The 115,343-nt window shown below is 41.5% G+C and carries 104 protein-coding genes (1 of these 104 only partly in view); 73 read left to right on the top strand and 31 right to left on the bottom strand.

The annotated features are described in order from the left end of the window. Positions 1-123: 123 nt before the first annotated feature. Entirely contained in the window at positions 124-1,449 is a 1,326-nt protein-coding gene (locus tag NSS75_RS19365) for a spore coat protein CotH (RefSeq protein WP_339234524.1), read from the top strand. A 62-nt stretch (positions 1,450-1,511) separates the two neighbouring features. Next, positions 1,512-2,189: a hypothetical protein gene (locus tag NSS75_RS19360; protein WP_024123082.1), complete on the top strand. Its 678-nt coding sequence runs from the start codon at positions 1,512-1,514 to the stop codon at positions 2,187-2,189. A 65-nt stretch (positions 2,190-2,254) separates the two neighbouring features. Here the strand turns inward: NSS75_RS19360 and NSS75_RS19355 are convergent, their stop codons facing one another. Next, positions 2,255-3,583 carry an arsenic transporter gene (locus tag NSS75_RS19355; RefSeq protein WP_101864992.1) on the bottom strand — a complete coding sequence of 443 codons (1,329 nt, stop codon included), beginning with the start codon at positions 3,581-3,583 and terminating at the stop codon, positions 2,255-2,257. 210 nt (positions 3,584-3,793) lie between these two features. Further along, on the bottom strand, positions 3,794-4,702 hold the full coding sequence (alsR, locus tag NSS75_RS19350; RefSeq protein ID WP_059292399.1) for an acetoin biosynthesis transcriptional regulator AlsR: 909 nt from the start codon (positions 4,700-4,702) through the stop codon (positions 3,794-3,796). Between the two features lie 158 nt (positions 4,703-4,860). On the opposite strand from alsR, the gene alsS reads away from it, so the two are divergent. The 3 genes from alsS (at position 4,861) to NSS75_RS19335 (ending at position 8,029) form a co-directional block, all read left to right on the top strand. Further along, positions 4,861-6,573 (top strand): acetolactate synthase AlsS, encoded by a 1,713-nt coding sequence (alsS, locus tag NSS75_RS19345; protein WP_024123079.1) that lies wholly within the window; start codon positions 4,861-4,863, stop codon positions 6,571-6,573. Positions 6,574-6,635: 62 nt separating this feature from the next. Further along, positions 6,636-7,403 (top strand): acetolactate decarboxylase, encoded by a 768-nt coding sequence (gene budA / locus NSS75_RS19340; RefSeq protein ID WP_024123078.1) that lies wholly within the window; start codon positions 6,636-6,638, stop codon positions 7,401-7,403. Positions 7,404-7,501: 98 nt separating this feature from the next. Continuing rightward, a complete protein-coding gene (locus tag NSS75_RS19335; RefSeq protein ID WP_339234518.1) occupies positions 7,502-8,029 on the top strand; it encodes an NAD(P)H-dependent oxidoreductase in 528 nt (175 codons plus the stop codon). 41 nt (positions 8,030-8,070) lie between these two features. Here NSS75_RS19335 and NSS75_RS19330 read toward each other — a convergent pair whose 3' ends face one another. The 8 genes from NSS75_RS19330 to NSS75_RS19295 all read right to left on the bottom strand — a co-directional run bounded on the left by NSS75_RS19330 (position 8,071) and on the right by NSS75_RS19295 (position 14,831). Further along, positions 8,071-8,367 (bottom strand): DUF3892 domain-containing protein, encoded by a 297-nt coding sequence (locus NSS75_RS19330; RefSeq protein ID WP_024123076.1) that lies wholly within the window; start codon positions 8,365-8,367, stop codon positions 8,071-8,073. Positions 8,368-8,532: 165 nt separating this feature from the next. Further along, complete coding sequence (locus tag NSS75_RS19325) at positions 8,533-9,069, bottom strand: SH3 domain-containing protein (protein ID WP_339234514.1); 537 nt, start codon at positions 9,067-9,069, stop codon at positions 8,533-8,535. A 108-nt stretch (positions 9,070-9,177) separates the two neighbouring features. Then, positions 9,178-10,095, bottom strand: a complete 918-nt coding sequence (rbsB, locus tag NSS75_RS19320) for a ribose ABC transporter substrate-binding protein RbsB (protein ID WP_024123074.1) — start codon at positions 10,093-10,095, stop codon at positions 9,178-9,180. 11 nt (positions 10,096-10,106) lie between these two features. Continuing rightward, positions 10,107-11,078 carry a ribose ABC transporter permease RbsC gene (gene rbsC / locus NSS75_RS19315; RefSeq protein ID WP_024123073.1) on the bottom strand — a complete coding sequence of 324 codons (972 nt, stop codon included), beginning with the start codon at positions 11,076-11,078 and terminating at the stop codon, positions 10,107-10,109. Position 11,079: 1 nt separating this feature from the next. Further along, a complete protein-coding gene (locus tag NSS75_RS19310) occupies positions 11,080-12,561 on the bottom strand; it encodes a sugar ABC transporter ATP-binding protein (RefSeq protein WP_024123072.1) in 1,482 nt (493 codons plus the stop codon). A gap of 14 nt (positions 12,562-12,575) precedes the next feature. After that, positions 12,576-12,971, bottom strand: coding sequence for a D-ribose pyranase (gene rbsD / locus NSS75_RS19305; RefSeq protein ID WP_095712873.1), 396 nt, complete (start codon positions 12,969-12,971; stop codon positions 12,576-12,578). Next, positions 12,968-13,849: a ribokinase gene (gene rbsK / locus NSS75_RS19300; protein ID WP_339234508.1), complete on the bottom strand. Its 882-nt coding sequence runs from the start codon at positions 13,847-13,849 to the stop codon at positions 12,968-12,970. The genes rbsD and rbsK overlap by 4 nt, the downstream gene beginning before the upstream one ends. Next, on the bottom strand, positions 13,842-14,831 hold the full coding sequence (locus NSS75_RS19295) for a LacI family DNA-binding transcriptional regulator (RefSeq protein ID WP_095712875.1): 990 nt from the start codon (positions 14,829-14,831) through the stop codon (positions 13,842-13,844). Before NSS75_RS19295 ends, rbsK begins: the two co-directional genes overlap by 8 nt. 798 nt (positions 14,832-15,629) lie before the next feature. Between NSS75_RS19295 and pgsB the strand changes: the two genes are divergently transcribed. From pgsB to NSS75_RS19270, 5 genes are all read left to right on the top strand, one after another. Beyond that, on the top strand, positions 15,630-16,811 hold the full coding sequence (gene pgsB, locus NSS75_RS19290) for a poly-gamma-glutamate synthase PgsB (protein WP_019715925.1): 1,182 nt from the start codon (positions 15,630-15,632) through the stop codon (positions 16,809-16,811). Between the two features lie 14 nt (positions 16,812-16,825). Further along, positions 16,826-17,275 (top strand): poly-gamma-glutamate biosynthesis protein PgsC, encoded by a 450-nt coding sequence (gene pgsC, locus NSS75_RS19285; RefSeq protein ID WP_010332116.1) that lies wholly within the window; start codon positions 16,826-16,828, stop codon positions 17,273-17,275. Positions 17,276-17,293: 18 nt separating this feature from the next. Continuing rightward, the gene (gene pgsA, locus NSS75_RS19280) at positions 17,294-18,436 is read left to right on the top strand and encodes a capsular polyglutamate synthetase PgsA (RefSeq protein WP_095712876.1); all 1,143 of its coding nucleotides are present in this window, start codon (positions 17,294-17,296) and stop codon (positions 18,434-18,436) included. A 14-nt stretch (positions 18,437-18,450) separates the two neighbouring features. Next, the gene (edmS, locus tag NSS75_RS19275) at positions 18,451-18,618 is read left to right on the top strand and encodes an extrachromosomal elements maintenance protein EdmS (RefSeq protein ID WP_010332114.1); all 168 of its coding nucleotides are present in this window, start codon (positions 18,451-18,453) and stop codon (positions 18,616-18,618) included. Positions 18,619-18,775: 157 nt separating this feature from the next. Further along, on the top strand, positions 18,776-20,017 hold the full coding sequence (locus NSS75_RS19270) for a C40 family peptidase (RefSeq protein ID WP_095712877.1): 1,242 nt from the start codon (positions 18,776-18,778) through the stop codon (positions 20,015-20,017). A 38-nt stretch (positions 20,018-20,055) separates the two neighbouring features. Here NSS75_RS19270 and NSS75_RS19265 read toward each other — a convergent pair whose 3' ends face one another. Together NSS75_RS19265 and NSS75_RS19260 are read right to left on the bottom strand one after the other, a co-directional pair. Next, the gene (locus NSS75_RS19265; RefSeq protein ID WP_024123066.1) at positions 20,056-20,916 is read right to left on the bottom strand and encodes a Cof-type HAD-IIB family hydrolase; all 861 of its coding nucleotides are present in this window, start codon (positions 20,914-20,916) and stop codon (positions 20,056-20,058) included. Between the two features lie 155 nt (positions 20,917-21,071). Then, positions 21,072-22,040: an LCP family protein gene (locus NSS75_RS19260; protein WP_069486829.1), complete on the bottom strand. Its 969-nt coding sequence runs from the start codon at positions 22,038-22,040 to the stop codon at positions 21,072-21,074. 330 nt (positions 22,041-22,370) lie between these two features. Here NSS75_RS19260 and NSS75_RS19255 point away from each other — a divergent pair, with 330 nt between their 5' ends. Next, positions 22,371-23,744, top strand: coding sequence for a sugar porter family MFS transporter (locus NSS75_RS19255; protein ID WP_101861399.1), 1,374 nt, complete (start codon positions 22,371-22,373; stop codon positions 23,742-23,744). Between the two features lie 46 nt (positions 23,745-23,790). Here NSS75_RS19255 and NSS75_RS19250 read toward each other — a convergent pair whose 3' ends face one another. The 3 genes from NSS75_RS19250 to NSS75_RS19240 are packed head-to-tail and all read right to left on the bottom strand — an operon-like array spanning position 23,791 to position 27,475. After that, positions 23,791-24,915, bottom strand: coding sequence for a Ger(x)C family spore germination protein (locus NSS75_RS19250; protein WP_024123063.1), 1,125 nt, complete (start codon positions 24,913-24,915; stop codon positions 23,791-23,793). After that, positions 24,912-26,018, bottom strand: a complete 1,107-nt coding sequence (locus tag NSS75_RS19245) for a spore germination protein (protein ID WP_024123062.1) — start codon at positions 26,016-26,018, stop codon at positions 24,912-24,914. The genes NSS75_RS19250 and NSS75_RS19245 overlap by 4 nt, the downstream gene beginning before the upstream one ends. A gap of 5 nt (positions 26,019-26,023) precedes the next feature. Beyond that, complete coding sequence (locus NSS75_RS19240; RefSeq protein WP_101861400.1) at positions 26,024-27,475, bottom strand: spore germination protein; 1,452 nt, start codon at positions 27,473-27,475, stop codon at positions 26,024-26,026. A 266-nt stretch (positions 27,476-27,741) separates the two neighbouring features. Between NSS75_RS19240 and manA the strand changes: the two genes are divergently transcribed. Beyond that, positions 27,742-28,692 carry a mannose-6-phosphate isomerase, class I gene (gene manA, locus NSS75_RS19235; RefSeq protein WP_268542822.1) on the top strand — a complete coding sequence of 317 codons (951 nt, stop codon included), beginning with the start codon at positions 27,742-27,744 and terminating at the stop codon, positions 28,690-28,692. 130 nt (positions 28,693-28,822) lie between these two features. Next, positions 28,823-31,465, top strand: coding sequence for a glucosaminidase domain-containing protein (locus tag NSS75_RS19230; protein WP_339234496.1), 2,643 nt, complete (start codon positions 28,823-28,825; stop codon positions 31,463-31,465). 41 nt (positions 31,466-31,506) lie between these two features. Here the strand turns inward: NSS75_RS19230 and NSS75_RS19225 are convergent, their stop codons facing one another. From NSS75_RS19225 to NSS75_RS19200, 6 genes are all read right to left on the bottom strand, one after another. Then, positions 31,507-33,366, bottom strand: a complete 1,860-nt coding sequence (locus tag NSS75_RS19225) for a CDP-glycerol glycerophosphotransferase family protein (protein WP_216393929.1) — start codon at positions 33,364-33,366, stop codon at positions 31,507-31,509. An 18-nt stretch (positions 33,367-33,384) separates the two neighbouring features. Further along, positions 33,385-34,554 (bottom strand): CDP-glycerol glycerophosphotransferase family protein, encoded by a 1,170-nt coding sequence (locus tag NSS75_RS19220; protein WP_202853593.1) that lies wholly within the window; start codon positions 34,552-34,554, stop codon positions 33,385-33,387. 3 nt (positions 34,555-34,557) lie between these two features. Further along, positions 34,558-35,583 carry a ribitol-5-phosphate dehydrogenase gene (locus NSS75_RS19215; RefSeq protein WP_059353651.1) on the bottom strand — a complete coding sequence of 342 codons (1,026 nt, stop codon included), beginning with the start codon at positions 35,581-35,583 and terminating at the stop codon, positions 34,558-34,560. Next, positions 35,580-36,293: a 2-C-methyl-D-erythritol 4-phosphate cytidylyltransferase gene (locus tag NSS75_RS19210; protein ID WP_059353650.1), complete on the bottom strand. Its 714-nt coding sequence runs from the start codon at positions 36,291-36,293 to the stop codon at positions 35,580-35,582. Before NSS75_RS19210 ends, NSS75_RS19215 begins: the two co-directional genes overlap by 4 nt. 88 nt (positions 36,294-36,381) lie before the next feature. Beyond that, positions 36,382-37,524, bottom strand: coding sequence for a CDP-glycerol glycerophosphotransferase family protein (locus NSS75_RS19205; protein WP_216393927.1), 1,143 nt, complete (start codon positions 37,522-37,524; stop codon positions 36,382-36,384). Positions 37,525-37,634: 110 nt separating this feature from the next. Continuing rightward, positions 37,635-38,408, bottom strand: coding sequence for a WecB/TagA/CpsF family glycosyltransferase (locus NSS75_RS19200; RefSeq protein ID WP_127696422.1), 774 nt, complete (start codon positions 38,406-38,408; stop codon positions 37,635-37,637). A 517-nt stretch (positions 38,409-38,925) separates the two neighbouring features. Here NSS75_RS19200 and tagD point away from each other — a divergent pair. The 6 genes from tagD (at position 38,926) to tagH (ending at position 47,397) form a co-directional block, all read left to right on the top strand. After that, on the top strand, positions 38,926-39,315 hold the full coding sequence (gene tagD, locus NSS75_RS19195) for a glycerol-3-phosphate cytidylyltransferase (protein WP_059353647.1): 390 nt from the start codon (positions 38,926-38,928) through the stop codon (positions 39,313-39,315). A gap of 95 nt (positions 39,316-39,410) precedes the next feature. Beyond that, positions 39,411-40,595, top strand: coding sequence for a CDP-glycerol glycerophosphotransferase family protein (locus NSS75_RS19190; protein ID WP_339234485.1), 1,185 nt, complete (start codon positions 39,411-39,413; stop codon positions 40,593-40,595). 25 nt (positions 40,596-40,620) lie between these two features. Further along, entirely contained in the window at positions 40,621-41,961 is a 1,341-nt protein-coding gene (locus tag NSS75_RS19185; RefSeq protein ID WP_255002075.1) for a glycosyltransferase family 2 protein, read from the top strand. Positions 41,962-42,096: 135 nt separating this feature from the next. Then, positions 42,097-44,799 carry a CDP-glycerol glycerophosphotransferase family protein gene (locus NSS75_RS19180; protein ID WP_255002074.1) on the top strand — a complete coding sequence of 901 codons (2,703 nt, stop codon included), beginning with the start codon at positions 42,097-42,099 and terminating at the stop codon, positions 44,797-44,799. Between the two features lie 167 nt (positions 44,800-44,966). Continuing rightward, positions 44,967-45,794 carry a teichoic acids export ABC transporter permease subunit TagG gene (gene tagG, locus NSS75_RS19175; RefSeq protein ID WP_059353643.1) on the top strand — a complete coding sequence of 276 codons (828 nt, stop codon included), beginning with the start codon at positions 44,967-44,969 and terminating at the stop codon, positions 45,792-45,794. Positions 45,795-45,813: 19 nt separating this feature from the next. After that, positions 45,814-47,397 (top strand): teichoic acids export ABC transporter ATP-binding subunit TagH, encoded by a 1,584-nt coding sequence (gene tagH, locus NSS75_RS19170; RefSeq protein ID WP_339234478.1) that lies wholly within the window; start codon positions 45,814-45,816, stop codon positions 47,395-47,397. A 38-nt stretch (positions 47,398-47,435) separates the two neighbouring features. On the opposite strand, the gene galU is transcribed toward tagH, so the two are convergent. Then, positions 47,436-48,314: a UTP--glucose-1-phosphate uridylyltransferase GalU gene (gene galU, locus NSS75_RS19165; protein WP_044159515.1), complete on the bottom strand. Its 879-nt coding sequence runs from the start codon at positions 48,312-48,314 to the stop codon at positions 47,436-47,438. Between the two features lie 360 nt (positions 48,315-48,674). On the opposite strand from galU, the gene NSS75_RS19160 reads away from it, so the two are divergent. From NSS75_RS19160 to wecB, 4 genes are all read left to right on the top strand, one after another. Beyond that, positions 48,675-50,048 (top strand): alpha-glucosyltransferase N-terminal domain-containing protein, encoded by a 1,374-nt coding sequence (locus NSS75_RS19160; protein ID WP_326324024.1) that lies wholly within the window; start codon positions 48,675-48,677, stop codon positions 50,046-50,048. Between the two features lie 35 nt (positions 50,049-50,083). Continuing rightward, a complete protein-coding gene (locus tag NSS75_RS19155) occupies positions 50,084-51,604 on the top strand; it encodes a glycosyltransferase (RefSeq protein ID WP_326323963.1) in 1,521 nt (506 codons plus the stop codon). 72 nt (positions 51,605-51,676) lie between these two features. Then, positions 51,677-53,587 carry a glycosyltransferase gene (locus NSS75_RS19150; RefSeq protein ID WP_339234475.1) on the top strand — a complete coding sequence of 637 codons (1,911 nt, stop codon included), beginning with the start codon at positions 51,677-51,679 and terminating at the stop codon, positions 53,585-53,587. 22 nt (positions 53,588-53,609) lie between these two features. Next, positions 53,610-54,752 (top strand): UDP-N-acetylglucosamine 2-epimerase (non-hydrolyzing), encoded by a 1,143-nt coding sequence (gene wecB / locus NSS75_RS19145; RefSeq protein ID WP_326323965.1) that lies wholly within the window; start codon positions 53,610-53,612, stop codon positions 54,750-54,752. A gap of 40 nt (positions 54,753-54,792) precedes the next feature. Here the strand turns inward: wecB and NSS75_RS19140 are convergent, their stop codons facing one another. Beyond that, positions 54,793-55,713 (bottom strand): LytR family transcriptional regulator, encoded by a 921-nt coding sequence (locus tag NSS75_RS19140; protein ID WP_059353638.1) that lies wholly within the window; start codon positions 55,711-55,713, stop codon positions 54,793-54,795. Between the two features lie 213 nt (positions 55,714-55,926). On the opposite strand from NSS75_RS19140, the gene NSS75_RS19135 reads away from it, so the two are divergent. From NSS75_RS19135 to NSS75_RS19075, 13 genes are all read left to right on the top strand, one after another. Next, a complete protein-coding gene (locus tag NSS75_RS19135) occupies positions 55,927-56,250 on the top strand; it encodes a hypothetical protein (protein WP_105954028.1) in 324 nt (107 codons plus the stop codon). 27 nt (positions 56,251-56,277) lie between these two features. Further along, complete coding sequence (locus tag NSS75_RS19130) at positions 56,278-58,431, top strand: SpoIID/LytB domain-containing protein (RefSeq protein WP_106019643.1); 2,154 nt, start codon at positions 56,278-56,280, stop codon at positions 58,429-58,431. An 89-nt stretch (positions 58,432-58,520) separates the two neighbouring features. Next, the gene (locus tag NSS75_RS19125) at positions 58,521-60,008 is read left to right on the top strand and encodes an N-acetylmuramoyl-L-alanine amidase (protein ID WP_326323967.1); all 1,488 of its coding nucleotides are present in this window, start codon (positions 58,521-58,523) and stop codon (positions 60,006-60,008) included. A 213-nt stretch (positions 60,009-60,221) separates the two neighbouring features. Continuing rightward, positions 60,222-62,129 carry a glycosyltransferase family 2 protein gene (locus NSS75_RS19120; RefSeq protein ID WP_284559819.1) on the top strand — a complete coding sequence of 636 codons (1,908 nt, stop codon included), beginning with the start codon at positions 60,222-60,224 and terminating at the stop codon, positions 62,127-62,129. A 234-nt stretch (positions 62,130-62,363) separates the two neighbouring features. After that, positions 62,364-63,020, top strand: coding sequence for a sugar transferase (locus NSS75_RS19115; RefSeq protein ID WP_024123040.1), 657 nt, complete (start codon positions 62,364-62,366; stop codon positions 63,018-63,020). Positions 63,021-63,069: 49 nt separating this feature from the next. Next, positions 63,070-64,521, top strand: a complete 1,452-nt coding sequence (locus NSS75_RS19110; protein ID WP_095712899.1) for an MOP flippase family protein — start codon at positions 63,070-63,072, stop codon at positions 64,519-64,521. Then, positions 64,518-65,687 carry a glycosyltransferase family 4 protein gene (locus tag NSS75_RS19105; protein ID WP_339234464.1) on the top strand — a complete coding sequence of 390 codons (1,170 nt, stop codon included), beginning with the start codon at positions 64,518-64,520 and terminating at the stop codon, positions 65,685-65,687. The genes NSS75_RS19110 and NSS75_RS19105 overlap by 4 nt, the downstream gene beginning before the upstream one ends. Before the next feature lie 61 nt (positions 65,688-65,748). Further along, a complete protein-coding gene (gene tuaD, locus NSS75_RS19100) occupies positions 65,749-67,134 on the top strand; it encodes a UDP-glucose 6-dehydrogenase TuaD (protein ID WP_095712900.1) in 1,386 nt (461 codons plus the stop codon). Between the two features lie 84 nt (positions 67,135-67,218). Continuing rightward, the gene (locus NSS75_RS19095) at positions 67,219-68,685 is read left to right on the top strand and encodes an O-antigen ligase family protein (protein ID WP_216393915.1); all 1,467 of its coding nucleotides are present in this window, start codon (positions 67,219-67,221) and stop codon (positions 68,683-68,685) included. Positions 68,686-68,714: 29 nt separating this feature from the next. Further along, positions 68,715-69,395, top strand: coding sequence for a Wzz/FepE/Etk N-terminal domain-containing protein (locus tag NSS75_RS19090; RefSeq protein ID WP_101859863.1), 681 nt, complete (start codon positions 68,715-68,717; stop codon positions 69,393-69,395). Positions 69,396-69,418: 23 nt separating this feature from the next. Beyond that, positions 69,419-70,177, top strand: a complete 759-nt coding sequence (locus NSS75_RS19085) for a glycosyltransferase family 2 protein (protein ID WP_024123034.1) — start codon at positions 69,419-69,421, stop codon at positions 70,175-70,177. A 28-nt stretch (positions 70,178-70,205) separates the two neighbouring features. Further along, entirely contained in the window at positions 70,206-71,396 is a 1,191-nt protein-coding gene (locus NSS75_RS19080) for a glycosyltransferase family 1 protein (protein WP_101860058.1), read from the top strand. 143 nt (positions 71,397-71,539) lie between these two features. Next, entirely contained in the window at positions 71,540-72,616 is a 1,077-nt protein-coding gene (locus NSS75_RS19075) for an MraY family glycosyltransferase (RefSeq protein ID WP_010332075.1), read from the top strand. A gap of 75 nt (positions 72,617-72,691) precedes the next feature. Here the strand turns inward: NSS75_RS19075 and NSS75_RS19070 are convergent, their stop codons facing one another. Together NSS75_RS19070 and NSS75_RS19065 are read right to left on the bottom strand one after the other, a co-directional pair. Further along, the gene (locus tag NSS75_RS19070; RefSeq protein WP_024123032.1) at positions 72,692-73,870 is read right to left on the bottom strand and encodes an LCP family protein; all 1,179 of its coding nucleotides are present in this window, start codon (positions 73,868-73,870) and stop codon (positions 72,692-72,694) included. Beyond that, positions 73,870-74,523 carry a YigZ family protein gene (locus tag NSS75_RS19065; RefSeq protein ID WP_044159478.1) on the bottom strand — a complete coding sequence of 218 codons (654 nt, stop codon included), beginning with the start codon at positions 74,521-74,523 and terminating at the stop codon, positions 73,870-73,872. Before NSS75_RS19065 ends, NSS75_RS19070 begins: the two co-directional genes overlap by 1 nt. Before the next feature lie 216 nt (positions 74,524-74,739). On the opposite strand from NSS75_RS19065, the gene degS reads away from it, so the two are divergent. From degS to NSS75_RS18915, 30 genes are all read left to right on the top strand, one after another. Next, a complete protein-coding gene (degS, locus tag NSS75_RS19060) occupies positions 74,740-75,897 on the top strand; it encodes a two-component sensor histidine kinase DegS (protein ID WP_024123030.1) in 1,158 nt (385 codons plus the stop codon). A gap of 82 nt (positions 75,898-75,979) precedes the next feature. Then, positions 75,980-76,669, top strand: a complete 690-nt coding sequence (gene degU, locus NSS75_RS19055; protein WP_003219701.1) for a two-component system response regulator DegU — start codon at positions 75,980-75,982, stop codon at positions 76,667-76,669. 96 nt (positions 76,670-76,765) lie between these two features. Then, on the top strand, positions 76,766-77,611 hold the full coding sequence (locus tag NSS75_RS19050; RefSeq protein ID WP_268497415.1) for a DegV family protein: 846 nt from the start codon (positions 76,766-76,768) through the stop codon (positions 77,609-77,611). A gap of 106 nt (positions 77,612-77,717) precedes the next feature. Then, positions 77,718-79,112 carry an ATP-dependent helicase ComFA gene (comFA, locus tag NSS75_RS19045; RefSeq protein WP_268497413.1) on the top strand — a complete coding sequence of 465 codons (1,395 nt, stop codon included), beginning with the start codon at positions 77,718-77,720 and terminating at the stop codon, positions 79,110-79,112. A 56-nt stretch (positions 79,113-79,168) separates the two neighbouring features. Then, positions 79,169-79,465 (top strand): late competence development ComFB family protein, encoded by a 297-nt coding sequence (locus tag NSS75_RS19040; RefSeq protein WP_103671256.1) that lies wholly within the window; start codon positions 79,169-79,171, stop codon positions 79,463-79,465. Beyond that, positions 79,429-80,151 (top strand): amidophosphoribosyltransferase, encoded by a 723-nt coding sequence (locus NSS75_RS19035; RefSeq protein WP_024123027.1) that lies wholly within the window; start codon positions 79,429-79,431, stop codon positions 80,149-80,151. Before NSS75_RS19040 ends, NSS75_RS19035 begins: the two co-directional genes overlap by 37 nt. Before the next feature lie 73 nt (positions 80,152-80,224). After that, positions 80,225-80,644, top strand: coding sequence for a TIGR03826 family flagellar region protein (locus tag NSS75_RS19030; protein WP_024123026.1), 420 nt, complete (start codon positions 80,225-80,227; stop codon positions 80,642-80,644). A 79-nt stretch (positions 80,645-80,723) separates the two neighbouring features. After that, complete coding sequence (flgM, locus tag NSS75_RS19025) at positions 80,724-80,990, top strand: flagellar biosynthesis anti-sigma factor FlgM (RefSeq protein ID WP_003219712.1); 267 nt, start codon at positions 80,724-80,726, stop codon at positions 80,988-80,990. A gap of 15 nt (positions 80,991-81,005) precedes the next feature. Beyond that, entirely contained in the window at positions 81,006-81,488 is a 483-nt protein-coding gene (gene flgN, locus NSS75_RS19020; protein WP_103671257.1) for a flagellar protein FlgN, read from the top strand. 18 nt (positions 81,489-81,506) lie between these two features. Continuing rightward, complete coding sequence (gene flgK / locus NSS75_RS19015) at positions 81,507-83,030, top strand: flagellar hook-associated protein FlgK (RefSeq protein ID WP_339234449.1); 1,524 nt, start codon at positions 81,507-81,509, stop codon at positions 83,028-83,030. A 9-nt stretch (positions 83,031-83,039) separates the two neighbouring features. After that, on the top strand, positions 83,040-83,936 hold the full coding sequence (gene flgL / locus NSS75_RS19010) for a flagellar hook-associated protein FlgL (protein ID WP_095712912.1): 897 nt from the start codon (positions 83,040-83,042) through the stop codon (positions 83,934-83,936). A 46-nt stretch (positions 83,937-83,982) separates the two neighbouring features. Continuing rightward, on the top strand, positions 83,983-84,558 hold the full coding sequence (locus tag NSS75_RS19005; protein WP_268542869.1) for a DUF6470 family protein: 576 nt from the start codon (positions 83,983-83,985) through the stop codon (positions 84,556-84,558). 20 nt (positions 84,559-84,578) lie between these two features. Further along, entirely contained in the window at positions 84,579-85,010 is a 432-nt protein-coding gene (gene fliW, locus NSS75_RS19000) for a flagellar assembly protein FliW (protein ID WP_268497405.1), read from the top strand. Beyond that, positions 85,004-85,228 (top strand): carbon storage regulator CsrA, encoded by a 225-nt coding sequence (gene csrA, locus NSS75_RS18995; RefSeq protein ID WP_095712915.1) that lies wholly within the window; start codon positions 85,004-85,006, stop codon positions 85,226-85,228. The genes fliW and csrA overlap by 7 nt, the downstream gene beginning before the upstream one ends. Before the next feature lie 145 nt (positions 85,229-85,373). Then, positions 85,374-86,228, top strand: coding sequence for a flagellin Hag (gene hag, locus NSS75_RS18990; RefSeq protein WP_010332058.1), 855 nt, complete (start codon positions 85,374-85,376; stop codon positions 86,226-86,228). A gap of 230 nt (positions 86,229-86,458) precedes the next feature. Further along, on the top strand, positions 86,459-86,788 hold the full coding sequence (flaG, locus tag NSS75_RS18985; protein ID WP_095712917.1) for a flagellar protein FlaG: 330 nt from the start codon (positions 86,459-86,461) through the stop codon (positions 86,786-86,788). A gap of 17 nt (positions 86,789-86,805) precedes the next feature. Continuing rightward, positions 86,806-88,302 carry a flagellar hook-associated protein 2 gene (locus tag NSS75_RS18980; RefSeq protein ID WP_268497401.1) on the top strand — a complete coding sequence of 499 codons (1,497 nt, stop codon included), beginning with the start codon at positions 86,806-86,808 and terminating at the stop codon, positions 88,300-88,302. Between the two features lie 21 nt (positions 88,303-88,323). Further along, on the top strand, positions 88,324-88,725 hold the full coding sequence (gene fliS / locus NSS75_RS18975) for a flagellar export chaperone FliS (protein WP_024123015.1): 402 nt from the start codon (positions 88,324-88,326) through the stop codon (positions 88,723-88,725). Continuing rightward, positions 88,722-89,063 carry a flagellar protein FliT gene (locus tag NSS75_RS18970; protein ID WP_024123014.1) on the top strand — a complete coding sequence of 114 codons (342 nt, stop codon included), beginning with the start codon at positions 88,722-88,724 and terminating at the stop codon, positions 89,061-89,063. The genes fliS and NSS75_RS18970 overlap by 4 nt, the downstream gene beginning before the upstream one ends. A gap of 9 nt (positions 89,064-89,072) precedes the next feature. Continuing rightward, positions 89,073-89,450 (top strand): hypothetical protein, encoded by a 378-nt coding sequence (locus NSS75_RS18965; RefSeq protein ID WP_024123013.1) that lies wholly within the window; start codon positions 89,073-89,075, stop codon positions 89,448-89,450. Positions 89,451-89,641: 191 nt separating this feature from the next. Beyond that, positions 89,642-90,211 (top strand): ribosome hibernation promotion factor, encoded by a 570-nt coding sequence (hpf, locus tag NSS75_RS18960; protein WP_044159437.1) that lies wholly within the window; start codon positions 89,642-89,644, stop codon positions 90,209-90,211. 168 nt (positions 90,212-90,379) lie between these two features. Further along, on the top strand, positions 90,380-92,905 hold the full coding sequence (gene secA / locus NSS75_RS18955) for a preprotein translocase subunit SecA (protein ID WP_095712920.1): 2,526 nt from the start codon (positions 90,380-90,382) through the stop codon (positions 92,903-92,905). 68 nt (positions 92,906-92,973) lie between these two features. After that, a protein-coding gene (prfB, locus tag NSS75_RS18950) for a peptide chain release factor 2 (RefSeq protein WP_099043490.1) occupies positions 92,974-94,075 on the top strand; the annotation gives its coding sequence in 2 pieces (ribosomal slippage) (positions 92,974-93,045 and positions 93,047-94,075; 1,101 coding nt in all). 171 nt (positions 94,076-94,246) lie between these two features. Next, positions 94,247-95,092: a YitT family protein gene (locus NSS75_RS18945; RefSeq protein WP_069487008.1), complete on the top strand. Its 846-nt coding sequence runs from the start codon at positions 94,247-94,249 to the stop codon at positions 95,090-95,092. A 48-nt stretch (positions 95,093-95,140) separates the two neighbouring features. After that, complete coding sequence (gene cccB, locus NSS75_RS18940) at positions 95,141-95,479, top strand: cytochrome c551 (RefSeq protein WP_024123008.1); 339 nt, start codon at positions 95,141-95,143, stop codon at positions 95,477-95,479. Between the two features lie 232 nt (positions 95,480-95,711). Continuing rightward, a complete protein-coding gene (ftsE, locus tag NSS75_RS18935; RefSeq protein WP_010332047.1) occupies positions 95,712-96,398 on the top strand; it encodes a cell division ATP-binding protein FtsE in 687 nt (228 codons plus the stop codon). Next, a complete protein-coding gene (gene ftsX / locus NSS75_RS18930) occupies positions 96,391-97,281 on the top strand; it encodes a permease-like cell division protein FtsX (RefSeq protein WP_024123007.1) in 891 nt (296 codons plus the stop codon). The genes ftsE and ftsX overlap by 8 nt, the downstream gene beginning before the upstream one ends. Before the next feature lie 142 nt (positions 97,282-97,423). Then, positions 97,424-98,866: a S41 family peptidase gene (locus NSS75_RS18925; RefSeq protein WP_339234431.1), complete on the top strand. Its 1,443-nt coding sequence runs from the start codon at positions 97,424-97,426 to the stop codon at positions 98,864-98,866. Positions 98,867-99,250: 384 nt separating this feature from the next. Beyond that, positions 99,251-99,604 (top strand): swarming motility protein SwrAA, encoded by a 354-nt coding sequence (gene swrA, locus NSS75_RS18920; protein WP_015251121.1) that lies wholly within the window; start codon positions 99,251-99,253, stop codon positions 99,602-99,604. A 78-nt stretch (positions 99,605-99,682) separates the two neighbouring features. Continuing rightward, positions 99,683-100,879, top strand: coding sequence for a S1C family serine protease (locus NSS75_RS18915; protein WP_216393904.1), 1,197 nt, complete (start codon positions 99,683-99,685; stop codon positions 100,877-100,879). Between the two features lie 48 nt (positions 100,880-100,927). On the opposite strand, the gene NSS75_RS18910 is transcribed toward NSS75_RS18915, so the two are convergent. The 3 genes from NSS75_RS18910 to NSS75_RS18900 form a co-directional block, all read right to left on the bottom strand. Further along, positions 100,928-102,262, bottom strand: coding sequence for an MFS transporter (locus NSS75_RS18910; protein WP_106019631.1), 1,335 nt, complete (start codon positions 102,260-102,262; stop codon positions 100,928-100,930). A 29-nt stretch (positions 102,263-102,291) separates the two neighbouring features. Continuing rightward, positions 102,292-102,861, bottom strand: coding sequence for a TetR/AcrR family transcriptional regulator (locus NSS75_RS18905; RefSeq protein WP_024123004.1), 570 nt, complete (start codon positions 102,859-102,861; stop codon positions 102,292-102,294). 76 nt (positions 102,862-102,937) lie between these two features. Beyond that, positions 102,938-105,433 (bottom strand): PEP/pyruvate-binding domain-containing protein, encoded by a 2,496-nt coding sequence (locus NSS75_RS18900; protein WP_339234427.1) that lies wholly within the window; start codon positions 105,431-105,433, stop codon positions 102,938-102,940. A 665-nt stretch (positions 105,434-106,098) separates the two neighbouring features. Between NSS75_RS18900 and NSS75_RS18895 the strand changes: the two genes are divergently transcribed. The 3 genes from NSS75_RS18895 to uvrA all read left to right on the top strand — a co-directional run bounded on the left by NSS75_RS18895 (position 106,099) and on the right by uvrA (position 111,378). Continuing rightward, positions 106,099-106,329, top strand: coding sequence for a DUF2198 family protein (locus NSS75_RS18895; protein WP_010332040.1), 231 nt, complete (start codon positions 106,099-106,101; stop codon positions 106,327-106,329). A 182-nt stretch (positions 106,330-106,511) separates the two neighbouring features. Next, positions 106,512-108,497 (top strand): excinuclease ABC subunit UvrB, encoded by a 1,986-nt coding sequence (gene uvrB / locus NSS75_RS18890; RefSeq protein WP_213418029.1) that lies wholly within the window; start codon positions 106,512-106,514, stop codon positions 108,495-108,497. 7 nt (positions 108,498-108,504) lie between these two features. Next, entirely contained in the window at positions 108,505-111,378 is a 2,874-nt protein-coding gene (gene uvrA / locus NSS75_RS18885) for an excinuclease ABC subunit UvrA (protein ID WP_101859878.1), read from the top strand. Positions 111,379-111,421: 43 nt separating this feature from the next. Here the strand turns inward: uvrA and NSS75_RS18880 are convergent, their stop codons facing one another. Then, a complete protein-coding gene (locus NSS75_RS18880; protein WP_024123000.1) occupies positions 111,422-111,652 on the bottom strand; it encodes a hypothetical protein in 231 nt (76 codons plus the stop codon). Between the two features lie 218 nt (positions 111,653-111,870). On the opposite strand from NSS75_RS18880, the gene NSS75_RS18875 reads away from it, so the two are divergent. The 4 genes from NSS75_RS18875 to NSS75_RS18860 are packed head-to-tail and all read left to right on the top strand — an operon-like array spanning position 111,871 to position 113,881. Then, positions 111,871-112,197 (top strand): hypothetical protein, encoded by a 327-nt coding sequence (locus NSS75_RS18875; RefSeq protein ID WP_024122999.1) that lies wholly within the window; start codon positions 111,871-111,873, stop codon positions 112,195-112,197. Between the two features lie 23 nt (positions 112,198-112,220). Next, complete coding sequence (locus NSS75_RS18870) at positions 112,221-113,318, top strand: DUF4097 domain-containing protein (RefSeq protein ID WP_103671268.1); 1,098 nt, start codon at positions 112,221-112,223, stop codon at positions 113,316-113,318. A 4-nt stretch (positions 113,319-113,322) separates the two neighbouring features. Further along, positions 113,323-113,520 (top strand): PspC domain-containing protein, encoded by a 198-nt coding sequence (locus tag NSS75_RS18865; protein ID WP_024122997.1) that lies wholly within the window; start codon positions 113,323-113,325, stop codon positions 113,518-113,520. 1 nt (position 113,521) lies between these two features. After that, on the top strand, positions 113,522-113,881 hold the full coding sequence (locus NSS75_RS18860; RefSeq protein ID WP_010332033.1) for a phage holin family protein: 360 nt from the start codon (positions 113,522-113,524) through the stop codon (positions 113,879-113,881). Positions 113,882-113,907: 26 nt separating this feature from the next. Here the strand turns inward: NSS75_RS18860 and NSS75_RS18855 are convergent, their stop codons facing one another. Together NSS75_RS18855 and NSS75_RS18850 are read right to left on the bottom strand one after the other, a co-directional pair. After that, a complete protein-coding gene (locus NSS75_RS18855; protein ID WP_185848565.1) occupies positions 113,908-115,122 on the bottom strand; it encodes an MFS transporter in 1,215 nt (404 codons plus the stop codon). A gap of 18 nt (positions 115,123-115,140) precedes the next feature. Beyond that, positions 115,141-115,343: the final stretch of a MarR family transcriptional regulator gene (locus tag NSS75_RS18850; protein WP_339234422.1), read on the bottom strand. The gene runs 307 nt beyond the window's last position; only the last 203 of its 510 coding nucleotides appear in the window; its start codon lies off the right edge, out of view; the stop codon is at positions 115,141-115,143.

Genomic DNA, 115,343 nt, shown 5'->3' with positions numbered 1-115,343 from the left:
ATGATTATAGGTATTCGCTGAAAATCAGACAATTAGGCTATTGAATTAGTTCAAGAAATAACTGTGACACGTATATATGCAATATATTTATCATCTATGTATAAATGACTAGGAGGGTAATGAATGAGCAAGAGGAGAATGAAAAATCATTCAAATCATGATATATCTTATTATCATTTTTTGCATTCAATGCAAGATAAAATTGTCACTGTATATCGAGGAGGTCCCGAATCTAAAAAAGGAAAATTGGTAGCTGTAAAATCAGATTATATCGCTTTGCAAACTGAAAAAAAAACCATTTATTATCAATTGGATCATGTAAAAAGTATTACAGAGGATACCAATAATAGCACAACAACAATTGAGACGGCAGAAATGGCTGACGCTGATGATTTTCACAGCTTAATCGGACAATTAATGAACCAATCCGTTCAATTAAATCAAGGCGGTCCGGAATCTAAAAAAGGAAGTTTGGTATGGCTAGGAGATGATTACGCTGCGTTAGACACAAATGAGGATGGAGTAGTTTATTTTAATATTCATCACATCAAAAGCATAAGTAAACATGAGTCCGCTTTAAATAAAGAAGGACATACGCCAAGTGTCTTGGAAGCTGATAACCTAAACGAAGTTTTTAAGAGTTTAACTCATAAATGGGTTTCGATTAATCGAGGAGGACCAGAAGCAATTGAAGGTATCCTCGTAGATAATGCGGATGGTCATTATACTTTAGTGAAAAATCAAGAAGTGCTTCGCATATATCCTTTTCATATCAAGAGCATCAGCTTAGGCCCAAAAGGCTCTAACAATCAAAAGAAAGAACATGATGATAAAGAAGAAAGCAAAAATGATATAGACCAGAAACAAAAACAAGAAGAAGAGGGGGACAGTAATTCGTTAACATCTTCAAAATCACATAGCTCATCAAGTTCGTCCAAATCAAATAAACGATCATCAAGATCTTCAGATTATCAATCATCAACATATGATCGTTCATCAGACACCAGCAGTTCGTCCAAATCAAATAAACGATCATCAAGATCTTCAGATTATCAATCGTCAACATATGATCGTTCATCAGATACCAGCAGTTCGTCCAAATCATATCGGTCACCAAGATCTTCAGATTATCAATCGTCAAAATATGATCATTCATCAGACACCAAAAGTTCGTCCAAATCATATCGGTCATCAAGATCTTCAGATTATCAATCATCAAAATATGATCGTTCATCAGACACCAAAAGTTCGTCCAAATCATATCGGTCATCAAGATCTTCAGATTATCAATCGTCAACATATGATCGTTCATCAGACACCAAAAGTTCATCCAAATCATATCGGTCACCAAGATCTTCAGATTATCATAGCACCGGAAGCCAAAAGGAAGATTATAGCTATGAAACGATTGTCAAAACGATAGACTATCATTGGAAGCGCAAATTTTAATAGATAATGAAGGTGCATCAATAAAGTGATGCCCTTTTTCATTCAATTAAAGGGGGAGAATGGTGAAAGGTTTGAATCAATTTCTTGACACAGATGTTGATGTTGTCATTTCAGGAGATACAAGATTTGTCGGCACACTTATAGATATTGGACAGGATATTTTTGTTATATTTAATGGCTGCAATTATCTTTATATTCCCTTGCTGCATCTCCATCAAATGAACAAAGCAATAATAAATACGAATACTGGGAAACCAATTTTAAGAGATCCGGAAGATACAATAATGCAGGCGGAAAATAATAGTTTTTCTTACAGAAACACATTAAACAATGTGAAAGGCAAATTTATTGAAGTTTATGTAACTGGGGATCGGTCGATACATGGATATGTTACAAGTGTTTTAAATGATTATATTGTATTTTTTTCACCTGTATTTAAAACACTTTTCATATCTATGCATCACTTAAAATGGTTTACCCCTTATTCAACAGAGCAAACGCCGTACACTCTTGACAACTCTCAATTGCCTGTCGTACCTTCCAGTGTTTCACTTGTGCGTAATTTTGAGGAGCAGATCAAAAAATATGTTGGCCAATTGGTTATATTTGATATGGGGGAAGTGCCAGAAAAAGTCGGTCTATTAAAAGATGTATCTAATAATATCATTGAGCTTATTAACGCAAGTGGAAAGTCAATCATTTGGAAGTTAAATCATCTAAAGACAATGCATCTCCCCTAGCGTAGCCTCTACTGAAAATAAACTGCCCTCGAATAGCAGAAGGCAGTTTTTTATTTCATACACTGCTAAAGAAATAACCAACTGATCCAAAAATATAAACATGTTAACGTAAAAAGAACAGTCAGCGGAATGATTAAAATGGTTGTTTTTAAATATTCACCCCAAGAAATACTTTCATCATGCTGTTTTAAAATATGCATCCAAATAAGTGTTGCTAATGTTCCTATAGGTAATAATAAGGAACCAATATCACTGCCAATAATATTTGCCAAGTAGATGATTTTTGCTGTTGAAGGATTCAGGCTCATTTCTGTTAAAGTAAAAGTACTGATCATTAAAGCCGGATGGTTGTTGAATAGATTCGAAAAAACAGAGGTAGAGATACCTGATACAAAAGTAGCGTAGGAGAGGCTTCCAGAAACTATCGGTTTGAAATGATTTACAATTAATTCAGTAAATCCTATATTGTGCAGTCCATAAATGAGGACATACATAGTAAAAGCAAAAATAAAAATGTGCCAAGGTGCCTTGAAGAACAAGTCTCTGGGAGAGGTTTTGAAATAAACCCATCTCCAGGCCAAAAGGATAATTGATCCGATGACAGCGACAAGAGGAACGGAGATACCGGTATATGACGCGGCAAATAAGCTGATTCTGACGAGAAAAACAAATGCGAGTACAAATAACATTATCTTTGTTTGATTTCGTTCCGGTATCGGAGCTGATGGCGAATGAAGGGGATGGTACCTTCTGTGTCGCAGAGACTGAAAATGGTTCGGTATATCCGGCAGGCTTTTAGGAAGACGTTTATAAAAGAAAATAAACAGTAGACAAGCCATAAAAATGAGTCCCATCATACTAGGGACAAACATCATGGCAGTGTGCAAATATAAATCCATTCCAATCATTTTGAGAGAAATTAAATTTACAATATTACTTACGCCGATCGGTGCGCTGGAGGCTGTAGCTATTAAAACGCCGCTTATGAGATAAGGGGTTTTTTGATGTTTTTTCAAACCTAAATATTTTAAAACCAGCAAAAGGATGGGGGTTGTGATCAAAACGCTCCCATCATTATTTAGGAAAATGGTCATTAAAAAGCAAAGTGAATTGGTTAACCAAAAAAGCTTGATGCCTGATCCCCTGGATTGTTGGAGCAGCTTTGCAGCCACCCAATAAAAGAACCCAAAACTTTCTAATGCAATGGCCATGATCATAGTGGCAAGAATTGTGACCGATGCACCCGTGACTTTTGACCCTATTTCTCCTAAGTCGGTCAATGACACACTTCCGCATAATAACACCATTAAAGCGCCTATTGTCGCGGGGATAGCTTCATTTAATCCTTTCGGCCTCCAGAAAATAAAAATCATTGTTATGAAAAAAGCGAGCAATGTTAATATACTCGTGAACTGTGTAATATATTTCACCTCTCTATCTATCATTCTAAAATCAAACGATTGTCATACGCTTACTAGTATCCTTGCCAACTATTTGTATTGTATGTATACGTATACTGATATGAAGTTGTACTAAGCGATTATATTATATTAATTAAAATTCCATGAGAATCCCAAAAGAAAAAAGAGTTTGCAAGTATCATTTCAGGTACTTGCATCACTCTCTTTAGTTCTTAACTGCTGACAATTTGAAATATTAATAAATTGCTTCAAAAGCGGATTTTGATTGTCTTTGCGATAGGCGATAACCCATTCGGCATTCAGCTGTATTTTATCTATTGTTCGATAAGTCACATCCAAGTTAAATAATTTTTTAGCTGAGGAAGGTACAAATGTAATCCCGATGCCAGCGCTGACTAATCCAATGACCATTTGATATTCAGTCGCTTCTTGTACAATGTTTGGCTTAAAGCCAGCCTGCTCACAAAATTGGATGAAATCAACGTATAAAGTAGGCCATGCTTCCTTGGCTACAGTAATAATCGGTTCATCTCTCAAATCTTCAATTGTAATGGCTTCCTTAGATGTTAACGGATGTTGTTTAGGCAAAGCTAAAACACAAGGGCTGCTTTGGGCGATTTCAGTATGCAATGCTGTGTGCTGTAAAGGAGGATGAAGTATACCAATATCAATGTTGCCCTTTAGCAGCTCCTCTTGCTGCCTAAACGAGGATATTTCACGTAATTCTATTTTTACTGATGGGAATTTTTTACGATATTCCCGGACAATCGGCGGCAGAAATTCATATGTAGCTGATCCGACAAAACCGATAACGAGATGGCCGTGCTCGCCGCGAGCCGTCCGCTGTGCCAATTCAATCGCTTGATCAATTTGCATCAAAGCCGTGCGGCAGTGATTTAAAAATATTTCTCCGGCTGCGGTTAGTTCCACAAATCGTTTTGTCCTCTTCAGAAGCGTCACCCCGACTTCTTTTTCCAGCTGTTTGATCTGCTGGCTGAGAGGAGGCTGTGTCATGTTCAGCCGAAGCGCAGCTTTCCCGAAATGAAGCTCTTCGGCAACTGCGATAAAGTATTGAAGGTGGCGAAGCTCCATCAATCATGCATTCCTTTCTTAGGTTAATAATTCGTAATACATATTAATCATAAGTCGAATTGATATTGGAGGTCAATTTCCAAAGAGTGTATAGTGAAACGTATCACAAGATTTATTTAAATTTTTATGTTTAAAATGCATAATAAGGAGTGAGGGTGTTGACAAAAGCAACAAAAGAACAAAAATCCCTTGTGAAAAACAGAGGGGCGGAGCTTGTTGTTGATTGCTTAGTGGAGCAAGGTGTCACACATGTATTTGGCATTCCAGGTGCAAAAATTGATGCGGTATTTGACGCTTTACAAGATAAAGGGCCTGAGATCATTGTTGCACGGCATGAACAAAATGCGGCATTTATGGCGCAGGCTGTAGGCCGTTTAACTGGAAAACCGGGAGTCGTTTTAGTCACATCAGGACCGGGTGCTTCTAACCTGGCAACGGGACTGCTGACTGCAAACACTGAAGGTGACCCTGTCGTTGCGCTTGCTGGGAACGTTATCCGTGCCGATCGTTTAAAACGGACTCATCAATCATTGGATAATGCGGCGTTATTTCAGTCGATTACAAAATACAGTGTAGAGGTTCAAGACGTAAAAAACATACCGGAAGCTGTTACAAATGCATTTAGAGCAGCGTCAGCAGGTCAGGCTGGGGCCGCTTTTGTGAGCTTTCCGCAAGATGTTGTGAATGAAGTCACAAATACCAAAAACGTGCGTGCAGTGGCAGCGCCAAAACTTGGCCCTGCACCAGATGATGCAATCAGTGCGGCTATCGCAAAAATCCAAACAGCAAAACTTCCTGTTGTTTTAGTCGGAATGAAAGGCGGAAGACCTGAAGCGATTAAAGCGGTTCGCAAGCTTTTGAAAAAGGTTCAGCTTCCATTCGTAGAAACATATCAGGCTGCCGGGACTCTTACAAGAGAGTTAGAGGATCAATATTTCGGCCGTATCGGTTTATTCCGCAACCAGCCGGGCGATCTGCTGCTTGAGCAGGCTGATGTTGTTCTGACAATCGGCTATGACCCAATTGAATACGATCCGAAATTCTGGAATGTCAATGGAGACCGGACGATTATCCATCTGGATGAGATTCTGGCTGACATTGATCATGCTTACCAGCCTGAGCTTGAATTGATCGGGGATATCCCATCTACTTTGGATCATATCGAACATGATGCTGTAAAAGTGGATTTTGCGGAACGTGAGCAAAAAATCCTTTCTGATCTAAAAGAATATATGCATGAGGGAGAGCAGGTGCCTGCAGATTGGAAATCAGACAGACTGCATCCTCTTGAAATCGTTAAAGCATTACGAAATGCAGTCGATGATAACGTCACAGTGACATGCGATATCGGTTCACACGCGATTTGGATGTCCCGTTATTTCCGCAGCTATGAGCCGTTAACATTAATGATCAGTAACGGTATGCAAACACTTGGTGTTGCGCTTCCGTGGGCAATCGGTGCTTCATTGGTGAAACCGGGAGAAAAAGTCGTTTCTGTCTCTGGTGACGGCGGTTTCTTATTCTCGGCAATGGAGTTAGAGACAGCGGTGCGCTTAAAAGCTCCAATTGTACACCTTGTATGGAACGACAGCACATATGACATGGTTGCATTCCAGCAATTGAAAAAATACAATCGTACATCTGCAGTCGAGTTCGGAAACATCGATATCGTGAAATATGCGGAAAGCTTCGGGGCAACCGGTTTGCGTGTCGAATCACCAGACCAGCTGGAAGATGTTCTGCGTCAAGCCATGAATGCTGAAGGCCCTGTTATCATTGATGTCCCAGTTGACTACAGTGATAACGTTAATTTAGCGAGTGACAAGCTCCCAAAAGAATTTGGAGAACTGATGAAAACAAAAGCTCTCTAGCACTCTGCGCACCAAGACACTGTTTTCGAAGAACAGCACATTACTAAAGGAGTGAAGGGAATATGAAACAAGAAAGCAACATTCAAATGCTGAGCCGCGGCAAAAAAGAACAGCCCGTTAGCCAAATTTATCAAGTATCAACAATGACTTCTCTTTTAGACGGAGTATATGACGGCGATTTTGAACTGTCAGATATTCCGAAATACGGAGACTTCGGTATCGGGACTTTTAACAAGCTTGATGGAGAGCTGATTGGATTTGACGGCGAATTTTACCGTCTTCGTTCCGACGGCACTGCGACACCTGTGCAAAGCGGAGACCGCTCTCCGTTTTGCTCATTTACGTTCTTTACACCGGATATGACGCACAAAATTGATGCGAAAATGACACGTGAAGAATTTGAAAAAGAAATCAACAGCATTCTGCCAAGTAAAAACCTATTTTATGCCATCCGTATTGACGGATTGTTTAAAAAAGTGCAGACAAGAACGGTAGAACTGCAAGAAAAACCATATGTGCCAATGATTGAAGCGGTTAAAACACAGCCGATTTTCAACTTCGACAACATCAGAGGCACAATCGTTGGTTTCTTGACTCCTGCTTATGCGAACGGAATCGCCGTTTCTGGCTATCACCTGCACTTCATTGACGAAGGACGAAATTCAGGCGGACACGTATTTGATTATGTGCTTGAGGATTGCACGGTTACGATTTCTCAAAAAATGAACATGAATCTCAGACTTCCAAATACACCAGATTTCTTTAATGCCAATCTGGATAACCCGGATTTCGCCAAAGATATCGAAACGACTGAAGGAAGCCCAGAATAAAAAAAGCAAGCCCGCACATGTGCAGGGCTTGCTTTTTATTTGGCACTTTACCTGATTTTAGTTAAAATAACATTAAAATGATAAAGGTGTGGGTCTCATTGAAAATACTGGTTTTGGCTGTTCATCCTCAAATGGAAACCTCAGTCGTCAATAAGGCGTGGTCAGAGGAATTAAGTAAACATGACAATATCACTGTACGGGAGCTTTATAAGGAATATACGGATGAAGCCATTGATGTTGCCAAAGAGCAGCAGCTGTGCGAGCAATACGATCGCATTGTTTTCCAATTCCCGCTTTATTGGTACAGCTCTCCGCCGCTTCTTAAAAAATGGCAGGATCTTGTGCTGACATACGGCTGGGCCTTCGGGTCAGAAGGGAAAGCTCTGCATGGCAAAGAGCTGATGCTGGCTGTTTCCACAGGAAGCGAAGCGGAAAAGTATCAGGCGGGCGGAGGGAATCATTATTCAATCAGTGAGCTCCTGAAGCCGTTTCAGGCGACAAGCAATCTGATTGGCATGACATATCTCCCGCCATATGTGTTTTATGGCGTGAAATACGCAAATGCTGAGGATATTGCGATCAGTGCAAAACGGTTAGCTGAATATATCCAGCAGCCTTTTTCTTAAAAAAGAAACGCCCTGTCCGGATTGGGACAGGGCTTTCTCTATTAAAAATCGGGTAATTCAGATAGGTTATTATCCTTTATGCCGTCTGGTTCACTTCTTAAAATGTCACGTCCGTATTTATGAAATACATCAACGTGAGCGATCTTTCCCGCTTTTGCTTCTGATAGCGCAGTGGGATAGTCCAGTTCTCTTCCTGTGTTCGTTTTCACCGCGATAATATTGTCTTCCTCATTTCTTCTGACCGCGATAATTTCTTCTTTTCCGGACGTATCAACTGGCTGATCGATATTTGTTTGTTTGGATTTATACGATTCATATGCAGCTTCAAATTGATCCATTTTTCCACCTCCATCCTTTAACGTAAACAAAAATGCTGTTGATCATGTATAGGTTTCGACACGGCATATGACAATATTTCCTGAGAAATATTTTGAATGCGACAATTCAATCCATAATTAGCGAAGAAAAAAGGGATTCCGTTCTGTAAATGGAATCCCTTTCGGTTATTTTGTCATTTGCAGGTCCTTTGTTTTGATATAACCTGTCTTACCGCCGTAATCTACATAGACCCAATCAAAGTCAAAGCCGCCTTTTTTTGTTTTACTCCAGCCTAAAAAAGATACGCTTGTGTTAGCCGGGAGTGTCTTGATGCTTTTTCCTTCAGCGGATGTATATGCTTTCGTCTTTGTTTTGGTTTTTACCGTTGTCGCTGCCTTTACAATGTAATGAGTAGAGACAAAGCCTGTCTTTCCGTTTTTGTAATGAACCTTTGCCCAATCAGCGTTTGAAAACGAAATGAGCTTTAAGCTGTCGCCCAGATGAAGTATGTCGGCTTTAGCGCTTGAAGCGGAGGCCTTTGTTCTGACATTCAGAGCCTCTGCTGAAACCAAGTAGGAATCAATCGGATAGCTGTATAAATCATCAATGCTTACGTTTGTTTCTGGCTGTTGTGCATGAATTGTGTTTGCGCCGCCGGCAGAAGCCGCAGTTATTCCGGCTGCAAGTGCAAGTGTAGACAGTATTTTCGTGGGTTTGTTCATTGCGTTCCTCTCCTCACATAAGAGAAATAATCATTTCTATTATTCCTTTCACGTTTTGGCCGGTTGCTAAACATAAAAAAGGATCAGATAAAGATCTGATCCTTTGCATTATTTTTTCGTTTCCAGTTTCAGAGGCGCTGATATTGTTTTCTTTACTTTCTTTCCATGTAAAATCTGATCCGCTGCTTCCGTTGCCAGTTTACCGATCAATTCAGGCTGCTGAGCGACAGTGGCTGAGAGCTTACCGTCTTTAATCGAAGAAATCGCATCCTTATTTCCGTCAAAACCGACGACTAAAATATCTTTGCCGGAGCTGTTAATCGCTTCGAGAGCTCCAAGCGCCATTTCATCATTATGAGCGAAAACCGCTTGGATATCCGGGTGTCCTTGGAGCAGGTTTTCCATGACAGTCAGGCCTTTAGTGCGGTCAAAGTCAGCTGATTGTTTTGTGACAACGTCCAGCTTTTGATCTGCGATTTTGTGAAAGCCTGAACCGCGTTCCCGTGTAGCGGAGGCACCCGGAACGCCTTCAAGCTCCGCCACCTTAGCACCTTTTCCAAGCTTGTCTGCGATGAACTCTGCGGCCATTTCTCCGCCTTTTACATTGTCTGAAGCCACGAGGGTTTCTACTTTGCCTTGTTCAGCGGACCGGTCGATTGAGACGACAGGCACACCAATCGAATTTGCAGACTCTACTGCCGTTGAAATAGCCGAAGAATCAGTTGGATTGATTAACAGGGCATCAACACCTTGCTGAATTAAATCTTCCACATCACTTGTCTGCTTGGAGGAATCATTTTGTGCATCGACGATGATGACCTTCATTCCCCGCTTTTCCGCTTCTTTTTCAATTCCCTTTTTTAAAGAAACAAAAAAGGGATTGTTAAGCGTTGAGATCGACAAGCCGATGGTAAATTCCTTTTTCTTATCTGAGTTTGACGGCTTCGCCCATTGGGGAGGCTCAAGCGAACAGGCACTCAATATAAACAGTGACAGCGTCAAAATGACGGATACAGCCTTTTTCATGTAAAACCCTCCTATGCTGACTTTTTGCGGTCTAATAATACCGCGATTAAAATGACAATCCCTTTAACAACCAGCTGATAAAATGATGAGACGCCAAGCAGGTTGAGTCCGTTATTGAGTGTGCCGATAATCAGCACCCCGATTAACGTTCCGACAATGCGCCCGCGGCCCCCGGAAAGACTCGTTCCGCCTAAGACAACCGCCGCGATGGCATCCAATTCATATGATTCTCCAGCTGTCGGCTGTGCTGAGTGGAGACGGGAAGTCAAAATCGCGCCGGCAAGGGCGGATAATAGACCGGCTAAAGCATAAATCATGACTTTTACACGTGTGACTTTTATGCCTGAGATGAGTGCCGCTTTTTCATTGCCGCCAATTGCGTATGTCCGGCGCCCGAACGGCGTTTTGTGAAGCAGCACCCAAAGGATAACAAAGGCGAGAACCATTGTAATTGCAGGTACTGGAATTCCTAAGAAATAACCGCGGCCGAACAGCTGAAAGGCATAGTTAGTGCCAAGCCCTGTGATCGGGTTTCCGTCTGTATACACAAGAGTAAGTCCGCGGAAGACAGTCATGGTCGCAAGCGTCGCGATAAAAGGGGCCATTTTCCCTTTTGTGATTAACAGTCCGTTGATCATCCCTAGAAGAGCGCCGATCAGACAGCCTATGATGACGGCGAGAATCGGGTCGACACCAGATACAATCATACCCGCGACTAAGGCGCTGGACAGGGCGAGAATAGCCCCGACAGAAAGATCAATGCCGCCAGTTAAAATAACGAAGGTCATGCCGAATGCGATCAATCCGTTAATTGCCACCTGCCGAAGCAGGTTTAAAATATTCAAAGGCTCCAGGAAGCTCGGGTTTAAAATCGATACGATCATAACGAGAATAAATAAACCTAGAAACGGGCCGAGCTTCTGCATGACGCCATCGAAGTGAATCTGTTTTTGTTTTGTTTGCTTCAGTTGTTCCGTTTTCATGTTACCGCCCTCCCGTGGCAAGTGTCATAATTCGTTCTTGTGTCGCTTCACTCGCTTCGATGTCTCCGCTGATTCTGCCTTCATGGACGACGATGATTCTGTCACTCATCCCGAGTATTTCCGGCAGCTCTGATGACACCATAATGATGCCGACACCGCGTTCAGTGAGCTCATTCATCAGCGTATAGATTTCCCGTTTCGCGCCCACATCCACGCCTCTTGTCGGCTCATCCAATATGAGCACTTTTGGGCCGATGCCAATCCACTTGGCAATCACGACCTTTTGCTGGTTGCCGCCAGACAAATGGCGCGCGTGCGTTTCTGGTGAAGCCGTTTTGATGGTCAGGCGTTTTATGAGAAGGTCTACAAACTCTGCTTCCCGCTTGTGATCAATGATGCCCTTTGGAGAAAAACTGGCCAAATTGGGCAGCGCAATATTTTCCCGAATCGATGTGTCGAGCAGCAGTCCTTCATCTTTGCGGTTTTCCGTAATAAAACCGAGCCCTTTTTTCACAGCATCATACGGATTTTTAATAGCAGTCTTTTTTCCTGCAATCCAAATCTCACCCGAATCGAGCCGGTCAATGCCGAACAGTCCTCTCATCATTTCGGTTCGTCCGGCTCCCATTAAACCGGAAACGCCGACAATTTCACCGGAACGGACATAAAAGCTGATATCTTCAAAGCTTCCTTTTGAGGAGGCGTTTTTCACCTCAAATATTTTGTCTCCGAGTGAAGGGACGCGTTTAGGATACCGTTCCGTCAGCTCACGTCCGACCATTTTTTTCACGACCTCGTCAAAATTTGTTTCTGAAATGTTTGTTGTATCAACGGTTTTTCCGTCACGCATGATGGTGATTCTGTCGCAAATCGTAAAAATTTCTTCCATTCGATGTGAAATGTATACAATGGAAACACCGTTCTTTTTTAAAGCCGTAATGACGTCAAACAGCTTGCTGATTTCCCGTTCAGTCAAAGCCGCGGTAGGTTCATCCATAATGATTACCTCGGCATTTGTCATGAGCGCTTTTGCGATTTCAATCATCTGCTGCTGTCCGACGGAGCATTCACCTGCTTCTTGATCAAGTGAAAGAGAGACGGATAGTTTATCAAATTGTTCTTTTGCTAGCGCTTTCATTTTTCTGGTTTGTAAAATACCAAATTTCGTTGACATTTCTTTTCCGATAAATAGATTCTCAAGTACGGACATGTCCGGCCAGATATTCAGTTCCTGATGGATGAAGGCGATTCCGTGCTGCTCGGCTTCCTTTGGGTTGGAGAAATACGTCTCGTTACCATTTATGGTGATCCGTCCTTTGTCCAGTTTGTGCAGACCAGTCAGGATGTTCATCAGGGTGGACTTGCCGGCGCCGTTTTCTCCCATCAGTGCGTGAACTTCGCCGGGCTTGAGCTGAAAGGACACACCTGAAAGCACCTGGTTTTTTCCGAATGCTTTATGAATATCATTCATTTCGATTTGCATATCGGTCCTCCTTTCTAGAAAAGCACACCCGCCTGCAGGATGCAGTTGGCGTATGGTGTGAATTCTCCTGTTCGTATGACAGCTTTAGCTTCTTTAGTCAGCTCCTTAAATTCCTCGTGGGGAAGGCAGTCAACTGCCTCTTCAGAAAAAAGGGTTTCTATAAAACTCGCATTCTCTGGATTGGATACCTTTATTTCGGATGCGACAATTACTTTTTCAACCGCCATTTCATCTGCCAGCACTGCGGCTACATCCCGGAAAGCCGGGAAACCCGGCTTTAGTGAGAGATCAATTTTCAGGACTTCGTCAGGAACGGGCAGCCCTGCATCAGCGATGACAATTTTGTCAGTATGGCCAAGGTCAGCCAATAGCTTGGCAAGATGACTGTTCAGTATACCGTGTCTTTTCATGACAGCAGCTCCTCTACTTCTTTTCTGGACGGCATTCCGCCTTGAGCGCCGAAAGAACATACAGATAGGGAGGCGGCGCGGTTTGCGAACCGTAATGCAGCTTCAATATCTTTTCCCTCTGCCAGGGCGACTGCAAGAGCCGCGTTAAACGTATCACCCGCCCCGGTTGTATCGACAGGCTCAACAGGGAAGGAAGGGATGATCCGCTCTTTGCTGCCGGATGAATAGCGCACGCCTTGTTTGCCTTCAGTGATAAAGAGCTTCGCCGGATAAAGCGCCAATGCTTCAGAAACCGTCAGCTCCGGAAATAAGATCGCCGCCTCATGTTCATTCGGCGTAAGATAGGTGGCATGGTCAATGGTTTCCTGCTTCAGCGGGCGGGCCGGTGCCGGGTTAAGCATGATCGGGATGTCGTGAGAATGGCAGTATCTGCACACCTCATCAACCGTTTCTTCCGGGATTTCCTGCTGAATCAGAACCATATCGATATTTTCAAGCTTTTCAAGAGCGTCTATCGCATAAGATGGGGTGATCTCATCATTCGCGCCTTTAACGACGACAATACTGTTATCACCTTCGGCAAGCACGATGTGGGCGGTGCCGCTTTCTTTATGTGTAACCTGTTCCATATAGTCGGTGCGAACACCGTTTGCTTTTAAATTATTCATGATGGCTGTTCCATAATGATCGTCACCAACCTTGCCAATCATAAAAACATTGGCGCCGAGTCTGGCGGCGGCAACAGCCTGATTCGCACCTTTACCGCCCGGCACAGTTTGAAATGAAGTACCCAGTACGGTTTCGCCCGCGTTTGGGCGTTTGTCTGAGGTGACCACCAAATCCATAGAACAGCTTCCAATCACACAAATATTACGCATCGTTTTCTTCCTTTCTTGTCGTGTTTCTTCTTATATACATGACGGGCATTTGAATCGCCGTTTCTGCGAGAGGCTGTTTTTTTATGATGCTCAAAAGAAGTTTAGCCGCTTCTTTACCCATGTCATATGCCGGCTGCTTAATCGTTGACAGCGGCGGAAACAGCAGCTCGCTTTGGGGAATATCATCGTAGCCGATAATTTGAATATCCACGGGCACTTTTTTCCCGCGCCGCAAAGCTTCATGCAAAACAGCCGCTGCTTGAATGTCATTACTGGCAATTACCCCGTCTGTCTCAGGATATAAGACAAACAGCTCCTTTGCCAGTGCCTGTGCATCCTTAAAAGAAAAGGACGCCGTCTCGATGATCTGAAAATCAACACCCGCCTGCTGTAATACCTCTAAAGCGCCGTGAAAGCGGTCTTGGGCAGTCGGCAGGTGAGCAGGGCCCTTCAGGAGCGTAATGTGTTTGCTTTTTCCATGAACAATTGCTTCCGCTGCTAATTTTCCTCCGGTATGTCCGTCACTGGATACAGAAGGAGCGCCTTCAGGCGTTCTGTCCAGGAAAACGACTGGCTGACCAATGCCGCTGTATTCCTCAAGATGCGGGTAATTTGTTGCAGCAATAATACCTGCGACATGATTTTGTTTAAAGGTTTGAAGGTATTCAAGTTCTTTATTTAATTCCTCGTCACTGTTGCCGAAAATAAGCCGATAGCCTTCCCGGTTCAATTCATCCTCCACGCCGCGGGCAAGCTGGGGGAAGAAAGGGTTTGTAATGTCCGGAAGCAAAAGCCCGATCAGCCTGGATTCTCTTTTATAAAGAGACCTGGCGACTTCGTTCGGATAATAGTTCAGCTTCTCCATGGCGGCCATCACACGTGTTCTCGTTTCTTCATGTACATAGCCGTTGTCATTCAGGACGCGGGAGACCGTTGCAACTGAGACGCCCGCGGCTCCCGCGACATCTTTAATTGTAGCCAACACAGCTCCTCCTCATTTGTGTAACCGTTTACATAGATAGATTATCATGAACATTCCGTTATTGGCAATAAGAAAAAAATAAAACATGGCGATATAGCAAACCGAACTGTAAATGGTGTATAAATATGAGAATTTAAAGATATTCACGCTTTTTTTGACAAAGTCTTCACAAATCTGGATGAACATTTCATGAACGAATATTAAGTTTTATTAAAATTGTTTCAAAGTCATGCGATTAGACCTGTAAATAGGATGAAACAGATTAGACTATCCGCCCAGAAAATGTTTAATTATGTTAGAGAACCTGGACCTGTTTGTTTGCCGTTTTTATTGCAGGGGCCATTAGTCAATTTGGAATGGGCCTAATATTGTCTATTCCGTGCAGAAAGGATGACATTATGACCTTATCCTTAAGAAACAGGCAGAAATAATTTTATGTTCATAAGAACCGGAAACACGCATTGTATCAGCAAAAGCCTGATATACCGGGCCTGAAAAAAGATTGATTTGAAATGCATATTAAACTGAACATTCAAGGTGTGACTAAACGTCCAGAAGGAAATCATTTGGTAAATGAAAGCGCATTCGTTTTTAGTATTAAAAAAATCGATAAGATGTAAGTCCTGTCGATTTCCAAAAATAGAGAACACTTTGTAGGTACAAAATCTCTTTCAAAAGAGAAGTTTGGCTCAGTAGATTAGGGGAGATTATGTTACATAATGCCGATTGAGAATTCATAGTGATTCTATATACTGATGAATGAATTTACAACAATATAGAAGGAGATGTCGATAAGCAATGTGGTTACTCATTATAGCCTGTGCTGTCATACTGGTCATCGGAATATTAGAAAAACGGCGACATCAGAAAAACATTGATGCCCTCCCTGTTCGAGTGAATATTAACGGCATCCGAGGAAAGTCCACTGTGACAAGGCTGACAACCGGAATATTAATAGAAGCCGGTTACAAAACTGTCGGAAAAACGACAGGAACGGACGCAAGAATGATCTATTGGGATACACCGGAGGAAAAGCCGATTAAACGGAAACCTCAGGGACCGAATATCGGCGAACAAAAAGAAGTCATGAGAGAAACGGTAGAAAGAGGAGCCAACGCCCTCGTCAGTGAATGTATGGCCGTTAATCCGGACTATCAAATTATCTTTCAGGAAGAACTTCTTCAAGCTAATATCGGTGTCATCGTAAACGTGCTGGAAGATCATATGGATGTCATGGGGCCGACGCTTGATGAAATTGCAGAAGCGTTTACCGCTACTATTCCTTATAATGGCCATCTTGTCATTACAGATAGTGAATATACCGAGTTCTTTAAACAAAAAGCCAAAGAGCGAAACACAAAAGTCATCATTGCTGATAACTCGAAAATTACTGATGAATATCTTCGTAAATTTGAATATATGGTATTCCCTGATAACGCTTCTCTCGCATTGGGTGTGGCTCAAGCACTCGGCATTGATGAAGAAACAGCGTTTAAAGGAATGCTGAATGCGCCGCCAGATCCGGGAGCAATGAGAATTCTTCCGCTGATCAGTCCGAGCGAGCCTGGGCACTTTGTTAATGGGTTTGCCGCAAACGACGCTTCTTCTACTTTGAATATATGGAAACGTGTAAAAGAAATCGGTTATCCGACCGATGATCCGATCATCATTATGAACTGCCGCGCAGACCGTGTGGATCGGACACAGCAATTCGCAAATGACGTATTGCCTTATATTGAAGCAAGTGAACTGATCTTAATCGGTGAAACAACAGAACCAATCGTCAAAGCTTATGAAGAAGGTAAAATTCCTGCAGACAAACTGCATGATCTAGAGTACAAATCAACGGAAGAAATTATGGAATTGTTAAAGAAAAGAATGCACAACCGTGTCATATATGGCGTCGGCAACATTCATGGTGCCGCAGAGCCGTTAATTGAAAAAATCCACGAATATAAGGTTAAGCAGCTCGTAAGCTAGGAGGAAATGCAGACATGTTCGGATCAGATTTATACATTGCACTAATTTTAGGTGTACTACTCAGTTTAATTTTTGCGGAAAAAACAGGGATTGTGCCGGCAGGGCTTGTTGTACCGGGGTATTTAGGACTTGTGTTTAATCAGCCGGTCTTTATTTTACTCGTATTATTAGTCAGTTTGCTCACCTATGTCATTGTGAAATTCGGTTTATCCAAGTTTATGATTTTGTATGGACGCAGAAAATTCGCTGCCATGCTGATCACAGGGATCGTCCTGAAGATTGCCTTTGATTTTCTATACCCGATTGTACCATTTGAAATCGCAGAATTTCGAGGAATCGGCATTATCGTGCCAGGTTTAATTGCAAATACCATTCAGAAACAAGGATTAACAATTACGTTCGGAAGCACGCTGCTATTAAGCGGAGCGACCTTTGCTATCATGTTTGTTTACTACTTAATTTAATGTAAGGTGTGTCAAACGATGAAAAAAGAACTGAGCTTTCATGAAAAGCTGCTGAAGCTGACAAAACAGCAAAAAAAGAAAACCAATAAGCACGTATTTATCGCGATTCCGATCGTTTTTGTCCTCATGTTTGCTTTTATGTGGGCAGGCAAAGCAGAGACGCCAAAGGTTAAAACCTATTCAGATGACGTTCTTTCAGCCTCATTTGTAGGCGATATTATGATGGGGCGCTATGTTGAGAGAGTAACGGAACAAAAAGGGGTAAGCAGTATTTTTCAATACGTTGAGCCTATCTTTAAAGCATCAGACTACGTAGCCGGAAACTTTGAAAACCCGGTAACTTATAAAAAGAACTATAAAGAAGCAGAAAAAGAAATTCATCTGCAGACAAACAAGGAATCCGTAAAAGTCCTGAAGGATATGAACTTCACGGTCCTTAACAGCGCGAATAACCACGCCATGGATTACGGCGCACAGGGCATGAAAGATACACTTGAAGAATTTTCGAACCATAACCTCGATATCGTTGGGGCTGGATACAGCTTGAGCGATGCGAAAAAGAATATCTCATATCAAGAAGTAAATGGGGTAACAATCGCAACCCTTGGATTCACGGATGTATCCGGCAAAGGTTTCGCGGCTAAAAAGAATACACCGGGCGTGCTTCCCGCAGATCCGGAAGTCTTTATCCCTATGATTTCAGAAGCGAAAAAACATGCTGATGTCGTAGTTGTACAGTCACACTGGGGACAAGAGTATGATAATGATCCGAATGACCGTCAGCGCCAATTGGCAAGAGCTATGTCTGATGCAGGTGCCGATATCATCGTCGGCCATCACCCGCACGTCCTTGAACCGATCGAAGTCTATAACGGGACCGTCATTTTCTACAGTCTGGGGAACTTTGTGTTTGACCAAGGCTGGACAAGAACCAGAGACAGTGCGCTGGTGCAGTATCATTTGAAGAAAAACGGAACGGGACACTTTGAGGTAACGCCGATTGATATCCATGAAGCGACACCTGCCCCGGTTAAAAAAGGCAGTCTGAAACAGAAAACAATTATTCGCGAACTGACGAAAGACTCTAATTTCGCATGGGAAGTAGAAGACGGAAAACTGACTTTTGATGTCGATCACAGTGACAAACTAAAATCTAAATAATGGAGTGATATAAGATGAAATTTGTCAAAGCCATCTGGCCGTTTGTTGCCGTTGCAGTCGTGTTTATGTTTATGTCAGCTTTCAAATTCAACGATCAGCTGACTGATCAGGAAAAGCAAAAAATCGATACAGAAATTCATAAAATTCAACAGCAGGAAGAAACGGCAAACGCCGCTAAATAACACACAAAAAAAAGAGAATGTCTTACGAGACATTCTCTTTTTTTATTTGCCATTTTGAAAGCCAGCATATTCATTCTGTAAAAATATGAAAAAGTCTCTTAACATATCTAGAAAAATACCGATGTTAAAACTGCAAATAGAGGAGGAGATAATAAAAGTGAACACACTGGCAAACTGGAAGAAGTTTTTGCTTGTGGCCGTTATGATTTGTTTTTTGGTTCCTATTATGACAAAAGCGGATATTGCGGAGGCTGATGCAAAATCTGACCTGATCATCAGTGAAGCAAAGAAACTGCTTGGGTATAAGTATAGATACGGCGGTGAAACACTGAAAGAAGGCTTCGATTCATCTGGATTGATTCAATATGTTTTCGGTCAGGCTGATATTCATCTGCCGAGATCTGTGAACGACCAGTCAAAAGTCGGAACGGCAGTAAAGCCGGCAGATCTAAAACCAGGTGATATTTTATTTTTCAAAAAAGAGGGAAGCAGCGGGACTGCACCGACACACGCCGCTCTTTACATTGGAGACGGGCAAATGATTCACAGCACCCTATCAAAAGGGGTTATCGTCACAAACTACAAAAAAAGCAGCTATTGGAGCGGCTCTTACATTGGAGCGAAACGAGTCGCTGCCGATCCGGAGACTGCTGATGTGGCTGTTGTGCAGGAGGCCGAAAAATACCTCGGCATTCCGTACGTTTTTGGCGGAAGCACACCGTCAGAGGGCTTCGATTGCTCAGGGCTTGTGCAATATGTCTTTAAACAGGCGCTTGACATCTATCTGCCGAGATCAGCAGAGCAGCAGTGGGCAGTAGGCGAGAAGGTTGCGTTTCAGAACATTAAACCCGGTGATGTCATCTATTTCAGCAATACGTATAAAACAGGAATTTCGCATGCCGGCATTTATGCAGGAGGCGGAAGGTTCATTCAGGCGAGCCGGTCTGAAAAAGTAACCATTTCCTACTTATCAGAGGATTATTGGAAATCTAAGATGACAGGCATCCGCCGGTTTAACAACCTGACGATTCCGAAAGAAAATCCGATTGTGTCGGAGGCGACGCTCTATATCGGGGAAGTTCCTTACAAAAAGGGCGGGATTTCTCCAGAAACAGGATTTGATACTTCTGGCTTTATCCAATATGTTTACCAGAAAGCGGCAGGCATTTCACTGCCCCGATACGCGACGAGCCAGTATAAAGCGGGAACAAAGGTTGATAAGGCTGACCTGAAACCGGGAGACATTGTCTTTTTCCAATCAACAAGCTTAAACCCGGCCATCTATATCGGAAATGGCCAAGTCGTTCATGTCACATTAACAAATGGTGTAACCATTACCAATATGAATACGAGCACGTATTGGAAAGATAAATACGCGGGAAGTATTCGGGTGCAATAATAAAAAACAAAGACTCCAGGATCTCTGGAGTCTTTTCTTTATGCATATTGGCCGGATAGAAGCTGATCTATAAAGTAGGCCACACCATTTTCATCATTGCTTTTCGTCACGTAAGTGCTTTTTTCTTTCAGTTCATCAATCGCATTTTCCATGGCGATTCGGTGTCCTGCCACTTCGAACATGGATAAATCATTCGGACTGTCACCAATCGCATAGATATCTTGCGTCTCAATTCCGTATTTGCCGGCAAGCTCAGTCAGCGCGCGCCCTTTGCCGGAAGAGGCCGGGAGAATTTCGATAATGTGCTTTCCGGAAGAGGTTTGCGCCAGTTTTTTATGATGCTTCAGTTCTTCCTTCGCATGTCTCAGTTTTTCCATATCAAAGGAGAAGCAAAGGAGCTTGTAAATGTTTTCGCTGCCGTCGAAAATCGATTCGATATGCGGGATCGGTTTGATGCCGAACTGCTTGAACTGGGTCATGGCCCCTTTCCACAATTCATCCATGTTTTCATCTGGATTGGCGCTCCTTAAAATGTCAAGCTCTGCTTGAAGCTTAGATTCGCCGTCAAAAGGAGAAAGCAGATGGTCATCTGTATAGACCTCGAAGTAAATATTTTTTGAGAGCAGGTAATCAGCGATCGCTTTGCCGGCCTCTTGATCCATTAATGTCCGGCTGATCAGGCGGTAGCCTTTGTCATGAACCGTTCCGCCATTTGCCGCGATGATAGGGATATCCAAGCCTTCCAGCAGCGCTTTAACATCAAACGTTGCTCTTCCTGTGCAAATGGTAACGAGGATACCCGCATCAAGCGCCCGCTTGATAGCCGCTCTGTTTTCATTAGAAATGATGCTTTCCTTATTCAGCAATGTACCGTCTAAATCAATCGCTATTAATTTCATATGTAGGGGAAACCTCCTTAATAATGAAGCTGCTTCGTGTAGTATGTTCAGCTTTCATACGAAACATAAACCATATAGGACAAGGCTAAACCTTACGATCCTATTTTTCAACAATGAAATATGTAAAACGGGATGGCTGCACGCCATCCCGTTCATTATACACCTAAATCGTTTTGCAGCTCTTCTTTCACTTCCTGCAGTTTTTCCTGATTCAATCTGAAATAGTAGACGCCGCCAGGCTCATAGTCATAGCCTGTCAGCTGGATGGATTCAACCGACTTCAGTGAAGTGATAAACGGGAACAAGCCAATGGCATCTTTAAGAGATAGGTTCATTTTTAAGTTTTCTCCCATTGTATCCACAATATCATCATAAGCCGGAATGGAGCTAAGTGATTTTGATTTATCGATAATGGCTTTCAGCACTTCCATTTGTCTCTGTCCGCGTAAAAGATCACTGTCAGCTTTACGTGTTCTTACGTAAGCCAGCGCTTCCTCTCCATCAAGCGTGTGTGTGCCTTGTTGAAGGACAACTTTTCCTTTTGTATCCTTTTTGATTTGCTGGATGACTTTATCGCTTTTTACGTTGACTGTGACGCCATTCAGCTCATTTACCACGTCTTCAAACGCAGTGAAGTTGCTTTCGACTACATAATCAACGGGAATATCAAGCATTTCTTCAACTGTTTTCACACTTAGATCTACGCCGCCATAGGCGTGGGCATGCGTAAACTTATCATAGCCATGGCCTGGAATATTCACATAGGCGTCGCGCGGAATGCTCAGCATTTTGGCTGTTTTTTCTTTGCGGTTAAAGGTAATCAGTACATTCGCATCACTTCTGGCCTGGTCTACCGTCTCACCGTTTTTCTCCCTGGCATCAATCCCTAAGAGCAATACAGAGAAAGAATCCTTTCCAGGATCAAACTCTTTAATCCGTTTTACAGATTGTTCTCCGCGGGCAAGACTGACGTGAGCTTCTTTAGAAGCGTTGTTCAGTTTGACATAAGCGTATGTGCCGACAGAACCTGCGGCAATGATGAGAAAAGCCATTACACCGGCTAATAATTTCACCCATTTTCGTAGGCGTCTCTTTTTCTTCTTACGTTGTGATCGTTCTTCCATATCAATACCTCACGTTTCATTAATATTTGAAGCGTACCATTCATTTTGCCGTAGGGCAACTGCTGATAAGACAATATTCGATAAAAATTCCTATATTTATATGTTTTTGTTTTTAGAGATTTATGATGATGTGCTGAATCACCTTCTATTGGACGCCACTGGGGAAAAAAATGTTTCGGTGCAGTTGAAAAAAACGCCAGTAAATTAATGGATATTAGATGTCTGTACGTCTGCATAGGTTTACTTGCCGGAAAAATAGGCTAAAAGATTTCTAAAAAACTCCGTGGACAGTACCATTGGATCACTGATTGGAGAAAGGGAGTCATTTCTATGAAGAAGCAGTCAAATATATGGCTTTATTTTTTCGGCGCTCTTGGTGGCGCTTTATACGGCTATGATACCGGCGTCATTTCGGGAGCCATTTTATTTATGAAAAAGGATTTAGGCCTCAACGCCTTTACAGAGGGACTTGTTGTCAGCTCTTTATTAATCGGAGCGATACTCGGTTCCGGAGCGGCTGGCAAGCTGACGGACCGTTTTGGCAGGAGAAAAGCGATTATGGCTGCCGCGCTGCTGTTTTGTATAGGAGGATTGGGAGTTGCGCTTGCGCCAAATACAGGAGTGATGGTGCTCTTTAGAATCATTCTGGGACTGGCAGTCGGAACATCGACAACGATCGTGCCGCTGTATTTGTCTGAGCTGGCGCCAAAAGAGAAACGGGGTGCGCTTTCGTCCCTCAACCAGCTGATGATTACGGTCGGTATCCTGCTTTCCTATATCGTCAATTACATATTTGCCGATGCGGAAGCGTGGCGCTGGATGCTTGGATTGGCTGCCGTACCATCATTGCTCCTGCTCATTGGTATTTTGTTTATGCCTGAGAGCCCGCGCTGGCTGTTTACAAATGGTGAAGAGGGCAAAGCGAAGAAAGTTCTTCAAAGATTGCGGGGAACAAAGGATATTGATCAGGAAATCCATGATATTAAAGAAGCGGAAAAAGAGGACGAAGGCGGTCTGAAGGAGCTGTTCGATCCGTGGGTGCGCCCGGCGCTGATTGCCGGATTGGGACTGGCGTTTCTGCAGCAATTTATCGGTACGAACACAATCATTTATTATGCGCCGAAGACCTTTACAAACGTCGGGTTCGGAAACTCCGCCTCTATTTTAGGAACGGTCGGAATCGGAACAGTGAATGTTCTTATGACTCTTCTCGCCATTAAAATCATTGATAAAATCGGCAGAAAGCCGCTGCTGTTATTCGGGAATGCCGGCATGGTGATCAGCTTGATTGTCCTGGCTATGGTGAATCTCTTTTTCGATAACACCCCGGCCGCATCATGGACGACAGTCATTTGCTTAGGCGTGTTTATCGTTGTGTTTGCCGTCAGCTGGGGCCCGGTTGTCTGGGTGATGCTTCCTGAACTATTTCCGCTTCATGTGAGAGGCATCGGTACTGGAGTCTCTACCTTGATGCTGCACGCTGGAACTTTGATTGTTTCTCTAACCTATCCAATTTTAATGGAAGCGATCGGCATCAGCTATTTATTTCTGATTTATGCTGCGATCGGCATTATGGCGTTTCTATTTGTCCGGTTTAAAGTAACAGAGACGAAAGGAAAAAGCCTTGAAGAAATCGAGCAGGATTTGCGCGATAAAAACGGCCAGGGAGGATCGGCAGGTAAACAGCAGACAGCGGGAACGTAAATCATATTCAAAAGGGTGCTGCCAATAGGCGCACCCTTTTTGCTGCTTACCTTCCAACTGTTCCAAAATTAATGATTTTGAACGAAATATCGTATGTGAACTCTGCCTCAGTGAACGTTTCATCCCAATGCCCTTTTACTTTATCCCAGTAATCCGGGTATTGAATCCGAACGTAGTCAGATAAAAAGATAGGGTCTGCTTTATACGTATGCTGCAGCTGATCCATAATCTGCTTGATATCGTGTTTCAGCTTTTTCTCAAAAATGTTTTCCAGTTTGCGCAAATAGCTCTCGCTAAAAGAATTTTCTCTTGGACTTTGATCTTCTGTCAGAATGCCTGTTGTTTTGACAGAAATATGAAAGACAGGCTTTCCATTCTGAATGGCAGGTTTGATTTTTGATTTGGACTTCTTAATCTCAAATGTAATCGGAGATCCTTTTTCTTCCGCCGGCATGACGCCGCCTTGGATCGTCCCCATTACCCATGTCAGCGCTTGTGTTTCATCCGCTGAAAGAAATCCGACGAGTTTATTGCTGCCGCTTTTAATAATGCCAGCCCCGTCATACTTTGCTTTTCCCTTTTGGTTTTTCACGGCTTGAATGAGAAAACTGTAGCCGTTTTGGCAATAGATAGAAGCTCTTCCGATCCGAAGCGGCATCATAATTTTCCCGTTATATCCGCTGTTATTTGTCAGATCAATCAGCTTTTCGGAAGGCATCGGCAGCTGCTGCTTTGGACTACCTTCCGTAAAAATGTCTCCAGCTTCCCCTCTGGCTGCCATCAAATAGCTGCTTCGCCTCAGCTCATCATCCCGGATAAAATGGTTAAACACTTGATCCATATTTTGATTTTTCATTAGCTTTTCTCCCAAAAGAATCACTTTTAAATGGTCGCTATAGATAGGAGGGTCCTTGATGGATACATCACTGACCGCTTCGAGAATGGTTTTCCCGCGGGAGGTCACATTGACAAATTCCGGTTTTCCTGATGCTTGGCTGTCTTCACTTTGAGGAAGAAGGTTTTGATAGGTTAATTTATACTGATGGTCATCAGTTTCATCGATTGCAAGTCCCCTGGCGAAAGACAGTTTTTCAATATTTTTGACATCCCAGCATCCGCAAAGCAGCTGCAGCATCAGAACCATTGCCGCAAGCTTTATTATTGTTTTCATTGCAGTTGCCCCCTCCCCAGCTTCTTCTGTACCCAGCTCAAAAACCAGATGAGAAATGGTATGATAATGACACCTAAAAATGCATATCCGAGAAGTGAACCGTAATAAAACACGGCATTAAGATCGTCAGGAAGCATTGTGAAGAAAAATGTAACAGCCAGCAGTGAAGCAAGCAGCCACGGATTGTTTTTATTTTTTAGGTGAAAGACATCTGTTAATCCGATATGCGCGCCTTTAAAAGAGCCGAGCATACATGCAAATTGCTGAGCTGTCCAAGTCAACTGTAAAAACAGGTCAAATCGTTCAATAAAAATCCCTGGGATTTCTAATGCGTGGATGAGTGAAATGGTCGGCCACGTCACTGTTTTAGCTTCAGCCACACTCATACAGCCAATGACAATAAACAAAGTAATGCTGTAGAAAACAGTTGAGGTTGCAATGCCCAAAGCGACAGCTTTTTTAACCTTCTTCGGATCTTTCATAAAGGGAATGAGATAAAAAATGACTTCAAATCCTGAAAAATACAAAAGGGTTTTAGGAAATAAAGAGAAAAAACTTTGATAGCCGCCTTCAAATACGGGTCGGATAAAATCTAACTGAAACAAACGAAAGCTAAACATCAGAAGCATCAGAAAAATAATAATAGTAACAGGAAAGATATACGCATATACCTTCGCAATGGGGTAAACGCCTCCGGCCACATGATAGATGGCAACCGCCAGAAAAATAATGACGACAACCGCCATCGGCGTGTTTTTTAATAGAAAGAATGCGACAACCTCTCCCAAGACCCGGGCTTGAAAGCATACGATACCGATAAAATAAAGGGTAATAAATAAATTCAAAAAGAAACCGATAATTTTTCCGGCTGCAATGCTGTTGAGCTCAAAAATCGTTTTCCCGCTGTTTCGTTGAAGAAAAGGCAAAAAAAGCAGAGCATAAATAATAAAAATAACGCCCTGAAGCAGGATCATAATCCATCCGCTCGGACTTTCGGTTTCAGCGGCTGAGCGGGGTAGGGTTAAGACACCGGCACCGATCATTGTACTGCTTACCATAATAAGCGTCTGCATAAATGTAAGCTTGTCCTCTGATTGCATCATAGCCATCACCTTTGTCTGATTTTATCTTTTGTGTCTTTACGGGTAGGTCTCCTTTTTAAAAATAGGGTAGGGATGCGAATCACAGTATCCTTTAAATCTTGTCCGGGCTGTGCCATTATGGGAATAATGTAATCTTGGCCAAAGCTTTTCAGTCGCATCAAGTGGCCGATCACAAACAGAAAGACCATGATGACGCCATACATGCCAAGTATCGCGGCACTTATCATACCCGCGATGCGAATAATCCGCAGCGGAAAGTTAAAGGCGTATGAAGGAACGGTGAATGATGCCAATGCGGTAATTGATACAACTATGACCATCAGTGCGCTGACGATTTGCGCCTGTACGGCTGCCTGTCCAATGACAACACCTCCAATAAGCCCAATCGTCTGCCCGATCGGTTTTGGCAATCTTAAACCGGCTTCCCTGATCAGTTCTATCGTAAATATCATAATAAAGGCTTCGACAAAAGGCGGAAAGGGCACATTCAGCCTGCTGCCCGCAATCGAAATGGCCATTCTCGTCGGCAAAAGACCGGTGTGGAAGGAAACGAGAGAAATATATAAGCCGGGCAAATAAATGGTAATCAGGATGCTTGAATAACGAAGCAAACGAATAAGAGACATTGTAATCCAGCGCTGGCTGTAATCATCTGGTGAATGAATAAATTCATCCACCGTTGCCGGTACAATCAATGCAAATGGTGTACCATCTACTAATATGGAGACCCGTCCTTCTAACAATGAGCTTTCTACACGATCAGGACGTTCCGTGCTTAAGATTGTGGGAAAGATTGAAAAGGGTTCATCTTCAATGAGCTGTTCAAGTGTGCCTGATTCCGGCAAATCATCTGTCGTGATGGATTTCAGCCGTTTAAACACTTCTTTTATGACATAATCAGGTGCAATATCCTGAATATAAGCGACAGCTATCTTTTTTTTCGTCCTTTTGCCTATTGTCATTTCTTTTATGACGAGATTAGGGTCACTCGTCCGCTCTCGCAAAAGTGCCGTGTTTGTCCGCAGTTTTTCAATAAAGCCAATCTTCGGCCCGCGTTCCACGATTTCTGAGGAAGGCTCTTCAAGGTTGCGCGTCATTAACGTTTTCGTATCAAATGCCAGCCCCGCGCTGTAACCATCGGCCAGCAAAATGGTATGTCCGGTAAAAATGAGCTGCTGTATTTCTTTTATTGTAGAAACAACGCTGTGATGATAGCCGAAAAAGAAAGCGGATAAATCTTCAATCAAGCCTTCTTTTTGAGCTAACGATTCTTTTTGTAAAGGAGAAATGACGTATTGCGCCAGAAGCTTATTTTCTGTCAAACCGTCAATATACAGCAGGCAAGCCTTCTGTCTGCTGTCTCCGAAAGAAAACGTATAAAACATGATATCGTCGTTTTGACCCAATTTTTTTTTCAATGTTTCTACATTGCGCTGGAGATCAGAGTCGATTTGCATAGGTTCTCTCCTTTATAAAAACATATTGACGGTTTTTCTTAATTTGTATCAAAAAAGGAGAATTATTCTTCATAAGGAAAAGGCTGAAACAAACCTTCTTTTGAAAGTGATATAATAAAAAGGAAGCGTTTTCTCAAAAGGGGTCATTGATACATAATGCTTTGTACATATGTTGTCATTGAAAAGCAGACAGACATAGGGGCGTTTGTAAGGGGCACGCATCGGGAAAATAATGATCAGCCATTTAAAGGGGAGGGGTACGGATCATGACGCAATCACCGATTTTTTTCAAGCCAGTGTTTAAAGAAAGAATCTGGGGCGGCACCGCTTTACGCGATGTCTTCAGGTATGACATTCCATCAGAAACAACAGGGGAGTGCTGGGCCATTTCCGCTCATCCAAAAGGACCGAGCACTGTTGTGAATGGCCCGTATAAAGGAAAGACATTGACCGAGCTTTGGGATGAGCACCGGGAATTGTTCGGAGGCGTGGAGGGAGACCGGTTCCCGTTACTGACGAAGCTGCTGGACGTAAAAGAAGATATGTCGATTAAAGTCCATCCCGATGATTATTACGCTGGAGAGAACGAACAGGGAGAACTCGGCAAGACGGAGTGCTGGTATATTATTGACTGCAAAGAAAATGCAGAAATCATTTACGGACATACGGCGCGTTCAAAAACTGAGCTTGTCACAATGATTAACAGCGGTGACTGGGAAGGCCTGCTGCGAAGAATCAAGATTAAGCCGGGTGATTTTTATTATGTGCCGAGCGGTACGATACATGCTTTATGCAAAGGAACGCTTGTGTTAGAGACCCAGCAAAATTCAGATGCCACATATCGGGTCTACGACTATGACCGTCTCGAAACAAGCGGCAAGCCAAGAGAGCTTCATTTTGCAAAAGCCATTAACGCGGCGACCGTTCCCCATGTGGACGGATATATAGACGAATCAACCGAATCAAGAAAAGGAATAACAATTAAAACGTTTGTCCAAGGGGAATACTTTTCCGTCTATAAATGGGACATTGATGGAGAGGCTGAGCTTTCGCAGGATGAGAGCTTCTTGATATGCAGTGTAATAGAAGGAAGCGGTTCGCTTACGTATGGAAAAGAAACATGCCCGCTTAAAAAGGGCGATCACTTTATTTTGCCTTACAATATGTCCGACTTCACAATTAAAGGCACATGCACATTGATTGTGTCACACATGTAAACTTAATCTCACTTAGAGATTAAGTTTTTTATTTTTCAAAAATGGAATGGATTGACCTATAAATAGAGCATACGCGTGCCGATAAATAAACTAGTTTTATATACTCATTGAATAAGAAAGAGGAGAAGGAATGAAAAAGAGATTAATCGCACCGATGCTTCTGTCCGCCGCGTCCCTTGCCTTTTTTACCATAACCGGCTCTGCACAGGCTGCAGCGTATACGGACTACTCGATTTATAAGGTGGAGCCGGCAAAAACATTCAGTACAGAAAGCCAAGCCTCTCAGGCCGCCGCCAAATTGGAAAAAGACACAGGCTGGGATGCCTCCTATCAGGCTTCAGGAACAACAGCAACCTACCAAATTACCGCTACAGGCATACATAGCGAAGCACAAGCTAAAACCGTGCTGAGCGGACTGACAAAACAGACAGCCATTACAGGCACATCCAGTCCAGTCGGCAGCAAACAGCCGTATATGACCATCACGTCCGGCGCAATACCAAGTGAAAAACAGGCCAACACCCTGCTGGCCAAGCTTAAGCAGGAAACAGGGGTATCCGGCGCTGTGAAGATGTCCGGCACAGCCCAGTTTTACATGAACGTGGTTACCTCGGAAATAGCAGATGAGATGAAGGTAAAGGAGCTTATCCAAGGCCTGACAAAGAAAACGGGGATAAAAAGCACGTACCAGCCCGTTACTCATGAAGTGTCTGTAACAAGCATTCAATCAGGTGCTATTATCGGAGACAGCAAGGCTGCCCAAGTCAAAAACGCATTCCAAAAAGAATCAGGACTGAAGGCATCATTAAAAGAAACAGCGAAAGGCCAAGCCTATTACACGTTTACAACAGCCTCTATATCAGGTGAAGCAAACGCCAAGACTTTGTTACAGCAGCTGAAACAAAGCACCGGAATTACGGGAAGCTACAAGTCAATCAATCAAAAAACTACAGCAGACGTATACAATGTCCAATCGGCTTATTTCAAAGGGCTGAATACAGTGAAGGATGCCATCAGCCAAATCAAGAAAAACACTGGGGTGTCCGGATATTATCAAAAGGTCGGCAAAAGCACATCATATACGGTAAACATGAAGAATTTGACAAAACAGCAGCTTCAAAAGGTCGACGCATTTTTCAAAAAGAAAAAATGGCATTACACGTCATCTGCCGTGAAAAAAACGGCAACATCATCTGCCTATCAAATTACGACTGCACAGATTTTAGGTGAGCAGCAGGCCAACAAAGCTGCGGCCTTCTTCACACAGAAAAAAGTAAAGGCAACGAAAAAAGCGACTGGAAAAAAAGCCGAAAACCAATATCAGCTCATTTCTGAAGAAACAACAGACCAAGCAAAAGTTACAAAAGGTTTGAACGTTTTAAAGAAGAATAAGCTAAGTGCTGCAGCAAAAACAGTAAAAAAACAAACTGCCAACACATTTAAAATTACAACTGAATCTCTGCTGGATGCGGCAAAAGTCAATGAAGCCATCACGTTCTTTAAATCGAATCAGATTTCAGCCGCAAGCAAAAAAACGGGTCAGACAACAGGAAGTAAATATCAAATCACCACTGAGGCGATCATCAGCCAAGAGGACATCGATCGTGTACTTGCTTTTTTCAAAAAAAATAACGTCTCTGGCACAGCCGCGAAAACAGGCGCAACAGCATATACACAATACAAAATCCTGACATCTCAGCTCAGCAGCAAAACAGCATTGAACAATGGACTGAACTATTTTAAAGCTCAGCAGTTAAGCGCGAACTACACGACCAAAAGCAACACGCTTTATAAAATTAGCCTTAACGAGCAATTCACAGGCAATAGCGCAGCTTCAGCGGCATCAGCGAAGCTGAAACAATTATATGGATGGACATCATCCACTGTAAAAATAAAAAACGGTCCGCAAATCATGAAAACGAATTATAATCTCTCGTTTCGTGATATGGTTCAAAAACAAATGAAAGTCAGCCCGCAAACCGACGGTGCAGCTTACGTATCCCTCGCGTATATCAATACAGCAACCTCTACGGTTACAGCTGATGTACTCAACATCCGGTCAACGCCGGCAGTCAGTCCGACGAACGTCATCGGCCAATTAAAAAAAGACGATAAAGTGAAAATCATCGGCCAGACAAACGGCTGGGCCAAAATCAATATGGGGTGGAGAAACGCTAGCAGTGATGAAGTAGGACAATACGTTGACCCAAACAACTTTTCCATGGACAGCAAATACTACTTCCAATTTCTTAAGCTGTCACAGACAGCCGGCCTCAGCGTTGCCGAGGTCAATCAGAAAGTGCTTGCGGGCAAAGGCATTCTGACAGGAAAAGCAAAGGCATTTATCGATGCCGCAAATAAATACAGCATCAACGAGCTATACTTAATCTCACACGCTCTCCTTGAAACAGGCAACGGAACATCCGATTTGGCCAATGGTTTAACCTATAACGGAAGAACTGTTTATAACATGTACGGAATCGGCGCATACGATAGCAACCCGAACTACTACGGCGCCAAATACGCATACGATCAAGGCTGGTTCACACCAGAAGCCGCCATTATCGGGGGCGCCAAGTTCATAGGCTCATCCTACATTCATAACACAGCCTACAATCAAGACACGCTATACAAGATGAGATGGTCAGCTACAGCTGCACACCAATATGCAACAGATATCGGCTGGGCGTACAAACAAGTAAACCGCATGTACAGCCTGTATTCATTACTGGATGGATACACACTGTATTATGATGTTCCGGAGTATCAATAAATAAAAAAACACCTTTTGCCGCGGCAAAAGGTGTTTTTTTATTATCTTTTAAGAACTTTATCCTCTAACGGTTCCTCTTCCTGAGGGAAAACAATTTGATCAATGACACGTTCACTTGCTTTCCCATCCAGATCATCAAAGAAATAATGTACAAATGAATCAATTTGATCGAAGTTATATTTCTCTTCTTTAATAATAGAAATCATTTGCTCAGACGTTTTCGCAAGCGGGCCTGGGATAAAGTCAAAGTAATCGTAATAGAAATCACGTTTCCGAATATAATCATCAACATCATAGCTGAAGAAGATCATCGGTTTATTTAATAAAGCATACTCAAAGCATACTGAAGAATAATCCGTAATCAGAACATCCGTCACAAGCAATAGCTCATTGATTTCTCTGAAAGAAGAGAAATCATAAAAGAAATCGCTGTACTGATAAGGGATATTGGCGTCGTTCCGAACGAACGGATGTATTTTAAATAAGAAGATATATTCATCCTTTAATTCATGATACAGACGGTCAAAATCAAGTACCTCAAAAGGATAATGGGCTGATTGCTGTCCATTTCCGCGGAAAGTAGGCGCAAAGAGGATAACCTTCTTATCTTTAAGGAATGGATATTCCGTATAAAGACGTTCCTTCACAAATGCTTTTTTCGCTTCATCAAAGAAGAAGTCTGTTCGCGGAACACCGGTAGCAATCACATTCTCAATGTCCACGCCAAAGCCCTCTGCATAGTGCTTCCGTATATTTTCAGAGCTGACAATAACCTTCGTGTAGTTTCTGTGGTTTTTCGAATGCGGTGACGGTCCTCCCGGCAGTCCGATGCGGCTGTAGCCGAATGTCTTAAAGGCGCCGACAGCATGCCACAGCTGGACAAGATCAGCATTTTTACGGATTTTTAACGGATAAATAATCGGATAAAAATCATCTATAAAAATGATCTTGCTAGTCGCAAAATGATAAGCCATTGACATTAGTTCAGACAGGCTTTTTCTGTCACGTATGCTGCTCTTTAAGAAAAATTTAAAATCAAAGTTTTCTTCCCGCTTCAGCAGTTCCTCGTAAACAAATTCAAAGTTGCCTGTCAAATCAAGACGGCTGTCGGAAGCAAAGACGATCTTGTTCGACTTAATTGGAAGCAGGCGGAACACATCATAAGCAAAATGGAACAAGCTCGTATTCAGCTTGCGCAAAAAGCGGTTTGCTTCTTTTCCGGTATCAAGCTCCAAAAGGCTCGGATCAATTTCCTGCAGTTTGTTGCAAGACAAATTAATCGTCTTTTCGCTCTCATCATAGTTGACAATCAAATTGAACTTCATCAGCTTTTTAGCTGAATGAAATTCCATCTTTGTCGCATACACATCATTAGAGAGGAAACTGCTGACATTTCCGACCGTATGCACTTCCTGGTGTTTGATATTTTGGTCATCGACTGCCTCGATTTCGAGAAAGAGCTTATACTCGCCTTGGGGAAGAGGCTTGTCATTCATCAATTTAGAAAAGTTAATCTGCTGTGAAAATCCTGCCCATTTATAGGCTTCAGGCACATTTGCAGTATTGATGGATAACTGTTCTACAGGACAATCGCGCAACGAAACAGCTGTGAATAAAACACCGTTGTTCACCAATAATAAACGTTTGCGGACCTGATCCTCTTTTTGCAGAGGCAGACCCTTAATATACATATAACCCGCAATCTTAAGGATCGACCCATTCCAAGAAAACTCAGAAATTTTTCTGACAGGCACTTGCTGATTTTCTTCGACACGCTTCGTTTTATCAAAAAGAGAAAAGACTCTGTTATCTGTTGGATGAACAATCAGAGCTGTATTTTCTTTTTTCGCTTTCTTTCTTGATCTGAAAAGTCTGTTCTTAATCTTTCTGGCAAGCTTCACTTTGTACCTCACTTTCTCCTAATCGGCACCAGATGTTAAAAATGATGAAATAAAATCGGCTACCCGCTCTGAAGATTTGCCGTCTTGATGGGTAATAAACTTCTGCGAAAAAGCTTCAATCCGCTTCGTATCAGCTTCATGCACATTCTCGATGTCTCGTACAAGCGATGTAACGTCTTTAGAAATCGGCCCGGGCACAAATGATTCAAATGGATAGTAGAAATCTCGTTCTTCTAAATAGTCTTCTAAATCCGGGCAGTAAAAATACATCGGACGCTTCAGCAGGCTGTATTCGAAAATGACTGAAGAATAATCGGTTATCAGTCCATCAGAGATTGCCATCAAATCATACAAAGAGTACGAATCGGATAAATCCAGCACAAAATCATCCTCTTCCGTACGCGCGTGCTGGCGCATATACGGATGAAGATGGAGCATGACGACATAATCTTTATGGTTTAGCGCTGATTTTAATTGTAGCAGATCAAGCGGGGTAGCGTAACCCTCTTGATGATGTCCGCTGCCTCGAAAGGTAGGAGCATACAAAAGCTTTTTCTTATGCTTAAGTTCAGGATAAGCCCGATCAAACTGATCTTGAACAGTGCGAATATGTTCCTGATCATAAAAATAATCTGTTCTCGGTATACCAAGCGGCAAAATCTGCTCTTGCTCCATTTGAAAAGCTTCAGCAAAATGCGGAACGGCAGCGGGTGCGCTGACAATCGCATAGTCATAGTTAGAATGCACAGGAACGATCTTCAGGTAATCGGAAGAAGGTCCAAACGGCTTGTTCACAATGCTGTAGCCAAATTTTTTAAACGCACCGCAAGCATGCCAAAGCTGGATGGCTACTGTTTCCTTTCGTTTGGGAACAACGTACAAAGGAAAATAATAATCATCCAACAACAGCACACGGCATGTGGCAAGATGATATAAAGAGCTGAAAAGATGAAGCAAATACGAAGCTCGTCCGATCAACCCCTTATCCATCTTGCGAAATAGCAGGGTAATACGAAGAGACGGATCTTGCTCCAGCTTTTCATAGACTGCTTTGAAATTATCACTTAAATGATCCTCACGATAGGAAGCTATGACAACTTTGTTATGCTGTACTGGTAATAAAGCGCTCAATAGTTTATAAGCAGTGCCGAATACTCCTTTTATAATTCGTGTAAGGAATGTTTTCACTGTTTAAATGTCCCATTCAATAACAGTTTTTCCCCAAGATGAAGTCAAATCTGCTTCAAACGCGTGTGTAATTTCCTCAATACTGCGTACCGGAAAGCGTCCGCCGACTAATGTTTCTAAATAATCAACGACTTCTGGGTATTGAGCTAAAAAGTCTACAGTACGGGCAAAATCCTCGCGTCCGCTGCGGCTGCTGCCGATCAGCGTAATCCCTTTTTCAAGCACCATTCTTGTTTCAATTTCCACTGGGTATTCCGATACGCCTAAGAGCGCTACACATGCTTCAGGATGAACATGGGCGATGATCTGTTCAATCGCGCTTTCACTGCCGCGTCCGCCTACACATTCAAAGGCATGATCGATTCTCACATCTTCAGGAATGTCGTTGATTTGATAAGCTGCATCAACAAAAGAGAAATGATCAAGTTTATAAGGCGTTTTTCCGAAAATAAACACTTTGCTGTCCGGATATTTCTTCTTCAAAAGAAGCGTCATGATAAATCCGAGGTTTCCGTCTCCCCAGACACCAAATGTGTCACGCTTCTTATGCGCCATCCGTTCAAATCGGGAAAGCGCATGGACTGCAATGGTGATTAGCTCGGTAAAAGCTGCTACATGCGGATTAATGCTGTCCGGAAGTTCAACGAGCCGATCCGCGGCCATAAACATGTAATCCTGCATGAAACCGTCATAACCGCTGGAACGGAATCTGCTGGACCGCAGATAATTTTCCGCAATCACTTCATGCTCTTCAACCGGTGTATTCGGCACCATGACAACCCGTGTTCCGACTTTAAAAGTGCCGGTCGGATCAAACATCACTTTTCCGATTCCTTCATGGATCAGGGCCATCGGCAGTTTTTTATCCATGGCTTCTTTGCCGCGGGAACCAGTGTAATAACGCTGGTCGGCAGCACAGATGGATAAATGGGTAGGCCGGACGACGACCTTATCTGAATGGACAACTTTATCTTTATACGTCACTTCAAATTGTCGGGCAGAAACTAAACGATACGTTTGATTAATCATTGTGAAATTCGCTCCTGTAAAATGGCATTTGCCACTTTTAAGTCATATGGTGTCGTTACTTTAATATTAAAGACTTCACCGCGAACCAGCTTCACTTTTTCACCAGCTAGTGAACAGATTTTACAAGCGTCAGTCAGTACGGCTTTTTGATCATCTGAGAGCTGATTATAAAGTTCGACCAATTTGCTGATGCGGAAGCTTTGCGGTGTTTGTCCCTGATACATATTATCGCGTACAGGAATATCAGAGATAAACTCTTGGTCTTCTGAAGCGATAATTGTGTCAATGGCTGATATGACTGTGTCGACAGCGCCATATTGAAGAACAGCATCAATGTTTTCCTCGATAATACGATGAGTCAAAAATGGGCGCACAGAATCATGGGTAATAATCACGTCATCATCCTGAATGCCAAATTCTTTTTCGATGTAACGGATACCGCTCATAATTGATTCATTGCGGTCGCTTCCGCCTTCCACCACGACCAGGCGATCATCGTTTCCAATGAATTTCTTTAAAATATCTTTTGTATGGTTAATCCACTCTTTAGGTGAAACGATTAAAATCTTATCGAAACGGTCATTTAATAAAAATTTTTCAACCGTATGAATAATAATAGGACGTTTATTTAACGGCAAAAACTGTTTTGGCATATTGACATTTCCCATGCGGGAACCTTTTCCACCGGCTAGAATCTCAGCATAAATCATAAAATGACTCCTTCCTTACCACAATTCATAATGTTTTATAAAGGGTTTTCATATTATTTGCAATACCGATCTTTATTATATATAAAGATCAGTATGATTTCTCGTTTATATAGCGTAAAAGCTGCTTGCTGGCATTTCCTTTAGAGTACAGATTCCATTCATGGGAAAAACGCTCCACTTCAGATTGAAGCTTGTTTATATCTTGCATCTGTTCTAGGAGCATTTCTGAATCAATGCAAGGCACCCCAGGTATCATCTCTGTATAATTTCTAATCAAACCGCGTGTTTTGTCGTAAGCAACCATATCATACGCATAAAACAGAATGGGTTTGTCCAACAGAGCAAATTCAAAAGGAACTGAAGAGTAATCCGATATTAACAGATCGCTCATTTTTAAAAGGTCTGCAAGAGGGAGATCTGATACATCTTTTATCCACTCATTATTGACAGGTAAATCTGCAGATTGTTTCATAACAGGATGCAATTTTACTGCAAGCAAAAATTCTCCTTTTAAATCATATGCCAGCTGTTTTTCTGAAAATGGCAGCGAAAAGCTTTCAAACTGATGATCCCTGAAAGTCGGGGCATACAGAATGATTTTTTTCCCTGCCGGCAGATGGTGTTTGCATTTTAGTTCATGACCGTTTTTGCCGGCCTCATAGTAAGCATCAGTTAATGGCACGCCAAATCGAAGAAATTTATCCTCTGTGATATCGAAAAATTCCTTGAATATGTCGGCCATGTGTTCAGAACCGACGACAATCCGGTCAAATGAAGCATATACCTTACGAAAGCGTCTCACGTCAGACCGGGAACGGTTCTGAGTATTGATATCCTTTAACCCAAAGCGCTTAAACGCCCCGTTCGCATGCCAGACTTGTATGCACTCAATATCCGGCCGGCTGGCCAAAACAGTTGTTAGAACAAAATAGTTATCAACAACCACGGCTTTACTGCTCAGCATAGAAAAGACCGCTTTACATATATGAAGCGGGTGTTTTTCATTAATAACTGAGACGGAGAGTGCCGGAAATTCATCTGCCAGTGATTTGGCGTGCTGGGTAAGCAGCACATTAATGTTAAAGGAATATTGTTCCTCCTGATATTCCTTTAACAGAGCACGGGCATTATCAGGAAAAGAGACAAGCAGGGTCAGTTGATTCCCCGGTTTTACCCAAAAGAGTAAAGCGCCAATGACTTTTATGAACAAAGAATAAAAAAACGCAAACATAGATTGAGGGTTCACCCTGTCATCAGCTCTAATGGGCTGTCAAAGATTATCCGCTGATACAGCGAATGATTCATATATTTCATTTAAACCATAGCTCCTTTAAAGACCGTTTACAAATGGCGTGATTGATCTTTAACCTGCCCTGTATATTGCGGCTTGGCTGAAGCTCGTTCATGCTTCAGCACGGCTGTAACATATTTAGGAATGCTCAGCATTCTTCTCCAGCGCGAAGGGTTGGTGATCAGCCTGTACATCCATTCAAGGTGAAAACGGATAAAAAACGACGGCGCTCTTTTTACATTGCCGCTAAACACATCAAAACTGCCGCCGAGCCCTACAGCTACAGCTTGAGGGAATAAATGCCTGTATTTATGGATAAAGAACTCCTGAACAGGGTAACCTAACGCGACAAACACCATATCCGGCTTTGCAGCAGCAATCTTGTCTGCCACTTCACTTTGATCCTTGACATAGCCGTCAGAGTATCCGGCAATTTCAACTCCAGGATAATCACGGCGGACTCGTTCGATTGTTTGCTCAATAACATGTTTTGCTGCACCGTAAAAGAAAACACGCTTTTTCTTTTGGTGAGCCTTATCCAACAGGGACGTAAACAAATCATAGCCGGCTATTCTGGATTGAAGAGGCCTTCCGATTAACTTGGAGACCATAACAACACCAATACCATCCGGCAAAATAAAATCAGCAGATGAAAGAACTGTTTCATATCGCGGATTTTGCATCGCTTCAAACCCGATCTCTGGATTTGCCGTAACAATAAACGCTCCTTTGGCCTGATCCAAATATGAAGTTTCCAAATGGGATACAAATGAAGACAATTCACCGTCTACAAAATCTAATTGATTAATGGGTTTCGTTTGCATTATGTCAACCCTCCTTTTCATCTATATGTCTATAAAAAACATGTGTCATTCGTATAGTTTGTGTAAAGACCATAATTCATCACTTTACCTGAAAACATCTTACCCTATCATACCACAAAAATCTTTAGGAACTTTTAACATTCACATTACAATTCCTTCACGTTTTGACGATGAATTAATATGAGGAGGGTGTACAAAATAAATGACGTAACACAAAGCAAATCGTTTCACTCAAATTGATGACAAAAGAATCGATGTTTCCATAAACGAAAGCTTGGTATAATGAAATGAGATAAGGCATTAGACCTGTAAATTTTATACAACAACATAGATTTATCCCAAATATTATTAGCAATTGACATTTTTAAAGAGCCTTAACTTTTATAGGAACTTATGCTATTATTGTTCATTATTAATGGTACGTAAAATTTATGTCGAAATTATAAACAGTTTGTTAAGTTTTTTGGTTTTTATCTGGCACTCTCAGTTGAAAACGGTTGGAAGGTGATGTTATCTAATGAAGAAAGTGATAACGTACGGAACATTTGATTTATTTCACTATGGACATATGAAGCTGCTTGAACGAGCAAAAGACCTCGGAGATTACTTAATCGTAGGCTTGTCTACAGATGAGTTTAATTTGCAAAAACAAAAAAAATCGCATCATTCTTATGAACATAGAAAACTCATTTTAGAAACAATCGATTTTGTGAATGAAGTCATTCCAGAAAAAAACTGGGAACAAAAAATCTCAGATATCAAAAAGTACGGAATTGATACGTTTGTCATCGGTGATGACTGGAAAGGGAAGTTTGATTTCTTAAAGGAATATTGCGAGGTCATATACCTTCCAAGAACAGAGGGCATTTCAACTACTCAAATCAAAAAAGACATGGCTAGTCTATAGAAGTACTAATTAAAAGAGGCTTGAAGTAATGTTCAGTTGCTTCTTTTTTTCTTGTGTGCGTGAATTATAAATTTTTGCTCTTTAAGGAGTTTATGATGAAATCGTTTATTTTAAATAAATGCAGAAGTTTATTAATTAAGGTATATTCGGTGCTGTTTCAACTTTTCGCTCTTCTGCCAAGAAACAACAAATTAATTTTATTTGAAAGCTATTCTGGCAAACAGTTTAGCTGCAATCCCAGAGCAATCTACGAATATCTTCAGGAAAATAAAGATAGATATGACTATAAGTTAATATGGAGTATTGATAAGCGTTACATGTCGGCATTAGAAGGTGTGGATGCAGCATATATTAAAAGGTTTTCTTTCAAGTGGCTTTGGTACATGGCCACTGCAAAGTATTGGATAACAAATAGCCGCCTCCCATTATGGATCCCAAAACCCAAAAAAACATTGTATGTGCAAACGTGGCATGGCACTCCGTTAAAAAAGCTTGCTAATGATATGGATGAAGTGCATATGCCGGGGACTACAACTGAAAAATACAAACAAAATTTTCTGCGGGAAGCTAGCAAGTGGGATTATTTAATTTCTCCTAATGCTTATTCGACTGAAATTTTTAAAAGTGCGTTTCAATTTAACAAAGAAATCATAGAGGCTGGTTATCCGAGAAATGATATTTTGTATTCTTCAAATAAGGAATCATTAATTAAAAAGGTAAAGCAAGAGTTAGGAATTAATGAGGATAAAAAAGTTATTTTATATGCACCAACATGGAGAGATAATGAGTTTAAGAAGGTTGGCCAATATAAATTTAAACTCCAATTTGATTTAGAAGAAATGAAAAGAGAACTTGGAGAGTCTGTAGTAATTCTTCTAAGAATGCATTATCTAGTTTCAGAACAGTTTAATTTAGGCAAATATAATGATTTTGTTAAGGATGTTTCTTTATATAAAGATATAAGGGATTTGTATTTAATTAGTGATTTGTTAATAACAGATTATTCTTCTGTTTTTTTTGATTATATAAACTTAAAAAAACCCATTGTATTTTTTGTGTATGATCTCCCGATTTATCGTGACTCTATTAGAGGTTTTTATTTTGATTTTCAACAAAAAACCCCAGGAAGCTTTGTGCAAACAAGTGAAGAACTTATTAAGACAGTTAAAGATTTGCTGCATAACCCTTATATAGATAATAATTACGAGCTTTTTTACAATGAATTTTGCAATTTAGAAGATGGACAGGCTTCTAAAAGAGTTATTGAGACGATTCTTTAAAACTTCTATACAAAGAGGTACTAACATGTTTTCTATAATTATGCCAATATATAACTCCGAGAATTACTTGAAGGCTTCAATAGAGAGTGTTATCCAACAATCAATCGGTTTTAAAGAAAATATAGAACTTATATTAATAGACGATGGTAGTGTGGACCACAGCTCTCAAATTTGTGAATTATATAAAAAAACATATCCGAATAATATCAAATTTTTTAAGATTGAAAATTCAGGGCCTTCTGCCGCTAGAAATTGTGGATTGTTGAATGTAAGTGAAAAATCTAAATTCATTGGTTTTCTAGATTCAGATGATGTACTCTCTAAAAATGCTATACAAAGTGTTTATAATTTTTTTTGCAATTGCGGAAAAGATACAAATATAGCTGTTTTGCCAGTTTATTTTACAGGTGAAAAAAAAGGCGATCATAAGTTAAATAATAGATTTGAAAAAGGGACCAGGATTATAAACATTCTTAAAGAGTATAAATCTGTCCATTTTTATATTGGAGGAACTTTTTATAGAAGGCAAATTATAAATCATAAGGTTCTGTTTGATGAATCCATGGATTTCTGGGAAGACGCTATATTTATCAATCAGTTATTGCTAAATGAAAAAAGTTACGGAGTAGTTGCAGAAGGGAAATATTTCTATAGAAAGCGGAAAGAAAAGAATTCATTAGTGGATGGTTCATGGTTAAACAAAAATAGGTATTCTTATTTGCTGGATGTAAGCTATATGACTTTGTTTATGAAGTCAATCGAAAAATACAATGCTATTCTTCCTTATATACAATATTTGATTATTTACCATATAAAATTGTTTTTGTATCCTAGTTATCGAGAGATTTATAAGACGGTTTTAAATAAAAGTGAGCAAAGAGATTTTATTCATTCTTATATTAATATTCTCAAACATATCGATACGCAATATATAAACGAACAAGATATGCCTATATATTATAAAGAATTTATGTTTTTTCTAAAAGAAGAAAATACAGAAGGTCTTGAAAGAATAAAAAAAGAAAAAATATTTCAAAGTTCCTGCACTGTTACTAAAACAAAGATTAAAGGGTGGAAACTCGAATTAACTGGACACTTTATTAACCAGTATTATGAAATGCAAGAAAGTGATTTCATATATGTAAAGTACTTTAAAACTTTAAAAATATGCAAGCGCAAAGAATTGAAAAAATCTATTGAAGTATGGGGATATAAGTTAAGAGATTTTAAATATGCTGGCTTTGTTGTTGAAATACCAATTTGGGCCTTTGCTTTCGAATTTATTTTAAAAACATCAGATAGTGCTATAAAGCTTAATCATGTAAACATATTTAGAAGTTTACTCGTGAAAATTTTCAAAAGATAGTTAAAGAAGATAATTATATTCATATTACCAAAATATTGATTTTTATTCAAAGGATTAAACAATTTATTCACAATGTTTTTCTATCTATTACCCGGATTCTTTTTAATATAAACATTTTGTTAGGAGTAAATTTGTATGGAAGATAAGAATTATAAATTTGATTTTAGTGTAATAATGCCAATTTACAATGTGGAAATGTATTTAACTGACGCTATAGAAAGCGTGATTAATCAGACTTTAGGCTTCAATAACATTCAATTAATACTTGTTAATGATGACAGCCCTGACAAAAGTGAGATCATATGCAGAGAATATGAACAAAGGTATCCAAACAACGTAGTTTATGTAAAGAAACAGAACGGCGGAGTTAGCAGTGCGCGAAATTTCGGATTAAAGTATGCTGAGGGGAGATATGTTCAATTCCTTGATCCGGATGATTTAGTTTCAAAAGAAACATTTGAAAATGTTTTAAACTTTTTTAACCAACACAAAGAAGATATTGATATTGTAGCAATACCAATATTTTTCGAAGAAGGAAGAATTGGAGAACATAACCTTAATAATAAATTTACTTCGACAAGAATTTTGGATGTGGAAAAAGAGCCACAACATATATTAACCCATTGCTGTTCTACTTTTATAAAAAAAGATGCTTTAACAAATATTTGTTTTGATGAGAACTGTAGAATCGGGGAAGACGCCAAGCTGGTTAATTTAATTATATCAGGTAAAAAAAAGTACGGTTTAGTTAAGGAAGCTAAATATCACTATAGAGTAAGAGAAGACGGTTCGTCTGCAATGCAGAATGCTAAAGCAAATAAAGATTGGTTTAACCATTCACTTATTACATTTTCTAAGAGTTTAATTAATATGACAAAGAATCATGAAGAAAAAATACCTCTGTTTCTTCAATATATGATTATGCATGATCTGAAGTGGAAATTATTAATTAGGGATATTAGTGAAACACCTTTAAATCAAAATGAATATCAAGAATTTTTAAAATTAATTCGAGAAGTACTTTCATATATCGATGATAGTGTCATTATTGAAGCAAAAAGTATAAGTCATTTTTATCTTTATCATGCTTTAAAAATAAAACATGGTGAAAATTATAATAAGTATGTATATGAAATAGAAACTGACCAAGATTTTTATTTGTACAGAGAAGATGAAATTGTATCTAAATTATCAAATCAAACTCTAACTATTGAAATCTTAGAAGAAAATAAGGATTCTATTCATATAGAAGGTTTTTGGAGCTCGCTATTTAAAGCAAAAGGTTTTGATTTTTATGCTAAAATTGGTGAAAAAAGAGTAAAAGCAAAGATTATAAAAAGACAGCATAATGATTATGTTAGTTTAGGAGAAGTAATCAAAAAATATCCTGGTTTTTCTATAGATATCCCAAAAAAATATCTTACTGGCAATCACCATATAGAATTTTTTATCACTAAGGGCAATAAGAGAAAAATGACAAAGCTTCGTTTCTTTAAGTATTCAGGTTTATCAAATGAATTATTTAATTCCTATGCCGCTAAACGAGATTATATTTTTTATTACAATTATAAAAAATTACTGTTCGAACAAAACAACTTTAAAAATAGATTTATAAAAGAATTTCGTTTCTTGAAAACTCTTAATAAAATAAGCGGTAAGTCAAAGAAACGAAAATCAGCAATTAAAAAGGCTATGTTGGCACGAGTGGCACATCATGTGTTCAGTTTTTTTAACAAAAAACCAGTATGGTTATTCGTAGATAGACAAGACAAAGCTGATGATAATGCCGAACATCTTTATAAGTATGCTATCAATCAGAACGATGGTGTAAAAAAGTACTTTATTATAAAAAAGGATAGCAAAGATTATGACCGAATTAAAAAATATGGAAAGGTAATTCCCTATCGATCTCTCAGACATAAAATTTTGACTTTGGCTTCCTCCAAAGTAATATCTACACATGCAGATATATGGGTTGTAAATCCATTTTTCAATATGGAGATATATTTTAGAGATCTATTTAAATTTGAGTTTGTCTTTTTGCAGCATGGAATAACAATGGCTGATCATTCAGAGTGGTTAAATAAATATAGTAAGAATATAAAATTGTTAATAACATCAGCAAAACCTGAATATCGTTCTATTATTAAAGGGAATTACAATTATAAAAAAGAAAATATCTTTTTAGGCGGATTTCCGAGATACGATAATCTAAAGAAGAGTGAAGGGGAAAAGCAGCTTTTAATAATGCCTACATGGAGAAAGGATATTGTATTACCAAAAGATCAGGCAAAGGGAGTTAGACCTTACAATCCAAAATTTAAAGAGAGTGAATACTTTGCAAGGTATAATGCATTAATTAATGATGATAGACTAATTGAATTTGCTAAAAAAAACAACTATAAAATAACCTTTTTTCCACATCCAGACATCCAACAACAAATTGAGGATTTTAAAAAGCATGAGTACGTAGAGTTTGCTGATTATAACAGCAGCTATCAAATGTTATTTAATTCATCAAATATAATGATTACTGATTTTTCATCTGTAGCTTTCGATTTTGCATACGAGAAAAAGCCTGTAATCTATTATCAATATGAAAATTCATATCATTTTAAACTTGATTATTATGATTATAAGAAAATGGGCTTTGGAGATGTAATAAATAATCATGATAGCTTAATTGATAAAGTTATCTATTATATGAAGAATAATAGTCGTATGGAAGATAAGTATAGAAAAAGAGTAGACAACTTTTTTGCATATACTGATAAAAATAACAGACACCGCATTTATAATGCTATTCTGCAATTAGACAATAATAAAGTTGCTAAATAAGTTTTGTTTTATATAGGCATTAAACTAATGAAAGGAGAAGTTCAACGGGAACTTCTCCTTTTAAAAAGTGAAAAAAAACTCAACATCTGTTACAATAATCTGCGGTGCTTTCAAATTTCTTTAACCGAAAGATCCCAAAAATCATTTAAGTCTAAGGAAGATAAACAATGAATGCATTAGTAAGAATCGTAAAAGAGCAAGTGACATCGTTTCCTTTAATTTTGCGCTTGGCTTCGTATGAGACAAAGTCTCAGTATCAGATGAATTATCTTGGTGTATTATGGCAGTTTTTAAATCCCCTCATTCAAATGCTGGCGTACTGGTTTGTATTTGGCATGGGAATTCGTAACAGTAAGCCGATCATAACGGGTATCGGAGAAGTGCCTTTTATTGTTTGGATGCTGGCTGGTTTGATTCCATGGTTTTTTATTAGTCCGACGATTCTTGATGGATCAAACAGTGTGTTTAAGCGGATCAATATGGTCGCGAAAATGAATTTTCCGATCAGTTCGCTGCCATCTGTCGTGATTGCTTCAAATTTATTTAGTTATTTTGTGATGATGGGTGTTTATGTCATAGTTCTGTTAGCAAGTGGTATTTACCCAAGCTTGCATTGGATACAATATATTTACTATTTAATCTGCATGATTGTATTTATGTTTTCGTTTAGTTTGTTTAACTCTACAATCAGTGTGCTTGTCAGAGATTATCAATTTTTGCTGCAGGCCGTTACCAGATTATTGTTCTTCTTGCTTCCGATTTTTTGGAATATATCAGAGCAGCTTGGAAAAAATCATCCGAACCTTCTGCCTGTGCTGAAACTGAATCCGATTTATTATTTGATAGAAGGATTCCGGAACAGCTTCTTAGACGGGAAATGGTTTTTCCAAGATATGAAATACACGCTGTATTTCTGGCTGTTCACTTTTCTTTTATTAACAGTAGGTTCTATCCTGCACATGAAATTCAGAGACAAGTTTGTTGACTTTCTTTAATACGTAAGGAGATTGTACGATGAAACTAAAAGTTTCGTTTCGAAATGTTTCAAAGCAGTATCATTTGTATAAAAAACAATCGGACAAGATTAAAGAATTGTTTTTTCCGGCTAAGGATAATGGTTTTTTTGCTGTGCGGAATGTCTCCTTTGACGTGTATGAGGGAGAAACAATCGGCTTTGTAGGGATAAACGGGTCGGGGAAATCGACTATGTCTAACCTGCTGGCTAAAATTATTCCGCCGACCAGCGGTGAAATTGAAATGAACGGCCAGCCGTCGCTGATTGCGATCGCGGCCGGTTTAAATAATCAATTAACGGGCCGGGACAACGTCCGGCTCAAGTGTTTGATGATGGGTCTAACAAATAAAGAAATTGATGACATGTATGACAGTATCGTTGAATTTGCGGAGATTGGCGATTTTATTAATCAGCCGGTTAAAAACTATTCCAGCGGGATGAAATCGCGTCTCGGTTTCGCGATTTCCGTTCATATTGATCCGGATATTTTAATTATTGATGAAGCGCTCTCCGTAGGAGACCAAACGTTTTATCAGAAATGTGTAGACAGAATTAATGAGTTTAAAAAACAAGGAAAAACCATTTTCTTTGTCAGCCATTCCATCGGCCAGATTGAGAAAATGTGTGACCGCGTTGCTTGGATGCATTACGGCGAACTTCGGATGTTTGATGATACAAAAACCGTTGTGAAAGAGTACAAAGCGTTTATTGACTGGTTTAATAAGCTCTCGAAAAAAGAAAAAGAAACATATAAAAAAGAGCAGACGGAAGAGCGCAAGAAAGAAGATCCTGAAGCTTTTGCCCGTTTCCGCAAAAAGAAGAAAAAGCCAAAATCACTGGCCAACGCAGTACAAATTGCGATTTTATCTATCCTGTTAGTTTTTGTTGCGGGTACGATGTTTTTTGACGCCCCGCTTCGAACGATTGCTTCGTTTGGCGCAATTCCGCAGAATGAAGTCAAGAATCACCATAGCGATGCAAAGGGCAAGATGGAGGAAAGCCTAACTGCAATGAATAAAAAAGGCTTTATAGCTGATGAAGAAGTGACAGTCTATAAAGACCAAGATCTGAAAAAGAAGGCCGGTGCTACACTGCCTTTCGGTACTGCAGTGACGGTAAGCGCAAAAGGCAAACAAGCAGCAAAAGTTAAGTTTCACGGACATTCTTATTTTGTGAAGCAGAATGCTGTTGCGACTGATGTGAAGAAGGCGGAATTGCCGGCTTCTGCTTTTACACCCCATGTCCAGCAAAACGCAGCAGCTTCCTATGAATACTTCCTGAAGTTCCTCGGAGACAGCAGTGACAGTATTCAATTGAAACTGAACGGCTTTACAGAAGGAGAAACAGCTGACGGCAGAAAGACTTTGGATTTTGATTATGAAAAGATCAGCTATGTATTGGAAGATAATAAAGCTTCACAGCTTATCTTTCACAACATTTCTCCCGTTACTCCAGCGTCATTATCATTAAGTGATGGAGATGTATTGTATGACAGCAGCAAGGATCGTTTTCTTGTGAATACAGCTGATCAGGTCTTCGCAGTTGATAATGAAGAGCATACGCTGACTTTAATGTCGAAATAAGAAAAGGCTATTGGATGAATGTCCAATAGCCTTTTTGTTTAGATTTCTTCTTTGTTTAATAAGTTTTCCATGAATGGAACAAGCTGTCCGCGGAGTTCTTTATCTTGCATCGCAAATTCAAGAGTTGTTGTGATAAAGCCAAGCTTTTCACCAACATCATAGCGTTTGCCTTCAAAATCGTAAGCAAACACTCTTTGAATTTCATTCAGCTTTTGAATGGCGTCTGTCAGCTGAATTTCTCCGCCTGCGCCAACCTGCTGCTCCTCTAAGTACATAAAGATCTCAGGCGTAAATACGTAACGGCCTAAGATGGCAAGATTAGAAGGTGCTGTGCCTTTAGACGGCTTCTCAACAAAGTTTTTCACCTGGTAACGGCGACCTTCACTTGTCAGCGGATCGATAATACCGTAGCGGTGAGTTTCTTCTTCAGGCACTTGCTGAACACCTATAATAGAAGAAAGTGTTCTTTCATACTCATCCATTAACTGGCGCAATCCTGGTTTTTCCGCCTGAACAATATCGTCTCCAAGCAGAACCGCAAAAGGTTCATCGCCGATAAAGTTACGCGCGCACCACACAGCATGTCCAAGCCCTTTAGGCTCTTTTTGACGGATGTAGTGGATGTCAGCCAGATTGGAAGATTTTTTCACTTTTTCAAGGAGTTCAATCTTTCCTTTTTCTTCAAGGTTTCTTTCAAGCTCAGGAGAGTAATCAAAATGATCCTCGATCGCACGCTTGCTTTTACCTGTTACAATAATAATGTCCTCAATACCGGACTCAACAGCTTCTTCAATTATGTATTGAATGGTTGGCTTATCTACGATAGGAAGCATTTCTTTCGGCATTGCTTTCGTAGCCGGCAAAAATCTCGTTCCGAGACCGGCTGCAGGGATTATGGCCTTACGTACTTTTTTCACTTTCAAAGCACCTTCCTTAAGAACAGATTTAGGTTCAGCTTTATGAAATGCTGAGTATTTAAAATTTTGGAGTTTCTTTTTTCTCAGTACCCTATTTTCAATCTGTTAAACACATTTAATCATATAAGAAAAACCAATATTAAACAAGGGTCAATTCAGTGGGATTTAGATCTGGAAAATATAGAAAATACAAAAAATATCATTAGTTAATTTTCAGTAACAGATAGAGGTTATCGGCTTAAAATGTTCCAAAAAGTTCTTGAGATTTAACTGTTTCTTCATTCTAGAGCCAGCTGATTAAACATGATATAATGTACTTCTGAAAATGACTGTACGATTTTTAGCGAAAGGTAATTATAAATTATGACGATTAAGGTTTCTCATCCTAAATTAGCATATGTTTGTTCAGGGCTTCACTCTGCAAAAAAAAACAACATTAATTCAATTGATTGGAATTATCCAATGGACATTGTTACTTTAAATCATGAGCCTAATGAACCTTCCTTTTTTAAAGATGCTGCTGTTATCAATTTGTACAGCTTCTTTAAAGGGCCTGAACCTCAGAAACATAAAATAGAGCATCAGGTTGAAGAAGAAGGTTTAACGTATGTTCAAGAACAAGACAAACCAATATTTCGATATTACCGTGACGGGCGTTATATAAAATATCAAAGATTTACATCAGGGGGAACACTTGCTGTCGCGGATTATTTTAATGATAATAGGCAAAGGTTTAAACGAGAGGAATATGATGCAAACGGCTATGTACACAGCTTGATGTACATGGACTTGGAGACCAACAAACCAAAGCAGCATCTCTTTTTGAGGGCTGACGGCACCTGTTATATGACTAAGTGGTATAAGCATGATGGATCGACTGAAAAAATTATTATTTTTGACGAAAAAGACAGTATAGAGGGTGTATTATATTCAGAAAATGAACTTTCCCAGTATTTTCTGAGCCGCTTGATACATGAAACGGACTATCTGCTGTTAACTTCAGAAATGAAAATTTATTCAATGCTGAAGCTTCTTTCAGCGAAATATTCGACAGCGTACTTAGGTTTTATAGAGACGAATGATATTTTGAACAACCCTGAAGAAGAAATAAACTATCTTGATGCTTACGTAGTCCCTTCTTTGACGAGATATAATGACACGATTGAAAGAACGGGACCCCGTTCGAACATTTACTATGTTTCTGAAGAACCGTTTGCCCGCAAACGTTTTGTGGACAAACTTATTGATCAAGTGCCTTTTAACAATAAATTGAGAGATATGAATGTTGAGCTGTTAACAGCAGAATGGCGATCAAAATCTGACTTGTACTTGTCAGCAAAGGCAGCATTTAAAGGTGAAGTTCCGGCCCATTCCGTTGGTCGTAATAAAATGTACTGGAAACTAAAAAATAAGAAGAGCGGCACCGAATGTACGTTTAGCGCTCAGGTAAACAGAGAGGTAGATTTAATTTTTACTGTAAGCGGGACACTTCGTATTCACTCAGCATTAGATGACCTCTCTACGATTGAATTGTATCTCTGTTCTGAGTGGGATAATAGCTTCTTTGCTATGAATGTAAAAGTGAATGACAAAAAGGAAATTCCGTTAACGGAACAAAATATCTCAGGCTGGCGAATCACTTTGGATGAAGAAAATAATCATTTGCTAATTCACACAGCTGAAGGATTTAGGAGAAAACTAATCAATCGTCTGTTTGTTAAAAAGAATCAATAGCAGCGAAAGGTTTTACAAGAAGAAGGAGCTTGAAGATGAGAAGGATCTTTTCACTAATTTATGAAATAGACATTGAAAAAGGCGGCATTACAAGCTCTATGATGTCAAGGTCGTATACTTTTGCAGAACATGGCCATAAAATTGACTTGGTTACACTTGATTATAAAGACAACTATGACCAGATTGAGCAAGAGCTGAAAAAGGCTGGAAGGCTGCATCCTGATGTGAATCTTATCAATATCTATGATTACTATAAAAATCAGCACACCGATATCAAAATAGGTGTTGAGCAGCGAAATGGCTATGAACAAATTCTTGAACGCTTCGAAGAATCTTATGCTGTTTTTCATAACGAGGCAAAATTAGAAACTGAATACTTCAAAAATGGTTTATATATAAAAAAGAAAAAGTGGGATGAGTCGGATCATCTTTTATATGTGGACTATTTCAATGAAAATATGCAAATCATAAAGCGGGAATATTTTAATGGTGAGTATATAAATAAAACTGTCTTCTTCGATACGAGAACAGCAAAAATAAATCAAGTTTGTTACACAGCACCTGATGGCTTTTGTTATTTAACGGAATGGTATCATTTTCAAACAGGAGCCAGCCAGGGAGTTGTACTGTTTGAACGAAATGAGAAAGAAGCTGCGTTTTTTAAAAACAAGCATTCATTTCATACACATTGGCTTGAAGAACTGTGTGAAAAAGAAACAGACCCTATTATCATCTGTGATGGAGTCGGGAGTGCTTCAAAAGTAAATGAAATGCGTGATGGATTGGCAAAACGCTTTTACTGTGTTCACTCAAATCATTTAGATTATCCTTACACATTGGGCAGCAAAGTTCGGAAAAATCATCAATACGCTATGGAGCATATTAAAGATTACGACGGGCTGATCGTATTAACGAATGAACAAAAAGATGATATCATGAAGGATTTTGAATCAAACCATAATATTTTTGTGATTCCTCATGCTCCAAGAAGGCTTGAAAAATTACAAACCTATGAAAAAAAGAAAAACGAATTTGTGATGGTAGCAAGATATCATGAGGAAAAAGGGATAGATAAGGTTATAAAAGCAATGGAAATCGTGAAAAAATCCCGGCCTGATGTTGTTCTTAATATATATGGAAGCGGTCCTGGCCACGATCAGTATCAACATTTAATTGAGGAGCTTCGGCTTGATAATGTGCATCTAAAAGGCTATGTAGCCAACCCTGCTCCCTTTTACCAGCAAGCGCTAGCCACATTATTAACATCAAAATTTGAGGGGTTCAGCCTTGCCATTTGTGAATCGTTCTCTTGTGCAACCCCAGTGATTAGTTTTGATGTGAAATACAGCCCAAGAGAGCTTATAAAACAACATAAAACAGGAATGCTTGTAGAACCTGACCATATTGAAATGCTTGCTGAAAGTATTATTTATCTCTATGACAATCCTGAGCAAGCGATTCAATACGGAAAGAATGCAAAGCAATTAATGGATACAGAATACAGTGAGGAACGATTGTTTGAAAGATGGGAAGAAGTATTTGAAGTGACGAAATAATACATTTCTATACCATTTTTGTTCACTATATGAGCTTTCTATAAAAAAAGAGCGGATAAGGATAGAGGTGTAATGTTGAAAATTACTGCAGCAGTACCCACATACAACTCAGAACATTTTATATCCCGCTGCCTGGATAGTCTTGTTCAACAAACCATGCCGAATGATGAATACGAAATTATTTGTATAGATGATTGTTCTCAAGATGGCACGGTTTCGATACTAAAAAAATACGGTGAACAGTATCCTAATATAAAGGTTATTGAGAGAGAAAAAAACTCGGGTGGACCGGGAGAACCAAGAAATCAGGCAATTCGTGCGGCCAGCGGTGAATATATATTTTTTATCGATTCTGATGATTATCTCGGAATTGAAACCTTTGAAAGAATGTATCAGTTTGCAAAGGTTCATGATTCGGACATCGTGCTTGGGAAAATGGTTGGTGTAAACGGCAGACCAGTGCCGCAAGCAATTTTTAAGGAATCGAAAGCTGAAGCTGATCTGATAAAATCACCGCTTGTCTACTCAATTGGCCCGACGAAGCTTTTTAAAGTTTCACTGCTCAGAAAATATGACATAATGTTTCCCTCTAATATACAGGCAACAGAGGATCAGGTTTTTGTCATGAAAGCTTATTTAAAAGCAGACAAGATTTCTGTTCTTGGCGATTATGATTATTACTATGCTGTACAGCATGACGGCGAGCATATGACATTTGCATATGTTGCACCTCAAGACTATTACGGTGCTATGAAAGTCATCATTGATATGATTCATGAGAGCCGTCTTTCTCGTACCGATAAAATGAAATTTATGGCGAAGTTTTTAAATCGCCATTTTGACTTTTCCAGAACTACGGACTTTACCATAACAATTGAGGATGAACAGGAACAGCTAGAGTGGATGACGGAGCTGCATCATTTTGTTGAGCGAAATATTCCGCGGGAAATTGATAAGCTTGTTCATTCGCATACACGTTTAAAATTATATTTTGTACGTAATAATGACCTAAAGGGTTTAAAGCAATTCGAATCTGATAAAGAGAATATGATTCAATTTACGGCTGTTAAAAACGGGCATATCATCGCAAACTATCCTAGTATAGTGCCGTATCACTTATCTGAGGATGAACTTGTCATTGATGACAGAAACAAGATCAGTCATTACGTGAGCAAATTTCAAATCAAGAACAATTCTTTTTCAATAAAAGGATCAGTTACTCATACAGCTTTAAAACCAGAGTATCAATCTCTGCAAAAATTATCAGGTATTTGGGTTCATCGTGAAAGAAAAATTGAAAAAATCATATCTCCGGTGTATTCAAAGGATGGCGAGTTTGAATTCCTCACGAAGTTTACTGATTTAGCTGTCAATGAAGGGGATATTGGCGTATGGGATTTCTTTATCGAGTCGGATATTGATGGGTACAAAAAACGTGCCAGAATCGGCAACAGCAGAGAAAAGTACCCCTATTCTAAACATGCTAAATATATTGGAAATAACGGAAAATATGCATACAGCGCAAGGCCGTACTTTACAAAGACATTTGATAATTTGTCAGTAGAGATAAAAAAACAAGAGATGCTGAAAGTCGAATTTCGAAATCATGATTCTGACCAGTATTTAACATTCATTTTCCCTGGGAGCCAGTTGTTTTTCCCAAAGCAATCTTTATTGTTGCTTGAATGTAATAAACAAGAGTTCTTAATTCCTATAAAAAAACAAATAAGTTCGGCTGAGGGGACGGTTATACAAGTTGACCGAAACTTAGTTGAACAAAAATTTGTCCCATCTTATTTACAAAGCACAGATATCGTTTTATCAATAAATTCATACCAAACTGTACTGGTTCCTAAAAAGGATGTCAGCGTGTATTTTTGCAGTAAAAATATTGAAAAAAAACTATGGTGTTTTAAAATAAGAAAGAAAGTAGATCTATTTATACAATCAGACCAATCCAAATTCTATCTAACAGCCCGTTAAACAAAGAAACCAGGTGACAATTATGAAAAAACTAAAAGTCATGACCGTCTTCGGAACCAGGCCGGAAGCGATAAAGATGGCGCCGCTCGTGCTTGAATTAAAAAAATACCCTGAAATAGAGTCCTATGTAACGGTGACTGCCCAGCACAGACAAATGCTGGATCAGGTGCTTGAAGCGTTTCGGATTAAGCCTGATTTCGATTTGAACATTATGAAGGAGCGGCAGACGCTGGCAGAAATTACGTCAAATGCACTTGTGAAATTGGACGAGCTGTTTAAAGACTTCAAGCCTGATATTGTGCTTGTCCACGGTGATACGACGACGACATTTGCCGGAAGCCTTGCCGCGTTTTATCATCAAATTGCTGTCGGGCATGTGGAGGCCGGTCTTCGCACAGGCAATAAATATTCTCCGTTTCCGGAAGAGCTCAACCGCCAAATGACCGGTGCTATTGCTGATTTGCATTTTGCACCGACAGGACAGGCAAGAGACAACTTGTTAAAAGAAAACAAAAAGGCCGATTCTATTTTTGTAACGGGCAATACAGCGATTGACGCGCTTCGCACAACAGTTAGGGAAGGTTATTCACACCCTGTCCTTGACCAGGTTGGTGAGGATAAGATGATTTTGCTGACCGCTCATCGCCGTGAAAACTTAGGTGAGCCGATGGAAAACATGTTTAAGGCCATCCGCAGAATTGTAGAGGAATATAATGATGTACAGGTTGTTTACCCTGTGCACCTTAACCCTGTTGTCCGGGAAGCGGCTCAAAAGCATTTTGGCGACTCTGACAGAGTGCATCTGATTGAGCCTTTAGAAGTGATTGACTTCCATAACTTTGCGGCAAAATCCCATTTCATTTTGACTGATTCCGGCGGAGTGCAGGAAGAAGCGCCATCGCTCGGGAAACCGGTTCTTGTGCTTCGTGATACGACGGAGCGCCCTGAAGGAGTGGAAGCAGGGACGCTTAAACTTGCGGGGACAAATGAGGAGAACATTTATCAGCTTGCAAAAGAGCTCTTAACTGACGCCGATGAGTATCAGAAAATGTCCTATGCTTCAAATCCGTATGGTGATGGACAGGCCTCCCGCCGGATTGTAGAGGAATTGCTGTTTCACTACGGATATCGGAATGAACATCCGGACTCTTTTACGGGTAAATAAAAAAGAAGCTTTGCACATAGGTGCGAAGCTTCTTTTTGTTTTAGCTTTCTAAGCTTTCTTTCAGTTCATTTGTGATGTCAGCTAGCTCGCTCTCATCTGCTTTATAGTAATAGACGTCATTGATTCTTGTGCCTTCGCCTTTCAGTTCGTGCTGCTTGATATGTTTTCGGGCGCCTTTGTAATCGGACTGGATATCCCACATATTATCAAACGTCAAATTGGTTTTCACATTATTTTCAACGACCTTAAACATATCTCCAAACTTTGTAACGGAAGAAATATTTGCCCCTTTGTTAATGATTCCTTCGATCACTTGGCGCTGACGGTCCTGACGTCCGAAATCTCCTCTTGGATCTTCTTTTCTCATTCGTGTATACGCCAATGCTTCTTTTCCGTTCAGTGTGATTTCTCCTTTGCCGAATGAATAACCGTCATAGCTGAACGCAAATGTGCTGTTAACTGTGATGCCGCCGAGTGTATCAACCACGTCTCTAAAGCTTTCCATGTTGACTTTTACAAAATAATCGACCGGAACATCGAGGAAGTTCTCAACCGTGTCAACTGTCATTTGTGTGCCGCCATATGCGTACGAATGGTTGATTTTATCCATCGTGCCTTTTCCGATAATTTTTGTATACGTATCACGGGGAATACTGACCATATCTGTGGTGTTCGTTTTTGGGTTAACGGTCATATAAATGAGTGTATCGGCGCGTCCTTTATCGCCGGAACGTTCATCCACCCCCATAATTAAAACAGAAAACGGGTCTTTTTTATTGATATTAACCTCTGTATCCCTCTTTTTGGATTTATCAATACTTTCATGAATACTTGCCACGGTTGAAGCGGCTTTATGCCATAAGTAGTATGCATAACCGCCTGTACAGAGGACGAACACTGCCAGTATGGTTAAAATGACAAGTAAAACCTTTCTCTTTTTCTTTCTTTTTTCAACTCTCATAAATAATGTCCTCACTTTTTTGTAATCTAGTTCGATTATAAGTTTCTTAATATTTGAAAACAACTAAAATTTGTCTGGTTCTTTACAATAGACGACGGCTTGTAACAAATGTTTCGGTAATTTAAGAAAATCCGCAAAAAATTTTCGTTGTTTTGAAAGAAATCTTAAAATAAGCTTAAAATTGTCGATAAAAAGAGGAGAGGTGATATAGGAATGAAAAAAATCGCTATTTTAATGTTCTCAATGCTGCTTCTTTTATCTGCCTGTGGCACAGCTGAGAACAAAACAGGTTCAGAGACAAATTCAGAAAGCCAGGATTCGGCTGCTGAAGAGACTGTAACGAAGGAAGGCACGTTTGCCGGTTTAGCAGACAGCCATACGATTGCAGTCACTATTGATGGTAAAGAAACTTCGATTCAGGTTGGTTCAGACCTTCAGGACAAAATGAACAGCATTTCAGAAGGACAAAAAGTTGTTGTCAAATATACTAAAGGAACAAATGGCGTCCTAGAGCTTAAAGATTTAGAGACGAAGTAATTTAACTTCTTAGGGGGTTTACATGTTTTGAAAAAAATGAAGCTTTTGCTTCTATCGTCAGTCACTGCAGCGGCTTTTGCATGTCCGGCATTTATGCAGTCTGCAAAAGCCGCTGATAAAACCATTTCGGTAAAGCTGAGTAATTATGTAGGCAGTAAGTCAAGTCTGGATGTGGATATAACAGGCGGTTATGAGATCTCTGGTTCAAGAATTGCAGATACAGAGCGGTATGGGGGAGCTACTCGTTTTGATGTTGCCAATAATGTTGCTTCAGCGGGCTGGACAAACCCTACAACTGTAGTCATTGTGAACCGAGATGCCTTTGCGGATGCGCTCTCAGCAACACCGCTGGCTAAAAAATACGATGCTCCGATTCTGTTAACAGATGCGAATTCTTTAACACCTAAAACAGAAAGCGAAATTGCGAAATTAAACCCTGATAATATCCTCATTATTGGCGGGACAATAAGCGTTTCTAAAAATGTAGAAAACACATTGAAAAAATATGGTTCTATTGATCGGATTGGCGGGGCTACCCGTTATGAGGTTTCTAAAAACATCGCCGACCGCATGGGGAATTACAGTCAAGCTGTAGTGGCAACCGGCATGGTCTTTACAGACGCCCTGTCAATTGCGCCATATGCTGCAATGAACGGTTATCCGATATTACTTGCGGGAGACAATAACATCCGCAGCGATTATAAAATTCCGAGCAAGGTTACAATCGTCGGCGGTCCGTTGAGTGTCAGCACTGGCGTGGAAACCACATTAAAAAAACAAGCGACTGTGAAACGGATTGGCGGGGTTTCCCGTTATCAAGTATCTGCCAATATCGTAAAAGAATTAAATATGAAAGCAACAAAGGTTTTCTTGTCGAACGGCCAAACCTTTGCGGATGCATTGACGGGGTCTGTGCTTGCAGCAAAGCAGGGAAGTCCTTTATTGCTTGTTGAATCCGGCAGCCTGCCGTCACCAGTCGCTGATGTAGTGGCGGAAAAAGGGACACAGTCATTTGCTCTGCTTGGAGGAAGCATCTCCATCAGTGATTCGCTGAAAAATAACCTGGCTGATACCTTTGCGGGGACAGGGTATTCAGTTAAATTGTCCGGCGGGAACCTAGTACTCTATAAAAACAGCACTGCCATTAAAACTTTAGGTACTTCTTTTACCGCAAAGCCTAAAAAATACGCAACAACAAATTCTATTAGCTTGAATGGAACGCCGTATCTCGGAAACATGAAATTTACGATTGAGTCCGGTAAGTACGTTCGCCCGATCAACGTGGATATCCCTTTTGAGGATTATTTAAAGGGTGTTGTTCCGCACGAAATGCCGGCAAGCTGGCAGAAAGAGGCGCTAAAGGCTCAAGCTGTCGCAGCGAGAACCTATTCCATCAGCTCGGCCGGAAAAGAAGTGAAGGATACTACTGCTTTTCAGGTATACGGCGGCTATGACTGGAATTCGAAGACTTCTGAAGTGGTAGAATCCACAAGAGGAAAAGTCTTGAAATACAATGGGAATTTGATTTCAGCTACGTATTCATCAAGTAACGGCGGATATACAGAAGCGAGTAGCGAGGTCTGGAGCAGCCAGCTTCCTTATTTAATCGCCAAAAAAGATACGTACGACCCGCAAATCAGCTGGTCCCTGTCATTAAACAAAACCCAGCTGGATAAAAGCAGTCTGAATCTAAAAAGCCCGGGATCGTGGTGGAACTCTAAAAATGAAACAAACTCTGCCTATTTAAGCGGTTTGAAAAGCTGGTTTATTAAAAATAAATACAGCAATGCCGAGTCTATCAAAATCACGAAAATTTCCAGTGTGAAATTCAGCACGGCAAAAACAGCCGGCCAGCGTCCGGAAACAGCAGATGTAACATTTTCATATTTCGCAAAAGAGAAATCAAATGGTTACATCCTTTCGAATGGAAGTTTGAGTGAAAAAACAGCGACAATTTCTGTACCGACGACACAGCTTAGAACAATGCTTGGCGCTTCAAATATGAAGAGTACATATGCGTCTGTCTCAAGCAATACAAGTGCTTTTATCATTAGCGGTAAAGGTTACGGACACGGTATAGGCATGAGTCAGTACGGGGCCAATGCCAGAGCTGCTGCCGGGCAATCATATACAACGATTTTAAGTTTTTACTATCCGGGAACGACTCTATCAAGCTATTAAAAGATTGATAGAAGTTCAGGGAGGCGCTGCTGCCTCCTTCGTTCGTTATTTGATGTATGAATCATTATCAATCTTTGGAGGGACTATCTTTGCGGATCTTTCTTAAAAGCATACCAATCCTGATATTGGGAGTCGTGTTGTTTGTACCAAGTGCTTTTGCGGCCAATTCTGTCACAAGATTGGATGGAGCAAGCAGATATGAAGTTGCTGTGAATGTTTCAAAACAAGGCTGGAGCAGCGCGGGCACAGTTGTTGTGGCGAACGGAACAGCCTATGCCGATGTATTAACTGCAGCTCCTCTGGCTTATAAATACAATGCTCCTATTCTATTAACTGAATCATCTAAACTGACTGCGCCGACTAAAAACAGAATCAGCCAGCTCAAACCGAGCAAGGTCATCGTAATTGGCGGAACGATCAGTGTTTCCAACAATGTTGTAAGTGAAATGAAAAACCTGGGTGTTTCCACAGTGGAACGTATTGGCGGAAGAAGCCGCTATGAGGTTGCCCAAAATATCTCTAAGAAATTGTCTTCAAATTCTAAAGCAGTCATCGCAAATGGAACGGCATATGCTGACAGTCTGGCAATCGGTTCTTATGCTGCACGCAATGGAATTCCGATTTTGTTAACAACGGCAAGCTCAATTCCGACACCGACAAAAAATGCGATGAGCAGTAAAGGAACGTCATCGACTATAGTGGTCGGTGGTGAAATCAGTGTCTCAAAAAGTGTTTACAGCCAGCTTCCTTCTCCAACAAGAATCGGCGGAAACAGCCGTTTCGAGGTCGCTGCAAACATAGCGAAAAAGTATTATTCTTCATCAAAAGCCGCTTTTGTCAGCAATGGCTATACATATGCCGATGCTTTAGCGGGTTCTGTCCTGGCGGCCAAGCAAAATCGTCCGATGTTATTTACGGATGCCGGTTCACTGCCGACTGCTACAAGAGCAGCCATCGGGTCAAATAGCAAGAATACGTTCACTGTACTTGGGGGAACCATTTCAGTTACAACAAATGTTGTCAACCAGCTTAAAAATGTAATGGTAGGTAAAAAGGTATTTGTAGATGCTGGACACGGAGGATACGACAGCGGAGCGGTCGGGAACGGATTAAAGGAGAAAGACGTTAACCTTGCCGTTGCAAAGCTCGTAAACAGCAAACTTTCTAAAGGCGGAGCTATACCGATTATGGCCAGATCAACGGACGTATTCTTAGAGCTTTCTGAACGTGTTGCAAAAGCCAAAAGCAACAATGCTAACCTGTTTGTAAGTATTCACTCCAATTCAGCGAGCCCGGCTGCTACTGGAACAGAAACATACTATTATACAAAGTATGAGTCAGACAACAGTAAACGCCTTGCGACAGAAATACAAAACCGGCTCTATAAAGCGCTGAATACTCAAAACCGCGGCGTGAAAATCGGAAACTTCCATGTGATCAGAGAGTCGACGATGCCAAGCAGTTTAGTGGAGCTGGCATTCATATCAAATGCAAATGACGCTAGTAAGTTAAAGAGTGCTTTATACCAAGAAAAAGCAGCGCAAGCGATATATGAGGGAATTATCGGCTATTACTAGAAAGATAAGTACTTACTTGGATACGGCTTGTCGGCAAACCTATCAGGAATTGCTGGCAAGCTTTTTTATACGGTAAAATGAATTTGAAATGAGCCTACCTTGTAAAAGTTTAACATAATTTAAACTTAGGTATATTTTTTTTGATATTTGTTTTTGCTATAATGAAATGAATCAAAATATTTATTCTGACCCAGTAGGGTAGTGAGGTAATCGATGAAAATAAGCATTGCTATACCTGTATATAATTCTGAAGATCTTATTTCTGAATGTCTTGACAGCTTAGTTAATCAAACAATGCCTAAAGAGGATTATGAGATTATATGTGTCGATGATAAATCTACGGATTCGTCTTTAGACATATTGAATCAATATAAACAGAAATATGAAAACATTGTTGTTGTTGAAAGAACGGAAAACTCAGGCGGACCAGGTGCTCCGCGGAATGACGCAATAAAAATTGCCAAAGGTGAGTACATTTTATTTGTTGATTCCGATGATTATTTAGGCAGTGAAGCATTGTTGAGATGGTATAATTTTTCAAAAGAGAATCAATCTGATATTACTTTAGGAAAATTAAAAGGGATAAACGGAAGAGGAGTACCGAAATCGATGTTTAAGGAAACAAATCCGGATGTTGATTTGGTTGATTCCAAAATCGTGTTTACCCTTGGACCTCAAAAACTATTTAAAGCTTCACTTTTAAAAGAGAATCACTTAACGTTTCCTACTCACATAAAAGCAGCAGAGGATCAAGTCTTCACGATGAATGCTTATCTGAAAGCAAAGAAGATATCTGTTTCAGCTGACTATGATTATTACTATCTGGTCAAAAGAGACGGCGAACATATGAGTGTTGCTTATGTTCCTCCAGAAAATTTTTATGGAGCAATGGAAGATATTATCTCTGCAATCAAAGCAAGTGATTTGGAAGAAGAGAGAAAAATTAAGCTGATGGCAGTATTTTTAAATAGGCATTTCGATTTCTCTCGGACAAAAAATGTCACGATCAAAATGAAAAATGAGAAAGAAAGAGCAGAATGGTTTCAATATCTCTCATCATTTATTCATGCAGTCCCTGAAGAGGCTGATCAGTTTGTATTACCGCATATCAAATTACGGCTTCTGTTTATTCGGAATAATGATTTACAAGGATTAACCCAGTATGAGCGTGAGGAACAAGACATCAAAAAGTTCTGTACGGTGCATGAAGGTAATCTTATTGCACGTTACCCTAGCTTAGAGCGTTATCAAGTTTCTGAAGAGCTATTAAAAGTAAATTATAAAAACAAACTTGAACATTATCTGAAGAATATTGAATTTAGTGACCGTATGCTCAGCATTCAAGGAACAATTAAACACAAATTGTTGGATGATGAAACGAACAAAAACCAATCTCTTACTGGCGTATTTGTTCATCGCAATACTAAGGCGGAGAAGTATATTTCGCCAGTTTCATTTGATAATTCAACATTTGCATTTGAATGTCTGTTTGATGAGATTGCATCTGCTGAAGAAGATTTAGGAGTTTGGGATTTCTTCATTGAATCATCAGTAGACAGCTACAAACTTAGAGCAAGAGTAGGGAATAATCGAGCTTCTTACAAATATTCAACAAAAGCTATGTATCTGGGTCATAATGCTTTGTTTGTCTATAGCGCCAGACCATATTTTACAATGAATTATGATAATCTTTCGATTGATATAAAGAAACATGCCTATACAGAAGCTGAACTTTCTTATGAAGCAGAAACAAAAGATTTATCATTTATTTTTAGCGGTAAACAAATCTGTCTGCCAAATCATTCGAAAATTATTGTAAATACCGGCCAGTCTGAAATCTCATTGCCGATAAAACGTGTTGATTTAGAGCCTGATAGCACTAAATTAACGATAAATATTCAGGGTTTGCTTGACCAATTGTCTAATGTTAAAAAAGACCAGCGATTAGTTGAATTTGCGATAAATACATCAAATAATAAAATCAGTGCAAAAGAGGATAATCAAGCGATTATCCTAGATAAAAAGAACGCGGAACAAAGCTTTATGTTGTTTTTTAGAAAAACGGTTGAGGTTCAATACAAGCTGACAACCTCTAAATCAAAATTTTACTTTCAATATTAAAATGCTTCTATTGAAGAGACAAATCGATGTAAAACGGTTTGTCTCTTTTTTTATACAAAATGCTTAGTTTTTAAAAAAAGTGTCAAAAACAATAAAAAGTTAACAAAGAAATGTCAGAAAAAATAACAAATTCACACTTCTTAACAATCCATTTACAACCAATTAACATCCGTCTGCTAAACTGACTGGCATAGGTCATCATAACATCCCAAACAAATCGTGAGGTGTGTGTCAGTGGGTGCAGAAAAAAGCATGAATGTGAGTCGCGAATTCTCAGTGCAGCAAGCATCATTTGCATTATCAGAAAAAACGGCTCGTTATTTGGCAGTAAAGCGCGTGATGGATATTTGGTTTGCGCTGATTGGATTGGTAGTTGCGCTGCCAATGATTGCGGTATTTTCAATATTGATTTGTTTGGAGACGCCGGGGCCTGCCATCTATACGCAGGAGCGTGTAGGAAAAGGCGGGAAACCTTTTAAGCTTTATAAGCTTCGTTCCATGAAAATAGATGCCGAGAAGTCTGGGGCAGTTTGGGCGCAGAAGCAGGATCCGCGGGTGACACGAATTGGAGCATTTATCAGAAGAACGCGAATTGACGAGCTTCCTCAGCTGTTTAATGTGCTGAAAGGCGATATGAGCATGATTGGACCTCGCCCGGAACGTCCAGTGTTTACGGAAAAGTTCCAGAATGAGATTCCGGGGTTTACACAGCGTCTGGCTGTCAAACCGGGATTGAGCGGCTGGGCGCAGGTGAACGGCGGTTACGACATGACGCCGAAGGAAAAGCTTATATTTGATTTATATTACATTCGCAATCTGACTTTCATGTTGGAATTAAAAATTATGTTAAAAACTTGTAAAGTAGTCTTGACAGGTGATGGTGCAAGATAAACATCTGCATTCGCCATCAAACTGAGCTTAAAAAGAAGTAGGGAATATGATGCCAAGTATTACAAAACAAATCATGAGCGGCGCAAAGTGGACAAGTGTTTCAACAATCTGTATTACAATCATTCAAATCGTTCAGTTTGCCTTGCTTGGAAATATGATGACCTTAACGGAATTTGGACTCGTCGGCATGATCACAACGGTTACAATATTCGCCCAGATTGTGCTTGATATGGGATTTGGCGCCGCGTTAATTCAAAGAGATGACGCCACGGAGCGCCAGCTGTCAACATTGTATTGGCTGAACATTATGACCGGCATTTTGCTGTTTGTGCTTTTATATGTGTGCAGTCCCGTCATTGCGGGATTTTATCAAAGAGAAGAGCTTGTGTTTCTCATCAGGATTTTGGGGATTATGTTTTTGGTAGCTCCGATCGGACAGCAGTACCAGTATATGCTGCAGAAGGAGCTGCAATTTAATACGTTAAGCAAAATAGAGATTTTTTCAAATGTATTGTCCTTCGGATATTTAGCGATAGCGGTTTTTATGACGGATGCGATTTTGGCGTACGTGGTTTCTCAGGTGCTGCTGCAGTCCAGTAAAGGGATTCTATTCTGGGCTGTATACCAAAAAAAATGGCGCCCATCCTTTGTTTTTGATCTAAGGGGAATGAAGGAGTTCTTCTCCTTTGGAGCCTTTCAGCTTTCATCCCGTCTTGTGAACAGGCTGGGAGCGAACATCGATATGATCTTAATCGGCCGGTTTATCGGTGCCGAAGCGCTGGGCATTTATAATCTTGCCTACCAGATTGTCACCATTCCGGTTTTGAAAATTAATCCGATTGTGACGCGGGTCGCGTTTCCCATTTTCGCCAAAAACAAATACGAAAACAGCGTGATCAGAGAAGGCTTTCTGAATATGACAAAAATGCTTGCGCTTGTATCGTTCCCGCTGTTAATCGGGCTCGTATCCGTATCAGACGCCTTTATCGCAGCTGTTTTCGGAGAAAAATGGCTTGCTGCTGTCCCTGTTCTGAATGTTCTTGCCATCGTCGGGATACTCAGGGTGCTGATGAATCCGAATGGTTCTGTGCTTCTTGCTAAAGGAAGAGCGGATTTGGCTTTTTATTGGGACTCCGGCGTCATGCTGCTGTATGGTTTGTCGCTGTTTGCAGCTGTTCAGACGGGCAATCTTCTGACTGTCGCTTGGGTATATGCCGTCATCAGCGTTTTCAATTTTCTAATCGGTCGCTGGCTGCTGGCATATGTCATTAAGCTCAATCTTTCAGCTTATTTTAAAGCCGTTATGAAGCCGTTTCTGATCACAGCGGGTATGGCCGTTATCGCGTTCGGCGCGAGTTTAGGAACAGAACGCTTCAGCTTGCAGGCGGAAATGAGGCTGGCAATTTCAGTGGCGGCCGGGGCGCTCTGCTATCTCTTTCTTTTGGGTAAAGCGTACCCTCAGATGAAAAGCAAACTACTAAGAAAAGGACGTTTGTCATGAAGATTTTGTGGATCACAAGCGTATATCCAAGCAGTCTGAAACCCGGCGAGGGTGTGTTTCATGAAACACAGGTGCAAGAGTTGCTGAAGCTCGGGCTGGATATCACCGTGATATGCCCAAGACCTTTTCACCCTGCGCCTGTCCGTATGCTGAAAAAGGCATACCGAAAAAAGGATGCCAGACCAGAATATGAGATACGGAAAGGAATCCCGGTTTACCGGCCTTTCTATCCCGCTGTTCCCGGCCAGCTGAAATGGGCTCAGCCACACCGGCGCATTGGGGCAGCTGTTTTAAAAACCATTAAACAGCATGATTTGAACCCTGATCTGATCCATGCGCACTTTGCTATGCCGTCGGGCGGGGCTGCGGCAGTCGTGTCAAAGACAATCGGGATTCCGTATATTTTAACTTTGCATGGCAGTGATGTGAATGTCTATCCTCACTACAGCAAAGGCGCGTTTAAAGCCTTCAAAACTGCGGTTAGTTCCGCATCCGCAGTTCTTGCAGTCAGCGAAAAGCTTCAGGAAGAAACCAAAAAACTTTCCGGCTTTGACAGTACGGTTTTACCGATCGGCATACAGCTCAGCCGTTTTCAGGAAAATGATCAGACAAAAGAAGAAATCAGAAAAAACCTCGGGCTCCCGCTTGACCATCGCCTTGCTGTCTATGTGGGCAGGCTCGTTAAGGAAAAAGGCATTTTTGAATTGTCAGAAGCCATTGAGATGATGGAGGAAGCGCCTCGAGCTGTTTTTGTGGGAGACGGCCCCGCAAAATCTTTGCTGATGCAAAAGGGACATATTGTAACAGGCCAAGTGCCGAATCACAGGGTGAGAGAGTATTTGCTCGCCGCAGATATGTTTGTACTCCCTTCTTATAGCGAAGGAATGCCGACTGTTGTGATCGAGGCGCTGGCACTGCGGGTTCCTGTCATCTGTACAGATGTCGGTGGAGTGGCTTCATTATTCGGAAAGCACCGGCATTTGCTGATTGAACCGAAATCAGCTCAAGCCTTAGCAAACACGATCTCTTTATACGCACAAGATCAAATATGGCAGCCGGAAGTGGCAGATGAATTATATCAAATCATTCACACTCAATATGACGCCGGGAAAAATGCCAGGGCGCTGTATGATCAGTATCAGATGGTTCTGAAAACACCTGTTTAATCGTAAGTAACTGCGACCAATATAAATAGGAAGATGAATTTACAGGAGAGGGATGAGGGCTGTGAAAAAAATTGCTGTCATTGGAACAGGATATGTAGGACTCGTATCAGGCACCTGCTTTGCGGAAATCGGAAATAAAGTGATTTGCTGTGATATCAACGAATCAAAAATCAGAAGTCTGAAAAACGGAGTAATCCCAATCTATGAACCAGGGCTTGCAGATTTAGTTGAAAAAAATGTGTTAGAACAGCGCCTGTCTTTTACTAACGATATTCCGTCTGCCATTCGGGCTTCAGACATTATTTATATTGCAGTCGGGACCCCGATGTCTAAAACAGGCGAAGCTGATTTAACGTATGTCAAAGCGGCTGCGAAAACGATCGGTGAACATCTCACCGGCTACAAAATCATTGTCAATAAAAGCACAGTCCCAGTCGGTACTGGAAAACTGGTTCAATCTATCATTCAAAAAGCTTCGAAGGGAAGATGCTCCTTTGATGTTGTATCCAACCCTGAATTTCTTCGGGAGGGCTCAGCGATTCATGACACGATGAATATGGAGCGTGCCGTCATTGGGTCAACCAGTCATAAAGCCGCTTCCATCATAGAGGAACTGCATCAGCCTTTTCATGCTCCTGTTATTAAAACGAATTTAGAAAGTGCAGAGATGATTAAATATGCTGCAAATGCATTTTTGGCTACAAAGATTTCGTTTATTAACGATATCGCGAACATTTGCGAGCGAGTCGGCGCGGACGTCTCAAAAGTTGCTGACGGCGTCGGGCTCGACAGCCGGATCGGCAGAAAGTTCTTGAAAGCGGGTATTGGGTTTGGAGGCTCCTGCTTTCCTAAGGATACAACCGCACTGCTTCAAATTGCCAAAACGGCCGGATATCCATTTAAGCTCATAGAAGCCGTCATTGAGACAAATGAAAAGCAGCGCGTTCACATTGTAGATAAGCTCTTAACTGTGATGGGAAGCATAAAAGGGAGAACCATTTCCGTGCTCGGATTGGCCTTCAAACCGAATACAAACGATGTGAGGTCCGCTCCAGCTCTCGATATCATTCCAATGCTGCAGCAGCTGGGCGCACAAGTGAAAGCATATGATCCGATTGCCATTCCGGAGGCATCAGCAGTCCTTGGCGATCAGACCGAGTATTACACTGATGTGTATGCTGCGATGGAGGGAACCGACGCGTGCCTTATTTTGACTGATTGGCCGGAAGTAAAAGAAATGGAGCTTGTAAAAGCAAAAATGCTTTTAAAACAGCCAATCATCATCGATGGCAGAAATATATTTTCACTTGAAGAAATGCAGGCTGCGGGATACATTTATCACTCCATCGGCCGTCCTGCGGTTCGGGGAACAGAACCTTCCGACCGCTACTTTCCGGCTTTGCCAATGGAAGAACTGGCTAAGGATTTGGGGAGTGTCAATTTATAAAAAGAAAAAGGGTTACTTGTTTGAAGTGCCGGCTGCTTAGGCTCGGCCGCCGGCTCCTGAAACATCAGGAAAGGGGTTAAGCATGTGAGTATCAAACGTTCAGCGGTTCATACGCTTGCGTTACTGGCCGCTGTCATATTGGGGATCGTCCTATTGCTGGGAGCCATCCGCACAGATACAGGTCTTACGCAGATGGCTGCCGTTCTCGCTGTATTGGCTATCGGCCTGTTTGCGCTGACGCTTGCAGCATCATTTACAACAAAAGAACAGCTGTTTATGGCCGTCATCTATATTTTGATTGCCTGCACTTTTTTAAATAATGCTTTTTTCGCGATTCATCTTGGATTCTTTAGTTTGTTTCTTTATCGGCTTTTGCTCATCGCCGCCGGCTGCCTCCATCTTGTGGGGGTACTGCGGAGCCGAACACATATTGAAAAGTGGAACGGGCTGCAAGTAAAAGGGATTTTGCTCTTTTTCGCCTTTTGGTTTTTATATGGCCTTGTTTCCTTGCTATGGGCCAAATCAGTTACAGACGGTCTGAAATATTTAGCCCTGCTGGCGATGGGGATATTTTTTATTTATCTTATTGTGATGTATGTGCAAAAAATGGAACGTCTGATGATTATTTATTCCATCTGGCTGGTGATGACGGTATTTCTGATGATCATCGGTTTTTACAATCATATCACGCATCATCATCTCCCGAGTTCGACTTTGTACAGCGGACCGGAATATAAGCAGCATTATCCGACCTCAGTCTTTTTTAATCAAAATGATTTTGCGACATTTTTGTCGATCAGTTTCTTTTTTTACATCGCAATGGTGAAAAACATAAAGAACGGTTACTTAAAGGGAATTGGCCTTGTGCTCTCGCTTGGTACATTGTATTTAATCTTTGCGACTGGTTCCAGAGCCAGCCTGCTGGGCGTTTTTGCGGGAATAGCCGTCTACATTTTTATTGTCTTGCCGCCTGTTCTGAAAAAAATCGCTATTTGGCTGTCGGCAGCAGGAATTGCGGTCTTTGCGGCTCTTTTTGCCAGCCGGATTTTCGCAGTGTTTTGGAAGCTGTTCCTGGCTCCTCAGACGTCTCATTCATTCCAAGAGACGCTTCCGTCCAATGTGGCCAGAGCCAATCTGTTAAAAAACGCATGGCACTTCTTCCTTGACTCATACGGATTCGGAGTGGGCGCAGGCAATGTGTCTTATTATCTTGAGCATCATGCTTTATATGATACTGACAATGTGACAGAGGTGCACAATTGGCTGGTAGAGATTCTGGCAAACTTCGGCTTGCTTATCATGCTCGGCTATCTGGCCATTTATTTATACCTGATATGGGTGCTTTACAAGTTTTATGAAAGAAAAATGGAAAATCAGTCAAGACTGATCACAGAAGGGCTCATCACAGCTATGGTCAGTTTTCTGGTATCCAGCATCAGCCCAAGCTCTGTCTCAAATTTATTTTTCCATTGGGTATTTCTGGCGCTCGTCATCGCCGCGGTGAATGTCTTAAGGCGATCCAGGCAGCAGCTTGAGCCCATATACCGGTAAACAGACTACAAAAAAGCAGGGAGACTTATATGAAGGATATAGTGATAAGATTAGCCCGGCGCATAAAGAAAAATATCATCTGGATTATATTAGTGCCGCTTATTTTAGGTGCGGCGGGATATATACTGCCGTCCCAAATCGCGGATAAAAAGAGTTACACAGCTGAGGTTACTTTAGCTGTAGGGAGCTATGATCATCCGGTTTATAACAGTACAGAAGAGATTCCGCTCCTGCTGAGGAGTGATGCTTTTTTGAAGGAGGCGCTTCCTGACGAAAAAGATGAAGATCTTGCGGAGATCAAAGAGAAGCTCACCGTGAAATCGGAGTCTAAGTCTTTACTGTCTTTGAGCTATGCCGACCAGGATCAGGAAAGAACCGAATCGGTGTTAAACGCTGTTTCCTCCACCTTTCTCAAAAACGACCAAAAGCTGTTTGAGGAAAGAGAAGCCGTCATCCGCCGCAGCATAGACGCGCTGGAAGGTGAAACGGTGAGCGAGGATTCCAAGGTGGATAAAGAAAGATTTTTGTATGAGCTGAAAAACACACAGCTTAATCTGAAAGCGGCCAGTGCTGTTGATTCTGAAACCGTAAGTGAGGCATCAGGCGGAGGAATGTCCCCGAAAAAGAAAGCGGTTCTGGGCGTTCTGATCGGCATAACGATTGCCTTTATGTTCGTTGTCATTCCTGAATTTTTCAGAGAGTCCTTTTAAAATCATACGATGGAGATGTGATCATGACCAACTGGAAACCTCTCGTATCTGTCATTACACCTTCTTATAATGCGCGTGACTATATTGAAGACACGATTCATTCAGTGTTAGATCAGAGCCACCCTCATTGGGAAATGATTATCGTGGATGATTGCTCAACGGACGGCACACGCGACATTTTAAAGCAGTATGAGAAGATAGATGAAAGAATTCATGTGATCTTTCTGGAAGAGAACAGCGGAGCCGCGATAGCAAGAAATAAAGCGCTGGAACATGCTCAAGGACGCTATGTGGCATTTTTGGACAGTGATGACAAATGGAAAAAAGACAAACTGAAAAGGCAGCTTGATTTTATGATGGAGCGGTCCTGCGCGTTTTCCTTTACAGGCTACAGTTTAATGTCGCAGGACGGGGTGCCGATGGATAAATTCATTCATGCTCCCGAAAGCCTGACATATGATGATGCTCTTAAAAATACCATTATCGGCTGTCTAACGGTGATGATTGACAGGGAACAGACGGGACAGATCCAAATGCCGAATATTAGAACGAGGCAAGACTTGGCAACATGGCTGTCTCTTTTAAAAAAGGGTTTTACAGCATACGGAATGAATGAGTGTTTAGCTGAATACCGGCTTGTCAATAATTCGATTTCAAGCAACAAATGGAAGGCTGCAAAAAAAACATGGTTTGTCTACAGAGAGATCGAACGGCTCCATTTAATGAAAGCGACATGGTGTTTTGTTCAATATGCGAAAAACGCGGTGAAAAAAAGACTATAACCGCAAACAGAGAGAAAAGGTGATGAAGGTGGAAACAAAAGCAATGATTCACGTCATCGTGGCTACTGCTGAATGGGGAAAAGATCAATTGAGGTACAGACGGCATCGATTGGCTGAATTTTTAGCTGCTCAGGAAGAAACAAAGGAAGTCATCTGGGTCTGCCCGGCTCCGCGCACCCAAAGGATGGAATTTCAGCAAGTTCACTCCGGCATCCGGCAGTTTGCCGTAAAGGACTTGCTGCAAAAGAAAATGTTTCGCTTCGGACGGTATACCGATGTGTTTTATAAGCATAAGCTCTCACCTTTATTAGAAGAGCTGAAATCCGCTTCAGCCAGAGGTGAACGCTGCTGCTTATGGTACACGTTTCCCGGATTCCCGCTGCTGTCTTCCCTGTATCCTTGGGATCAGGTGATTTATGATTGCAGTGACTTGTGGGCGGCGCCGATCAGCGGACGTTCCAATATGCTTTCCGAGTTCAGGCGGAAAGTCATCAAAACAGCGGAGCTGCGAATTATCGAGCGTGCCGATTCCATTACTTGTTCATCAGAGTACCTGCACAATGAAGTTGACAAAAAGCTGACAGCGGGACAAGAAAAGGTTCATACCGTTGAAAACGGTGTTGAATATGACCTGTTTTCAGAACATAAAGCGGTTCCCGATCGAAGCATCTTGCAGGGAAGAGAGGGGGCTGTACTGGGATTTATCGGCGGGATTAAACCAAAGCTGGATTTTAAATTGATTGAAGAAGCGGCTCTGAGAAAACCCGATTGGACATTTTTATGGGTCGGCCCGGACGCCACCAATGGTGACACAGCGTTTCAAGAGCTTCTGAAGCTTTCCAATGTGATATGGACGGGGCCGGCAGATCCGAAAGAAGTTCCGCACTTTATGGAACTGATTGATGTCGGTATTATGCCTTATAAAAAGTCATCCTATAACCAAGCGGTTTTCCCGCTTAAGCTATTTGAATTTTTAGCAGCAGGAAAGCCGGTCGTCGGCTCTAACCTTCCGTCAACTTCTAAAATGCAAAAGCCGTATATTTACGAATATATGGAAGGCAATGACCATAATGATTTTATAACTGCGTGCGAGAAAGTGCTTGAAAAAGACGGAGACGAGACATACAAAGAGATGCGGCGAAACATTGCCCGCACACAAGATTGGAATGTTTTATTCAAACAAATCATGAAATATACAGGTATTCAAAAACATGCGTAGTCCTTTAATTGGGATGCGCGTTTTTTGATTATACGTGTTTCTTTTTGATGAAGCTTGTTATAATAACTAAGGAGAAGGTATAATGGAAGGAACGGTTCTCTATATAAATAAAGACTTCATATAATTCCAAAGGAGACTTCTTTATGCTTGACGAACGCATGATTCGCATTGTTGTTGCGTTTATTGTCTCGCTGCTAACGGTTTTAATCATAACCCCAATCGTAAAAAGGATTGCGATTAAAATAGGTGCAGTTGATCAGCCCGGCAATCGAAAAGTACATGATAAAATCATGCCCCGAATGGGCGGGCTGGCCATATTTATCGGGGTGGTTACAGGTGTGCTTGTATCCGGTATATACACAGAAACAAGAATGACGGCTATCACAGTCGGGGCATTTATCATTATTGTGTTGGGAATTCTTGACGATAAATATCAATTAAGCGCAAAAGTTAAATTTATCATTCAATTAGCCGTAGCTATTATGATTGTAAGCACAGGCTTAAAAATGGACTTTTTCTCAGTACCTTTTTTAGCTGAGCGATTTGAATTGGGCTGGATGGCATATCCGCTGACTGTATTATGGATTGTCGGCATCACAAACGCGATGAACCTGATTGATGGATTGGACGGCCTTGCGGCAGGTCTTTCTGTTATCGGCCTGTCCACGATTGCAGTTATGGCGCTATCTGGCGGAAAAGTACTCATTCTGTCACTTTCATTAGTTGTTATCGCAAGTACGCTCGGATTTTTGTTCTACAATTTTCATCCGGCAAAAATCTTTATGGGGGATACGGGATCACTGTTTTTAGGGTATGTCATTTCCATTCTCTCATTGTTAGGGCTGTATAAAAGCGTAACATTGTTCAGTATTGTCATTCCGATTATTATATTAGGCGTGCCGATTTTTGACACAACATTTGCAATCATAAGACGGATACTAAACAAACAGCCGATTTCAGCGCCCGATAAATCACATATTCACCATAGGCTGATGGCCTTTGGCCTTTCACATCGGATGTCGGTCATTGTCATCTATCTGATTGGATTTATTTTCAGCATCAGTGCAATCGTGCTGAAAAGCGCTACAATTTGGCTTTCCCTGTTTATTATCTTTATCTTAATTATATTTATGCAAATAATAGCAGAAGTTACGGGACTCGTGAATGAACGTTTTAAGCCATTTACAAAATTCTATAAACGTCTTGTGAAAAGAAATTAAAAATACCGGTTCTACTATGAGCCGGTGTTTTTTCTGCGCAAAAAAGCCCGATCCGTTAAAGGACCGGGCTTTTTTTCAATATGATGAGTCAGTTGTTGAATTTGTTGTGCCGTTTGAGCTTGTGCTGCTGTCATTTGTGTAGCCGCTTCCGCTCGTAGTGCCGTCTGTTGCAGTGCTTCCGTCAGTGCTTGAACTGCCAGTGCTGTCTGATGTTGAGCCATCGGTACTGGAGCTGTCAGTGCTTGAACTGCTCGTATCAGGAACATAATCTAGATGTTCTTGAAGCGTTTTTCTGACGTTTTCCAGATTCGCAGCATCCGGTTCAAAATAATACGTGTTGTTAGGCCCTAAATACAAATCAGAACCAGTAATTGACAGCGTGTCAATTTTCTTGCTGGTAAAGCCGCTGTAAATTTGCTGTAAGGCTAAACCTTCAGTAATGCGAATATTGGTTTCTACGTTTTCACTGGCTGTTTCTGCGATTTTATCAATTTTTGCAATATTGCTTGCGCTGGACATCCGATCGATCAACGCGTTTAAAATTTGTTTCTGTCTGTCATTACGGCCGAAATCTCCGCGTTTATCCTGCTTTCTCATGCGGGCATACGCCAAGGCTTTTTCACCATTTAAATGCATCTCGCCTTTTTTGAAATAAATACGTTTGCTTTCGTCCACATCGCTTTTTTCATCAAAGTCGAAAGGTACATCTACATCAATACCGCCAACTTCATTAATAACATCTTTAAATCCGTCAAAATCGACTGTTACATATTTATCGATTGGGATTTGCAAGAAGTTTTCAACAGTTTCAACAGTCTCATCTTTTCCGCCTTTGCTGTAAGCGGAATTGATTTTTGTTTTGCTGCCGGTTGTGTCACTTGCTAATTGCACACGTGTATCGCGCGGAATGCTCAGCATTTTCATGGTTTTATTTTTTGGATCAAGGGTAACTACAATAAGAGAGTCAGATCTCCCTTTTTGTCCTTTTGTCGCGTAATCTTCGATTCCCATAAATAAAATAGAAAATGGTTTTTTCTTCATATCTACAACTTCACTGCGAAGATTTGATTTATCTCCGCGGGAAAGCGCATCGTATGAATCATCCGCAGCGTTAATGGTTTTATATAGTTTATATCCTCCGAGACCTACAACTACCAATAATGCAAGGACGAACAACAACATAATCCTTTTTAAAATTTTTCTGCGTTTGCTCTTTTTCTTTTTGCGCACACGCACTCTAACGCGTTCAGCCATTATTCAGTCTCCTTTATGTGATTGACGGCTTTTTCAAGATACGTCAACTCTCCCTCTGTAATATCACTTTTTCCATTTGTTAACTCTGTCATCCACTCAGAAAACGATTGTGTTTCTTTTTCTTCTACATATGCTTCGAATTCTACGTTTTCTGCATAATGAATTTCTTTTAATAGAAAAGGTGATTCCCTTAATTCATTTTCAATCTTGCCAAGCCAAGTATAATCTGCGGAAGTATGCATAACCCTCATAAGCTTCCGTTCTACAACACCTATATGGTTTAATCCTTCAGACACTGACTTCCCATAAGCGCGGATTAAACCGCCTGCTCCCAGCTTTATGCCGCCGAAGTAACGCGTAACAACAGCACAAGTATCCTTAAGTCCGCGTTTTTTTAGCACCTCGAGCATAGGTACTCCTGCGGTGCCGCTCGGTTCTCCGTCATCATTGGCTTTTTGGATATGATCGTTTTCGCCAATTACGTAAGCTGAGCAATTATGAGTTGCATTCCAGTGCTGTTTCTTTATTTTCTGTATAAATTCCTGTGCTTCTTGTTCGGTAGAAACACGGCTTAAATGACAGATAAAACGCGATTTTTCTATAACAATCTCGTGTTCTCCTGCTTCTTTCACAGTAAAATAGCTGTGCAGCATGCTTGCTGACCCCCTGCTAAGCATAAAAGACCGCCTATACAAATTCGTACAGTCTTTAGAATTTTTGTGCGTATTTTGTTATCATAAAGAGTAAGAAGGTACATAAAATTGTTTTTTTCTAGAATATACGCATTCTTTCATTATAATTCGACACAATTTGCAGATCAATTACATTTATAATAAAAATATATGACAACACCGTGACGGAGGGAAATTATGAATAAAACAAAGATGGATTCCAAAGTTCTGGACTCTATTTTGATGAAGATGCTGAAAACCGTTGACGGGAGCAAGGATGAGGTTTTTCAAATCGGAGAGCAGTCACGCCAGCAGTATGAACAGCTGGTCGAAGAACTGAAACAAATTAAACAGCAGGTTTATGAAGTCATCGAGCTTGGTGATAAACTTGAAGTGCAAACCCGCCATGCGCGAAACCGTTTATCCGAGGTCAGCCGCAATTTTCATAGATTCAGTGAAGAAGAAATCCGCAATGCTTATGAAAAAGCCCATAAGCTGCAAGTAGAACTGACAATGATCCAGCAGCGTGAAAAGCAATTGCGCGAACGCCGGGACGATTTGGAACGCAGACTGTTAGGCCTTCAGGAAATCATCGAACGCTCAGAATCACTAGTGAGCCAGATTACGGTCGTGCTGAACTATCTGAATCAGGATCTTCGGGAGGTTGGGCTGCTTCTTGCCGATGCACAGGCAAAACAGGATTTTGGCTTGAGAATTATTGAAGCGCAGGAAGAAGAGAGAAAAAGAGTCTCGAGAGAAATTCACGACGGTCCTGCACAAATGCTGGCAAATGTTATGATGAGATCGGAATTAATTGAACGGATTTTCCGAGACCGAGGCGCTGAAGACGGATTCCAGGAAATCAAAAATCTCCGCCAAAATGTGCGGAATGCTCTTTACGAAGTGAGACGGATTATATATGATTTAAGACCGATGGCCCTTGATGACCTAGGCCTGATTCCAACTTTGCGGAAATATCTATATACAACCGAAGAATATAACGGTAAGGTGAAAATACATTTTCAGTGCATCGGCGATACGGAGGACAAACGACTCGCGCCTCAGTTTGAAGTTGCGCTCTTCAGACTCGCACAGGAAGCTGTATCCAATGCGTTAAAGCATTCTGGATCTGAAGAAATTACAGTCAAAGTTGAGATTACAAAGGATTTTGTGATTTTAATGATAAAAGATAACGGCAAAGGATTTGACCTGAAGGAAGCGAAAGAGAAGAAAAACAAATCATTCGGCTTGCTTGGAATGAAAGAAAGAGTAGATTTATTGGAAGGAACCATGACAATAGATTCAAAAATAGGTCTTGGGACATTTATCATGATTAAGGTTCCGTTATCTCTTTGACTATGATTTGTAAAATAGAGCCAAAAGGCATATTGACCGAATACCAGAGTATATAGAACAATAATACAAGGAGGCGTGGCTTGTGACTAAAGTAAACATTGTTATTATCGACGACCATCAGTTATTTCGTGAAGGTGTTAAGCGGATATTGGATTTTGAACCTACCTTTGAAGTGGTAGCGGAAGGAGACGACGGAGATGAAGCGGCTCGTATCGTTGAGCACTATCATCCTGATGTCGTGATCATGGATATCAATATGCCGAACGTAAATGGCGTGGAAGCTACAAAGCAGCTTGTAGAGCTGTATCCTGAATCTAAAGTAATTATTCTATCAATTCACGATGACGAGAATTATGTAACACATGCCCTGAAAACAGGTGCAAGAGGTTATCTGCTGAAAGAGATGGATGCTGATACACTAATTGAAGCGGTTAAAGTAGTTGCCGAGGGCGGTTCTTACCTTCACCCGAAGGTTACTCACAACCTCGTAAACGAATTCCGACGTCTTGCAACAAGCGGAGTTTCTGCTCATCCTCAGCATGAGGTCTATCCAGAGATTCGCAGACCATTACATATTTTAACAAGACGGGAATGTGAAGTGCTGCAAATGCTTGCAGACGGAAAAAGCAACCGCGGCATCGGTGAATCATTGTTTATCAGTGAAAAAACTGTTAAAAACCATGTCAGCAATATCTTACAAAAAATGAATGTAAACGACCGGACGCAAGCCGTGGTGGTCGCCATTAAAAATGGTTGGGTAGAAATGAGATAGCATGAAATTGGACTTGCCTTTTTGAGGCAGGTCTTTTTTTAGGCTTCTGTTTCCCTTACAATAGAGTCATAAAGTGATAAGGCAGGTAACGAAGCTATGAATATTGCAGTAGTAACAGATAGTACGGCATATATTCCAAAAGAAATGCGTGAACAAAATCATATACACATGATTCCTCTCCAGGTTGTTTTTGGGGATGAAACATATCATGAAGAAACAGAAATGGACTGGAGAAGCTTTTACCAAGAAGTGAAAAAGCATACAGAGCTTCCATCCACTTCTCAGCCTGCGATCGGCGAGCTGGTTGCTTTGTATGAAGAGCTCGGCAAGTCATATGATGCGGTGATCAGTATTCATCTTTCTAGCGGAATTAGCGGAACGTTCAGCAGTGCAGCTGTAGCGAATACAATGGTCGATAATATTGAAGTATACCCGTTTGACTCAGAGATCAGCTGTCTGGCTCAAGGTTTTTATGCTCTGAAAGCAGCTGAATTGATCAGAAATGGAGCGTCATCGCCGGAAGATATTATAAAAGAACTGGAAGAAATGAAAAAAACCGTTCGGGCATATTTTATGGTGGATGATTTAACACATCTTCAGCGAGGCGGACGATTAAGCAGTGCTCAAGCCTTTATTGGGAGTCTTCTCAAGGTAAAGCCTATTCTTCATTTTGACAATAAGGTAATTGTGCCTTTTGAGAAGATCCGTACACGCAAAAAAGCGATTTCGCGGATTTACGAGCTTTTAGATGAAGACGCGAGTAAGGGCATGCCGATGAAAGCTGCCGTTATTCACGCTAATCGAGAAGAAGAAGCATCGAGTATTATTGAAGAGCTCTCTGCAAAATATCCGCATGTTGAATTTTATAACAGCTACTTTGGTGCGGTTATAGGCACTCATCTTGGTGAAGGTGCAATAGGAATCTGCTGGTGTTTTAAATAAATGATGAAATCTCCGTTTTAGAAGCGGAGATTTTTTTATATTCTTTTTTTAGCTGTTAGACAGAATATTTTCATTCCGGCATAATATCTCGCAAGGAGGCCGTACTATGCAGACTAAGACATCAGAATCGAACAGCCTATTCTCTAAAGAACTGCAGCAGCAGCTTCAGGGCCGTCATCTGCTTAAAACAGAAATCCCATTTTCTGACGAGATCATTGATTGGCATATCGAGCATGGTTATATATCTGCCGAGGAGTCTATATCAAAAAATAAATGGGGATATAGATGCAATAGATGCGGTCAAAATGATCAACAGTATTTTTCTTCGTATATTTCATCAGGAGAAGATAAAGTATACTGCCGCTCTTGTGTCATGATGGGCAGAGTGAGTGAGGATATTTCTTTATATTCCTGGTGCAAGGAGGCAGAGGCAAACTGGAAGCCTATAAAACTGACTTGGGATGGAAAGCTGTCAAGCGGACAGCAAAAGGCAGCTGACGTCTTAATTGAAGCAATTTCGAAGCAAGAAGAGCTCCTTATTTGGGCTGTTTGCGGCGCAGGTAAAACTGAATTATTATTCCAAGGTATAGAATCGGCATTAAATCTAAGACTGCGTGTTTGTATTGCGACCCCGCGCACCGATGTTGTTTTAGAGCTTGCTCCGAGACTGAAGGCTGCATTTCAGGGTGCTGATATTTCAGTTCTATACGGAGGAAGTGATGACAAAGGGCGTTTATCTCCGCTTATGATTTCCACAACCCATCAGCTTTTGCGCTATAAAGACGCATTCGACGTCATGATCGTTGATGAAGTGGATGCTTTTCCATATTCCGCTGATCAAACCCTTCAATTCGCTGTTCAAAAAGCGAGAAAGAAAAACAGTACGCTTGTTTATCTAAGCGCCACACCTCCTAAAGAATTAAAAAGAAAAACATATAAAGGTGAGTTGAAGTCCGTTCGCATACCGGCCAGATACCACCGGAAGCCGTTGCCTGAACCGCGCTTTCAATGGTGCGGAAACTGGAAAAAGAAATTAATCCGAAATAAGATCCCAAATGCGGTAAAAAGATGGATAGAACAGCATGTAAAAGAAGGAAGGCCCGTTTTTTTATTTGTTCCGTCCATTTCTATTCTGGAAAAGGCTGCTTCTTGTTTTAAAAATATGAATTATCGAACAGCGTCTGTACATGCGGAAGACAAGCTCAGAAAAGAAAAAGTGCAGCAATTTCGAGACGGTCAGTTTGATCTGTTAATCACAACAACAATATTGGAAAGAGGTGTCACAGTTCCTATGGTCCAAACAGGCATCTTAGGGGCAGAATCGCCCATCTTTACGGAAAGCGCGCTTGTGCAAATCGCGGGAAGGACAGGACGGCATAAAGAACATGCAGACGGCGATGTCATTTATTTTCACTTCGGAAAAACAAAGAGTATGATAGAGGCAAGAAAACATATAAAAATAATGAATGAATTGGCTTTAAAAAATAAATTGATAGACTAGTTAATATTTAAAAACATGATACAGTATACTCATATAACTAATGAGGAGCTGTAAAAATGCTTGTCAATTCAAAAGAAATCATGATGGAAGAACTTCTTGACCGATATATGGATCAGCTTCATATGACCTGCACTTGCCAAGTATGCAAAAATGATGTACTTGCACTTTCTTTAAACCAAGTAAGACCAGCTTACGTCACTGATGTAAAAAAGATTGCATATACGAAAGCTGAGCTGGTAGATAAACAGAAAAACACGGCTATGCTTGTAATTTTGGCTGAATCAGCTGCTGTGGTATCGGAGAATCCGAGTGATCAATGCGAAACGAGACAGGAGGAGGCTCTAAAAAACTGATCTGTCTATTATGTGATTCACAATTTTCTCAAGCTGTTTCATGGTGCTCACTATTCTTATTAAAACCTGACGACAGGGTCTGTCAGTCCTGCAGAAACAAATTACAGATCATCAAAGGGGCCATCTGTCCGCTTTGCGGCAGGCCTCAAACCGCTCATGAAGTGTGTGCGGATTGCGAGGCATGGAAATCAAGAATAGATGACGGCTTAAGGCTCAGTCAAAACCGTTCTGTTTACTTATATAATGACATGATGAAAGAAACGCTCGCCCGAATGAAATTCAGGGGAGATGCAGCAATAATAAGCGCTTTTAAAAATGACTTTTCCTCAGAATTCTCTGCTGTCTATCCAGATAAACGCCTTGTGCTCGTTCCCATTCCGTTAAGCGAAGAACGGAAAGCAGAACGCGGCTTTAACCAGTCACAAATGCTTGCTGAATGCTTAAACCGGCCCATCCTCAATCCTCTCATCCGCCTGAATAATGAAAAGCAGTCTAAGAAAAAGAAAACGGAGCGCCTGCTTTCAGAGCATGTTTTTGAAACAAAAAACAGCTCGGTTGAGGGTATGGATATCGTTTTAATCGACGATCTTTATACTACGGGCGCCACTTTGCACTATGCTGCCCGCTGTTTATTGGAGAAAGGCAAAGCTGGTTCAGTGTCATCTTTTACCTTAGTGAGAAGCTAAATGATTCAATTTTTGTGCCGATATAATGTCTAGAAATTACTGCAGGCATATTAATGAATAAGGAGTAAACATGATGGGTGAACTGGCGAATTGTCCGAAATGCAATGCTTTATTTTTAAAAACGAAGCTGCAAACCGTGTGTCAGGCGTGTATTAAGGAAGAAGAAAAATCATTTGAGACTGTGTATAAATTTTTAAGGAAACAGGAAAACAGGCAATCAACACTGAGCCGCATAACTGAGGAAACAGGTGTGGAGGAAGAGCTGATTTTAAAATTCATCAGGCAAAAGCGAATCCAAATCACTCATCTGCCGAATTTGGCATACCCTTGTGAAAGGTGCGGGACATCGATTAGGGAAGGCAAGTTCTGCAAGGCTTGCCAGTCCGATATAAAGGATCAAATAGATCATCTGAACCAAGAATCCGCATTGAAAACAGAACGGGAAAATAGTAAAAAAGACACATACTATGCCTATAATACCAAAAACAGCTGATTCCCTAAACTAACTGAAAACGCAGTCGATAAAAGGGTTAGATTGTTTAAAGACTGCAACGGAAAGCGAGAGGAATCCTATGAAAATCAATCAATTTGGAACACAATCCGTTAATCCATACCAAAAAAATTATGAAAAGCAAGCGGTGCAAAAAACTGCTGCACAGCCTAAAGATAAAATTGAAATTTCATCACAGGCTAAGGAACTGCAAAATGCATCCGACGCAGTCACTGGTTCACGCCAGGAAAAAATTGAGCAGCTTAAAGCGCAAATTGAAAACGGGTCATACAAAGTAGACGCAAATCATATAGCGAAAAATATGATTAATTTTTATAAAAAGCAATAAAAAAGGAGAAAGCCCATGTCAGCAAAGCCAATTATTGAACAATTGAAGCGACTTTGCGTTCTGCATGAGCATCTGCTCACGCTGTCTGAGGAAAAGACGGAAGCGCTCAAAGCCGGCAAAACAAAAGAGCTTTCTAACATTTTGACAAAGGAACAAAAGTATATTCAAGCTATCGGGCAGACAGAAGATGACCGGATCAAAGCGGCTTCCGCCTTTCTCGGATTCAGCGAAAATAACACCATTTCTGCTTGTATCGCCAAAACTTCAGGCAGTGAAAAGGAAGAGCTGGAACAACTATATGAAGCTCTTTCTAACGTTCTCGGACATCTGAAAGAAGTGAATGAGATGAATAGGCAGTTGACGAGAGACGCGCTGCAATTCATCTCTATTTCGTACGATATGCTGGTTCCTAAGGAAAATAATTTCAATTACAGCAAATCAATTAAAGCTGAGCTTCCAAAGAGCAGCCGGATGAAACTTTTTGATTCAAAAGCTTAGCAGAAAGGAATTCAGAATATGACATCTACCTTTATGGGTCTTGAAACTGCAAGGCGGGCGTTAAGCGCTCAGCAAGCAGCGTTAAGCACTACTGCAAATAATGTGGCAAATGCCAATACTGATGGTTATACAAGACAGCGAGTCTCATTAGAGGCAACGGACTATTTCCCTGCTGTATCAAAAAATGCAGAAAAAACTGCGGGACAAATGGGAACGGGTGTACAAGGCAAGTCAGTTGAAAGAATCAGAGACATCTTTCTTGACTACCAATACCGCCTCCAAAACAACAGTTCTGGATATTATGACACGAAGGCTAAAGCCCTGTCCCAAATGGAAGGGATTATGAATGAGACTGGTGGCAGCGGATTAAACAGTGTGCTAAATTCATTTTGGAATTCTCTGCAAGAACTATCCAATAATGCAAATGAGGACAGTGCGCGTTCTGTTGTCTCTCAAAAAGGACAGGCTGTTGCTGATACGTTTAATCATATTTCTGAGTCCCTTACAAAAGTTCAATCAAATTTAAAAGCAGAACTAGATACTAGTGTACTAGATGTTAATTCACTGCTATCTCAATTAAACAGTCTCAATAAGCAAATTGCACAGGTAGAACCAGTCGGTCTGCTTCCGAATGGTTTATACGATCAACGTGATTTGCTGATTGATAAATTATCTTCAATTGTTGATGTCAAAGTGAGCTACAACAAATCAGGCGGGAATGCGCTTGCTTCTTCGGAAGGAACTGTATCGATCGAAATCCTGGATAAAAATAAACAGTCGCTGGGAACTGTTCTGGACGGAAAAAATTATGAGGTTTCAGAGCTGAAAGCTAACTATGATAATGAAACGGGCTTAGTGACAAGTATTTCAATTGGAGACACTGCGGTTCAAGCTGAGTCGTTCAGCAGCAATGGATCACTGTTAGGATTTATACAGTCTTATGGATATGTCACGGCAGACGGCAAAGAAAAGGGCATATATCCGGAGATGCTTTCAGATTTTGATAATATGGCGCTCGAATTTGCAAAAGCTTTCAATGAAGTACACCGAAATGGTCTGACAGAGAGCGGTGAACAAGGCGGGGACTTTTTTGATTTTACCGGGGGTGAAACTGAGCCGGCAAAAGGCGCAGCAGGTAAGATTAAAGTCACTGACAGCATAAAAGATTCAAAAGGCGCGAATATCGCTTTCTCACTTACTGGAGCAGCAAACGATAATTCAAACGCAACGAATTTAGCAAATGTGTTAACTGGGGACATCACCATTAACGGAAAAGAAACGAGTGTGCTAGATTATTATGCTGGTCTCATTGGCGAGCTGGGGATCAAAGCTCAAGAGGCGAATCGGCTGGCATCTAATACAGAAACACAGCTGAATGATGCAGACATAAACCGTCAGCAAATGAGCGCTGTTTCTTTAGATGAAGAAATGACCAATATGATTCAATTCCAACACGCATACAATGCTGCCGCAAGAATGGTAACGTTACAAGACGAAATCCTTGATAAAGTAATTAATGGCATGGGTGTCGGGGGAAGGTAGGTAGATCAAATGAGAGTAACACAAGGCATGATTCAGCAAAACTCATTGAGATATATCGGTTCAAGCTACTCAAAGCTGGATAAACTTCAATCACAGATTTCTTCCGGAAAAAAAATCTCAAAAGCTTCCGATGATCCAGTAGTAGCTATGAAAAGCTTAAAGTACAATACGCAATTATCTCAAGTTCAGCAATACCAAAGTAATGCTTCTCAAGCCTTTACTTGGCTTGAAAACACAGAAACAAACATTACTGAAGGAATTGACATTATGTCAAAGGTCAGAGAGTTAGCTGTTCAAGCTAAGAATGACACAAATGGTGGAGCAGAATTGCAAGCTATTGGTGTAGAAGTAAAACAATTAAAAGAACAGCTCTTAAATATTGCTAATACACAAGTGAACGGCAGATATATCTTCAATGGCACTAATTCAGATACACCTCCAGTTAAAGACAACGGTGACGGAACTTATACGATTTCTGATACGGCTGACGTTATTGTCAATATATCGGATAATATGTCATTAAAGGTAAACTCAGATCCGAAGGCAGCCTTTGGCGGTACTTCTGGAAGCGGACAAAATGTGTTTGAAATGCTAAATTCATTTGAGACAGCACTTAATTCAGGCTCTTTGGACGATGTGGACAGCGTTTTAGATGATATTGATCAATTTTCTGACGGTATGAGTGCAGAACGATCTGATATTGGAGCGAGATATAACCGTCTTGAACTGATTAATACAAGACTTTCAGCTCAAGAAGAAACAGCTACAAAAGTGTTGTCAGACAATGAAGACGTAGAACTGGAAGAAATAATAACTGAATTTATTGCGCAGCAAAGCGTGCACAGGGCTACTCTGGCTGTAAATGCGCAAATTGTTCAGCCTACATTGATCGACTTTTTAAAGTAAGCGGCTCTCAGGAGTTCGCTTTTTTTATAGTTTAGGAGGTAGAGTGATGCAAATTCCCAGATTGATTATGCATAGTGTTCAAGGGAAAATTGGTTTAACAACGACGCCTGCCAGCTTAAAAATGGAGCAGCCGCAAGCCGACTTGGAAATTGAACAGCCAAGCGCGGAAATGGAAATATCGGTGACCCCGGGAAAACTCACGATTGACCAGACGCAAGCATGGGAAGAATTAGACAGAAAGCATATATCCAAAAGAATCGAAGAAGCTGCCCAACAAGGGCATGAGGATGTAATGGAGGGGATAGCCCGTACCGGAGAAGAAGGCGACGAGCTTATGAGAATTGAAAATAAGGGGAACCCAATCGCTTCACAAGCAAAGAGGAACTCTGAGATGCACCAAATTCAATTAGGCGAACATTATGCTCCTTCTCTTTCAAGGGTGAAAATACAATATACTCCGTCACAGCTTAATGTTCAGATTACGCCGCGAAAGCCTGTTATTCAGGCTGAACCGCATAAGCCGATTGTTGAATATATGCCGGGAAACGTTAAGATTGACATGCTCCAATACCCTGATTTAAATATAGATGTAGAATACCCGAAAAAATCACTAGAAAAGTAAAAAGAAAAGGATCGTGAACAATGATCATTCATACTAAATACCATGGCCAAATGAATGTAAAAGAAGAACAAATCATTCTTTTTGAAAACGGGATTCCGGGCTTTTTAGAAGAAAAACAGTTCGTCATTCTTCCACTTTCAGAAGACTCTCCATTCGTGGCGCTGCAGTCCGTCACTTCAGAGAATCTTGCGTTCATCGTTGTAAGTCCGTTTATCTTTTTTAAGAATTATGAATTTGACCTTGATGAATCAACTGCTGAACTTTTGGATATCGATAATATTGAAGACGTAGAAGTCATGACATTATTGACCATGGAAGAGCCATTCGAAAAAACTACTGCTAATTTATTGGCTCCTATTATTGTGAATCGCAAGAACATGCTGGCTAAGCAAGTCGTTTTACACGACTCCCCATATACGACAAAGCATCCGATTGGAGGAGAATCATGCTAGTTTTATCGCGGAAATTAAACGAAGCGATTCAAATAGGTGCTGATATTGAAGTGAAAGTCATTGCGGTTGAGGGTGACCAAGTGAAGCTGGGAATTGACGCCCCAAAGCATATTGATATTCACAGGAAAGAAATATATTTGACCATTCAGGAAGAAAATAATCGAGCGGCAGCGTTATCCAGCGATGTGATCTCCGCATTATCCTCACAAAAAAAGTGAGGATTTTTTTTATTTTTGTATTAACAAAATCAGAGACAATCCGATATTAATGATGTAGCCGGGAGGAGGCGCTAGAGACTCCGCCAGTTATAAAAAATGAGGCACAAGGACGTGCCTAAAAACATATTCAGGGAGGAACAAAACAATGAGAATTAACCACAATATCGCAGCGCTTAACACACTGAACCGCTTGTCTTCAAACAACGGTGCTAGCCAAAAGAACATGGAGAAGCTTTCTTCAGGTCTTCGCATCAACCGTGCGGGAGATGACGCAGCAGGTCTAGCAATCTCAGAAAAAATGAGAGGACAAATCAGAGGTCTTGAAATGGCTTCTAAAAACTCTCAAGACGGAATCTCTCTTATCCAAACAGCTGAGGGTGCATTGACTGAAACTCACTCTATCCTTCAACGTGTTCGTGAGCTTGCAGTACAAGCAAACAATACTGGTACTCAAGATGGTACAGACTTAGGTGCTATCCAAGAAGAGATCAAATCTCTACTTGAAGAAGTTGGTGGTATGACAGGTGGAAGTAAAGGTATCTCTGACAGAACTGAATTTAACGGTAAGAAGCTTCTTAATGGCGACTTTGCAACTAACAAATTAACATTCCAAATTGGTGCAAACGCAGGGCAACAGCTTTCAGTTAATATCGGAGATATGAGTGCAACTGGACTAGGAATTGACGGTATCGATGTTACTGCATTCGAAACTGATGCAACTGCATTTGATACACAACTTGGTTTAATTGATACTGCTATTAACAATGTTTCAACTCAACGTTCAAAACTAGGTGCGGTACAAAACCGTCTTGAGCATACAATCAACAACTTAGGCGCTTCTGGTGAAAACCTGACAGCTGCTGAGTCTCGTATCCGTGACGTTGACATGGCTAAAGAGATGAGCGAGTTCACAAAGAACAACATTCTTTCTCAAGCTTCTCAAGCTATGCTCGCTCAAGCGAACCAACAGCCTCAAAACGTACTTCAATTGTTACGTTAATTTTGAAAAAGACCTTGGCGTTTGCCGGGGTCTTTTTTTATATTCCTAACTCCAAATCTTCCCCCCTGGCTGTCTATAACTCGTGATATAATAATCGGATTCTCCACTAACCTATAAAAGTATTTCCAAACAAGAATTCTAAAACAGATGAGTTTTTTTCCATAAATATGTGTAATCTTATCTCGACTTAGTCGATATAAACGATAGATTGGGACATAGGGGATGATCAATTGAACATTGAAAGACTCACTACGTTACAACCTGTTTGGGATCGTTATGATACTCAAATACATAATCAGAAAGATCATGAGAGTGAGGTTCCTGTTCATCAAGTTTCATATACCAATCTTGCTGAAATGGTAGGGGAAATGAACAAGCTTTTGGAACCTTCGCAAGTTCACCTGAAGTTTGAGCTCCATGAGAAGTTAAAAGAATACTATGTAAAAGTAATAGAGGACTCTACAAATGAAGTCGTCCGCGAGATTCCGCCGAAACGGTGGCTTGATTTTTATGCGGCTATGACTGAATTTCTTGGGTTATTTGTAGATGAAAAAAAGTAGATGAGGAGTGGTTTGAAATGGTCACGAGAATAACAGGTCTTGCGTCAGGAATGGATATAGATGATATCGTATCAAAGCTGATGCAAACAGAAAGAGCGCCGCTTGATAAGCTGACTCAAAAAAAACAGACGCTAGAATGGCAGCGTGACAGCTATCGTGAAGTCAACTCAAAAATAAAAGAATTACAAGATTATATGTCTAAAAATACGTTGACATATCCGAGCACGTATCAGAGCAAAGCTGTGACCAGCTCCAATGAGTCTGTGTTAACTGCTACAGGAAGCGCAAGTGCGCCAAACTCGTCTTCTACTGTTGAAGTAGCGAGTTTGGCAACTGCAGCAACGTATAAGGCAAATAATTATACGGGATACACACAAGGCGATTATAATTTGGCATTTAACGTTGTGGCGCCTGGAGAAACAACAGCAAAAACAGTGAACATCAGTGTGACGAGCGCCGATACCATTGATAATGTGATTTCTAAACTTAACAGTTCAGATTTAGGAGTATCAGCATTTAAAGATAAAATATGGAACGGTACAGAGTATGTTGAAACGATTGCGTTTTCTTCTAAAGCAACAGGTGCAGGAGGCAGCATACAGGCAGCAGACTCTGCTACATCCGACTTTATGTCCGGTCAGCTTGGTTTTTCTTTAGACGCTGAAAATAAGCTCACTGCTTACAAAGAAGGAACAAATGCAAAGGTCACAATTAATGGTTTTGAAATGGAGAAGCTGACAAACAACTTTACGGTTAATGGCGTTACCTACTCGATCAAAAATACAACTGCAGCCACAGGCCCTGTTACCACATCTGTTTCTACTGATGTAGACGGGATTTATAACCAAATTAAAGAGTTTGTAGATAAATACAATGAATTGGTTGACAGCCTGAATGAAAAGCTTCAGGAAGAAAAATACAGAGATTATACTCCGCTGACGAGTGAACAAAAAGAAGCAATGTCTGATAAAGAGGTAGAACTCTGGGAGAAGAAGGCAAAAAGCGGTTTGCTGAGAAATGATTCCAGCATCAGCACCGGCACGAACCAAATGCGGACTGATTTTTATACTCAAGTTAATGCGGATGGGAAAACCTATCAATTAACTGAATTTGGCATCACAACCTCAAGTGCTTATCAATTGCGGGGCCATTTAGAGATTAATGAAGATAAACTGAAAGCAAAAATACAAGGAGATCCGCAAAGTGTTGCCGCCTTATTTACAAACGGAACGAACAGCAGTGCCTATAGTGATAAGGGGATTATGAAACGTATCGGCGACACACTGAAAAGCACAGTGAAAAGCATTGAAGCAAAAGCCGGCAACTCGACAATGGGAACCAGTGACTACTCAATCGGTAAAAATTTAAACACGATCAGCACTGATATCACCAAAATGCAGGACCGATTGAATACCATAGAAAACCGCTATTATACAAAATTCAGTGCAATGGATTCTGCGATTCAAAAAATGAACGAACAAGCGTCCTATTTATCACAGCTACTTGTACAATAAATGTAATTTGGAGGATGACACATGGCGATCCAAAATCCTTATGCAGCTTATCAGCAAAATTCAGTGAATACCGCTACGCCCGGGGAGCTGACCCTTATGCTGTATAATGGCTGTTTGAAATTTATAAAACTTGCATCTCAGGCCATTGAGAATAATGATATGGAAGGTAAAAATGAAAATCTGATTAAAGCGCAAAATATCATTCAGGAATTAAATGGTACACTTAACCGCAACATAGAGCTTTCCGGTTCAATGGGTGCGATGTACGATTATATGTATCGAAGATTGGTACAGGCAAATATCAAAAATGATACGAGCATGCTGGCTGAGGTAGAGGGCTATGTAAAAGATTTTCGCGATGCTTGGAAACAAGCCATGCAAAGTGAACGGAAGGACCGGCACGGATCAGGCGGGATCGCATGAAAAACATAGATCAACTATACACTGAGACGGAGAGTATGCTGTCACACATACAAAATACACCGGAAAGCGATGAACTTTTAAAGCAAATTGAAGACTTTGTGTCTAAACGGTCTGAACTTATTCAGGGGATATCTCTGCCGCTTTCAGAAGAAGAGCGAAAGCAGATGAAGCTTGTCTTGACATGGGATCAGCTTATTGTGAAGGAAATGGAAAGACTGAAGCAGTCAATCGCAGCAGAACTTCAGCAGGTGAAAAGAAAACGTGCGATGCATACGACGTATTTAAATCCTTATAACAACATCACGATTGACGGCAGATATTATGACAAGCGTAAATAGGTGAGTGCCTTGAAGAGCATTGAGGATTATACGCTTTTATCAGCTTATTATCATCTTCTTTTTACAATTGAGGAAGGGCTGTGCTATTTGATAGAGGCGGAACAGAATTTATCAAAAACAGAAGGGGATCGGATCTACCAAGATCTGATCCAAGCCTTTTTTTATTTGGATTCAACCCATTCAACTCTTCTTTTCGTGATGAACACACGGTGCGCAGAAGTATGCGTTAAGGCTTTTGACGAGATTTTTGCAGAATTTGATCAATTGGTTTCTTTCTCATTCCCCTCTCATGAATTCTGCGAGTATTTAAAAGGACATTTTCTGATTCACTATAGGAAATGGATGCTGTCCATTCATCGATGTATGGAGCCCTTTGTGATCAATTGACTTTGTGTAAGGCATTTTTTCTTATTGCCAGCATATACATATACCTCCCGTAACCATAGAAACATTAGCATAAAACGGCATAATTCGACAAAGTTCACTGAATTTTCACAAAAGGTTTACGTTTCAGCAGGAATTGTAAAGGGTAAAGGAGAAATAGATACATATCCTTAATAAAAGGGAGGCGTTCTTTGATGAACTATAACATCAGAGGAGAAAATATTGAAGTGACACCCGCGTTAAAGGATCATGTCGAGAAGAAGATCGGCAAGCTGGAGCGTTATTTTGAGCATAGTGTAAATGCCGATGTGAACGTCAACTTGAAGTTTTACAATGACAAGGAGTCCAAGGTTGAGGTTACGATTCCGATGACAGATCTGGCGCTTCGGTCTGAAGTGCATAACGAGGATATGTACAATGCAATTGATCTCGCTACAAACAAGCTGGAACGTCAAATCCGTAAGCATAAAACAAAAGTAAACCGCAAATTCCGTGAGCAGGGCCTTCCGAAATCTTCAGTGGCAAACGGCCTCGGCTCTGATACAGATATTGCGGTTCAGGACGAAATAGAAGAAGATGAAAGCTTAGAAATCGTCCGTCAGAAGCGCTTTAATTTAAAGCCGATGGATAATGAAGAAGCGATCTTGCAAATGAATATGCTCGGCCATAACTTCTTTGTTTTCACAAATGCGGAAACAAACCTTACAAACGTCGTGTACCGCAGAAATGACGGGAAATATGGCCTGATTGAACCGACTGAATAATGAAGAGCAGCCTTCCGTGATTTTCGCGGAAGGTTTTTGTTTTTTCTTATTTGCAAATTCTTTGGAAATAAGAGAAGGTATGATATGATAATGAGAGGTATACATGGACTAGTAAATTATTTATACATGCTTGTCAAACAGGCATGTGATGATAGAGGAGCGTTATAAATGCTTGGAATTTTAAATAAAATGTTTGATCCAACAAAACGTACGCTGAATAGATACGAAAAAATAGCTAACGATATTGATGCGATTCGGGGAGACTATGAAAATCTCTCAGATGATGCGCTGAAACATAAAACAATTGAATTTAAAGAGCGCCTTGAAAAAGGGGCGACAACTGATGATCTACTTGTTGAAGCATTCGCAGTGGTTCGGGAAGCTTCTCGCCGCGTAACCGGCATGTTCCCGTTTAAAGTCCAGCTTATGGGGGGCGTGGCTCTTCATGACGGAAATATCGCGGAGATGAAAACAGGGGAAGGTAAAACATTAACGTCTACTCTGCCTGTTTATTTAAATGCCTTATCTGGAAAAGGCGTGCACGTCGTGACAGTCAATGAATACTTGGCGAGCCGTGACGCAGAGCAAATGGGGAAAATTTTCGAGTTTCTCGGCTTAACTGTCGGACTGAATTTGAACTCAATGTCGAAAGATGAAAAAAGGGAAGCTTATGCGGCTGACATCACTTATTCTACAAACAACGAGCTCGGCTTCGACTATTTGCGAGACAACATGGTTCTTTATAAAGAGCAAATGGTGCAGCGTCCGCTTCATTTTGCGGTAATTGATGAAGTCGACTCTATTTTGATTGATGAAGCGAGAACACCGCTTATCATTTCAGGACAGGCTGCAAAATCGACAAAACTGTACGTACAGGCAAATGCTTTTGTACGCACGTTAAAAGCAGAAAAAGACTATACGTATGATGTGAAAACAAAAGGTGTACAGCTCACAGAAGAAGGAATGACAAAGGCTGAAAAAGCGTTCGGCATCGACAACCTGTTTGATGTGAAAAATGTGGCGCTCAACCACCATATCAACCAGTCCTTAAAAGCGCACGTTGCCATGCAGAAGGATGTTGATTACGTAGTAGAAGACGGTCAGGTTGTCATCGTTGACTCTTTCACGGGTCGTTTAATGAAAGGCCGCCGCTACAGCGAAGGGCTTCACCAGGCGATCGAAGCGAAGGAAGGGCTTGAAATTCAAAATGAGAGCATGACCTTGGCGACGATTACGTTCCAAAACTACTTCCGGATGTATGAAAAGCTGGCCGGTATGACGGGTACGGCTAAAACAGAGGAAGAGGAGTTCCGTAACATCTACAACATGCAGGTTGTGACGATTCCGACAAACCAGCCGGTTGTTCGTGATGACCGTCCTGATTTAATTTACCGTTCAATGGAAGGGAAGTTTAAGGCCGTTGCAGAAGATGTTGCCCAGCGATATATGACAGGACAGCCCGTTCTTGTCGGTACAGTTGCGGTTGAAACGTCTGAATTGATTTCAAAGCTGCTCAAAAACAAGGGTATCCCGCATCAGGTATTAAACGCCAAAAACCATGAGCGAGAAGCGCAAATCATTGAAGAGGCCGGTCAAAAAGGCGCTGTGACGATTGCGACAAACATGGCGGGGCGCGGAACAGACATTAAGCTTGGCGAAGGAGTAAAAGAGCTTGGCGGACTAGCCGTTGTCGGAACGGAACGCCATGAATCACGCCGGATTGACAATCAGCTGCGAGGACGTTCAGGACGTCAGGGTGATCCGGGGATCACACAATTTTATCTTTCTATGGAAGATGAATTGATGCGCAGATTTGGTGCTGAGCGGACAATGGCAATGCTTGACCGTTTTGGTATGGATGACTCCACTCCGATTCAAAGCAAAATGGTATCCCGCGCGGTTGAATCATCTCAAAAACGCGTTGAAGGAAATAACTTCGATTCACGTAAACAGCTTCTCCAATATGATGATGTTCTTCGCCAGCAGCGTGAGGTTATCTATAAGCAGCGTTTCGAAGTCATCGACTCTGAAAACCTGCGTGAAATCGTAGAAAATATGATCAAATCTTCTCTCGAGCGGGCAATTGCGGCCTATACACCAAGAGAAGAGCTTCCTGAGGAGTGGAAGCTTGACGGTCTTGTTGAGCTTGTTAACACGGCTTACCTTGACGAAGGCGCGCTTGAAAAGAGCGACATCTTCGGCAAAGAGCCGGATGAAATGCTTGAGCTCATTATGGATCGCATCAAGACCAAATATAATGACAAAGAGGAAAAATTCGGCGAAGAACAAATGCGCGAATTTGAGAAAGTCATCGTGCTTCGCGCCGTCGATTCAAAATGGATGGATCATATCGACGCAATGGATCAGCTTCGCCAAGGGATTCACCTTCGTGCTTACGCGCAAACAAATCCGCTGCGTGAGTATCAAATGGAAGGCTTTGCGATGTTTGAGCATATGATTGAATCCATCGAGGACGAGGTTGCCAAATTTGTGATGAAGGCTGAGATTGAAAATAATCTGGAGCGTGAAGAGGTTGTACAAGGCCAAACCACGGCTCATCAGCCGCAAGAAGGCGATGAAAACAAAAAAGCAAAGAAAGCGCCGGTTCGTAAAGTGGTTGATATCGGCCGAAATGCGCCATGCCACTGCGGAAGCGGAAAAAAATATAAAAATTGCTGCGGCCGGACTGAATAGTTCGTTCGGGCAAGTTTGCTGACCGCGGCGCCTTGAGCGCCCGCGGATCTTTTAATGAGGTGAATGGAATGGAATTATCAGAAATCAGAGTTGAGCTCGAAAATATGGCTTCTCGTTTAGCGGACTTTAGGGGGTCTCTTTGACCTCGAATCAAAGGAGACCCGCATTGCTGAGCTAGATGAGCAAATGGCTGATCCGGAATTCTGGAATGATCAGCAGAAAGCTCAAACGGTCATCAATGAAGCAAATGGTTTAAAGGATTATGTCAATTCCTATAAAAAATTGAATGAATCCCATGAAGAACTGCAAATGACTCATGACCTTCTGAAAGAAGAGCCGGATCAAGATCTTCAGCTTGAGCTTGAAAAAGAGCTAAAGGCTTTAACGAAGGAGTTCAATGAGTTTGAGCTTCAGCTTCTTCTCAGTGAGCCGTATGATAAAAACAACGCAATTTTGGAGCTGCATCCGGGTGCGGGCGGTACTGAGTCACAGGATTGGGGCTCTATGCTTCTCAGAATGTACACCAGATGGGCTGAGCGCCGCGGCTTTAAAGTGGAAACGCTCGATTACCTTCCTGGTGATGAAGCCGGTATTAAGTCAGTCACATTACTGATTAAAGGGCACAACGCTTATGGATATATCAAGGCGGAAAAAGGCGTCCATCGTCTCGTGCGGATTTCTCCGTTTGATTCATCAGGCCGCCGCCACACTTCATTCGTATCTTGTGAAGTTATGCCTGAATTCAACGATGAGATCGATATTGATATCCGTACGGAGGATATTAAAGTTGATACGTACCGTGCAAGCGGAGCAGGCGGACAGCACGTCAACACGACAGACTCAGCTGTTCGGATTACCCACTTGCCGACAAACGTGGTTGTGACATGTCAAACAGAACGTTCACAAATTAAAAACCGTGAAAGAGCGATGAAAATGCTGAAGGCAAAGCTGTATCAGCGCAGAATTGAAGAACAGCAGGCCGAGCTGGACGAAATTCGCGGTGAGCAAAAAGAGATCGGCTGGGGAAGCCAAATCCGCTCTTACGTATTCCATCCGTATTCCATGGTAAAAGACCATCGGACCAATACAGAAATGGGTAACGTTCAAGCCGTAATGGACGGAGATATTGACGTATTTATTGACGCATACCTTCGTTCTAAACTTTCATAAGCAGGAAACACACCTGGTGTCTACAGGTGTGTTTTTTTATTGCCTGCATATCCTTGCTTTCACTGCTGCTTTAGCATATTACCACTGTGTTTGGGTGTTATTTACATCTAATCGGGGAAGGATTAAAATGCTATCGGAGAGCATAGGAAGAAACGGAGGAAGGTTGTAATGATGGATGTACGGAATAAAAGTTTTCGGGTTATAAGGGATTATGTATACATACTGATAGGGGCAGCAATTACAGCAGTGTCCTTTAATGTCTTTCTGCTTCCTAACAAAATAGCCGCAGGCGGTGTCAGCGGGATCAGTACCATTTTACAGTCATATGGTTTTGAAGCGGCCTATGTGCAGTGGATCATTAATATTCCCTTATTTATAGCCGGTATCATTTTGCTTGGCGGTAAATTTGGACTCAAGACACTCGCGGGTTCTGTCTTTTTGCCTCTTGTCGTGTTTTTGACGAGAGACATTCAGCCTGCTACACATCATGAGCTTCTGGCGGCGATTTTTGGCGGCGTCGGCATCGGGATTGGAATCGGCATTGTGTACTTAGGCAAAGGATCAACCGGGGGAACGGCATTAGCGGCTCAAATCATTCATAAGTACACAGGTCTCTCATTAGGGACCTGTCTCGCGATCATTGACGGTTTGATTGTTGTTACGGCGATGATCGTATTTAATATAGAGCAGGGGCTGTATGCCATGCTTGGGGTGTATGTATCAAGCAAAACCATTGATGTCGTCCAAGTCGGCTTCAACCGCTCTAAAATGGCGCTTATCATTACAAAACAGGAACAGGCCGTGAAGGAAGCTGTTTTTAAAAAAATTGACAGAGGCGTTACGAAAATTTCTGCAGTCGGCGGATATACTGACGATGAACGGCCGATTTTAATGTGTGTGGTTGGCCAAACTGAATTCACGAAATTGAAACAAATCGTCAAACAGATTGATGAGACTGCTTTTGTGATTGTAGCAGATGCAAGCGAGGTGCTGGGCGAGGGTTTCAAACGCGCTTAAACGGGGTTATAATATGGAAGAGATCGTAAAGGAGTTGTGCTTCTCAACATGAAATCAAAACTATCGATACTAATGCTTGTATTTGCCATTTCTGCCCTGCTGGCTGCCTGCGGTTCTAACGATGCAAAAGAAGAGAAGACAGACAACGGCAGCAAAACAGAAGCCTCTGCGTCAGAAGGGGAAGAATTATATCAGCAGAGCTGTGTAGGCTGCCACGGCAAGGATTTAGAAGGTGTGTCAGGACCTAATCTCCAAGAGGTTGGAGGCAAATACGACGAAGAAAAAATTGAAAGCATTATTAAAAACGGACGGGGCAATATGCCGAAGGGGCTTGTAGATGATAAGGAAGCCGCTTCAATTGCCAAATGGCTGTCAGAGAAAAAGTAAGAGGAGAAAATCTTTGCCGCGATTCAGGCAAGGATTTTTTTATGCCGAAATCATGATGAATGAAAAGAAACTGTAATAGTATTATGTCTAAATTTGACGTATAATGAAGTGTGTTGAAAATCAAACTTTCAGATTTTTCATCTTTTTACAAATGAATGGGTCATAAACTGTCGAATGCTTTCGAAGAGTATGACCGTGCGACATAAAATGATATAAAAGATTAGGTGATTTCATGATAGAGATGAAAGAAGTATACAAAGCCTATCCGAACGGTGTAAAGGCGCTAAACGGGATTTCAGTTACCATTCATCCCGGAGAGTTTGTTTATGTTGTCGGACCGAGCGGAGCGGGTAAATCTACTTTTATTAAAATGATATACAGAGAAGAAAAGCCGACAAAAGGGCAAATTTTACTCAATCATAAAGATCTCGCATCGGTTAAAGAAAAAGAGATTCCTTTCGTGCGGCGTAAAATAGGTGTAGTCTTCCAGGACTTCAAGCTTCTCCCGAAACTTACTGTGTTTGAGAATGTGGCTTTTGCCCTTGAAGTAATTGGAGAACAGCCGTCTGTCATTAAAAAACGGGTGCTTGAAGTGCTTGATTTGGTGCAGCTGAAGCATAAAGCGAGACAATTCCCTGACCAGCTTTCAGGCGGGGAGCAGCAGCGTGTCTCTATAGCCAGATCAATTGTGAACAGCCCTGATGTTGTCATTGCAGATGAACCTACGGGAAACCTTGATCCGGATACGTCTTGGGAAGTCATGAAGACGCTGGAGGAGATTAATAACCGCGGAACAACAGTCGTAATGGCGACACATAATAAAGAAATCGTAAACACCATTAAGAAACGTGTCATTGCAATCGAAGATGGTATCATTGTGCGTGATGAGTCAAGAGGGGAGTATGGTTCTTATGATTAAAATTCTCGGGCGCCATTTGCGTGAGAGTTTTAAATCTCTCGGGAGAAACACATGGATGACGTTTGCATCCATTAGTGCAGTAACCGTTACGCTGATTTTAGTCGGCGTGTTTTTAGTGATTATGCTGAATTTGAATAACATGGCTACGAATGCTGAAAAAGAAGTCGAAATCAAGGTATTGGTTGATCTGACTGCAGATAAGAAGGCACAGGACAAGCTGCAGAACGAGATAAAAGACCTGAACGGCATTCAAAGCGTCACTTTTTCATCTAAAGAAAAAGAGCTTGACCAGTTAGTTGACAGTTTTGGAGACAGCGGAAAATCCCTGACGATGCAGGATCAGGAAAACCCGCTGAATGACGCGTTTGTCGTGAAAACGACCGATCCGCATGATACGCCAAGTGTCGCGAAAAAGATAGAAAAAATGGATCATGTTTATAAAGTTACTTACGGAAAAGAAGAGGTCAGCCGTTTGTTTAAAGTGGTCGGCGTTTCCCGCAACATCGGAATCGCGTTAATTATCGGCTTATTGTTTACGGCGATGTTCTTAATTTCCAACACCATCAAAATTACGATTTTTGCAAGAAGAAAAGAAATTGAAATCATGAAGCTTGTTGGTGCGACGAACTGGTTTATCCGCTGGCCGTTTTTCCTTGAAGGATTGCTGCTCGGCGTATTCGGTTCAGTCATTCCGATCGCGCTTGTATTGAGCACTTATCAATATGTTATCGGATGGGTCGTTCCGAAGGTTCAAGGATCATTTGTCTCTCTTCTTCCATATAATCCGTTTGTATTCCAAGTCTCGCTTGTATTAATTGCAATTGGCGCAGTGATTGGAGTATGGGGAAGCCTGACTTCCATCCGCAAGTTTTTGCGGGTATAAACATAAGAAAAGCCATCCCGATTGCGGGGCGGCTTTTTTCTTTTGCCTTCTTTTTCTTCTATGATTACATGAAATCTCCATCCTTTACATATACTATCTCTAGGTTTTGCAAAGACAGTCTGGCATACAGGAGGAGTAAAGGATGAATCAAAAAATAATCGCTGTGATAGCGGCGGGGAGCATGCTGTTCGGAGGCGCCGGCGTATATGCGGGAATGAACCTGCTGGAAGCCGAAAAGCCGGAAGCCGCAGCTGTTGCCGCAACGGCTCAAGCTGACTCTGATCGGGCTGCAGCTATGGATAAAATTGAAAAAGCATATGAATTGATTTCGAATGAATATGTAGAAAAGGTTGATAGAGAAAAGCTGCTTGAAGGAGCCATTCAAGGGATGCTGTCTACATTAAACGATCCTTATTCCGTCTATATGGACAAGCAGACGGCAAAGCAATTTTCTGATTCTCTTGATTCCTCTTTCGAAGGCATCGGGGCTGAGGTTGGAGTGGAAGAAGGCAAAATCATTATTGTATCTCCATTTAAACAATCTCCTGCGGAAAAAGCCGGGCTGAAGCCGAATGATGAAATCATCAGTATTGATGGAGAATCGATGGCGGGCAAGGATTTAAATGACGCTGTCTTAAAAATAAGAGGAAAGAAAGGTTCCAGCGTGTCAATAAAGATTCAGCGGCCCGGGACGAAGAAGCAATTGTCATTCCGCATTAAAAGAGCTGAAATTCCGCTTGAAACGGTGTTTGCTTCAGAGAAAAAAGTGCAAGGGCATTCTGTCGGGTATATTGCCATTTCTACTTTTTCTGAGCATACGGCGAAGGATTTTGCAAAAGCATTGGGCAAGCTTGAGAAAAAAGGAATTGAAGGCCTCGTGCTGGATGTTCGAGGAAACCCGGGAGGATATCTTCAAAGTGTTGAAGAGATTCTTAAGCATTTCATTACAAAGGATCAGCCGTACATTCAGATTGCTGAACGCAATGGAGATAGAAAACGTTATTTTTCAACATTGACCCATAAAAAAACATACCCTGTCAATGTCATCACAGATAAGGGGAGCGCCTCTGCTTCTGAAATTCTTGCAGGCGCATTAAAAGAAGCGGGGCATTATGATGTTGTAGGTGACACGTCGTTCGGAAAGGGAACTGTTCAACAAGCTGTACCGATGGGAGACGGCAGCAATATTAAATTGACGCTTTACAAGTGGCTGACGCCAAACGGGAATTGGATTCATAAGAAGGGTGTTAAGCCGACCATTGCGATAAAGCAGCCTGATTATTTCTCCGCAGGTCCATTGCAGCTAAAAGAGCCTCTTAAAGCTGATATGAACAATGAAGATGTGAAACATGCACAGGTTTTGCTGAAAGGACTCAGTTTTGATCCGGGTCGGGAAGACGGCTATTTCAGTAAAGAAATGAAAAAAGCGATTTTGGCCTTTCAGGATCAAAACAAGCTCGCAAAAACGGGTGTGATTGACAATCGCACCGCGGAGAAAATAAATCATTTAATTGAAATGAAAAAATCAGATGAAAAAAATGATTTGCAGCTTCAAACGGCGCTTAAATCATTATTTGTCAATTAAAGGAGATGGTGTTCCATCTCCTGTTTCTTTGTGCTTAATGAATAAATAATCCATAAGTCACATAAAAATTGAGTTTTTGACAAGATATTAAAAAATTTTTCACAAATAAACATTTATAAAGGACCGAGATTACCCGATATCAATATATGAGAGAGACTTTCTAACGAGAAAATATGCATTTAAAATGAAACTTTTGCAAGTTGCCTAGTCTTTGTTTACTTCATACAATATAAGAAGGTTCTAAAAAGAACAGTAATCAGGTTTATGGCAGCTGAACTACAGGTATTTAAAAGAGAAACGTTAGCGAGAATGCTTGTTAGCACTCCAGTACTGCTGCTTATACTGGCCCGTGCTTATCTGTACAAAGAAAATGGGGGTTCACAATTGAAGAGGGCAAGTATTGTGCGTGAAAAAAAATATTATGAATTAGTGGAACAATTAAAAGACAGAACACAAGACGTAACATTTTCAGCTACAAAAGCACTAAGTCTTCTTATGCTGTTTAGCAGGTACCTAGTGAATTACACAAATGTTGAATCGGTCAATGACATTAATGAAGAATGTGCCAAGCATTATTTTAATTACTTAATGAAAAACCATAAACGATTAGGAATCAATCTGACAGATATAAAGAGGTCGATGCACCTGATCAGCGGGTTATTGGACGTTGATGTAAACCATTATTTAAAGGATTTTTCACTATCGAATGTCACGCTGTGGATGACGCAAGAGAGATAAACCCTCCTGAGGATATCCAAGCCATTTAATATTTGATAGAATATGAGTAATATGTTTGGCTTGAGGCGGTGAAAGATAGTGTCTGTTCAATGGGGATTTGAACTGTTAAAAAGTGCGGGCCTGTTCTTTTTGCACCCGCTATTCTGGTTTTTTGTCATTGTAAGTCTGGCTTTCGGATATGTGAGGATCAAACGTGAGCGAAAAACCTTTCATACAAGAATAGCAGACATTTATGATGAACTGAAATTTACATATACAAAAGGGTTAATTCCCGGTATCCTTTTGTCTATTGTTTTAGGGGTACTCGGAATTTCTATTCCTCTCGGTATGCTTGCGATTATTGCCGTTATGACTGCAGCGGCAGCGCTCACTCTTCGCGCAAACTGGATGTCTGCTGCATATATCGTCAGTGTGAGTATGCTGATAGGTTTTGGACTGCAAGTGAATCAGGCTGAACCTTTTCTGGATCGGTTTCCGCAAGGCTTTGCGGTCATGTGGCCGGCCCTGGCGGTGTTTTTGGGTTTATTGGTTATCGCTGAAGGAGCGGTTGCATATCGTTCTGCCCATGTGAAAACATCACCGGGATTGGTCGTCAGCAGCCGCGGTTTGCCGATCGGTCAGCAGCTTGCAAACCGTATATGGCTTTTGCCGCTGTTTATTCTTGTACCTGGCAATGGATTAGAATCACACCTCAGCTGGTGGCCTGTGTTTTCTGTTCCCGGAGGGTCATTCCATTTTCTGTGGATACCTTACTTTGTCGGATTCGGCCAAAGGGTGCAGGGTTCCCTTCCTGAAACCAGTATAAGAATCACAGCGAAGCGAGTCTGTATACTCGGGCTTATTGTCTCTGCTCTCGGTGCTGCGAGTTTGCTGTGGACGCCGCTTGCGGGTGCAACTGTCTGTGCGGCTGTATTAGGACGTATTTTTCTGTCCGTGAAGCAAAGGGTAAACGACAATGCAGCACCGTTTTATTTCTCCAAGCGTGATCAAGGCTTAATGGTGCTTGGCATTATACCAAATACACCGGCTGAAGATTTGGAATTAAAAATCGGAGAAATTATTACGAAAGTCAACGGCGTGCCCGTTAAGCACGTATCAGATTTTTATGAAGCGCTCCAGCGCAACCGTGCGTATGTGAAGCTTGAAATTATCGGTCTGAACGGGGAGATTCGCTTTGATCAGCGTGCGTCTTATGAGGGAGAACATCATGAATTGGGCATTCTGTTCGTAAAGGATGACCGTGAAGATGAAGCAGCCGCTTTGCCTGGATCATAAAAAACAGCCCGGCACCACATATTTTGTGTGGCGCCGGGCTGTTTTGTTTTAGGCTGAATTTTGTTCCATGCGTGCTGTTTCGTCAGATTTGATGCCTAACGAAACAAAAACACCAATGATGGATACCGCGAAGAGAATAATAAATAACGTGTGATACCCAGAAATCAGGCCAATTAAGGCTGACGAAATAATGCTTCCGAAATAACGGAAGGTCGAGAAAATACCGGAAGCCACTCCGGACATCGTGGGCTCTACTGTGGCAAGGGATGACACCTGCATGCTGGTCAGTCCGACTCCGGATGCGAGCCCTCCGAGAATAAGAGAGATCATCAGGAAGAAAACGGAATGGGAGCTGCTCAAGAGCAAAAATAACAAATTGGCTCCGGCCATCATCGCAAATGAGAGAAATATGATTTTTTTCGCACCCCATTTATGATGGAGCTGAGCGCCTGCCCAATTGCTCGCCGACATAAATATCGAAAAGACGGAAAGCGCCATGCCGCTGTTAGACGTATTAAGCCCAAACTGGTTTGTCATGAATAACGGCATAATCAATAAGACGGCATACATCATTAGATTGCTTAACAAGACGGATAGATTGGCATTTGTAAAGGTTGAGCTTTTAAACAGCGCAAAATCAATGATTGGGTGCTGTGTGCGTTTTTCCCGTCTGAAAAAAAGCGGGACAAAAAGCAGTATCAATATGCTGTATAATGCATAGCCCCATGAAGACTCATTTTTCGTCAGCAGGATAATCGAAACGATGCTGCCTGCCAGCAAGAGAGAGCCGATGATATCCAGCGGCGCCTCTGATTTGTTTTCTTTATATTGAGGAAACATGGTCAATGCTGTAAATAAAGCAATGGCGAGAAACGGGATGTTGACCCAAAAAATCGAATGCCAGCTGAAGCTGTCAATCAAAAGAGAGCCGATAAACGGCCCGAGAGCGGCGCCCAGACCCGCGCCGAGCCCGAAATAGCCAAACACTTTCGGAAGGCGTTTCTCTGATACAACGTGCCGGATAATGGCAATGCTGTTTGGCGTGAGCAGTGCCCCGCCGACAGCCTGCAAAGCCCGAAATACAATTAACAAAAACAGGCTCGGCGATAGAGCGCAGCCTAATGAAGCAATCAGAAACAGGCCGACGCCCCATAAATACATGGTTTTGTTGCCGTACATGTCACCGAGTTTTCCGGCTATTGGCTGTGTGACGGCCATGACGATTAAATAAACGGTAACCACCCAAGTGATGCTTGCGATGGATTCGTTATACGTATGTGATATAGATGAAAGCGCGACTGCGATCATCGTTGAGTTAATGGGAACCAGGATGGCCCCCAATAAAAGTGAGACGATCAGCGCCCATTCTTTTTTTGAGCTCATTGGGATCCTCCTTTTGTTTTGCCAAGGAGCTAACGGGCAGTAATTCCTTTGACGAATACAGCTGTACTATGCTCCAGCATTTTTTCCTGGGGCATTGTAATCACTCTGTCTCCTAAATGAAGACGGTGTACAAAGTAACCGAAAATCATCGAAATAAATACATCGGCATGTTCCGATTCATCTCCTGTCTGGATAGCCCCTTTCTCACCCATGCTTGTGAGATAATCAACTAAAAGCTGTTTCATAGATTGGGGATATTCAGTCACATGGTTGATGACATCCTGAAACATGGCCGGTTCACGAAAGCTGATTTTAATTATATCTTTTCTTTGTTCAAGCTCTTCCAGCAGACAGGTTCCGATATGCAGCAGGTCTTTATACAAATCTCCCTCTGTTTGCTCAAAGATGCGATTTCGATTTGCAGAATGCTGAGAAAGCAGAGCCTCGACAAGCCCCTGTTTGTTTTTAAAATTCCTGAAAATCGTCGCTTCACTTACATTTGCTTTTTCTGCAATTTCTTTTGTCGTCGTTGCACGATATCCTTTTTTGACGAGCAGCTGCATGGCAGCGTCAAGGATTCTGCGGTTTGTCGGTCTCAATACATTTCACCTCACGAATATACTGGCAGGACAAGTATACACCTGCCCCGCTTGTATAATAAAGAGGGTGGGCGCATCAGGACCGGCTGACAACTGTGATTTTGCCGCTGTTTCCGTCTACAGTGACGATGTCTCCATCTCGAAGCCTTTCTGTCGCTGCACGTGTGCCGAGAACAGCGGGAATGCCGTATTCCCGTGCGATAATCGCTGCGTGAGACAAGATTCCTCCTGTGTCTGTAATAATGGCTTTGGCATCTTGAAACAGGCTGGTCCATAGCGGTGTCGTCATTTTGCAAACCAGGATGTCTCCAGGCGCGAATTGAGAAAACTCACTGGCATCCCGAATCAGTTTAACCGGCCCTGTTGCGATACCGCTTGATGCTGCAACTCCGAAAATATCATTCTCCGTGTTTTTTTCATCTTCTATGACAGCACCGACAATTTCTTCAGCCGCTTTCAGCTGCGCTTTTGTCGGTGTACCGAGATAAGCAGGCGCCTGTGCCAGCTCATACTCATGAAAGATTTGTCTCCGTTTTTCAGCCTTCTCTTGAAGGGATACGGGATGAAGGAGCGCGTTTTCCACCTCGTCATCATATAAGAACCAAAGGTCTTCTCGATCTCGGATCACACCGCTTTTTTCCAGCAATTCTCCTACCTTCAGCAAAAAGACTCTTGCCTTGGCATCCAGCATAGCATCAATGTAAAAATGATGATCATCCTTAATATTGGACGAATTCAGCGTCCATTGATAATAACGTTCAAATTCTTTCTGCAAAGCGGAATCCTCAATGCTTTGCAAGAATTCATTGTACAACTTCTCACGTTTTTCAATGGTCTTCTTAAATTCGTTGTCAAAATGATAGCCATTGCGGACGTAGTTTTGAATATGAGTCAATGCGTAATATGGATTCTCTGCCCAAGTCTGTTCAATCAGATCGTGGCTTTTTACAGATCTCCATCCGTATTCCTGTAAAAATTCATTAACTTTTTGCAGGAAACGTCTGCCCTCGTCGATTTGTTCTAATTTCTTCTGCAGCTGTTGCGGCTCGGTATGCTCAAAAATGGCTGTCAGACTCGGATTTTCTCGTACTTCAACGGAGAATTGCCATAGGCCGCGGTCTGTTTCCAACGATTTGTTCATGACTCCTGTCAGCATTTCATAAAAATGTGAGTTTTCAGCTTCACCCTGAATGTTTTGATACATTGCTTGCAGTTTGTTCGTCAACAGAATTTGCGGGAAAACGATATTGAAGTGTTCCTCATAGGCCGTGAGATAAAAGGCCTTTAGTTTTTTAAAGGCCTCCAGCGCACTTTCCGGAGTGTGTTCCGTTTGTGTGAGTTGGTCCAATGTCCGGTAAAACGGAAGGTACGTGTTATGAATGATGTCGTACATGCGCTCGGCCAATATCGGAAAAAGCTCTTCGGCACTGTCCTCAGGAGGCTGTTGTTGTCCGCCTTGATTTTTTGAATAAATATGTCCCCGGTAAACTTTTACTTCATCGACGATGACACCGATCGGGAACTGCTGCATACTTTTCTTTAAGCCGTATTCAAGTGCGGGCACAATAAAAGATGAAAATAGCGGACTGACCGGGCCTTCGATGTTGGACTCCATATTGAGCCAAAAATCATCCATATCCTCGCCGGTAATCATGAAGTTCCGTTCTTCCTCAGCCGCTTTTTTATCCTGTTCAATGGTGGTAATTGGCCGTGCCTGCAGAAGGTACAGTTTATGATCGGCGATCCCGAATTCTAAATCAACAGGATATCCGTATAGGGCTTCGGTTTTTTTTGTGATTTCAGTCAGCTCAATTACCTGTTCATCTGTAAGGCAAAAACGGCTGCGCATGTCTTCGCTCGTTTCTTTTTCGGCAATGCCTTCTGCTGCGGACTCCATGTAGATCTCTTTTAAACCCATTTCTTTCTGAATCTCAAATGAAGCTTTATGAACGATATACGTGTCAGGAGTGACGCTTCCTGATACGACCGCTTCTCCCAAGCCGTAGCTGGCGCTGATTAATAACTCTCTATCATCATGGGTAACGGGATTTTGGCTGAAAATCACACCCGATATGTCTGAATTGATCAGGCCCTGCACCACAACACCCATTAACGGCTCTGCGATTTGATTGTTCATTTTTTTCTTATAGCGGCTGACTCTGCCTGAGAAAAAGGAGGCCCAGCATTCTTTCACCTTATTCAGAAATTCTTCTTCTGTTTTTATATTTAAATAGGTTTCGTATTGGCCGGCGAATGAAGCGCCCTCTAAATCTTCTGAGGCTGATGAAGAGCGGACGGCCACGGAATGATATGATTCTCTCAGCTCGTAAAAGGAGCTCGTCAGCTCGTTCTTTAGCTCATCTGAAAATGCTCCGGCAATAATGGCATTTTCGATATTTTCGCTTGAATCATGAAGCTGATTATCCTCCATAAAACGGGCGAGAGCGTTCGTTTGAATGATAAACCCATCTGGAACAGGAAGTCCGTGTTTGGTCAGTTTGATCAGATTCATGCCTTTTGCTCCAGCCAGCTGACTGGATTCTTCAGCTTGGCGAAATAACACAGAGTACATGTTTAAAACCCCTCTTTCCTTAGTATTTTTCTCTCTATCTTTTATTTTTGGGAGCCAATGTTCAAAAAATGATAGTGAACACTATCACTCAATTGTAGGTTTAAAGGAAAATGCTGTCAAACGCAAAAAGCCCTAAATAAAATGAATATTTAAGTTAGTTAGATGATCATGAAAAATAAAACTGAAGCGGGTCTGCCTGCCTATTTTTTCGTATTCGCAAATCGTTTCACTGAGCTTTCAGATCACTGTTGGCCAAGCTTCCTTCATTAAACGAGACTTAATACCTATCTTTCTGCTGATTTGACAATCAGTACAGTTTCAGCTCTCATTCAGCCGCACTAAAATCAATTTTTCTTGACGGTGATCTATTATTTTATTAAACCGAACACATAAAATCATAATTGCTTGTTTATCCTGTAAATCAGCCAAATCTATTATTTTATTATGAACATTTATTCTGTCCGGGTTGAATAGGATTTGGGTCTTGCAAAAACTTGGACGAGGCATCTGTCTATCTATAAGAAGAGAGTTTTGCGGCAGGGCACGATGATTGAATTGAACTGAAAAAGGGTATGGTGTAGAAAGAGGGAACCATTGCACGATTGTCCGATTCTTCATTTTTTACTATAATCAAATCAGATGAAGAATCCCTGAGGAGGGTTTTTGTGATTACAAAAGCCGTTTTTGCATTATTTTTCCCTTTTATGCTTGTCGTCCTATTTACGAGAGTGACCTTTAACCATTACGTGGCGATCGCTCTTACAGCTGCACTGCTGTTTGCTTCTTATTTAAAAGGCTATACAGAAACGTATCTTATTGTGGGATTAGATGTTGTCTCTCTTGTGGCCGGCGGACTTTATATGGCCAAAAAAGCTGCTGAGAAAAAAGAAGAATAAACCGGACATAATGAATATAAAGATGAATTCCTGCTTTTACGTTTTAAAAGCAGGTTTTTTATACATGAAAATAGCTGGAAATAAAAAACCACCGAACTTTAGTTCGTATTTTTGGTGATTTTGCTTTCCATTGTGTTACTATATCTATAGGAAGATTTCGTTAAAGAAACGGAGGCTTATTTGTGAAAGATCGCTTTGAGTTAGTCTCAAAATACCAGCCCCAGGGAGATCAGCCGAAAGCCATTGAAAAGCTTGTCAAAGGCATTCAGGAGGGCAAGAAGCATCAGACTCTGCTGGGTGCAACAGGAACGGGCAAAACATTTACGGTGTCCAATTTGATTAAAGAAGTCAATAAGCCGACACTCGTCATTGCCCATAACAAAACCCTTGCCGGACAGCTTTACAGCGAGTTTAAGGAATTTTTTCCGAACAATGCTGTCGAGTATTTTGTCAGCTACTATGATTATTATCAGCCGGAGGCGTATGTGCCTCAAACGGATACATTTATAGAGAAAGATGCCAGCATTAATGATGAAATTGATAAACTCAGACACTCCGCTACATCGTCTCTGTTTGAACGGAGAGATGTGATTATCATTGCGAGTGTGTCTTGTATTTACGGTCTCGGTTCGCCTGAAGAATACCGTGAAATGGTTGTGTCATTGCGTCCTGAAATGGAAATTGAGCGCAACGAGCTGCTTAGAAAGCTTGTTGACATTCAATATGCCCGCAACGACATTGATTTTCAGCGCGGTACGTTTCGTGTGCGCGGAGATGTAGTGGAAATTTTCCCGGCATCCCGTGATGAACACTGTGTAAGGGTCGAGTTTTTTGGAGATGAAATTGAACGGATTAGGGAAGTGGATGCCCTGACCGGAGAAATTTTAGGCGACCGTGAACATATCGCGATTTTCCCGGCATCCCACTTCGTGACGCGGGCCGAAAAAATGGAAAAAGCGATTCAAAATATCGAGAAGGAGCTTGAGGAGCAGCTGAAGGTCATGCATGAAAGCGGCAAGCTTCTGGAAGCGCAGCGCTTAGAGCAGCGGACGAGATATGATCTTGAAATGATGCGGGAAATGGGCTTCTGCTCCGGCATTGAGAACTATTCAAGACATTTGACGCTTCGACCGCCGGGTTCAACGCCGTATACGCTTCTCGATTATTTTCCTGACGATTTTATGATAGTGGTGGATGAGTCGCACGTGACGATTCCTCAGGTGCGCGGCATGTTTAACGGAGACCAGGCGAGAAAGCAGGTGCTTGTTGATCACGGATTCCGTCTTCCGTCAGCGCTTGATAACCGCCCGCTCCGTTTTGAAGAATTTGAAAAGCATATGCACAATATCGTCTATGTGTCAGCAACACCAGGACCATATGAGATTGAGCATACCGATGAAATGATAGAGCAGATCATCCGTCCGACAGGGCTTCTTGACCCGCTTATTGACGTGCGGCCGATTGAAGGACAGATTGATGATTTAATCGGTGAAATTCAAGCGAGAGTTGAACGGAATGAACGGGTGCTTGTGACGACTTTGACGAAGAAGATGTCAGAGGACCTGACCGATTATTTAAAAGAAATCGGCATCAAGGTTAATTATCTGCATTCAGAAATTAAGACGCTTGAACGGATCGAAATTATTCGTGATTTGCGTCTCGGCAAGCATGATGTGCTCATTGGCATCAACCTCCTGAGAGAGGGGCTTGATATTCCGGAAGTATCCCTGGTTGCGATTTTAGATGCGGATAAGGAAGGCTTCCTGCGTTCGGAGCGTTCGCTTATTCAGACGATCGGACGGGCGGCGAGGAACGCGGAAGGCCGTGTCATCATGTACGCCGATAAAATGACGAAGTCTATGGAAATTGCAATTAATGAAACGAAACGCCGGCGCGAGCAGCAGGAGCGGTTTAACGAAGAACACGGCATTACGCCGCAAACGATTAATAAAGAAATTCGTGACGTGATTCGTGCGACTGTGGCTGCTGAGGACAAAGCGGAGTATAAAACAAAAGCTGCGCCGAAGCTGTCGAAAATGACGAAGAAAGAGCGTCAAAAAGTCGTCGAACAAATGGAGCACGAAATGAAGGAAGCCGCCAAGGCGCTTGATTTTGAAAGAGCCGCGGAGCTTCGCGATTTACTTTTAGAGTTAAAAGCGGAAGGATGATGAAAGAATGGCTATGGATCGGATTGAGGTGAAGGGAGCAAGGGCGCACAACCTGAAAAATATTGATGTAACCATTCCGAGAGATCAGCTTGTCGTTGTTACAGGACTGTCTGGGTCAGGGAAATCCTCCCTTGCCTTTGATACCATATATGCAGAAGGGCAGAGACGATATGTTGAGTCGTTATCCGCCTATGCCCGCCAGTTTTTAGGGCAAATGGATAAGCCTGATGTCGATGCGATTGAAGGGCTTTCTCCTGCCATCAGCATTGACCAGAAAACAACGAGTCGAAACCCGAGATCTACTGTCGGTACGGTAACGGAAATTTATGATTATCTGCGTCTTTTGTATGCGAGAGTAGGAAAGCCGCATTGCCCGGAGCACGGAATCGAAATCACGTCACAGACCATTGAGCAGATGGTGGACAGGATTTTGGAATATCCGGAGCGGACGAAGCTTCAGGTGCTGGCGCCGATTGTGTCCGGCAGAAAAGGCGCTCATGTAAAGGTGCTTGAGCAGATCAGAAAACAAGGCTATGTCAGAGTCAGAATTGACGGCGAGATGGCCGAGCTCTCTGATGAGATCGAATTAGAAAAGAATAAAAAACATTCAATCGAGGTTGTCATTGACCGGATTGTGGTAAAAGAAGGCGTAGCAGCCCGTCTGTCGGATTCATTGGAGACATCGCTTCGATTAGGTGAAGGGCGTGTCATGATTGATGTGATCGGTGAGGAAGAGCTGATGTTCAGTGAGCATCATGCCTGTCCGCATTGCGGATTTTCAATCGGTGAACTTGAGCCGCGGCTTTTTTCATTCAACAGCCCATTCGGAGCGTGTCCAACGTGTGACGGTCTAGGTATGAAGCTCGAAGTTGATGCAGATCTTGTCATTCCCAATCAAGATTTGTCGTTGAAAGAGAATGCAATTGCCCCTTGGACGCCGATCAGCTCACAATATTATCCGCAGCTTCTTGAAGCGGTCTGCACCCATTACGGCATTGATATGGATGTACCGGTAAAGGATCTGCCGAAGCATCAGCTGGATAAAGTCCTTTATGGAAGCGGAGATGACCTGATTTATTTCCGTTACGAAAATGATTTCGGGCAAATACGCGAAGGTGAAATCCAATTTGAAGGCGTATTGCGCAACATTGAAAGACGTTACAAGGAGACAGGCTCGGATTTCATCCGTGAGCAGATGGAGCAATATATGTCCCAAAAGGCTTGTCCGACTTGTAAAGGTTATCGGCTAAAGAAAGAGGCGCTTGCGGTACTGGTCGACGGACGTCACATCGGAAAAATTACCGAGCTGTCTGTCGGAAATGCCCTTGATTTCTTCAAAGACCTTACGCTTTCTGAAAAGGATATGAAGATTGCCGATCTGATTTTGCGGGAAATTGTGGAGCGTTTAAGCTTTCTGGACAAAGTCGGACTTGATTATCTGACACTGAGCCGGGCAGCGGGAACATTGTCCGGGGGAGAGGCGCAGCGGATCAGGCTGGCAACTCAAATCGGTTCGAGGTTATCCGGTGTGCTTTATATTTTAGATGAGCCATCAATTGGTCTGCACCAGCGTGATAACGACCGTTTAATCAGCGCGCTGAAAAACATGAGAGACCTGGGGAACACACTGATCGTCGTAGAACATGATGAGGATACGATGATGGCAGCCGATTATTTAATTGATATCGGCCCGGGTGCCGGCATCCACGGAGGACAAGTTATTTCCGCGGGAACTCCGGAAGAAGTCATGGCAGATCAAGATTCGTTAACAGGCAGTTACTTATCAGGGAAGAAATTTATCCCGCTGCCTCCCGAAAGAAGAAAACCGGACGGCCGCTATATTGAGATTAAAGGCGCTTCAGAAAACAATCTGAAAAAGGCAAATGCCAAGTTTCCGCTAGGGACGTTTACAGCGGTTACGGGTGTATCAGGATCGGGAAAAAGCACCCTCGTCAATGAAATACTTCACAAGGCATTAGCGCAAAAGCTTCATAAAGCAAAAGCGAAGCCAGGCAGCCATAAAGAAATCAAAGGCCTCGAACATTTAGACAAAGTCATTGATATTGATCAGGCGCCGATCGGAAGAACGCCGCGGTCAAATCCTGCGACATACACCGGTGTTTTTGATGATATTCGCGATGTATTCGCACAGACAAATGAAGCGAAAGTCCGCGGCTATAAAAAAGGCCGTTTCAGTTTTAACGTGAAGGGCGGACGATGCGAAGCCTGCCGCGGAGACGGGATTATAAAAATTGAAATGCACTTCCTTCCTGATGTATACGTGCCATGTGAAGTGTGCCACGGCAAACGCTACAACCGGGAAACACTTGAAGTGACATACAAAGGAAAAAGCATTTCTGATGTGCTTGATATGACGGTCGAAGATGCTCTTTCTTTCTTTGAAAATATCCCGAAAATTAAGCGCAAGCTCCAAACCCTGTACGATGTTGGTCTTGGTTATATTACGCTCGGCCAGCCTGCGACTACCTTGTCAGGCGGTGAAGCGCAGCGGGTGAAACTTGCATCTGAACTGCATAAACGCTCAACCGGCCGCACGCTGTATATTTTAGATGAACCGACAACAGGTCTGCATGTCGACGATATCGCCAGACTTCTTGTCGTGCTTCAGCGTCTGGTTGATAATGGGGATACAGTGCTTGTCATTGAGCATAATCTTGATATCATCAAGACGGCTGATTATATTGTTGATCTGGGGCCCGAAGGCGGAGCCGGAGGCGGCACCATTGTCGCGTCGGGAACACCGGAGGAAATCACTGAAGTGGAAGAGTCGTATACAGGGCGTTATTTGAAGCCTGTTATGGAGCGTGACAAAAAACGCATGAAGTCACTCTTGGAAGCGAAAGAAACTGCAACATCTTAAAACCCTCTTTTCAGAGGGTTTTCACTTTTCTTTGCAGTATTTATTAAAACGTCTTCTTATACAGCTGCCGGCTCACATTCATTAAATCTTGAACAATATGAGTGCTGCTGCTGTCCAGAAGAACTTTTATATATTGAATGTCATGAGAGATGGGAAGAGGCCCGTGAATCTGTTCAAGCTCGGCTAACATTTCACGGTTCATTCTTTTTTGTTCATGAATCAGTTTTAAAACGGATTCTTGTGTTACTGTATAGTCACTGGGATCTTTCTCCATTGCTTGTCCAGCCTCCTTGATTGCCGTAAGCTTTTTACATATTGTAATCGGTACGGCTGAAAGATTCTACTTCTAAAACTTTTTAAAATCCAATTTCCGTAAATGGAAGCATGTCTAAAGGATGATTTTGAAACCTCTGGAGGTTTTATACGTATATCTATCTAAGTAAAACGTCCTGACTTATAATCACGGATGATTAACGATGGGAGTGGAATAAATTGAACCGTAATCAAGCCATAATTGCATCACTTTGTTATTTCAGCGTCTTTATCGCGCCGGTCATTGTGCCGATTGTCGCTTATTTTGTTGTTGATGAGAAAGAGACAAAACGTCACGCGATACGTTCTCTGCTTTCTCACATTGTTCCTTTTGCCGGCTGGCTGGTTTTATTTATCGCTTTTTTTGGCGGGGCTATTGCCATTGATGGGGAAAGCGTTTTGCCTGTCTTTGTGATGATTGGCGGAGTCATCGTCTATTTCTTAGTTGTACTCGGTATTATCATTTGGAACGTCATTCAGGGCATTAAGGTGCTGCGTGCAGCATAAGTAGATCATAGGGAGGAGATCGAATGAAGCAGGAAAAGGAACGAATCCTCAAGCTTGTGGAGGAAGGAAAGCTGACGGCACAGGAAGCACTGACGCTGATTGAAAAGCTCGACAGCGACTATAAGGAAAAAGAAGAAAAAATCACGGCTCTGTCAGTTAACGTTCATGAAGAGGATGAGCCATTTACAGCGGCCAAAAAAGAGGGCAGCAAGCCGTCTTTAGGGGCGAAGCTGTTCGATTGGATTGATTCTGCTGTGAAAAAGGTCAAAGAAGTTGATCTTGATTTGAACTTCGGTCACTCGTTTGACGTACAGCATATTTTTCAATTTAAGGATACTGATTTTTCCAGTGTAGAGCTTCAGATCGCAAACGGCAGCGTAAATATTGTTCCGTGGGAAGACGAGGATATCAGAGCGGAATGCCAGGCGAAGGTATATCGCACTGACAGCCAAGAAGCAGCAAGAGACGCTTTTCTTCAGCATATTGAATGTGAAATCAAAGGAAATAAGTTTTTTATCCGTACAGAAAAGAAAACGATGAAAACCAATGTCACATTGTATATTCCTCAGAAGGAGTATGATAAGATTCGGGTGAAGCTGTTTAACGGACCGATTAGAGGGGAACATTTACATGTAAAAGAGTTCTCGGCGAAAACGACAAATGGCGTGCTGTCGTTCTCGAATTTGACGGCTGAAAAAGCTTCGGCAGAAACGGCGAACGGCCAAATTAAGCTAGCCAATCACAATTGCGGCACAATAGAAGCGGAAACCATTAACGGGCTGATTGATCTGCGCGGAAAAAGCGAATCCATTGATGTTCAAAGCTTTAACGGAAATATCGCGATTACTGTAACAGAATCAGACTGCCGCTCGATTTACACAAAAACGACGACTGGAAATGTGGAGCTGTCGATTCCGGATGATCTTGCGGTGAAGGCTGAACTGAAAAGCAATCTCGGCTCGCTGTCCCACGAATTAATAGATGTTGACATGCTAAAAGAAAAAAATGATACCATTCAAAAAGAAATGATGTTCACTTCTAATCAAGCACATGATCAAAACATCGCCGTTTTCTCCGAATCATTAACTGGCGCCATCAAATTAAAGTATACACAGAGGTGATCGAATGAATAGATTATATCGTTCAGAAAAAAACAGGAAAATGGCCGGCGTCATCGGCGGCCTGGCGGAGTATTTCAACTGGGATGCGTCACTCCTCAGAGTGATAACCGTCATTTTAGCCGTTATGACAAGCGTTATTCCTGTTCTGCTCATATATATCATTTGGATTTTTATTGTTCCGTCAGAAAGGGATATGAAGTAACATGGTCAAATGGGCAGTCAGCATTTTAGTAAATGCTTTATTATTAATCGTCATTGACGGTTACATTGATTCCATTCATATCAGCAGCATCGGGGCAGCGATTATTGCCAGCCTCATTTTATCAATCTTAAACGTGCTGATTAAACCGCTCTTGATTATCTTTACGCTGCCTGTCACAGTTGTGACGCTGGGTCTCTTTTTGTTTGTGATTAATGCCATCACCTTGATGATGACAGCGTCCATTATGGGTGACAGTTTTCAAATTGACGGCTTCGGATCAGCCATCTTGGCATCTGTTGTCCTGTCGGTGTTCCATTTGCTGATTCAAAAAGGCATTTTAGAACCGCTTCGAAAAAAATAAAAGCTGCCATACAAATGGCAGCTTTTTTACATAAGATGTTTTTCTTGTTTGATGTCATGTTTCGCCTGATGCATATACGGCAGAAGGCAAAAGCTCAATATGGCAAATGCGATACCCAAAAGGCCAAAGGACATGACAGACGGCATCCGTGTCAACAGATAAGCTGATATCATCGGGCCGGCCGCCATACCTGTATATCTGACAAAGTTAAAGATTCCGATCGCGCTCCCCCTGTTGTGTTCAAACTCATTGGTGATCATCGTGGAATACAGGGGAGGAATAACCCCCATCGAGACACCGAACAGCGCCAATGTGAGAGCCATAAGAATGATCGAGACGGAATGGGTAAAAGCAAATAAAATGATGCTGACCGCTGCAATTGAATTGCTGTAGACAAACAATGTACTTAAAGGAACTTTTGCCTGTATGTTTTTAAACAGAAAGGTACCAGCGATTGTGCTTAACGCCAGAGGCAAATATAACAGTCCCGCTATCTGTACATCCATATGATAATGTTCCGTCAGCAATATCGGAAGATAGACAATAACCGCAAAATAAATGAAAAAGAGAAAAAAGCTTAAGGTCAGAATGACATTTCCAGCTCTGTTTGTGAAAATGGATTTATAATGAGCAAGCAAACTGCCTGATTTTGCATCTTGCTTTGGTGCGCTATGAGAATCCTTAGGGAAGAAAATGCTGTTTGTTGCTAATAAAATAACAGAGATCACCGTCAGCATCCAAAAGATCCCTTCGTGTCCGAAAGCCCCGCCGAGAAACCCCCCGAGAACAGGAGCAATAGCCGGGGCGGCCGAAAGAAGCATTTGATACGTACCCATGGCATTTCCGCGATCACTGCCTGTAAATAGCTGGCCGATTGTGGTGGCTGCAATGAGAGGGAGTGCTGCGGAACCGGCTGCCTGTACGATTCTGAAAATAAGAAACAAAGTAAAATCAGTGGTGACGGCACATCCGAAACTGGCTGCCGCCGTTGCCAGTATTCCAGCAAGCAAGACATAACGCGCGCCTTTAAAATCGATGATGGCGCCCAAAATAATTTGCATAATGGCTGTCACAATCATAAAAACTGAAATTGTCAGGTTTACGAGGGTTACAGAGACATGGAAAGATTCTTTAATAATCGGGATGATGGGTGAGTACATATTTTGGCTTAAAGAAGCAAAAAATGCGCTGAAACAAACAATATACAAGATCAGCATTGCTTTTGATTTCGTTTGAGCCATAAAGAACAACCCCCTTTTTTACTTTACAGGTTTCTCTGAAGTATCATCTGTTTGCTCAGCTTCAAGTCTGGAGGTAAGCTGTTCTAAAAATTTCAATACAGCATTCTGTTCATCTTGTGAGAATGAATCAAGGAATTGGTAAAATGCCAGCTCCTTTTTTTTGTGCAGTTTTTCATGCAAATCAAAAATCTGTCTGCCTTTACGGGTTAATTTGAAATAGA

Origin of the sequence: Bacillus sp. FSL K6-1012 (assembly GCF_037964915.1) — a bacterium.
Taxonomy (GTDB): Bacteria; Bacillota; Bacilli; order Bacillales; family Bacillaceae; genus Bacillus; species Bacillus halotolerans.
This window is presented reverse-complemented; position numbering and strand designations above follow the sequence as displayed.

Coding starts and splice junctions, on each gene's coding strand:
- NSS75_RS19210 (WP_059353650.1), bottom strand. CDS start 36,293: ATGATTTATGCTGAGATTCTAGCCGGTGGAAAAGGTTCCCGCATGGGA.
- NSS75_RS19325 (WP_339234514.1), bottom strand. CDS start 9,069: ATGAACAAACCCACGAAAATACTGTCTACACTTGCACTTGCAGCCGGA.
- NSS75_RS19120 (WP_284559819.1), top strand. CDS start 60,222: ATGAAAATAAGCATTGCTATACCTGTATATAATTCTGAAGATCTTATT.
- NSS75_RS19110 (WP_095712899.1), top strand. CDS start 63,070: ATGCCAAGTATTACAAAACAAATCATGAGCGGCGCAAAGTGGACAAGT.
- alsR (WP_059292399.1), bottom strand. CDS start 4,702: ATGGAGCTTCGCCACCTTCAATACTTTATCGCAGTTGCCGAAGAGCTT.
- fliW (WP_268497405.1), top strand. CDS start 84,579: ATGATCATTCATACTAAATACCATGGCCAAATGAATGTAAAAGAAGAA.
- NSS75_RS19245 (WP_024123062.1), bottom strand. CDS start 26,018: ATGATGCAATCAGAGGACAAGCTTACATTTATGCAGACGCTTATTATG.
- NSS75_RS19180 (WP_255002074.1), top strand. CDS start 42,097: ATGGAAGATAAGAATTATAAATTTGATTTTAGTGTAATAATGCCAATT.
- tagD (WP_059353647.1), top strand. CDS start 38,926: ATGAAGAAAGTGATAACGTACGGAACATTTGATTTATTTCACTATGGA.
- manA (WP_268542822.1), top strand. CDS start 27,742: ATGACGCAATCACCGATTTTTTTCAAGCCAGTGTTTAAAGAAAGAATC.
- NSS75_RS18865 (WP_024122997.1), top strand. CDS start 113,323: ATGAATAGATTATATCGTTCAGAAAAAAACAGGAAAATGGCCGGCGTC.
- hag (WP_010332058.1), top strand. CDS start 85,374: ATGAGAATTAACCACAATATCGCAGCGCTTAACACACTGAACCGCTTG.
- NSS75_RS19205 (WP_216393927.1), bottom strand. CDS start 37,524: ATGTTTGCGTTTTTTTATTCTTTGTTCATAAAAGTCATTGGCGCTTTA.
- flgL (WP_095712912.1), top strand. CDS start 83,040: ATGAGAGTAACACAAGGCATGATTCAGCAAAACTCATTGAGATATATC.
- NSS75_RS19070 (WP_024123032.1), bottom strand. CDS start 73,870: ATGGCTGAACGCGTTAGAGTGCGTGTGCGCAAAAAGAAAAAGAGCAAA.
- NSS75_RS19090 (WP_101859863.1), top strand. CDS start 68,715: ATGAAGGATATAGTGATAAGATTAGCCCGGCGCATAAAGAAAAATATC.
- csrA (WP_095712915.1), top strand. CDS start 85,004: ATGCTAGTTTTATCGCGGAAATTAAACGAAGCGATTCAAATAGGTGCT.
- NSS75_RS19215 (WP_059353651.1), bottom strand. CDS start 35,583: ATGATTAATCAAACGTATCGTTTAGTTTCTGCCCGACAATTTGAAGTG.
- wecB (WP_326323965.1), top strand. CDS start 53,610: ATGAAAAAACTAAAAGTCATGACCGTCTTCGGAACCAGGCCGGAAGCG.
- NSS75_RS19240 (WP_101861400.1), bottom strand. CDS start 27,475: ATGCAAATCGACTCTGATCTCCAGCGCAATGTAGAAACATTGAAAAAA.
- ftsE (WP_010332047.1), top strand. CDS start 95,712: ATGATAGAGATGAAAGAAGTATACAAAGCCTATCCGAACGGTGTAAAG.
- pgsA (WP_095712876.1), top strand. CDS start 17,294: ATGAAAAAAGAACTGAGCTTTCATGAAAAGCTGCTGAAGCTGACAAAA.
- NSS75_RS19260 (WP_069486829.1), bottom strand. CDS start 22,040: ATGGAAGAACGATCACAACGTAAGAAGAAAAAGAGACGCCTACGAAAA.
- secA (WP_095712920.1), top strand. CDS start 90,380: ATGCTTGGAATTTTAAATAAAATGTTTGATCCAACAAAACGTACGCTG.
- pgsC (WP_010332116.1), top strand. CDS start 16,826: ATGTTCGGATCAGATTTATACATTGCACTAATTTTAGGTGTACTACTC.
- rbsD (WP_095712873.1), bottom strand. CDS start 12,971: ATGAAAAGACACGGTATACTGAACAGTCATCTTGCCAAGCTATTGGCT.
- NSS75_RS18945 (WP_069487008.1), top strand. CDS start 94,247: ATGGATGTACGGAATAAAAGTTTTCGGGTTATAAGGGATTATGTATAC.
- ftsX (WP_024123007.1), top strand. CDS start 96,391: ATGATTAAAATTCTCGGGCGCCATTTGCGTGAGAGTTTTAAATCTCTC.
- NSS75_RS19065 (WP_044159478.1), bottom strand. CDS start 74,523: ATGCTGCACAGCTATTTTACTGTGAAAGAAGCAGGAGAACACGAGATT.
- NSS75_RS18980 (WP_268497401.1), top strand. CDS start 86,806: ATGGTCACGAGAATAACAGGTCTTGCGTCAGGAATGGATATAGATGAT.
- NSS75_RS18925 (WP_339234431.1), top strand. CDS start 97,424: ATGAATCAAAAAATAATCGCTGTGATAGCGGCGGGGAGCATGCTGTTC.
- tagG (WP_059353643.1), top strand. CDS start 44,967: ATGAATGCATTAGTAAGAATCGTAAAAGAGCAAGTGACATCGTTTCCT.
- NSS75_RS19310 (WP_024123072.1), bottom strand. CDS start 12,561: ATGCAAATCGAAATGAATGATATTCATAAAGCATTCGGAAAAAACCAG.
- cccB (WP_024123008.1), top strand. CDS start 95,141: ATGAAATCAAAACTATCGATACTAATGCTTGTATTTGCCATTTCTGCC.
- NSS75_RS19190 (WP_339234485.1), top strand. CDS start 39,411: ATGAAATCGTTTATTTTAAATAAATGCAGAAGTTTATTAATTAAGGTA.
- comFA (WP_268497413.1), top strand. CDS start 77,718: ATGCAGACTAAGACATCAGAATCGAACAGCCTATTCTCTAAAGAACTG.
- budA (WP_024123078.1), top strand. CDS start 6,636: ATGAAACAAGAAAGCAACATTCAAATGCTGAGCCGCGGCAAAAAAGAA.
- NSS75_RS19105 (WP_339234464.1), top strand. CDS start 64,518: ATGAAGATTTTGTGGATCACAAGCGTATATCCAAGCAGTCTGAAACCC.
- rbsC (WP_024123073.1), bottom strand. CDS start 11,078: ATGAAAACGGAACAACTGAAGCAAACAAAACAAAAACAGATTCACTTC.
- NSS75_RS18860 (WP_010332033.1), top strand. CDS start 113,522: ATGGTCAAATGGGCAGTCAGCATTTTAGTAAATGCTTTATTATTAATC.
- NSS75_RS18880 (WP_024123000.1), bottom strand. CDS start 111,652: ATGGAGAAAGATCCCAGTGACTATACAGTAACACAAGAATCCGTTTTA.
- flgN (WP_103671257.1), top strand. CDS start 81,006: ATGTCAGCAAAGCCAATTATTGAACAATTGAAGCGACTTTGCGTTCTG.
- NSS75_RS19200 (WP_127696422.1), bottom strand. CDS start 38,408: ATGCAAACGAAACCCATTAATCAATTAGATTTTGTAGACGGTGAATTG.
- NSS75_RS19230 (WP_339234496.1), top strand. CDS start 28,823: ATGAAAAAGAGATTAATCGCACCGATGCTTCTGTCCGCCGCGTCCCTT.
- NSS75_RS18970 (WP_024123014.1), top strand. CDS start 88,722: ATGAAAAACATAGATCAACTATACACTGAGACGGAGAGTATGCTGTCA.
- edmS (WP_010332114.1), top strand. CDS start 18,451: ATGAAATTTGTCAAAGCCATCTGGCCGTTTGTTGCCGTTGCAGTCGTG.
- NSS75_RS19085 (WP_024123034.1), top strand. CDS start 69,419: ATGACCAACTGGAAACCTCTCGTATCTGTCATTACACCTTCTTATAAT.
- pgsB (WP_019715925.1), top strand. CDS start 15,630: ATGTGGTTACTCATTATAGCCTGTGCTGTCATACTGGTCATCGGAATA.
- NSS75_RS18855 (WP_185848565.1), bottom strand. CDS start 115,122: ATGGCTCAAACGAAATCAAAAGCAATGCTGATCTTGTATATTGTTTGT.
- tagH (WP_339234478.1), top strand. CDS start 45,814: ATGAAACTAAAAGTTTCGTTTCGAAATGTTTCAAAGCAGTATCATTTG.
- NSS75_RS19265 (WP_024123066.1), bottom strand. CDS start 20,916: ATGAAATTAATAGCGATTGATTTAGACGGTACATTGCTGAATAAGGAA.
- rbsK (WP_339234508.1), bottom strand. CDS start 13,849: ATGCGTAATATTTGTGTGATTGGAAGCTGTTCTATGGATTTGGTGGTC.
- degS (WP_024123030.1), top strand. CDS start 74,740: ATGAATAAAACAAAGATGGATTCCAAAGTTCTGGACTCTATTTTGATG.
- NSS75_RS19250 (WP_024123063.1), bottom strand. CDS start 24,915: ATGAAAACAATAATAAAGCTTGCGGCAATGGTTCTGATGCTGCAGCTG.
- fliS (WP_024123015.1), top strand. CDS start 88,324: ATGGCGATCCAAAATCCTTATGCAGCTTATCAGCAAAATTCAGTGAAT.
- NSS75_RS19255 (WP_101861399.1), top strand. CDS start 22,371: ATGAAGAAGCAGTCAAATATATGGCTTTATTTTTTCGGCGCTCTTGGT.
- NSS75_RS18900 (WP_339234427.1), bottom strand. CDS start 105,433: ATGTACTCTGTGTTATTTCGCCAAGCTGAAGAATCCAGTCAGCTGGCT.
- NSS75_RS19035 (WP_024123027.1), top strand. CDS start 79,429: ATGCGAAACGAGACAGGAGGAGGCTCTAAAAAACTGATCTGTCTATTA.
- NSS75_RS18870 (WP_103671268.1), top strand. CDS start 112,221: ATGAAGCAGGAAAAGGAACGAATCCTCAAGCTTGTGGAGGAAGGAAAG.
- NSS75_RS19365 (WP_339234524.1), top strand. CDS start 124: ATGAGCAAGAGGAGAATGAAAAATCATTCAAATCATGATATATCTTAT.
- uvrA (WP_101859878.1), top strand. CDS start 108,505: ATGGCTATGGATCGGATTGAGGTGAAGGGAGCAAGGGCGCACAACCTG.
- NSS75_RS19150 (WP_339234475.1), top strand. CDS start 51,677: ATGTTGAAAATTACTGCAGCAGTACCCACATACAACTCAGAACATTTT.
- NSS75_RS19030 (WP_024123026.1), top strand. CDS start 80,225: ATGGGTGAACTGGCGAATTGTCCGAAATGCAATGCTTTATTTTTAAAA.
- NSS75_RS19040 (WP_103671256.1), top strand. CDS start 79,169: ATGCTTGTCAATTCAAAAGAAATCATGATGGAAGAACTTCTTGACCGA.
- rbsB (WP_024123074.1), bottom strand. CDS start 10,095: ATGAAAAAGGCTGTATCCGTCATTTTGACGCTGTCACTGTTTATATTG.
- NSS75_RS19135 (WP_105954028.1), top strand. CDS start 55,927: ATGAAAAAAATCGCTATTTTAATGTTCTCAATGCTGCTTCTTTTATCT.
- NSS75_RS19075 (WP_010332075.1), top strand. CDS start 71,540: ATGCTTGACGAACGCATGATTCGCATTGTTGTTGCGTTTATTGTCTCG.
- NSS75_RS18910 (WP_106019631.1), bottom strand. CDS start 102,262: ATGAGCTCAAAAAAAGAATGGGCGCTGATCGTCTCACTTTTATTGGGG.
- flgK (WP_339234449.1), top strand. CDS start 81,507: ATGACATCTACCTTTATGGGTCTTGAAACTGCAAGGCGGGCGTTAAGC.
- NSS75_RS19155 (WP_326323963.1), top strand. CDS start 50,084: ATGAGAAGGATCTTTTCACTAATTTATGAAATAGACATTGAAAAAGGC.
- hpf (WP_044159437.1), top strand. CDS start 89,642: ATGAACTATAACATCAGAGGAGAAAATATTGAAGTGACACCCGCGTTA.
- flgM (WP_003219712.1), top strand. CDS start 80,724: ATGAAAATCAATCAATTTGGAACACAATCCGTTAATCCATACCAAAAA.
- NSS75_RS19005 (WP_268542869.1), top strand. CDS start 83,983: ATGCAAATTCCCAGATTGATTATGCATAGTGTTCAAGGGAAAATTGGT.
- NSS75_RS19050 (WP_268497415.1), top strand. CDS start 76,766: ATGAATATTGCAGTAGTAACAGATAGTACGGCATATATTCCAAAAGAA.
- NSS75_RS19330 (WP_024123076.1), bottom strand. CDS start 8,367: ATGGATCAATTTGAAGCTGCATATGAATCGTATAAATCCAAACAAACA.
- NSS75_RS19140 (WP_059353638.1), bottom strand. CDS start 55,713: ATGAGAGTTGAAAAAAGAAAGAAAAAGAGAAAGGTTTTACTTGTCATT.
- NSS75_RS19185 (WP_255002075.1), top strand. CDS start 40,621: ATGTTTTCTATAATTATGCCAATATATAACTCCGAGAATTACTTGAAG.